The 111999-nt window shown below is 62.5% G+C and carries 106 protein-coding genes, 1 tRNA gene and 2 riboswitches (2 of these 109 cut by a window edge); of the genes, 39 read left to right on the top strand and 68 right to left on the bottom strand.

The window, feature by feature from the left end; translation table 11 throughout:
• Positions 1-626, top strand: the 3' portion of a protein-coding gene (locus tag AB4Z19_RS01070; RefSeq protein ID WP_442033963.1) for a LysR family transcriptional regulator. 256 nt of this gene lie to the left of the window's left edge; the window shows 626 of its 882 coding nt (coding positions 257-882); its start codon lies off the left edge, out of view; the stop codon is at positions 624-626.
• Here AB4Z19_RS01070 and AB4Z19_RS01065 read toward each other — a convergent pair.
• Entirely contained in the window at positions 623-1108 is a 486-nt protein-coding gene (locus AB4Z19_RS01065; RefSeq protein ID WP_442027360.1) for a VOC family protein, read from the bottom strand. The genes AB4Z19_RS01070 and AB4Z19_RS01065 overlap by 4 nt on opposite strands.
• Positions 1109-1193: 85 nt before the next feature.
• Here AB4Z19_RS01065 and AB4Z19_RS01060 point away from each other — a divergent pair, with 85 nt between their 5' ends.
• Both AB4Z19_RS01060 and motA read left to right on the top strand, forming a co-directional pair.
• Complete coding sequence (locus AB4Z19_RS01060) at positions 1194-1928, top strand: Mut7-C RNAse domain-containing protein (protein ID WP_442027358.1); 735 nt, start codon at positions 1194-1196, stop codon at positions 1926-1928.
• A gap of 56 nt (positions 1929-1984) precedes the next feature.
• Positions 1985-2845 (top strand): flagellar motor stator protein MotA, encoded by an 861-nt coding sequence (motA, locus tag AB4Z19_RS01055; RefSeq protein WP_442033961.1) that lies wholly within the window; start codon positions 1985-1987, stop codon positions 2843-2845.
• Here motA and AB4Z19_RS01050 read toward each other — a convergent pair.
• Entirely contained in the window at positions 2832-4658 is a 1827-nt protein-coding gene (locus AB4Z19_RS01050; RefSeq protein ID WP_442033960.1) for a DUF4153 domain-containing protein, read from the bottom strand. The two genes, motA and AB4Z19_RS01050, sit on opposite strands and share 14 nt — an antisense overlap.
• Before the next feature lie 122 nt (positions 4659-4780).
• Between AB4Z19_RS01050 and dapC the strand changes: the two genes are divergently transcribed.
• The 5 genes from dapC (at position 4781) to AB4Z19_RS01025 (ending at position 10785) form a co-directional block, all read left to right on the top strand.
• Entirely contained in the window at positions 4781-5995 is a 1215-nt protein-coding gene (gene dapC, locus AB4Z19_RS01045) for a succinyldiaminopimelate transaminase (RefSeq protein ID WP_442033958.1), read from the top strand.
• Between the two features lie 8 nt (positions 5996-6003).
• A complete protein-coding gene (gene dapD / locus AB4Z19_RS01040) occupies positions 6004-6825 on the top strand; it encodes a 2,3,4,5-tetrahydropyridine-2,6-dicarboxylate N-succinyltransferase (RefSeq protein WP_442033957.1) in 822 nt (273 codons plus the stop codon).
• Between the two features lie 81 nt (positions 6826-6906).
• Positions 6907-8046 carry a PilT/PilU family type 4a pilus ATPase gene (locus AB4Z19_RS01035; protein ID WP_442030141.1) on the top strand — a complete coding sequence of 380 codons (1140 nt, stop codon included), beginning with the start codon at positions 6907-6909 and terminating at the stop codon, positions 8044-8046.
• A 115-nt stretch (positions 8047-8161) separates the two neighbouring features.
• Positions 8162-9691: a helicase HerA-like C-terminal domain-containing protein gene (locus tag AB4Z19_RS01030; protein ID WP_442033955.1), complete on the top strand. Its 1530-nt coding sequence runs from the start codon at positions 8162-8164 to the stop codon at positions 9689-9691.
• 110 nt (positions 9692-9801) lie between these two features.
• Positions 9802-10785, top strand: coding sequence for a bile acid:sodium symporter family protein (locus AB4Z19_RS01025; RefSeq protein ID WP_442033953.1), 984 nt, complete (start codon positions 9802-9804; stop codon positions 10783-10785).
• A gap of 6 nt (positions 10786-10791) precedes the next feature.
• Here AB4Z19_RS01025 and AB4Z19_RS01020 read toward each other — a convergent pair whose 3' ends face one another.
• Positions 10792-11910, bottom strand: a complete 1119-nt coding sequence (locus tag AB4Z19_RS01020) for a matrixin family metalloprotease (RefSeq protein ID WP_442033951.1) — start codon at positions 11908-11910, stop codon at positions 10792-10794.
• A 246-nt stretch (positions 11911-12156) separates the two neighbouring features.
• Between AB4Z19_RS01020 and AB4Z19_RS01015 the strand changes: the two genes are divergently transcribed.
• The 4 genes from AB4Z19_RS01015 (at position 12157) to AB4Z19_RS01000 (ending at position 16626) form a co-directional block, all read left to right on the top strand.
• Positions 12157-12507 carry an ArsC family reductase gene (locus tag AB4Z19_RS01015; protein WP_442021830.1) on the top strand — a complete coding sequence of 117 codons (351 nt, stop codon included), beginning with the start codon at positions 12157-12159 and terminating at the stop codon, positions 12505-12507.
• A gap of 5 nt (positions 12508-12512) precedes the next feature.
• Positions 12513-13643 (top strand): succinyl-diaminopimelate desuccinylase, encoded by a 1131-nt coding sequence (gene dapE, locus AB4Z19_RS01010; protein WP_442021832.1) that lies wholly within the window; start codon positions 12513-12515, stop codon positions 13641-13643.
• 8 nt (positions 13644-13651) lie between these two features.
• Positions 13652-14542 (top strand): 50S ribosomal protein L3 N(5)-glutamine methyltransferase, encoded by an 891-nt coding sequence (prmB, locus tag AB4Z19_RS01005; protein WP_442021834.1) that lies wholly within the window; start codon positions 13652-13654, stop codon positions 14540-14542.
• A gap of 74 nt (positions 14543-14616) precedes the next feature.
• Complete coding sequence (locus tag AB4Z19_RS01000; RefSeq protein WP_442033949.1) at positions 14617-16626, top strand: ATP-binding cassette domain-containing protein; 2010 nt, start codon at positions 14617-14619, stop codon at positions 16624-16626.
• Positions 16627-16655: 29 nt separating this feature from the next.
• On the opposite strand, the gene AB4Z19_RS00995 is transcribed toward AB4Z19_RS01000, so the two are convergent.
• Positions 16656-17144: a chemotaxis protein CheW gene (locus AB4Z19_RS00995; protein ID WP_442021838.1), complete on the bottom strand. Its 489-nt coding sequence runs from the start codon at positions 17142-17144 to the stop codon at positions 16656-16658.
• A gap of 134 nt (positions 17145-17278) precedes the next feature.
• Between AB4Z19_RS00995 and AB4Z19_RS00990 the strand changes: the two genes are divergently transcribed.
• Positions 17279-18340, top strand: a complete 1062-nt coding sequence (locus tag AB4Z19_RS00990) for an HDOD domain-containing protein (protein WP_442033947.1) — start codon at positions 17279-17281, stop codon at positions 18338-18340.
• Here AB4Z19_RS00990 and AB4Z19_RS00985 read toward each other — a convergent pair.
• The 3 genes from AB4Z19_RS00985 to AB4Z19_RS00975 form a co-directional block, all read right to left on the bottom strand.
• On the bottom strand, positions 18333-20204 hold the full coding sequence (locus AB4Z19_RS00985) for a flagellar assembly protein A (protein ID WP_442021842.1): 1872 nt from the start codon (positions 20202-20204) through the stop codon (positions 18333-18335). The genes AB4Z19_RS00990 and AB4Z19_RS00985 overlap by 8 nt on opposite strands.
• 19 nt (positions 20205-20223) lie before the next feature.
• Positions 20224-22086, bottom strand: a complete 1863-nt coding sequence (locus AB4Z19_RS00980; protein ID WP_442021844.1) for a flagellar assembly protein A — start codon at positions 22084-22086, stop codon at positions 20224-20226.
• Between the two features lie 106 nt (positions 22087-22192).
• On the bottom strand, positions 22193-22549 hold the full coding sequence (locus AB4Z19_RS00975) for a hypothetical protein (protein ID WP_442021846.1): 357 nt from the start codon (positions 22547-22549) through the stop codon (positions 22193-22195).
• A 190-nt stretch (positions 22550-22739) separates the two neighbouring features.
• On the opposite strand from AB4Z19_RS00975, the gene ompR reads away from it, so the two are divergent.
• The 3 genes from ompR (at position 22740) to AB4Z19_RS00960 (ending at position 25923) form a co-directional block, all read left to right on the top strand.
• The gene (ompR, locus tag AB4Z19_RS00970) at positions 22740-23507 is read left to right on the top strand and encodes an osmolarity response regulator transcription factor OmpR (protein ID WP_442021848.1); all 768 of its coding nucleotides are present in this window, start codon (positions 22740-22742) and stop codon (positions 23505-23507) included.
• A 62-nt stretch (positions 23508-23569) separates the two neighbouring features.
• Positions 23570-24919, top strand: a complete 1350-nt coding sequence (locus tag AB4Z19_RS00965) for an ATP-binding protein (RefSeq protein ID WP_442021850.1) — start codon at positions 23570-23572, stop codon at positions 24917-24919.
• Positions 24920-24948: 29 nt separating this feature from the next.
• Entirely contained in the window at positions 24949-25923 is a 975-nt protein-coding gene (locus tag AB4Z19_RS00960; RefSeq protein WP_442021853.1) for a cysteine synthase A, read from the top strand.
• Here the strand turns inward: AB4Z19_RS00960 and AB4Z19_RS00955 are convergent.
• The 3 genes from AB4Z19_RS00955 to AB4Z19_RS00945 all read right to left on the bottom strand — a co-directional run bounded on the left by AB4Z19_RS00955 (position 25899) and on the right by AB4Z19_RS00945 (position 29193).
• A complete protein-coding gene (locus AB4Z19_RS00955; RefSeq protein WP_442021855.1) occupies positions 25899-26279 on the bottom strand; it encodes a 5-carboxymethyl-2-hydroxymuconate isomerase in 381 nt (126 codons plus the stop codon). The two genes, AB4Z19_RS00960 and AB4Z19_RS00955, sit on opposite strands and share 25 nt — an antisense overlap.
• On the bottom strand, positions 26279-28126 hold the full coding sequence (locus AB4Z19_RS00950) for a hypothetical protein (RefSeq protein ID WP_442021857.1): 1848 nt from the start codon (positions 28124-28126) through the stop codon (positions 26279-26281). Before AB4Z19_RS00950 ends, AB4Z19_RS00955 begins: the two co-directional genes overlap by 1 nt.
• A gap of 74 nt (positions 28127-28200) precedes the next feature.
• The gene (locus AB4Z19_RS00945; RefSeq protein WP_442033945.1) at positions 28201-29193 is read right to left on the bottom strand and encodes a LacI family DNA-binding transcriptional regulator; all 993 of its coding nucleotides are present in this window, start codon (positions 29191-29193) and stop codon (positions 28201-28203) included.
• 113 nt (positions 29194-29306) lie between these two features.
• On the opposite strand from AB4Z19_RS00945, the gene AB4Z19_RS00940 reads away from it, so the two are divergent.
• On the top strand, positions 29307-30113 hold the full coding sequence (locus AB4Z19_RS00940; RefSeq protein WP_442021861.1) for an NAD-dependent epimerase/dehydratase family protein: 807 nt from the start codon (positions 29307-29309) through the stop codon (positions 30111-30113).
• A 66-nt stretch (positions 30114-30179) separates the two neighbouring features.
• Here AB4Z19_RS00940 and AB4Z19_RS00935 read toward each other — a convergent pair whose 3' ends face one another.
• The gene (locus AB4Z19_RS00935) at positions 30180-31346 is read right to left on the bottom strand and encodes an aldose epimerase family protein (protein WP_442033943.1); all 1167 of its coding nucleotides are present in this window, start codon (positions 31344-31346) and stop codon (positions 30180-30182) included.
• Between the two features lie 140 nt (positions 31347-31486).
• On the opposite strand from AB4Z19_RS00935, the gene AB4Z19_RS00930 reads away from it, so the two are divergent.
• Genes AB4Z19_RS00930 through AB4Z19_RS00915 form a run of 4 tightly spaced genes read left to right on the top strand, consistent with a single transcriptional unit; the run spans position 31487 to position 34425 of the window.
• The gene (locus AB4Z19_RS00930) at positions 31487-31969 is read left to right on the top strand and encodes a VOC family protein (protein ID WP_442021865.1); all 483 of its coding nucleotides are present in this window, start codon (positions 31487-31489) and stop codon (positions 31967-31969) included.
• 9 nt (positions 31970-31978) lie between these two features.
• Positions 31979-32410 carry a YciI family protein gene (locus tag AB4Z19_RS00925; protein ID WP_442021867.1) on the top strand — a complete coding sequence of 144 codons (432 nt, stop codon included), beginning with the start codon at positions 31979-31981 and terminating at the stop codon, positions 32408-32410.
• Between the two features lie 45 nt (positions 32411-32455).
• Positions 32456-33145, top strand: coding sequence for a YciI family protein (locus tag AB4Z19_RS00920; RefSeq protein ID WP_442021869.1), 690 nt, complete (start codon positions 32456-32458; stop codon positions 33143-33145).
• Positions 33142-34425 carry an RNA polymerase sigma factor gene (locus AB4Z19_RS00915; RefSeq protein WP_442021871.1) on the top strand — a complete coding sequence of 428 codons (1284 nt, stop codon included), beginning with the start codon at positions 33142-33144 and terminating at the stop codon, positions 34423-34425. The genes AB4Z19_RS00920 and AB4Z19_RS00915 overlap by 4 nt, the downstream gene beginning before the upstream one ends.
• Before the next feature lie 187 nt (positions 34426-34612).
• On the opposite strand, the gene AB4Z19_RS00910 is transcribed toward AB4Z19_RS00915, so the two are convergent.
• The 3 genes from AB4Z19_RS00910 to AB4Z19_RS00900 are packed head-to-tail and all read right to left on the bottom strand — an operon-like array spanning position 34613 to position 35823.
• A complete protein-coding gene (locus AB4Z19_RS00910; protein ID WP_442033941.1) occupies positions 34613-35023 on the bottom strand; it encodes a GFA family protein in 411 nt (136 codons plus the stop codon).
• 5 nt (positions 35024-35028) lie between these two features.
• Positions 35029-35487 (bottom strand): immunity 26/phosphotriesterase HocA family protein, encoded by a 459-nt coding sequence (locus AB4Z19_RS00905; protein ID WP_442021875.1) that lies wholly within the window; start codon positions 35485-35487, stop codon positions 35029-35031.
• 33 nt (positions 35488-35520) lie between these two features.
• On the bottom strand, positions 35521-35823 hold the full coding sequence (locus AB4Z19_RS00900; RefSeq protein ID WP_442033939.1) for a ferritin family protein: 303 nt from the start codon (positions 35821-35823) through the stop codon (positions 35521-35523).
• A 109-nt stretch (positions 35824-35932) separates the two neighbouring features.
• On the opposite strand from AB4Z19_RS00900, the gene AB4Z19_RS00895 reads away from it, so the two are divergent.
• On the top strand, positions 35933-37093 hold the full coding sequence (locus tag AB4Z19_RS00895) for an iron-containing alcohol dehydrogenase (protein WP_442033937.1): 1161 nt from the start codon (positions 35933-35935) through the stop codon (positions 37091-37093).
• A gap of 82 nt (positions 37094-37175) precedes the next feature.
• A riboswitch (TPP riboswitch) is annotated at positions 37176-37271 on the top strand.
• 55 nt (positions 37272-37326) lie between these two features.
• Positions 37327-39414: a TonB-dependent siderophore receptor gene (locus AB4Z19_RS00890; RefSeq protein ID WP_442033935.1), complete on the top strand. Its 2088-nt coding sequence runs from the start codon at positions 37327-37329 to the stop codon at positions 39412-39414.
• Here the strand turns inward: AB4Z19_RS00890 and AB4Z19_RS00885 are convergent.
• The 12 genes from AB4Z19_RS00885 to AB4Z19_RS00830 all read right to left on the bottom strand — a co-directional run bounded on the left by AB4Z19_RS00885 (position 39411) and on the right by AB4Z19_RS00830 (position 60860).
• Positions 39411-40139 carry a hypothetical protein gene (locus AB4Z19_RS00885; RefSeq protein WP_442021883.1) on the bottom strand — a complete coding sequence of 243 codons (729 nt, stop codon included), beginning with the start codon at positions 40137-40139 and terminating at the stop codon, positions 39411-39413. The two genes, AB4Z19_RS00890 and AB4Z19_RS00885, sit on opposite strands and share 4 nt — an antisense overlap.
• Positions 40140-40141: 2 nt before the next feature.
• Positions 40142-40657, bottom strand: a complete 516-nt coding sequence (locus AB4Z19_RS00880) for an AAA family ATPase (protein ID WP_442021885.1) — start codon at positions 40655-40657, stop codon at positions 40142-40144.
• A complete protein-coding gene (gene pnuC / locus AB4Z19_RS00875) occupies positions 40654-41271 on the bottom strand; it encodes a nicotinamide riboside transporter PnuC (protein ID WP_442021887.1) in 618 nt (205 codons plus the stop codon). The genes AB4Z19_RS00880 and pnuC overlap by 4 nt, the downstream gene beginning before the upstream one ends.
• A 3-nt stretch (positions 41272-41274) precedes the next feature.
• Positions 41275-43404, bottom strand: coding sequence for a S46 family peptidase (locus AB4Z19_RS00870; protein ID WP_442033933.1), 2130 nt, complete (start codon positions 43402-43404; stop codon positions 41275-41277).
• 86 nt (positions 43405-43490) lie between these two features.
• On the bottom strand, positions 43491-45086 hold the full coding sequence (locus AB4Z19_RS00865) for a PAS domain S-box protein (RefSeq protein ID WP_442033931.1): 1596 nt from the start codon (positions 45084-45086) through the stop codon (positions 43491-43493).
• Positions 45083-47665, bottom strand: coding sequence for a chemotaxis protein CheB (locus tag AB4Z19_RS00860; protein ID WP_442033929.1), 2583 nt, complete (start codon positions 47663-47665; stop codon positions 45083-45085). The genes AB4Z19_RS00865 and AB4Z19_RS00860 overlap by 4 nt, the downstream gene beginning before the upstream one ends.
• A gap of 67 nt (positions 47666-47732) precedes the next feature.
• A complete protein-coding gene (locus AB4Z19_RS00855; RefSeq protein WP_442033927.1) occupies positions 47733-49115 on the bottom strand; it encodes an efflux transporter outer membrane subunit in 1383 nt (460 codons plus the stop codon).
• Complete coding sequence (locus AB4Z19_RS00850) at positions 49112-52489, bottom strand: efflux RND transporter permease subunit (protein WP_442033925.1); 3378 nt, start codon at positions 52487-52489, stop codon at positions 49112-49114. The genes AB4Z19_RS00855 and AB4Z19_RS00850 overlap by 4 nt, the downstream gene beginning before the upstream one ends.
• Entirely contained in the window at positions 52486-55593 is a 3108-nt protein-coding gene (locus AB4Z19_RS00845; protein ID WP_442027527.1) for an efflux RND transporter permease subunit, read from the bottom strand. The genes AB4Z19_RS00850 and AB4Z19_RS00845 overlap by 4 nt, the downstream gene beginning before the upstream one ends.
• Positions 55590-57263: an efflux RND transporter periplasmic adaptor subunit gene (locus AB4Z19_RS00840; RefSeq protein WP_442033923.1), complete on the bottom strand. Its 1674-nt coding sequence runs from the start codon at positions 57261-57263 to the stop codon at positions 55590-55592. The genes AB4Z19_RS00845 and AB4Z19_RS00840 overlap by 4 nt, the downstream gene beginning before the upstream one ends.
• A gap of 206 nt (positions 57264-57469) precedes the next feature.
• Positions 57470-59332 carry a signal peptide peptidase SppA gene (gene sppA, locus AB4Z19_RS00835; protein ID WP_442033921.1) on the bottom strand — a complete coding sequence of 621 codons (1863 nt, stop codon included), beginning with the start codon at positions 59330-59332 and terminating at the stop codon, positions 57470-57472.
• 58 nt (positions 59333-59390) lie between these two features.
• Positions 59391-60860 (bottom strand): sodium:solute symporter, encoded by a 1470-nt coding sequence (locus tag AB4Z19_RS00830; protein WP_442025658.1) that lies wholly within the window; start codon positions 60858-60860, stop codon positions 59391-59393.
• Between the two features lie 91 nt (positions 60861-60951).
• Here AB4Z19_RS00830 and dgt point away from each other — a divergent pair, with 91 nt between their 5' ends.
• The 5 genes from dgt to AB4Z19_RS00805 all read left to right on the top strand — a co-directional run bounded on the left by dgt (position 60952) and on the right by AB4Z19_RS00805 (position 66946).
• Complete coding sequence (dgt, locus tag AB4Z19_RS00825; protein WP_442025659.1) at positions 60952-62166, top strand: dGTP triphosphohydrolase; 1215 nt, start codon at positions 60952-60954, stop codon at positions 62164-62166.
• A gap of 79 nt (positions 62167-62245) precedes the next feature.
• Positions 62246-62905, top strand: coding sequence for a DNA-binding domain-containing protein (locus AB4Z19_RS00820; RefSeq protein ID WP_442025660.1), 660 nt, complete (start codon positions 62246-62248; stop codon positions 62903-62905).
• Positions 62906-62914: 9 nt separating this feature from the next.
• Positions 62915-63373, top strand: coding sequence for a DoxX family protein (locus tag AB4Z19_RS00815; protein ID WP_442025661.1), 459 nt, complete (start codon positions 62915-62917; stop codon positions 63371-63373).
• Positions 63374-63455: 82 nt separating this feature from the next.
• Complete coding sequence (locus AB4Z19_RS00810; RefSeq protein WP_442025662.1) at positions 63456-64079, top strand: LuxR C-terminal-related transcriptional regulator; 624 nt, start codon at positions 63456-63458, stop codon at positions 64077-64079.
• Positions 64080-64114: 35 nt separating this feature from the next.
• Positions 64115-66946, top strand: coding sequence for an ATP-binding protein (locus tag AB4Z19_RS00805; RefSeq protein ID WP_442033919.1), 2832 nt, complete (start codon positions 64115-64117; stop codon positions 66944-66946).
• Here AB4Z19_RS00805 and AB4Z19_RS00800 read toward each other — a convergent pair.
• The 4 genes from AB4Z19_RS00800 to AB4Z19_RS00785 all read right to left on the bottom strand — a co-directional run bounded on the left by AB4Z19_RS00800 (position 66943) and on the right by AB4Z19_RS00785 (position 69705).
• Positions 66943-67308: a hypothetical protein gene (locus tag AB4Z19_RS00800; protein ID WP_442025664.1), complete on the bottom strand. Its 366-nt coding sequence runs from the start codon at positions 67306-67308 to the stop codon at positions 66943-66945. The genes AB4Z19_RS00805 and AB4Z19_RS00800 overlap by 4 nt on opposite strands.
• A gap of 1 nt (position 67309) precedes the next feature.
• Positions 67310-67951 carry a hydrolase gene (locus tag AB4Z19_RS00795; protein ID WP_442025665.1) on the bottom strand — a complete coding sequence of 214 codons (642 nt, stop codon included), beginning with the start codon at positions 67949-67951 and terminating at the stop codon, positions 67310-67312.
• Positions 67952-68058: 107 nt separating this feature from the next.
• Entirely contained in the window at positions 68059-68418 is a 360-nt protein-coding gene (locus AB4Z19_RS00790; protein WP_442025666.1) for a hypothetical protein, read from the bottom strand.
• 75 nt (positions 68419-68493) lie between these two features.
• Entirely contained in the window at positions 68494-69705 is a 1212-nt protein-coding gene (locus tag AB4Z19_RS00785; RefSeq protein WP_442025667.1) for an MFS transporter, read from the bottom strand.
• 106 nt (positions 69706-69811) lie between these two features.
• Between AB4Z19_RS00785 and AB4Z19_RS00780 the strand changes: the two genes are divergently transcribed.
• The 3 genes from AB4Z19_RS00780 to lplT are packed head-to-tail and all read left to right on the top strand — an operon-like array spanning position 69812 to position 72513.
• On the top strand, positions 69812-70027 hold the full coding sequence (locus AB4Z19_RS00780) for a DUF3820 family protein (protein WP_442025677.1): 216 nt from the start codon (positions 69812-69814) through the stop codon (positions 70025-70027).
• Positions 70028-70039: 12 nt separating this feature from the next.
• Positions 70040-71281, top strand: a complete 1242-nt coding sequence (locus tag AB4Z19_RS00775; RefSeq protein ID WP_442033917.1) for a dipeptidase — start codon at positions 70040-70042, stop codon at positions 71279-71281.
• The gene (lplT, locus tag AB4Z19_RS00770; protein ID WP_442025669.1) at positions 71278-72513 is read left to right on the top strand and encodes a lysophospholipid transporter LplT; all 1236 of its coding nucleotides are present in this window, start codon (positions 71278-71280) and stop codon (positions 72511-72513) included. The genes AB4Z19_RS00775 and lplT overlap by 4 nt, the downstream gene beginning before the upstream one ends.
• Here the strand turns inward: lplT and AB4Z19_RS00765 are convergent.
• Genes AB4Z19_RS00765 through AB4Z19_RS00755 form a run of 3 tightly spaced genes read right to left on the bottom strand, consistent with a single transcriptional unit; the run spans position 72470 to position 73724 of the window.
• Positions 72470-72877, bottom strand: coding sequence for a PPC domain-containing DNA-binding protein (locus AB4Z19_RS00765; RefSeq protein WP_442025678.1), 408 nt, complete (start codon positions 72875-72877; stop codon positions 72470-72472). The genes lplT and AB4Z19_RS00765 overlap by 44 nt on opposite strands.
• Positions 72878-72879: 2 nt before the next feature.
• Complete coding sequence (locus tag AB4Z19_RS00760; RefSeq protein WP_442025670.1) at positions 72880-73260, bottom strand: glutaredoxin; 381 nt, start codon at positions 73258-73260, stop codon at positions 72880-72882.
• Between the two features lie 47 nt (positions 73261-73307).
• The gene (locus tag AB4Z19_RS00755) at positions 73308-73724 is read right to left on the bottom strand and encodes a DUF1810 domain-containing protein (protein WP_442025671.1); all 417 of its coding nucleotides are present in this window, start codon (positions 73722-73724) and stop codon (positions 73308-73310) included.
• Between the two features lie 170 nt (positions 73725-73894).
• Here AB4Z19_RS00755 and AB4Z19_RS00750 point away from each other — a divergent pair, with 170 nt between their 5' ends.
• On the top strand, positions 73895-74227 hold the full coding sequence (locus AB4Z19_RS00750) for a KGG domain-containing protein (RefSeq protein WP_442025672.1): 333 nt from the start codon (positions 73895-73897) through the stop codon (positions 74225-74227).
• Here the strand turns inward: AB4Z19_RS00750 and AB4Z19_RS00745 are convergent.
• The 4 genes from AB4Z19_RS00745 to AB4Z19_RS00730 all read right to left on the bottom strand — a co-directional run bounded on the left by AB4Z19_RS00745 (position 74224) and on the right by AB4Z19_RS00730 (position 79377).
• The gene (locus AB4Z19_RS00745) at positions 74224-75174 is read right to left on the bottom strand and encodes a DMT family transporter (RefSeq protein ID WP_442033915.1); all 951 of its coding nucleotides are present in this window, start codon (positions 75172-75174) and stop codon (positions 74224-74226) included. The genes AB4Z19_RS00750 and AB4Z19_RS00745 overlap by 4 nt on opposite strands.
• Before the next feature lie 77 nt (positions 75175-75251).
• Entirely contained in the window at positions 75252-77411 is a 2160-nt protein-coding gene (locus AB4Z19_RS00740; RefSeq protein ID WP_442025675.1) for a putative bifunctional diguanylate cyclase/phosphodiesterase, read from the bottom strand.
• Positions 77404-78345, bottom strand: a complete 942-nt coding sequence (locus tag AB4Z19_RS00735; protein WP_442033913.1) for an EAL and HDOD domain-containing protein — start codon at positions 78343-78345, stop codon at positions 77404-77406. The genes AB4Z19_RS00740 and AB4Z19_RS00735 overlap by 8 nt, the downstream gene beginning before the upstream one ends.
• 87 nt (positions 78346-78432) lie before the next feature.
• Entirely contained in the window at positions 78433-79377 is a 945-nt protein-coding gene (locus tag AB4Z19_RS00730) for a LysR substrate-binding domain-containing protein (protein WP_442033911.1), read from the bottom strand.
• 117 nt (positions 79378-79494) lie between these two features.
• On the opposite strand from AB4Z19_RS00730, the gene AB4Z19_RS00725 reads away from it, so the two are divergent.
• The 4 genes from AB4Z19_RS00725 to AB4Z19_RS00710 all read left to right on the top strand — a co-directional run bounded on the left by AB4Z19_RS00725 (position 79495) and on the right by AB4Z19_RS00710 (position 83261).
• Positions 79495-80196 carry a pirin family protein gene (locus tag AB4Z19_RS00725; RefSeq protein WP_442033909.1) on the top strand — a complete coding sequence of 234 codons (702 nt, stop codon included), beginning with the start codon at positions 79495-79497 and terminating at the stop codon, positions 80194-80196.
• A gap of 74 nt (positions 80197-80270) precedes the next feature.
• Entirely contained in the window at positions 80271-80915 is a 645-nt protein-coding gene (gene ribA / locus AB4Z19_RS00720) for a GTP cyclohydrolase II (RefSeq protein ID WP_442033907.1), read from the top strand.
• 4 nt (positions 80916-80919) lie between these two features.
• On the top strand, positions 80920-82287 hold the full coding sequence (locus AB4Z19_RS00715) for a S1 family peptidase (RefSeq protein ID WP_442033905.1): 1368 nt from the start codon (positions 80920-80922) through the stop codon (positions 82285-82287).
• On the top strand, positions 82284-83261 hold the full coding sequence (locus AB4Z19_RS00710) for an FHA domain-containing protein (protein ID WP_442033903.1): 978 nt from the start codon (positions 82284-82286) through the stop codon (positions 83259-83261). The genes AB4Z19_RS00715 and AB4Z19_RS00710 overlap by 4 nt, the downstream gene beginning before the upstream one ends.
• 63 nt (positions 83262-83324) lie before the next feature.
• Here AB4Z19_RS00710 and AB4Z19_RS00705 read toward each other — a convergent pair whose 3' ends face one another.
• From AB4Z19_RS00705 to AB4Z19_RS00690, 4 genes are read right to left on the bottom strand one after another with little or no spacing between them, the layout of a single operon-like run.
• On the bottom strand, positions 83325-83735 hold the full coding sequence (locus AB4Z19_RS00705; RefSeq protein WP_442024102.1) for a VOC family protein: 411 nt from the start codon (positions 83733-83735) through the stop codon (positions 83325-83327).
• A 12-nt stretch (positions 83736-83747) separates the two neighbouring features.
• Entirely contained in the window at positions 83748-84641 is an 894-nt protein-coding gene (locus tag AB4Z19_RS00700; RefSeq protein WP_442024104.1) for a hypothetical protein, read from the bottom strand.
• A 14-nt stretch (positions 84642-84655) separates the two neighbouring features.
• Entirely contained in the window at positions 84656-84952 is a 297-nt protein-coding gene (locus tag AB4Z19_RS00695; protein WP_442024106.1) for a hypothetical protein, read from the bottom strand.
• A gap of 12 nt (positions 84953-84964) precedes the next feature.
• Positions 84965-85396 (bottom strand): MarR family winged helix-turn-helix transcriptional regulator, encoded by a 432-nt coding sequence (locus AB4Z19_RS00690; RefSeq protein ID WP_442024108.1) that lies wholly within the window; start codon positions 85394-85396, stop codon positions 84965-84967.
• A gap of 42 nt (positions 85397-85438) precedes the next feature.
• Here AB4Z19_RS00690 and AB4Z19_RS00685 point away from each other — a divergent pair, with 42 nt between their 5' ends.
• Positions 85439-85957, top strand: a complete 519-nt coding sequence (locus tag AB4Z19_RS00685; protein ID WP_442024110.1) for a PaaI family thioesterase — start codon at positions 85439-85441, stop codon at positions 85955-85957.
• A gap of 55 nt (positions 85958-86012) precedes the next feature.
• Here AB4Z19_RS00685 and ispF read toward each other — a convergent pair whose 3' ends face one another.
• The 27 genes from ispF to AB4Z19_RS00550 all read right to left on the bottom strand — a co-directional run bounded on the left by ispF (position 86013) and on the right by AB4Z19_RS00550 (position 109870).
• Positions 86013-86504, bottom strand: a complete 492-nt coding sequence (gene ispF / locus AB4Z19_RS00680) for a 2-C-methyl-D-erythritol 2,4-cyclodiphosphate synthase (protein ID WP_442024112.1) — start codon at positions 86502-86504, stop codon at positions 86013-86015.
• On the bottom strand, positions 86501-87190 hold the full coding sequence (gene ispD, locus AB4Z19_RS00675) for a 2-C-methyl-D-erythritol 4-phosphate cytidylyltransferase (protein WP_442024114.1): 690 nt from the start codon (positions 87188-87190) through the stop codon (positions 86501-86503). The genes ispF and ispD overlap by 4 nt, the downstream gene beginning before the upstream one ends.
• 2 nt (positions 87191-87192) lie before the next feature.
• The gene (locus AB4Z19_RS00670; RefSeq protein WP_442024116.1) at positions 87193-87909 is read right to left on the bottom strand and encodes a hypothetical protein; all 717 of its coding nucleotides are present in this window, start codon (positions 87907-87909) and stop codon (positions 87193-87195) included.
• Positions 87910-87913: 4 nt separating this feature from the next.
• Positions 87914-88471: an NUDIX domain-containing protein gene (locus tag AB4Z19_RS00665; RefSeq protein ID WP_442024118.1), complete on the bottom strand. Its 558-nt coding sequence runs from the start codon at positions 88469-88471 to the stop codon at positions 87914-87916.
• Positions 88472-88545: 74 nt separating this feature from the next.
• Positions 88546-88842: a DUF2818 family protein gene (locus AB4Z19_RS00660; protein ID WP_442033901.1), complete on the bottom strand. Its 297-nt coding sequence runs from the start codon at positions 88840-88842 to the stop codon at positions 88546-88548.
• On the bottom strand, positions 88842-90326 hold the full coding sequence (nuoN, locus tag AB4Z19_RS00655; protein ID WP_442024122.1) for an NADH-quinone oxidoreductase subunit NuoN: 1485 nt from the start codon (positions 90324-90326) through the stop codon (positions 88842-88844). The genes AB4Z19_RS00660 and nuoN overlap by 1 nt, the downstream gene beginning before the upstream one ends.
• Positions 90327-90348: 22 nt before the next feature.
• Complete coding sequence (locus AB4Z19_RS00650; RefSeq protein WP_442024124.1) at positions 90349-91860, bottom strand: NADH-quinone oxidoreductase subunit M; 1512 nt, start codon at positions 91858-91860, stop codon at positions 90349-90351.
• A gap of 23 nt (positions 91861-91883) precedes the next feature.
• Entirely contained in the window at positions 91884-93932 is a 2049-nt protein-coding gene (gene nuoL / locus AB4Z19_RS00645) for an NADH-quinone oxidoreductase subunit L (protein ID WP_442033899.1), read from the bottom strand.
• 35 nt (positions 93933-93967) lie between these two features.
• Complete coding sequence (gene nuoK, locus AB4Z19_RS00640; RefSeq protein WP_442033897.1) at positions 93968-94276, bottom strand: NADH-quinone oxidoreductase subunit NuoK; 309 nt, start codon at positions 94274-94276, stop codon at positions 93968-93970.
• Entirely contained in the window at positions 94273-94902 is a 630-nt protein-coding gene (locus tag AB4Z19_RS00635; RefSeq protein WP_442029878.1) for an NADH-quinone oxidoreductase subunit J, read from the bottom strand. The genes nuoK and AB4Z19_RS00635 overlap by 4 nt, the downstream gene beginning before the upstream one ends.
• A gap of 16 nt (positions 94903-94918) precedes the next feature.
• Positions 94919-95407 carry an NADH-quinone oxidoreductase subunit NuoI gene (nuoI, locus tag AB4Z19_RS00630; RefSeq protein WP_395400329.1) on the bottom strand — a complete coding sequence of 163 codons (489 nt, stop codon included), beginning with the start codon at positions 95405-95407 and terminating at the stop codon, positions 94919-94921.
• A 15-nt stretch (positions 95408-95422) separates the two neighbouring features.
• Entirely contained in the window at positions 95423-96508 is a 1086-nt protein-coding gene (nuoH, locus tag AB4Z19_RS00625) for an NADH-quinone oxidoreductase subunit NuoH (RefSeq protein ID WP_442033895.1), read from the bottom strand.
• Positions 96508-98838, bottom strand: coding sequence for an NADH-quinone oxidoreductase subunit NuoG (gene nuoG, locus AB4Z19_RS00620; protein ID WP_442033893.1), 2331 nt, complete (start codon positions 98836-98838; stop codon positions 96508-96510). Before nuoG ends, nuoH begins: the two co-directional genes overlap by 1 nt.
• 12 nt (positions 98839-98850) lie before the next feature.
• Positions 98851-100149 (bottom strand): NADH-quinone oxidoreductase subunit NuoF, encoded by a 1299-nt coding sequence (nuoF, locus tag AB4Z19_RS00615; protein ID WP_442026759.1) that lies wholly within the window; start codon positions 100147-100149, stop codon positions 98851-98853.
• The gene (nuoE, locus tag AB4Z19_RS00610; protein ID WP_442026757.1) at positions 100146-100625 is read right to left on the bottom strand and encodes an NADH-quinone oxidoreductase subunit NuoE; all 480 of its coding nucleotides are present in this window, start codon (positions 100623-100625) and stop codon (positions 100146-100148) included. The genes nuoF and nuoE overlap by 4 nt, the downstream gene beginning before the upstream one ends.
• Before the next feature lie 10 nt (positions 100626-100635).
• Positions 100636-101889, bottom strand: a complete 1254-nt coding sequence (locus AB4Z19_RS00605) for an NADH-quinone oxidoreductase subunit D (RefSeq protein ID WP_442026755.1) — start codon at positions 101887-101889, stop codon at positions 100636-100638.
• On the bottom strand, positions 101889-102482 hold the full coding sequence (locus AB4Z19_RS00600; protein ID WP_442026753.1) for an NADH-quinone oxidoreductase subunit C: 594 nt from the start codon (positions 102480-102482) through the stop codon (positions 101889-101891). The genes AB4Z19_RS00605 and AB4Z19_RS00600 overlap by 1 nt, the downstream gene beginning before the upstream one ends.
• A gap of 15 nt (positions 102483-102497) precedes the next feature.
• Entirely contained in the window at positions 102498-102974 is a 477-nt protein-coding gene (locus AB4Z19_RS00595; RefSeq protein ID WP_442026751.1) for a NuoB/complex I 20 kDa subunit family protein, read from the bottom strand.
• Between the two features lie 3 nt (positions 102975-102977).
• Positions 102978-103337, bottom strand: a complete 360-nt coding sequence (locus AB4Z19_RS00590; RefSeq protein ID WP_161025933.1) for an NADH-quinone oxidoreductase subunit A — start codon at positions 103335-103337, stop codon at positions 102978-102980.
• 187 nt (positions 103338-103524) lie between these two features.
• Positions 103525-103609 (bottom strand) — tRNA-Leu (locus AB4Z19_RS00585).
• Positions 103610-103704: 95 nt separating this feature from the next.
• Positions 103705-104145: a preprotein translocase subunit SecG gene (gene secG, locus AB4Z19_RS00580; protein WP_442033891.1), complete on the bottom strand. Its 441-nt coding sequence runs from the start codon at positions 104143-104145 to the stop codon at positions 103705-103707.
• Positions 104146-104220: 75 nt separating this feature from the next.
• Positions 104221-104967, bottom strand: coding sequence for a triose-phosphate isomerase (tpiA, locus tag AB4Z19_RS00575; RefSeq protein ID WP_442033889.1), 747 nt, complete (start codon positions 104965-104967; stop codon positions 104221-104223).
• 52 nt (positions 104968-105019) lie between these two features.
• Entirely contained in the window at positions 105020-106000 is a 981-nt protein-coding gene (locus AB4Z19_RS00570) for an NAD(P)H-quinone oxidoreductase (protein WP_442028364.1), read from the bottom strand.
• Between the two features lie 38 nt (positions 106001-106038).
• Complete coding sequence (locus AB4Z19_RS00565; RefSeq protein ID WP_442028360.1) at positions 106039-106617, bottom strand: TMEM165/GDT1 family protein; 579 nt, start codon at positions 106615-106617, stop codon at positions 106039-106041.
• A 2-nt stretch (positions 106618-106619) separates the two neighbouring features.
• Positions 106620-106799: riboswitch (yybP-ykoY riboswitch) on the bottom strand.
• A 97-nt stretch (positions 106800-106896) separates the two neighbouring features.
• On the bottom strand, positions 106897-107514 hold the full coding sequence (locus tag AB4Z19_RS00560; protein ID WP_442033887.1) for a tetratricopeptide repeat protein: 618 nt from the start codon (positions 107512-107514) through the stop codon (positions 106897-106899).
• A gap of 47 nt (positions 107515-107561) precedes the next feature.
• Positions 107562-108323, bottom strand: coding sequence for a GIN domain-containing protein (locus tag AB4Z19_RS00555; protein ID WP_442028355.1), 762 nt, complete (start codon positions 108321-108323; stop codon positions 107562-107564).
• A gap of 272 nt (positions 108324-108595) precedes the next feature.
• Positions 108596-109870 (bottom strand): glycoside hydrolase 5 family protein, encoded by a 1275-nt coding sequence (locus tag AB4Z19_RS00550; RefSeq protein WP_442029896.1) that lies wholly within the window; start codon positions 109868-109870, stop codon positions 108596-108598.
• Between the two features lie 51 nt (positions 109871-109921).
• On the opposite strand from AB4Z19_RS00550, the gene AB4Z19_RS00545 reads away from it, so the two are divergent.
• Positions 109922-111295, top strand: a complete 1374-nt coding sequence (locus AB4Z19_RS00545) for a DUF7133 domain-containing protein (RefSeq protein WP_442033885.1) — start codon at positions 109922-109924, stop codon at positions 111293-111295.
• 134 nt (positions 111296-111429) lie between these two features.
• Positions 111430-111999: the start of a methyl-accepting chemotaxis protein gene (locus AB4Z19_RS00540; RefSeq protein WP_442034435.1), read on the top strand. It continues 1029 nt past the right edge of the window; only the first 570 of its 1599 coding nucleotides appear in the window; its start codon is at positions 111430-111432; the stop codon falls past the right edge of the window.

Below are 111999 nucleotides of genomic sequence, written 5' to 3'. Positions count from 1 at the left end.
ATATGGACAGCGTCGAAGGCATCCTGCGCGTAGCGGCGCCGTCCATCGTGTGTCAGCGCGTTCTGATTCCGCAACTGCGCAAATTCGCCCTTAGCCATCCGCGCCTGAAGATGGAATTCATGACGTCGGACAGCCTGCAAAATCTGGTCGCGGACCGGATTGACGTGGCGATCCGCTTTGGAAAGTTGAAGGATTCGGGATTCGTGGCACGCAAGCTGGCGGAGCTACCGAGAATTCTGATCGCATCGTCCGACTACATCGCCGCGCGCGGCATGCCCGAGTCGCCTGACGCGCTGGCAAAGCATGACATCATCATTGGCCCAGTGTCGCCGCAAATCTGGCCCTGGACCTTTACGCGGCAAGGCGAAAGCCACCATGCGCGCATCGCGCCGCGCTACCTGTTCGACTCTGCCGACGGTGCAGTTGCCGCGGCCACCGCTGGCCTGGGCATCGCCCGAGTGGCAAAGCCGTTTTGCGCAGACGAGCTGGCATCCGGAAGGCTGCTGGCGGTAATGCCGGACTTTGCGCCGGAACCAGTGGAGGTGCACGCCGTCTATCCCGGCGGTCGCGCCACCTCCACTAAGGTGAAACTATTCAGCGAATTTCTGAAAGAGCTGCTGGCCTAGGCTTCGTTGTAGGCCTTGCGCAGCGTGGCGAGGTCCATTTTCTTCATCTTCATCATCGCTGCCATAGCGGCCTGGGATTTGGCGCGATTGGAGTCGCTCAGCATGTCCATGATCGCGGCCGGGAAGACTTGCCAGGACAGGCCGTATTTGTCCTTCAGCCAGCCGCACTCGCTGTGGGCGCCGCCTTCGGCCAGCTTGTCCCAGTAGTAGTCGATCTCCTCCTGCGAATCGCATGGCACTTGCAGCGATACGGCTTCATTGAACTTGAAGACCGGCCCCCCATTCAGCAAGGTGATGGGCTGGCCCTTGATGTCGATTTCGACGACCAGCACGGTGCCCGCTTTCTGGCCGTGCTGCTCGTGGCCTGCCTCACCGTAGTAGCTGGTGCGGGTGGTCTTGCTGTCCTTGAAGATGCTCGTGTAGAACTTCGCGGCTTCCTCGGCCTGGTTGTCGAACCAAAGGCATGGCGTGATTTTCTGCATGGTTTCCTCCGTCAAAAGTGGGGTGATGGTAACTCTACGACGAACGGACGGCGCACGGATCGACAGGCCGCGTAAAATAATCCGTATGGTCATGGCCACCTTCCGCTTTTACGAGGAACTCAACGATTTCCTGCCCCGCCAGCGGCGCAAGGTGGAATTCAGTTGCGAGTGCGCGCGCGCCGCCACCACCAAGCACATGATCGAAGCACTGGGCGTACCGCATACGGAAGTGGAACTGATTCTAGTGAATGGCATATCGACCGACTTTCACCAGATCCTGCAGGACGGCGACCGTGTAGCCGTCTATCCCAAATTCGAAACCTTCGACATCAAGCCGCTGCTGCGCGTGCGCGAGCAACCCATGCGCGAGCTGCGCTTCGTGGCGGATGCCCACCTCGGCGGCCTGGCGCGCCTGCTGCGCATGGCGGGCTTCGATACGCTTTACGACAATGCCATTGACGACAGCGAGGTTGAGGCGCTATCCAAGAACGAGCACCGCGTCGCGCTCACCCGCGACCGCGACTTGCTGAAGCGCTCAGGCGTGACGCACGGCTGCTATGTGCGGGCGCTGAAGCCCGCGCCCCAGCTGGCGGAGCTGTTCCAGCGCCTTGACCTGGCCGCCAGCGCCAAGCCATTCACCCTGTGCCTGAGCTGCAATCAGCCGCTGCGCACAATCGATAAGGTTGCGGCATGGGACAAGCTGCCGCCATCCGTGCGCGCGACACAAGACGAGTTCCTGACTTGCGACTGCTGCCACGGCGTGTTCTGGAAAGGCTCGCACTGGCGGCGCATGTGCACACTTCTTGAGCAAATTTCTTAGAAGAAATGAAAACCGGGTTAAAATGTTGCCAAGTGGCATCATTTTAGGAGAGTCCCGTGTTCGTCATTGTCGGATATATCGTGGTGGTTGCTTCCGTACTGGGCGGCTATGCGCTGCAAGGTGGCCATCTGGCCGCGCTGTTTCAGCCTACCGAGCTGCTGATCATCGGCGGCGCTGCCACCGGCGCTTTCTTTGTCGCCAACGACAAGAAGGCTATCGCCGCAACGCTGGCCGCTATCCCTGGCCTGTTCCAGACTTCGCGCCATACCAAGTCGCTTTACATGGAGCTGATGTCGCTGATGTTCGAGCTGCTGTCCAAGGTGCGCAAGGAAGGCCTGATGACCATCGAGGGCGACGTCGACGAACCGCATCAGAGTCCGATCTTCACCAAGTATCCGCGCATCCTGCACGACCATCACCTGCTGGAGTTCATGACCGATTACCTGCGCCTGATGGTGTCCGGGAATATGGACGCCTTCCAGATCGAGAACCTGATGGACAACGAGATCGAAACGCATAACGAGGATGCCGAGATCCCGATTCATACCATCCAGCAGATGGCCGAGGCGATGCCGGCTTTCGGCATCGTGGCCGCGGTGGTGGGCGTGGTGCACACCATGGGCTCCGTGGGCCTGCCGCCGGCGGAACTGGGCATCCTGATCGCCAGTGCGCTGGTCGGCACCTTCCTCGGCATCCTGATTGCGTATGGCTTCGTTGGTCCGCTGGCCAGCCTGCTGAAGCGCAAGCATCACGAAACAGTGAAGATGTACCAGTGCGTGAAGGTGACGCTGCTGGCAAGCCTGAACGGCTACTCGCCCGCCCTGGCCGTGGAATTTGGCCGCAAGGTGATATCCGCGACCGAGCGCCCGTCCTTCGTGGAACTGGACAAACACGTGCGCCTGGTCAAGGCGAAGTAGCGGCGCTGAGTCCCGCACAAGCGCCCGGCTGCAACGGGATAGACGATTCCCGTTGCAGCGCCACACGCTGGCCACCGACCTCGATCTCGCGCATGCGCGGCGGCACCAGCGAATACTCCCCTGCCTTCAGCTTCGCCAGCAAAGGCTCGCAGCCTGCCACATCGTAAGGCACGCGGGCCAGCACATCCCAGCGATGATCCTCACTTTCGGCCAGCAGCACGGCGCCGATGAAACTCTCTTCCCCAACCAGCAGCACTTCGGTGCGGCCATCGCCGTCGATATCGACCATGAAGGCATCGCAGATGCGATCCGGCTTGGTCAGACATAGCGGCAGGCGCGGGCCGGCGCGGTTCAGGTTCCAGTCGCGCAGCGGAAAACCCTCGGGCAAATGGGCCTCTTTCGGCCACACGCGGATATTGGCGGCGATATCCAGCCCCGGCGTCGAACGCAGATCGCCGGTGAAACGCAAGCTCATGGCCTGCTCCGCTTTCGCCCGCAAGGCGCTGTCGGTGCTGGAAGCCAGCTTGTGCAAGGCTGCCAGTCCATAGCGCTCGCCCTGGAAGCGCAGGAAGGCAAAGTCGAACTGATCGAGCGGAGTCCTGCCCTGCTCCAGCCGCGCCAACTGGCTGGACACGGAAATGCGCGCCGGATCGGCAATCGGCGTGAACAGGCCTAGCAATACGGCCAGCACCAGCAAGGCCGCACAGATATTCACCTCGCGCACCGGCTGTAACCAGGCGCCCTTGCGCAGCGCCGCCCAGGCGTAACCCACGGCATAGCAGACCGCCACCAGCAGGCAGGATGCGGCGATCACGCGGTCGGGCGTCCAGCCGTAGTCCGCCACGCGCAGGCCGAGCGCATGAATACCGAGGGCCGTCAGCGGCAACAGCAGCACGCAGGATACGCGCGCGGACATACGCACCGTGCGCGCCACGCCCGGCAAGCCGTCCCCGGTCTGGAAGGCCGCATTCACCAGCACCACCAGCATCGCGCTGGTGGACAACAGCACCGCCGTTGCGTGGCGCGTTTTCCACAGCACTTCCAGTCCCGTGAACGGCAGGCTGGCGAGGAAGCCCAGCGACAACAGCGACGCCACCGGCAGAATCCAGGCCATCAACACCAGCAGCAGCGTGCGGATGCCGCGCACGATGGCGGGACGCACATCCGTCACGTGCATGGCGCAGGAAAAGGCGAAACAGGTCGCGGGCACGGAAAACCACGGTTCCTCCAGCAACTGGCGCAGGAATTTCAGCTCCAGCAACTGGAACATGATGGCGCCCAGCCACAGCACGCCCCAGAATGCGAGCACGAAAAATCCCGAGAACGAAAGCTGTATAAACAACTTCCATGCGCTTTCAAAATAGGTGGTGTAGCGTGCGATGCGGCGGCCGTCCTGCGCGCCCGCCAGCACCATGCTGTGAGCGATGTAGAAAAACCCAACGCTGAAGATCAGCACGAAAAAGGAAGACTGGCGCGGCGCATCCGGCGGCGCCGCTGCGGCAAGGCGCCACGCGTCGTTCACGCCGAATACGACGATTACGGCGCCGGCGGCCAGCAGCCACACAATCAGCTGGCGCCGCGTCAGATGGCCCAGCGCGGAAATCAGCAGGATGGGAACAATCAGCGACAGCAGCACCAGCGGATAAAACAGCATCGGCGCGCTGGCAGGCCAGCCCTTGTTGCGCAGCGAATGATAGAGGAAATACAACAGCGCGCCCTGCACCAGGCCCGCGGCCAGGCGCTGCTGGCCCACGCGGCGGGTCACGGCAGCGTCGCGCAGGAGCACATCGGGATCGGTAAGCACGGCCGGCATAGATCCTCCTCAAGGGGGTGAAGACGATAATAGCGCCTTGTCATTATTGCAGCAACGCCCACTGTGGCCTCACTCTGAGGCTATAATGGGTGGTTCCGATTCCCGCAACATGACGACCTGCCGTGAACCCTCACCTCGACAAGCTCCAACCCTATCCGTTTGAAAAGCTGCGCCAACTGTTTGCGTCCGTGACGCCAAACCAGGACTACCCGGCCATCAGCCTTGGCATGGGCGAACCGAAACATCCGACGCCGCCCTTCATTCAGCAAGCCTTGATCGAGCATATCGGGGGCCTGGCGAACTATCCGACCACCATTGGTTCGGAAGCGCTGCGCAAGGCGATTGCCGGCTGGCTGGAGCGCCGTTACGGCCTCCCTGCGCTTGATCCGGCCACGCAAGTGCTGCCGGTGAACGGTTCGCGCGAGGCCCTGTTCGCACTGGCGCAAACCGTGATCACGCCGGACTCGGGCCAGCTGGTCATGAGCCCGAATCCGTTCTACCAGATTTATGAAGGCGCGGCCTATCTGGCGGGCGCTGAGCCCTACTTCGTCAACTCCGACCCGTCACGCAATTTCGCCTGCGATTACGACAGCGTGCCGGAAGAAGTGTGGAAGCGCGTGCGCCTGCTCTACCTCTGCTCGCCGGGCAATCCTACCGGCGCCGTGCTGACGCTGACCGACTGGGAGAATCTGTTCGCCCTGTCCGAACGCCACGGCTTCATTATCGCGGCCGACGAGTGCTATTCCGAAATCTACCACGGCGACGAGCCGCCGCTGGGCGCCATGGAAGCCGCGCACAAGCTGGGCCTCAACACCGCCGGCAAGCCTTATGCGCGCCTGGTGGTGTTTTCCAGCCTGTCCAAGCGCTCCAACGTGCCGGGCATGCGCTCCGGCTTCGTGGCGGGCGATGCGGACGTGCTCAAAAAATTCCTGTTGTACCGCACCTACCACGGCAGCGCCATGAGCCCTGTCGTGCAGGCTGCGTCGGTGGCGGCCTGGAACGACGAAACCCACGTCGAAGCCAACCGTGCCGAATACCGCGCCAAGTTCGCCGCCATCACACCCCTGCTGCAGGAAGTGATGGACGTGGCGCTGCCCGACGCAGGCTTCTATCTGTGGGCTGACGTGAGCCGCACCGGCTTGTCCGATACGGAATTCGCCCAGCGCCTGCACGCCGAATATAATGTGACCGTCCTGCCGGGTTCATTCCTGGCGCGCGACGCCCACGGCATCAACCCTGGCCGCAACCGCATCCGCATGGCGCTGGTTGCCGAGGCCTCGGAAGGGCTGGAAGCGGCGCGCCGCATCGTCCAATTTTGCAAAAACCTGAATAAGTAAAGACCACCATGAGCATCCAGCAAATTATCGAATCCGCGTGGGACAACCGCGCCGAACTGAATCCGTCCAACGCTTCCGCCGAAATCCGCGACGCCGTCAGCCACGTGCTGGCTGGCCTGGACGCCGGCTCCCTGCGCGTGGCGCAGAAAGAGAATGGCGCCTGGATCGTCAACCAGTGGATCAAGAAAGCCGTGCTGCTGTCCTTCCGACTGGAGAACAACGTGGCCATGCCATCCGACGGCACCATGCAGTTCTACGACAAGGTTCCGACCAAGTTCGCCAACTACACGCCTGAAGATTTCGCCAAAGGCGGCTTCCGCGTGGTGCCGCCAGCCGTTGCACGCCGCGGTTCCTTCATCGGCAAGAATGTGGTGCTGATGCCGTCCTACGTGAACATCGGCGCCTACGTTGACGAAGGTGCGATGGTCGACACCTGGGCCACCGTGGGTTCCTGCGCGCAGATCGGCAAGAACGTGCACCTGTCCGGCGGCGTGGGCATCGGCGGCGTGCTGGAACCGATGCAAGCCAATCCGACCATCATCGAAGACAACTGCTTCATCGGCGCGCGTTCCGAAATCGTGGAAGGCGTGATCGTGGAAGAGAACTCGGTGATCTCGATGGGCGTGTACATCGGACAGTCGACCAAGATTTACGACCGCACCACTGGCGAAGTGACTTACGGCCGCGTGCCATCCGGTTCCGTGGTTGTATCGGGCTCACTGCCGTCGGCCGATGGCAAGTACAGCCTGTATTGCGCCGTGATCGTGAAGCGCGTGGACGCACAGACCCGCGCCAAGACCGGCATCAACGAACTGCTGCGCGGCGTATAAAACCGCAAAGCCAGGCAAGTGCCTGCCACGCTGTGGCAGGCACCAGACTTTAAGGGTTCTAAAAAAGGAGACACCCAAACCATGGCAATGGACCGCCTGTTCCAGCTGATGAAGGAAAAGAACGCATCGGATATGTTCTTCGCCGTGGGTTCTCCCGTCCACCTCAAGATCAACGGGCTGCTGATTCCAATCAATCAGCAAAAGCTTGAGCCGGACAATCTGCACGCCCTGCTGGCCGAAGTCTGCTCCCCCGAGCAACTGGCCGAGCTGGAAGAAACGAATGAGCTGAACATGGGTATCGGCGTGCCGAACCTGGGCCGCTTCCGTCTCTCCGCCTTCCGCCAGCGCGGCACCATCTCCGCCGTGTTCCGTTTCGTACCGGCGAATATTCCGCCGCTGGGCGAACTGGGACTGCCACCAGTGCTGGCGGAATTGATCATGGAAAAGCGCGGCCTGGTGCTGCTGGTGGGCGCGACCGGCTCCGGCAAGTCCACCACCATTGCAGCCATGCTGGATCACCGCAACGATCTGCGCTCGGGCCACATCCTGACGCTGGAAGACCCGATCGAATATCTGTTCAAGAACAAGAAGTCGATCGTGAACCAGCGCGAAATTGGTTCCGACGCCAAGGACTTCTACACCGCGCTGCGCAACTCCATGCGCCAGGCGCCGGACTGCATTCTGATCGGCGAGATCCGCGACAAGGAAACCATGGCCGCAGCCCTCGCTTACGCGCAGTCGGGCCACCTGGTGCTGGCGACGCTGCACGCGAATAACTCGTACAACGCGCTGAACCGGATTATCTCTTTCTACCCGATCGAGAACCGCCCGGCGCTGCTGCAGGACTTGTCCTCGACCGTGAAAGCGATCGTCTCGCAGCGCCTGTGCCGTTCTGCGGCAGGCGGCACGCGCACACCGGCGGTTGAAGTGATGGTCAACACGCGCTATATCTCCGACCTGATCGAAAAAGGCGAAATCTCGCAGATTAAGGAAGCGCTGGAAAAATCCCTGTCGCCCGGCTCGCAGTCCTTCGAGCAGGCGCTGTATGGCCTGGTGCAGGAAGGCCTGGTCACGCAGGAAGAAGCGCTCGCGAACGCCGACTCCGCGACCAACCTGCTCTGGCTGCTCAACCACGGCCTCGAAGCCAAGCCCGCCGACGACGAGCAAGCGCCCTCCACCGCCTCCGAAACCTCCTTCACCGAGTTCACCCTCAACACCTAACACCCTGGGGTCAGATCCGACATTCGGACACGAGCTCATGTCCGAATGTCGGATCTGACCCCAAGGTTTCTGTGATGTATGATTGGCATTCCGGCCACATCTATGGAATGCCATCATGTCGACTGCCCTGCCGATTGCGAAGGACACTGCCGCCAAGCCTGCGGTGACGCTTGAACTGCTGTCCAATCTGGTGAATCGCCATGGCTGCATCACCGGCGCTACCGGCACCGGCAAGACCGTTACGCTGCAGGTGATTGCGCAATCGCTGTCGAACATCGGCGTGCCGGTGTTTATGGCGGATGTGAAGGGTGACTTGTCCGGCCTCGCGAAACCCGGTGCAGCATCCGAGAAAATGAATAAGCGCCTGGAAGCGCTGGAGGAGCAGGCGCCGCAATGGTCCGCCTGCCCGACCACGTTCTGGGACGTCTTCGGCGAACAGGGCCACCCGGTGCGCGCGACGATTTCCGATCTCGGCCCCATTCTGCTGGCGCGCATGCTGAACCTGAACGACACCCAGGAAGGCGTGCTGCAACTGGTCTTCAAGATCGCCGACGACAACGGCTTACTCCTGCTCGACACCAAAGACCTTCGCGCCATGCTGCAGCACGTCGGCGACAATGCGGCCGATTACAAGACCAGCTACGGTAACGTTTCGGCGGCGTCCATCGGCGCCATTCAGCGCGGACTGCTGGCCATCGAGGAACAAGGCGGCGACAAGTTCTTCGGCGAGCCGATGCTGAATATCGACGACCTGCTGCAAACGGACACGCAAGGTAAAGGCGTGGTCAACATCCTCGCGGCGGATAAGCTGATGAACGCACCCCGTATCTATGCGGTGTTTCTGCTCTGGATGCTGTCCGAGCTGTTCGAGAACCTGCCCGAAGTGGGCGATCTCGATAAGCCCAAGCTGGTGTTCTTCTTCGACGAAGCCCACCTGCTGTTCGCCGAAGCGCCCAAGGCCCTGCTGCAAAAGATCGAACAGGTGGTGCGACTGATCCGCTCCAAAGGCGTCGGCGTGTTCTTCATCACCCAGAATCCGCTGGATATTCCGGACACGGTGCTCGGCCAGCTCGGCAACCGCGTCCAGCATGCCCTGCGCGCCTACACGCCGCGCGACCAGAAAGCAGTGAAGGCCGCAGCCGAAACCTTCCGGCCTAATCCCAAGCTGGATATCGGCCAGGTGATCGGCGAGCTAGGCGTGGGCGAGGCGCTGGTGTCCTTCCTCGATGAGAAAGGCACGCCGCGTATGGTCGAACGCGCCTTCATCCTGCCGCCCGCTTCCCAGATTGGGCCAATCACGCCGGACGAACGTAAGGCCGCTATGAGCAAGTCCGTTGTCGCCGGCATCTACGAAAAAACCGTCGACCGCGAATCGGCCTACGAAAAGCTGACCAATCGCACCGCCACCACGGCCCGCCGCGCGGACGAACCCGCGCCCGCGCCTGCCCAAGCGCCAAGCGGCAACGCCTCGGCCGACAACGGGAGCTCCATCTTCGGCGACGTCCTCGGTGGCATCTTCGGCAAGACCGGCAAACGCGACACCGCCGTGCAGGCCATGGTCAAATCCGCCGCCCGGAGCATCGGCTCCCAGGTCGGCCGCGAAATCATCCGCGGAGTCCTCGGCTCAATTCTCAAGAGCAGATGACCGTGAGAAGAAAGTACAAGGGAAAATAGAGGCTGACTTTCGCAGATTGGTTTGATCACTAAGCCCTGCCGGCGTCAGCGGGAAAAAAATCGCGCTGATAGAATGGGCGGATGTCTGCTATCTCATCTTTGCTCAAACGTCTTCTGCCAGACGGCTTTACCCTGGCGCTTCTGATCACCGTTGCCATTGCCACAATCTTGCCTTGCACAGGCGATGTGGCGGTGGGCTTCAGCCAGTTCACAGCTTTCGCCATCGGCGCCTTGTTCTTTTTGCACGGCGCGAAGTTGCCGCGCGAGGCGATCGTGGCGGGGTTGACGCACTGGCGTCTGCACCTGCTGGTGTTGTGCTGCACCTTCGTGATGTTCCCTTTGCTGGGACTGATTCTGAAGCCCGTCGCCCAGCCGATGATGACGCCGGAGCTTTACATGGGCATCCTCTTCCTGTGCATGCTGCCGTCGACGGTGCAATCGTCGATTGGTTTCACGTCCATGGCGCGCGGGAATGTAGCGGCTGCGGTGTGCAGCGCGTCGGCATCAAGCTTCCTTGGCATTTTCGTCACGCCGCTGCTGGTGGGAACCCTGGTGGTGAAAGGCACCGTTGCTGGGCGCAGCGCGATGGACACGGTGATGCCCATTGTTTATCAGCTGCTGCTCCCCTTCATTGCCGGACAGCTGCTGCGCCCCATCATCGGCAAGTGGGTCGACCGCAACAAGCCTTTGCTGAAATACGTGGACCAGGGCTCGATTCTGCTGGTGGTTTATACGGCTTTCAGTGAAGCCGTTTCTGAAGGGCTGTGGCACAAAGTGCCCTTGTCTTCGCTGGTTGCACTGCTGGTGGTGTGCTGTGTGCTGTTGGCGCTTGCGCTGACGCTGACCGCCTGGATCAGCAAACGTATGGGCTTCAGTCGCGAAGATGAAATCACGATCGTGTTCTGTGGCTCGAAAAAGAGCCTGGCCAGCGGCGTGCCGATGGCCAAGGTGCTGTTTGCTTCTTCCGCATCGCTGGGCATGATCATCCTGCCGCTGATGCTGTTCCATCAGATCCAGCTGATGGTGTGCGCCGTACTGGCGCAGCGCTTTGCGCGCCGCGCCTGACATTACTTACGCAATGGCGTGGTGGTCGACGAAGTGGCTATGATGGCCAATCAGCTGCACGTGGTCGTCGTGCACGATCTGGTCCAGCGCACCGCTCGACGCATTGGCAGTGCCGGCCACATTGGCGGTTGAAGCAACCGTGGTCGCAGCGGCCGTCGCGGCCAGCGCCGTGGTGCTCAATGTCACATTGTGATCGGTGAACTGCAGGATCTCGATATTGCTCAACTTATCGATACCCTCAGCGCCGCTGACGGTCCAGGTATTCGTCCCGGTGTGCACGATCGAATATGCGGAACTCGCGCCGTTGAAGACGGCCGTGTCAATACCACCGCCACCATTGAGCGTATCGTTGCCGCCGTCGCCTTCCAGCTTGTCGTTGGCTGCGGTGCCGGTCAGGGTATCGGCCAGGCTGGTGCCCGCCAGATAGCGCGCACCGGTGGTGGAGTTCACGCCCAGCGAACCTGCCAGCCCATCACCGCCGTACAGCCATTTCAGTGCCGCGACGTCGTACTCGCTGAAGGTGGAGTGCACGCCGCCGGAATGGGTGTAGGACATCAGCGTGTGCGCCGTGTTGTCTACAGTGCTCGGCAGCTTGATCGAGCCTTCAAACGAGTGCTTCAGGCCCAGCATGTGGCCGATTTCGTGCAGCAGCGTCTCGTAACCCTGCGTGCCTGGCGTGAGGTTGGCGTTCATGCCCGCCCACTCCGCGTTGTCCAGATAAACATAGGACGACGCCGTGAACTTGGTCACCACACTGCCGCTGGTGTAGGAATAGCCATAGTGCGAACTGTCCTGACCCGTGGTGTTCGAGCCGCTGATATTCGCATCGGCGAAATGCACCTGCGCCTTGGTCGCATCGGCAGTCTCGACGAAGTTGATGCCGGTCAGCTTGGCCACATAAGCCATCGCCGTGCGGGTATTCACCTGCTGCGACGCGCTGAAGGCGACCGGCTTGCTCAGGATGGCCGAGTTGCCCGATTCCAGATTGGCACTGGTCGAGAAGGTGTAGTAAATCGTGTTGGTGCCGGGAGTGAGGTAATTCCAGTTCGGTAGATTGCCCAGCAGGGAGTCGATGTAATTGAGACCAGAAAGAGTGGTGCTTGTAACTTGCGAGACGGTTGCCATGGCTTGCAATAACTAAGTGAATCGAACACTCAGTATTCCTAGCCCATCCGTTCAGGTCAACTGTAAATTCAATCGTGCGCGGGTCAGTGTGCACTCCTATGGAAATTGTTAATTATTTCCCCAGAAATAGGGTTTGTAACTCTTGCACGGCTTTCCACTGACGGCCGATATAAGTCACAGGGTACGGCGGGATATAATGTCGTCCTTCGGCCGCAGGGCGGCCATGCATCTGATGACATTTTCCCAATGATTACTCTCTACGGCATTCCCAACTGCGACACCGTCAAGAAGGCACGCACCTGGCTGGCGGACCAGCAGCAGGACTTCAACTTCCACGATTTCAAGAAGCAGGGGCTGACGGCCGAGCAGGTGAAGCACTGGCTGAAGTCGGTGGAGTGGGAAACGCTGGTGAACAGGAAGGGCACGACCTGGCGCGCGCTGTCCGATGAGCGCAAGGCGCAGATCGTGGACGCCGACAGCGCCATCGCGCTGATGCTGGAGAATCCGTCCGTGATCAAACGCCCCGTGCTGCAGCGTACGGACGGCAGCCATGTCGGCTTCTCTGACGCGCAATACCGCCAGATCTTCGGCCTGTGAGCATCATGGAATCGCGTACTCTCCTGCTCACTGAAAAACTGATCGGGCGTGAATCCGTCACGCCGGAAGACAAGGGCTGCCAGGACCAGCTGATCTCCCTGCTGCAGCCGCTGGGCTTCAAGTGCGAGACCATCGTATCCGGCGAAGTCACGAATCTGTGGGCGCGCAAGGGCACCGAAAGCCCGGTGCTGGTCTTTGCGGGACACACGGACGTGGTGCCCACCGGCCCGGTGGAGAAATGGTCTTCGCAGCCTTTCCTGCCGGTGGTCCGCGACGGCAAGCTGTATGGACGCGGCGCGGCGGATATGAAGACGTCCATCGCCGCCATGGTCGTTGCCTGCGAAGAGTTCATCGCGCAGAACCCGAACCACAAAGGCTCGATCGCCTTCCTGATCACCAGCGACGAAGAAGGCCCCGCCACTGATGGCACCGTGGTCGTCTGCAATCAGCTGAAGGAACGCGGCGAAACGCTGGACTACTGCATTGTCGGCGAACCAACCTCCTCGCAAACCCTGGGCGACATGATCAAGAACGGCCGCCGTGGCAGCCTGTCCGGCAAGCTGACCATCAAGGGCGTGCAGGGCCATATCGCTTACCCGCAACTGGCAAAGAATCCCATCCATGTCGCCGCGCCAGCGCTGGCCGACCTGGTGGCGGAAGTCTGGGACGAAGGCAATGAATACTATCTGCCGACTTCGTGGCAGATGTCGAATATCCAGGCCGGCACCGGCGCGAACAATGTGATTCCAGGCGAGCTGCATATCGACTTCAACTTCCGCTTCTCCACCGCCAGCACGCACGAGAGCCTGCGCGAGCGCGTGCACGCGATCCTCGACAAGCACGGCCTCGAATACGATCTGGATTGGACTTTGAGCGGCCTGCCCTTCCTGACCCCGCGCGGCACGCTGAGCAAGGCGATCTGCGAAGCGATCAAGGAAGAAACCGGCGTGGACACTGAACTGTCCACCACCGGCGGAACGTCCGACGGCCGCTTCATCGCCCAGATCTGCCCCCAGGTGATAGAATTCGGCCCCCCGAATGCGAGCATCCACAAGATCGACGAACACGTTGAAGTGCGCTTTGTCGATCCGCTGAAGAACATCTACCGCCGCACCCTCGAAAACCTCCTGCGCTGAGAAAAATAATGGACGCTACCATGTACACCACGCCGCGCGATCTGCTGCGCCACGCCGTCACCCGTTTCAACACGGCCAAGCTGTTCTTCGGCCACGGCAGCGCCGAAGCCTTCGATGAAGCGGCCTACCTGATTTTGCACACGCTGAAGCTCCCGCTGGATAAGCTGGAACCCTTCCTCGATGCGCGCCTGCAGCCGGAGGAAGTGCAGCAAGTGCTGTCCGTGATCGAGCGCCGCGCCACCGAGCGCGTGCCGGCTGCCTACATCACCAACGAAGCCTGGCTGGGCACCTATAACTTCTACGTGGACGAGCGCACCATCGTACCGCGCTCCTACATCGCGGAATTGATCCCGAATTACTTCGCGCCGTGGGTGAATGAGCCTGAAGGCGTGTCGAATATTCTGGAACTGTGCACGGGTTCCGGCTGCCTGGCGATCATGATGGCCGATGCTTTCCCTGATGCTGCCGTTGATGCGGTTGACATTTCGTCCGGCGCACTGGAAGTTGCGCAGCGCAATGTGAACACTTATGAGCTGCAGGACCGCGTGTCGCTGATTCAATCGGACCTGTATGCCAACGTCCCGGCAGGTAAGAAGTATGACCTGATCATCACCAATCCGCCTTACGTGAATTCGGGTTCGATGAAGAAGCTGCCGCAGGAGTACCTGCACGAGCCGCAGATCGCCCTCGACGGCGGCACGGATGGCATGGATCTGGTGCGCAAGATTGTTGCTGGTGCCGCCGAGCGCCTGACGGAAGATGGCCTGCTGATCGTTGAAATCGGCAATGAGAAGGAATTCGCGGAAGCGGCTTTTGGCCACCTCGGTCTGACCTGGCTGACCACCAGCCAGGGTGACGATATGGTGTTTCTGCTGACCGCTGACCAATTGAAACTGTAAACCCGAAGCGTAACCCTGGTGGCTGCCACGCCGTGGCAGCCACCTGCTTCACGCTGTTGGTTCTAAATAGACCTATGATTCGATTTACGAACGTAAGCCTGATGCGCGGCCTGAAGCCGCTGCTGGAAGGCGCTGACCTGACCCTGAACCCGGGCGACAAGATCGGCCTGATCGGCGCCAACGGTGCCGGCAAATCCAGCCTGTTCGCCATGCTGCGCGACGAGCTGCATCCGGATCAGGGCAGTATCGACTTCCCTGCCAAATGGCGCATGGCTTACGTCGCGCAGGAAACGCCGCCCCTGCCCCGCGCCGCGCTGGATTACGCCATCGACGGCGACGTGCATCTGCGCGAACTGCAGGCGGAGCTGGTGCGTCTCGAAGCGCTGCCGGAATCGCACGACAACGGTATCGCCATCGCCCACGTCCACACTGCGCTGGCCGATGCCGACGCCTACACCGTGCAGTCGCGCGGCGAACAGCTGCTGCTGGGCCTTGGCTTCACGCTGGAGCAGATGCAGCAGCCGGTGGCTTCTTTCTCCGGTGGCTGGCGTATGCGCCTCAATCTGGCGCAGGCGCTGATGTCGCCGTCCGACCTGCTGCTGCTGGACGAACCGACCAACCACCTGGATCTGGACGCCATCATCTGGCTGGAAGACTGGCTGAAACGCTATCCCGGCACGCTGATCATCATTTCCCACGACCGCGATTTCCTCGACGAGATCGTGAACGTGGTCGTGCATATCGACGACCGCAAGCTGAAACGCTACTCCGGCAACTACTCCGCCTTCGAGCGCCAGCGCGCGGCGCACCTGGTGCTGCAGCAGGCCTCCATCGAAAAGCAGCAGCGCGCCCGTGCCCACCTGCAGTCCTTCATCGACCGCTTCAAGGCCAAGGCTACCAAGGCGCGTYAGGCGCAAAGCCGCATGAAGCAGCTGGCGAAGATGGAAGAACTGGCGCCGCTGCGCGCTGCCGCCGAGTTCTCGTTTGAATTCCGCGATCCCGTCTCGGCGCCGAATCCGCTGCTGGTGATGGAAGACGTCAACGCGGGCTATCACACCGATCAGGGTAACAAGCTGATTGTTCGCGGCATCAACTTCTCGCTGCAGACCGGCCAGCGTATCGGCCTGCTGGGCGTGAACGGCGCGGGCAAGTCCACGCTGATTAAGACCATCGCTGGCGATCTGCAGCCGCTGGAAGGCAAGTCCACCACCGGCAAGGGCCTGATCATCGGCTACTTCGCCCAGCACCAGGTGGAGATGCTGCGTCACGACGAATCGCCCCTGTGGCATTTGCAGAAGCTGGCGCCGACCACGCGCGAGCAGGAGCTGCGCAACTTCCTGGGCAGCTTCAACTTCCCGGGCGATATGGTGACCAGCAAGATCGCGCCATTCTCCGGCGGCGAAAAGGCCCGTCTGGCACTAGCCCTGATCGTATGGCAGCGCCCTAATCTGCTGCTGCTGGACGAACCGACCAACCACCTGGACCTGGAAACACGCGAGGCGCTGACCGATGCGCTGGCCCAGTTCGAGGGCACGCTGGTGGTTGTATCCCACGATCGTCACCTGCTGCGTGCGACCACCGAACAATTCATCATCGTCGAGAACGGACGCTTGCGCGAGTTTGACGGCGACCTGGATGATTACAAGGACTGGCTGCTCCAGACCAAGCTGGCCAAACCGGCGCCAGGCGCGACGCCAGCCGGCGGCAGCGCTGGCAATACAGGCGGCGCGGCAGCGAACAATGCGGTGGGCAGCGCGGCAGGCGTCGCGGACGAGATTGCGCCGATGTCGGCAGCCGAGCGCAAGGAACAGAAACGGCTGGAAGCGGAACAGCGCCAACGCATGTCCGCCCAGCGCAAGCCACTGGAGAATCGCCTCAAGAAGGTCGAGGAGCAGATGTCCAGGCGCAGCGCGCAGAAGGCGGACATTGATACGGCGCTGGCCGATCCCGCCATTTATGAGGCCGAGAACAAGCCGAAGCTCAAGACGCTGCTGGCAGACCAGGTCGACTGCACGAAGGAGCTGGAAGCACTTGAGGGCGAGTGGCTGGAGTTGCAGGAACAGCTGGAAGCATTGGCCGCGTAACGGTACGCACGGCGGATCGATGATCCGCCCTACGCGGCGGGTACTTTCCAGATACTGGCGCTCTTGATCGCCATCAGCTTGTCGATGTCCAGCACGATCAGGCGCCGCTCGCCCAATTCGCCAATCCCCAGCAGATAGTCCACGTCCTTTCCGACGCTCTGGAAGGGATGGATCTGCCATGGCGACAGCGTGACGATGTCGCTCACGCCATCCGTCACCATCCCCATCACGCAAGTCGACAGCTTGAGAATGATCACGTCGGTACGTGGATCATGCTGCGGCAGACGCGGGCCGAACGCAATGCGCATGTCCACGATCGGCATGATGACGCCATGCGCCAGCGCCACGCCCTGTACGATCTCGCCACCGGACGCCACGCGCTCCAGCGATTTCAATGGCCGCAGCTCACGCACGCGGCTATAGTCCAGCGCATATTCCAGGCCGCCCAGGCGAAACGACAGATACTGGCGCAGCTCGGTGTCCACAACCGGCGCGCATTCTGGCTTTGTCCGTCGCATGATGATCCTTTCTTTGCAGCATGTGGCTGTGCCATCGTACCGTTAAGCAACAGCAAGCACGTTGAGCGTCCTCAAGGATTGCCTTCTGGGCTACAATTGCCGAAAACTAAAACTATCAAAGGAGTACCGCATTCATGTACGAGTGGCTTAGGCGCTTGCTTGTCCGTCCCGCTTCAGGCCCTGCACGGGCATCCGCCGCCCCGCCGCCCGTTACGCCAGCTGCGCCTTCCGCCCCTGCAGTGCCCGCAGCTGCAGCCGCGCCACTGCCGCCCGCCGTTGATGGCGGCCCCGATTTCGAGCAGCGCGACTTCGTCAACACCGCATTCAACAACTGGCTTTTCGTTCAGAGCCAGGCGGATCGTCTTGATCTGAATGAAACGGAAACTAAAGTATTGCAAGCTCTAGGCGCAGCCGCGCAATCCGGCCGCTCCGCTGCGGATATGCTGCGCCGTATGCCCGGTCTGATTCCGCAACTGCTGCAAAGCCTGCGCAGCGAGAACTTCGCCGGTGCTGAAATCGCCCGCAAGATTTCCAGCGATCTGGTGCTGGTGTCGGCCGTAATCCGGCTCGCCAATAGCGCGATCAGGCAGTCGGGCGATATGACGAGCCAGATCGGCAGCGTGGAACACGCGGTCATCGTGATCGGACAGGAAGGCTTGCGCCAACTGATCACAACCGTCGCCTTCCGTCCCATCATCGACCTGAACTCCGGCTACTACACCAAGTCGCTGGCGCCGCGCATCTGGGACCAGTCGGAACGCTCTGCCCTCGCCTGCCGCATGCTGGCCCCGGAATTCAATGCCGATCCCTTCGAAGCCTTCCTGACTGGACTGGTGCAAAACGCCGGCCTGCAAACGGCGCTGCGGCTGATGGACCAGGTGGCGGGCGATAAGCGCTCGCTGGGCAGCACCATGTTCTGCACGCGGCTCATGAGTCTTGGCCGTGACATCTCCGCAGGCATTGCGGAAGAATGGCGCTTCCCGCCCACGCTGGTGCAGGCTATTCGCGAACAGGGTTCAATGAAGCGGGACGTGCATCTGTCCCGAATGGGACGCGTTCTGGCCCTGGGCGATTACCTCGGCAAGATCAAGCTGCTGGCCGAATATGGCGCAATCAGTGAGGGCAAGGGCAACTTGTTCGACCGCTTGCCGCTGGGCGCCATGCCCTGCTACGCGGCGCTGAACGCGATCAGCTAAGGTCTTCCGCGGTCGCGCTCCAGTCCAGTTCCCCGAAGGAGCCGCTGAACAAAGGCGCGCCTGACGGAGCCGTGGCGCGTAATTTGGCCTTCACTTCTTTTGGCGTGTAGTGATAGGCCGGGCCAAGGTCCGGATTGAAGATCATTTTGCGCACAACCATCTCGCCGGTCACATGACGAATGGTGCAGCGTGCGGTGCCGATCACGCTCAGCTTCTGCTGCTTCACTTGCGCGGCCTGGTCCTCGGACTGCTTCTGCTGTACCTGCGCCTCCTTCACCGCCAGCGACAGCTTGCCGACCTGGCGCAGCGAAGGACCAACCTGCACCGCCATCTTCTGGAACAGCGGCAGCTGCTCCGGCGTCAGCGACACTTCCTGCTTGCGCAGCTTGCTGGCCAGCGTCAGGTAATTGCGCACGTCGGGTGCACCGGTAATGGAGTCGATTTCCGCCTGGCGCTTTTCGGCCTGGCCCGCATACTGCGCAGCCTTCTGTTCGCACTCCTGAATCTTCTGGTCGTATTTGTGCGTGTCGGGTACCAGCACGTGCACCAGCATCTCGGCCTGCTTGCGCGGTCCCGCGTTCTCGATCTCGACCTTGCGTGCCGCAACGGCGCAGCCTTCCGCCACGCGGATCAGCACTTCGTCCGCCATGATTTCGCAGTTCGAAGCCACCGTAATGACCACGCGCGTGCCCGTGATGACGCAGTTCTGCGCCTTGTTCAGCACCACTTCGCCGCTCTTGGTCTGAATGGTGGCGCCGGAGGCCACGCCTTTCACGTGGATGCTGCCGTTGGCGCTGACCGCCGTGCCGCCCATCAGGTTGCGGTTCAAGACGATGGTGCCGCCGCGCGAGCTGATATTGCCGAACACGTCGCCGTGCACGGTGATGTTCAGGCCTTCGACCACGCGCTGCTCCTGCACGTCGCCGAATTCCTCGTACTCGCCCTTCAGCTGCAGATTGCCCGTGGTGCGCACGCTGACGCCTTCGCGGCTGACGATCTTGGGACCGATCGATATGCGCTTGCTGGCGCTGTCGACGTTGATGAAGCCCTCAACGGCGGACACCAGATAGTCCTCGCCATCGATATGCTCAACCACCGTGCCAGTTCCCGCCACCATCGTCATTTCCAGATCGCGGGCGACCGGCGGCTCCAGCACGATGCCCGACAGCTCATAGCCGCGCAGCCCCGCCGTGCGCGGCTCCTTCTTCAGCAGGCGCACATTGGCCTTCACTTGCGGGAAGCGGTTCTGGAACGAGATCATATCGAAGCGCCCATTGGCCAGCATGCGCGGCGCGTTGGAGCGGCGAATATCTTCCGAGACTTCGACAATCTGCGCATCGCGGCCCGGCGTCGGCGGCAGCTTGCGCGCCACCACGATGCGCACCGGCTTGCCGCTGGCGATGGCCTCCTTGACCACCGGCGCATCGATGCCGAAGCGGATGCCCTTGACCCACATATCCGCCACAAACTCGCCAAAGTCGAGCTGCGCCTGCTGCTGCGCCTGGCCTTCCACCTCGATGTACACAGGCTCGAAATAGTATTCGGCCTCGCCATTAACGATGCGCACGGCGCGGTAGTAGTCGCGGTGGGATGGTTCGAAAGGCTGGATGTCGTCGGCAAAGCGCAGCAGCGGCTGGCCCTTGATGCCGTCCGGAAGTTCGGGACCGGCATCGTACAGCGCGCGCAGGAACACGCCGTAATCCAGCCCGCTGAAGTAAGCGCTGGACAAAAACACCTGATTCACGGCGGCCTGCAATAGAGGGGCCGGCGCATCGGCTTTGAAATAGACGCCGTCGCCCCGCTTGACGAGTGCGGAAGGCAGCTCGCCGGCGAATTGACCGCTATCTACGGCGTCATCAGACACTTGTCTCCCCCGCTCGCAATCAGGCCCCGCCACCCGAGGCTCCATGCCAGTTCACCATGCCGGTATCGCCGGTGAACAGGGTTTCGCTGTCCACGCGCGGCCCGCGCAGCATGGCCTTGTAATCCTTGGCGGGCAAATCATAGGCCGCCGCCGCCGCATCGCTGAGCGGAATGGTGCGCACCTGGACTTCACCGTCGACCAGTTTTACCGTGCAGGACGAACGCGCAGCCGCATCACGCTTCAGCGCTTCCAGCTCGCCGCGGCGTACGGCCGCCTGTTCCAGCCGTATTTCGGCCGCTTTGATCGCCTGCGTCAGCTGGCCCACCAGCTTGACCTGAGGCGCCACTGCGGCCGCCAATTTCTTCAGCTGTGGTACCTGGGTCGGCGTCAGTTGCAGTTCGCCCTTGCGCAGACGGTCCGCCAGTTCAAGATAGCTGCGCACCTGCGGCTGAGCATTCAGCGCTTCCTGCTCCGCCTTCAGTTTAGCCAGTTCCGCACCCAGACTGGTGTCCTGTTCGGCCAGCACAGCCAGTTCCTTATCGTAGCCGCTGACGTCCTTCACCTGCACGTAGACGAACATTTCGCTGTTCTTGCGTGGCCCCGCGCTTTCGATGACGATCTTGCGGCCGGACACGGCGCAGCCCACAGCCAGCATCATTTCCACTTCGTCGCCGAATATCTCGCAGTTGGAGGCTTCTTCCACCACGATCTTCTTGCCCGAAATGACGCAGCTTTCAGCACGTCCATCGATGTGCACTTCGCCGTCCAGGCACTGAATGGTCGCACCTGAAGCCACGCCCGCAATGCGCACCGTGCCCCTGGCGTTGACGACGCTGCCGCCCACCAGATTGCGGCCCAGGACCACGGCGCCGCCGCTGGATTTGATATTACCGAATACATCGCCATGCACCGTGATGTCGCTGCCATTCACGTCGCGCAGCTCCTGCACGTCGCCGAATTCTTCGAAGGCGCCCATCAATTCCAGGTTGCCGGTGGTGCGGCCGCTGACGCCTTCGCGGCTGACGATCTTGGCGCTGACCGAGATCTGGCCGCTCTTGGTATCGACATTCAGGAAGCCATCCTGGTTCGCCACCAGGAATTCGCCATCCAGCTCGCGCACGATGACCGTCCCGGGACCGGCAAAGAAGCCGAAATTCACGTCCGCCGGCTGATTGGGCTGAATCGGCGCGCCGGACATCTCGCGTCCCAGCTCGCCCGGTGTGCCGGGCAGTTTTTGCAGCAGGCGCTGGCCATTCTTAATTTGCGGGAAGCGATTCTGGAAGCTGGTAAGGTCGACGCGGCCATCGGCCCGTTCGCGCGGCGCGTTGCTGCGATGGAGGTCGCGCGACACTTCCACCACGATCGCGTCGGCCGCCGGCGACGGTTCAAGACGCCGCGCAGCTGTTGTTCGTTCGCCACGCGGAGCGGCCATTGCGGCCCTGACCGAGGCCTCCTGGATGCCAAAACGGATGCCCTTGCCCCACAAATCGGCCACGAATTCGTCAAAATCCAGGCTCACCGGACGCTCCGGCAGCAGGGTCCCGTCCGACAATTCTTCCGCTTCCAGGAACTGCGGCTCGAAGAAATACTCGGCCACATCGTCCACCAGTTTGACGGGACGGTACAGCGCTTTGCGTTGAGGATCGAAGGCCAGCATCTTGTCGGCGACCCGCGCCAGCATCTCCGGATGCGGCGGCAAATCAGGCCCCACGCCAAAGAGCACCTTACAGAATATGGGGTAGTTCAATCCGGCCAGCAGCTGGCCCGAGGCGAACAGACGATCGATGGCGACCAGCAAAGTGGGTGCGGCCAGGCGGGCGTCCAGATAGACGCCATCATCCCGGCTAACGATGCCCTCAAATTGTAGGCCGTCTTGCGACAAAGAAACCTCCAGCTCCGAATCTTGCGCCCATGGCGAAGTGATGTCTTGCGAGCAATCAATATTACACGCAAAACATCAGAAACTGGTTAAATTTCCTTCAACGCGTTTAACGTTTGTGCGGCAGAGCATACACTTCCTGCCCGGCCTCGTTGATCTGGCGGCGCAGGTCGCGGCGTTCGTCGGGCGTCATGCGGCCCATGCGGCGGTTCATTTCGGCGTTGTTACTGTTCTCTTCCATGATACGCCGCTGTTCTTCGGCGCGGGATTCGAACGAACGCGGGTCGCGCGCATCGCCCCAGCGGCTGTCGCGGAAATCGCGGCCGCGGCCTTCTTTTTTGGGCGGAGGATTATTGGGAGGGTCGCCAGCGGCATAAGCAGACGATGCAAGCAGCGAGCAGCAGACGGCGACGGACACGGCTACGACACCTGCCTTGCCTGCCATCGGTTTGCTTGCTTGTTTCATTGCCGTTCCTCGCATCTGCCTTCTGGTATAAGCTTTACTTCTATGACCGCAGTGTATGCGGCTTTCCCTATGACTGTAAGAGACACAGGGTAAAGTTTGTAACAATCTGTAATGCCTACGTGCAGGGGTACTACACGGGGCGTTAAGACGTTACCATAGCGACATAGTTTTTGACAAATGCGATAGCCTTATGACCAATAATTCAACCGACTCTGGCAACACTGCACCGGCCAATCCACATGGCCATGCCAAGATCATGGTGGTCGATGACGACGTGCGCCTGCGTGACCTGCTGCGCCGCTACCTGACCGAACAAGGCTTCAATGTCGTCACCGCCGAAAGCGCCACCGCCATGAACAAGCTGTGGCTGCGCGAACGATACGATCTGCTGGTGCTGGACCTGATGCTGCCTGGCGAGGATGGCCTGTCCATCTGCCGCCGTCTGCGTGGCGCCGGCGATCAGACCCCGATCATCATGCTGACCGCCAAGGGCGAAGACGTGGACCGCATCGTCGGCCTGGAAATGGGCGCGGACGATTACCTGCCCAAGCCATTCAATCCGCGTGAACTGGTGGCCCGCATCGGCGCCGTCCTGCGCCGCAAGCAGCCGGACGAAATTCCGGGTGCGCCATCCGAGACCCCGCAAACCTTCGAGTTCGGCCAGTTCGTGCTGGACCTGGGCACCCGTACGCTGAAGAAGAACGGCGAAACCGTGCCGCTGACCACCGGCGAATTCTCCGTGCTCAAAGTGTTCGCCCGCCATGCACGCCAGCCGCTGTCGCGCGAGAAGCTGATGGAACTGGCGCGCGGCCGCGAATACGAAGTCTTCGACCGCAGCCTGGACGTGCAGATCTCGCGCCTGCGCAAGCTGATCGAACCCGATCCATCCAGCCCGCTGTATATCCAGACGGTGTGGGGCCTGGGCTATGTGTTCATCCCGGAGGGCCAGCCGCGTTGATGCATGCAGCGGCGGATCGATGATCCGCCCTACGACGCGGATCATCGCCCGGATCACATTCGATGACTTCCCGCCTCTCCCGCCTGAACTGGTTCCGCAGCGGTCTGTTCTGGCGTACCTTCCTGTTGCTCAGCGTGTTGACCACGCTGAGTATGTCCGCCTGGGTGGGCATGATTTCGCTCGTCCAGCGCGAGCCGCAGGCGCAGCAGACGGCGGCACAGGTGATCTCGGTGGTCACCATCACGCGTGCCGCCCTGACCCACTCCGCGCCCGATCTGCGGCGCGAACTGCTGTTCGAGCTGGTGTCCAACGAAGGTATCCGTGTGTTCCCGATGGAGGACTCGGACGAAGTCGATCCGCCGCCCGATAATGGCCTCATGCCCGATATCGCCGCCATCGTGCAGGCCAAGCTGGGCGCGGACACGCGCTTCTCCGCGGAAGTGAATGGCGTACCCGGTTTCTGGGTCAGCTTCAAGATCGATTCCGACCGCTACTGGCTGATGCTGGAACGCGAGCGCCTGCAAGGCCCGGTGCAGTGGCTGGGCTGGGCCGGCGTGGTGTCGCTGGTGTCGCTGCTTGGTGCGGCGCTGATTTCCAGCCTGATCAACCTGCCGCTGAAACGCCTGACCGCCGCTGCCAGCGAGATTGCACAAGGCCGCCATCCCGATCCGCTGCCGGAAGAAGGTCCGCAGGAAATCCGCCAGGCCAACCGCAGCTTCAACCAGATGGTCGACGATCTGCAGCAGGTCGAATCCGACCGCGCGGTAATCCTGGCCGGCATCTCGCACGACTTGCGCACCCCGCTGGCGCGCATGCAGCTGGAAGTGGAAATGGCGCACCTGACGACCGAAGCGCGTGAAGGCATGCAGTCCGATATCGCGCAGATGGACGCCATCATCGCCCAGTTCCTCGACTACGCGAAGCCGACCGAGGAATCGAGCTTCATCAACGTGGACATGGGGGAACTGCTGCAGGAAACCGTGCACGAAGCGAGCCGCCTGCAGGATGTGAAAATTAACGCCGACATTTCCGAACGCTGCCACATCCGCGGCAATGCGACAGACCTCAAGCGCGTGATCAACAACCTGATCGAAAACGCCCGCCGCTACGGCAAAACGCCGGGCACCGACGTGGCGGAACTGGACATCAAATGCTCGACCAAGGGCATGCACACTGCCAAGCGCGTCATCCTCGAAGTGCAGGACCATGGCAACGGTGTACCTGAAGAGCAGATCGGCCAGTTGCTGAAGCCTTTCACCCGCCTCGACACTTCACGCAGCCAGGCCAACGGCGCGGGCCTGGGCCTGGCCATTGTCGACCGCGTGCTGCAGCGCCACGGCGCCGAGCTGCATCTGGCGAACCGCGAAGGCGGCGGCCTCCAATTCAGGATTACCCTGCCCGCCAGCGCCTGAAGTGCTAGAGTGGAAGGCGGAGGTGCGCTATGAACATCCGCCACGGCTTCGCTGAAGCAATCGGCAATACGCCACTCATCCGCTTGTCCAGACTGTCCGAGGAAACGGGCTGCAATATTCTGGGCAAGGCGGAATTCCTCAACCCCGGCGGTTCAGTCAAGGACCGCGCCGCCCTCGCCATCCTGCAGGCGGCGGAAGCGGACGGCTCGCTGCGGCCCGGCGGCACCGTCGTCGAAGGCACGGCAGGCAACACCGGCATCGGGCTCGCCCATCTGTGCGCGGCGCGCGGCTACCGCTGTGTGATCGTGATCCCCGAAACGCAGTCGCAGGAAAAGATGGACCTGCTGCGCACCCTCGGCGCGGAAGTGCGCGCCGTTCCCGCTGTGCCCTACGCGAATCCCAACAATTACCAGAAGGTGGCCAGCCGCGTCGCTGAAGAGCTGCCCAGCGCCATCTGGGCCCGGCAGTTCGACAACACGGCGAATCGCCACGCGCACTACACCACGACCGGCCCCGAAATCTGGCGCGACACCGGCGGCCATATCGACGCCTTCACTTGCGCCGTGGGCACCGGCGGCACGCTGGCCGGTGTGGCGCGCTATCTGAAGGAACAGAAGCCGCGCGTGCGCATCGTGCTTGCCGATCCTTTCGGCAGTGCGCTGTATAGCTATCTGAAGACGGGCCAGCTGGCCAGCGAAGGCAGCTCAATTACGGAGGGCATCGGCAACAGCCGCGTCACTGCGAACCTGGAAGGCACGCCAATCGACGACGCGCTGCGCATCGATGACCAGACTTGCGTGAACATGGTGTATCGCCTGCTGCGCGAAGAAGGGCTGTATGTCGGCGGCAGCAGCGGCATCAACGTGGCTGCCGCCGTGGAGCTGGCGCACCAGCTGGGGCCGGGCCACACCATCGTCACCTTGCTGTGCGACCGTGGCAGCATCTACGCCGCCCGCCTGTTCAACCAGGACTGGCTGCGTCAGAAGAATCTCTTGCCTTCGTAGACAGGACGGCCTTCGTCGATGTGCAGCGTGGTGCGCAGCGCCAGGACACCTGCCAGCGGCGTGCAATGCGCATGCACCACGTCCATCAGCGCCTCGCCCACGCGGTCCAGCAATTCGCCGCTGCGGCCCGGCGTGATGCGCAAGTTCAGGTACAGAAAGGCACGTTCCGGCGCGCCGTCCGCCACCGCATAGTGCGCGGCAGGATAGGCAAGCACCCGCGTGCCGAGCAGCGGAAATACGGGCTGCCCGTCGCCATCCTGCATCTGCGTCAGCGCGCGCCCCAGAGCGGCGCACAGCGCCGGCATATCGCTATGCGCTTCCAGGTTGGCGCTGTACTCGAGTTTCAGGTGTGGCATCAGTGGTAGCGCATCGTCCAGGTGATCGTCAGCGGCTTGTTCATGGTGAAGCTGCCGGTGCTGCAGCTGACGACGGATTTCATCGGGCCGTATGGCGCTTTCCACTTGTCGTCGGCGGTGGTTGGCGCCACGCTGCATTCCTGCAGGCCATCGACGCTGAATTCCTCCACTTCGCCTTCGCCGAACCGCACCACATTGCCGTGCACCGTCGGGGCCGACGAGAAAGAGCCAAATTCCAGCGAAACCCGCTTCACCTGCTGCTCGCCCTGCGGCGTGTAGGTATCCTTGCGCACGATGCGGCCCGGCTCCAGCACGTATTCCGTTTGCAGCTTGATACGGCCATCCTTCTGCGGCGCGTTCTTGCCCAGCTTATCCAGTTCATCCTGATGATAGCTGACGATATATTGCTGGCCTTTCTGCGCGGTCTGAATGTCCTTGATCCACGCGGTTGGCAGCAGTTCGGCGCCATCGGCCAGCGTAAACTTCGGCAACAGCTGCGGATGCGCCGCGCCGCTGTCGGCGATGCCGGACACGATACGCGGCGAGAACGGCAGCGGATAGTAAGGGCTGTTGGCATGCTGGCTGGCGCCGCCGTTGATCATGGACAGGCTGAATACATGGCTCTTGTCGCGATACACGGCCAGTGCGCGGTCGTACTCGTCCTTCGCATAGGTGGTCAGACTGAAGCGGGGACGCGTGCGCTCCAGCCAGGCTTGCAGATCCTGACGCGGTGCCTTGTCCTTCATGCCCGCCATATTCCACTGCTCATTGGTGAAGATCAGCTGATGCAGCAGCGAGAAGTTCTCGCCCAGGATGCGGTGCTTGCCGCGGTAGCCATCGGTGCGGCGGCCCTGATTCCACATATCGACGGAACGCAGCTGTGGGTTGTACCAGAACTCCATATAGCGCTGGGCAATGCGCGAAGAGATGGTGTACGCGTAGTCCTTCTCTTCCGGCGTCAGCACACCGAGATAAGCGGAGATCGAGAGAATTTCCAGCATCGCCGTCTCGCCATACGGCCCCAAGCTGCGGCCGAAACTGAAGCCCTGCCCGTCCGCGTTGGCGACGTTCAGCGCCAGCGTGGCGGCTTTGCGCAGCAGCGCCTTCAGCTCCGGCGTCACTTCCAGGCCCGTTTCGACGTAGCGCTCACAGATCTCGGCGATCAGCAAGATGCTGTAGCGGTCGAAGCGGCCTTCGCCCGGCGTCTCATCGCTGAAGCCATACTGGCCCGAGTATGTAGCATAGTGCTTGAGCATCTTGTCCAGCAGGACCTTGGACGCACTATCGTCTTCCCAGCCCAGCAGCATGCGCAGTCGCGCGATGCTGAAGGCGACGCCGAAATAATTCGTGGGCAGGTCGATCAGTTCCCACTGCGGCACGCGCACGAAATGGCGCCAGTCCAGTTTCTCGCGCAGCTTCGCCAGCGTTTCCGGGCTGACCGCCTGCTCCTGCAAGCCCGCCTGCTTCAGGCGGTACAGCGCACCGAGGTAGTAGTAGATGCCCCAGGTGTGATTGTCCATGCCGACGGTGAGATCGGCGATAGCGCGGTAATCGGCCAGACGCTGGGCCAGGCGCGGATCATCCTTCGGTGTATTGAGCAGCACATAACCCAGGCCCGCGGCGATCTTCCCGGGCAGGAATTTGTCGCCGCTCTTGAACGGTGCATAGCCATCGATCACCAGGCCGTCCTTCTCCTGCACCAGACGGTCGAAGAAGTAGCCCAGCTGGCTGTAGGCGTTGTCCTGCACGATGCGGTTCATCGGCTGGATTTGCGTCTGCGCCTGAGCGCCTGCGCAGGCCAATGCGATCACGATCGCGGCCAGCGGCTTGTTGTCTCCAATTTTCATCGTGTTTTTACGCTCGTAGTTAAACGTTTAACTTGATAGTAAAAGAATTTTGGAGGAAGGTAAAGCGTTTTGACTCAGTTGCGGGAAGTGGTCGATGCGCGCAGCACCAGCTGCGGGTCGATGACGGTATAGCGGTCGACGTCTTTGCCATCGATAATGGCGAGGACCTTCTCCATGGCCGCCATGCCCATACGCTCGCTTTGCAGGTCGACGGAAGTCAGCGCCGGCGAGGTGTAGTTACCGTACTGGATATTGTCGAAGCCCGCCACCGAGATATCGGCCGGCAGACGGAAGCCCAGTGTCTGCGCGGCCTTCATGAAGCCCAGCGCCATCAAGTCGTTGTAGCAGATCAGCGCATCGGGATGCTCGGCACCCAGCATGATCGAGGAGCACAGGCGCTCGCCCTCTCCCGCCGACGGCGCTGCCGCTTCGTGTTCGGCCAGCTCCAGGCCATGCGCGCGCAGGCAATCGCGCACACCGCCCATGCGCTCCGCATTACGGCGAGATTTGGGGAAACCCATGTAGGCAAAGCGTTTGTGGCCTTGTGTAATCAGGTGGCGCGCTGCCATGTAGCCGCCACGGAAGTCGTCGCTGGCGACGGTAGGCAGCTGCAGATGTTCCAGTTTGCCGAATATGACCAGCGGATGATTGAGCTTGACCAGCCAATCCATCTCGCTTTCCTGCAAACGCGTGAAGATGATCATGCCGTCCACACGGCGGCTCAGCGCTTCCAGCAGTTGGCGCTCGCGGCCCGGATTTTCTTCCGCATCCACCAGCAGCAACGTGTAGCCGTGGGCTTGCGCGATGCGGTTGGCGCCTTTCACCACACTGGAGAAGTGCGGGTTGGCGATATCCAGCACGGCCAGGCCGATCGCCTTGGTCTTCCCCGTGATCATGGACTGCGCCATCGGATTCGAGCGGTAGCCCAGTTCCGTGATCGCGTGCTGGATTTTGGCTTCCACCGCCGGCGAGAAGCGCTGCGTGCCGTTGATGAACTTGGACACAGTGGCGGTGGATACCCCTGCAGCGGCAGCAACGTCGCGGATCGTGGAAACGGTTTTCTTCATTTTTATTATCGTTTGATCGGGGACCCGATCTTACCATGCAGATAAGGCGATTGACTCAGCAAAAATTTCCGATATACTGCGGTTAAACGTTTAACTTACCACGGAAAAACCACATGAGCAAACCCTTCAAACGATTGCTGCTGACCGGCGCCGCCGGCGGCCTTGGCAAAGTCCTGCGCGAGCGCATCAAGCCCTGGGCCGACGTGGTACGCCTGAACGATCTGGCCGACCTCGGTCCGGCGCACGAAGGCGAGGAGATCGTCCAATGCAATCTGGCCGACCGCGATGCCGTACTGGCCATGGTCGAAGGCGTGGACGCCGTGCTGCATTTCGGCGGCATCTCGGTGGAGGATAAGTTCGAGCCCATCATGCAGGCCAATATCCTCGGCCTGCACTATCTGTATGAGGCGGTGTACAAGGCGGGCGTGAAGCGCGTGATCTACGCCAGCTCCAGCCACACGGTGGGCTTCTATCCCAACACGCAGCTGGTCGACGCCGACATGCCGCTGCGTCCGGACGGTTTCTATGGCATCAGCAAATGCTTCGGCGAGGCGCTGTCGCGCTATTACTACGACCGCTTCGGCATCGAAACGGTTTGCCTGCGCATCGGTTCCTCTTTCCCGGAACCGCGCAATCAGCGCATGATGACCACTTATCTGGCGTACGACGATCTGGTGGAACTGCTGCGCTGCGCCCTGTTCACGCCACGCGTGGGACACACCATCACCTTTGGCACTTCGGACAATGCTACGCGCTGGTGGGATAACCGCAAGGCTTCGCACCTGGGCTACAAGCCGAAGCGCAGTTCGTCCGAGTTCGCGGACCGCTTCCCGGACAACGCCGAGCGCCCTGCGCCGGACGATTTAACCTCAATCTTCCAAGGCGGCCCCTTCGTCACGGCAGGCCCGATGTACGACTAAGAAAACCCGAGGCGTGAACCTGGTGCCTGCCACATCGTGGCAGGCACCTGCCTTTGCGCCGTTGGTTTACGGCGCCAGCCCGAAACGGAACACCGTCACCGAGCGGAACTCCTGACCGGGCCGCAGCACGGTCGATGGGAACTGCGGCTTATTCGGACTGTCCGCAAAGTGCTGCGTCTCGAACGCGAAGCCGTCGTAGCGTTCATACGCCCTGCCCTCCCCGCCCATTTCGCTGCCATCGAAGCTATTGGCCGTGTAGAGCTGGGCGGACGGCTCGGTCGTGCTGACCTCCATCCGGCGTCCACTCGTCGATTCATCGATCACCGCCACACGCGCCAGCGCGCCTGCGGGTTTGTTAAACACCAGCCCGTGGTCGTAGCCCGGCGGCGTTCCCAGCAAGCCGCCCTGGCCAGTACCCGCTGATGCCGCAGCCTCGGCCAGGCGCGCGGCCGCGCTGGCTGGCCGGCGGAAATCGAGCGGCGTGCCCGCCACGCTGGGCAACTCGCCGGTCGGCAGCTTTTTGCCGTCGGCAGCGATATAGCGGTCCGCATCGATCCGGAAGCGGTGCGACGCCAATCCCTGCGCACCCGCCCCAGCCAGATTGAAGTAAGCGTGATTGGTCAGATTCACGACCGTCGGCGCATCGCTGCGCGCTAAGTATTCGATGCGGAACTCGTCACGATGCCGCAGCAACCGATACGTCACCGCCAACTCCATTCGTCCCGGCATTCCCTGATCGCCATCCGGGCTGACCAGCCGATACGTCGAGCCAATGGACTCGCTGTCCGCGAAATCCGTGCGCGCCCACACGCGCCGGTCGATGCCGTTCGGATCGCCGTGGATGGCCACGCCCTTGCTGTTCGGCGTGAGCTGGTAAGCCTTGCCATCCAGCGTGAATTGCGCATTGCCGATGCGGCCCGCGTAACGGCCAATCACGGCGCCGTAGCGGCGGTTGGAGCGCATATAGGTCGCCAGGTCCGGCGCGCCGAGCATGATATTGGCGCGCTTGCCATGGCGATCGGCCACCGTGGCTGACACCAGAATCGCGCCATAATCGATGAAGCTGAGCTGCATGCCGCGGTCGTTGGACAAGGTCACACGCTCAACCGCAGCGCCGGCCGGCGTCACGCCATAAGGCTCAGCGCGGATGCCGGACGCGGCGGCGGAACTGGCAGCCAGAGCGGCTGCCGCGGCTGTTGCCGCAATGGCGGCAGAAATGGAGGTTGTCGTCATGCACGTCATCGTACAACCGTATGAGCATAACGCAAAAATATTTTCACTAGTCGTGTCGATCTGGCGTTTGACCGTTCGTCGTGGGAATATGGATGCCGTAAAAAAGAGGCGTCCCTTTCCTCAACTCAACGGAGATCAACATGAGCGTGAAACCCATCCCTGAAGGCATGCATTCCCTGACCCCACACATCGTCTGCGAGGGCGCTGCTGAAGCGATCGAGTTCTACAAAAAGGCCTTCAACGCCGTCGAAACCGCCCGTATGCCCGGCCCCGGCGGCAAGCTGATGCACGCCGCCGTGAAGATTGGCGACTCGACCCTGATGCTGGCCGACGACTTCCCCGACTACGGCGGCTTCGGCCCAAAACATCTGAAAGGTTCGCCAGTCACCCTGCACCTCTACGTACCTGACGTGGACGCCACCTTCCAGCAGGCCATCAACGCCGGCGCCACCGTCCGCATGCCGGTTGCCGACATGTTCTGGGGCGACCGCTACGGCCAGCTGGTCGATCCGTTTGGCCACAACTGGTCCATCGCCACCCACACCCGCGACATGACACCTGAACAGATGCAGGAAGAAATGAAGAAGCAGACCCCGGGCTGCGCGCCGGAACAGCAGAAATAAGGTGCCGACATGCGATTCATGATCATCGTGAAAGCCTCGCCGGAGTCCGAGGCCGGCAAGATGCCGAGCACGGAGTTGCTGGCCGCCATGGGCAAGTACAACGAAGAACTGGTCAATGCCGGCGTGCTGTTGGCGGGCGAAGGCCTGCACCCGTCCTCGCGCGGTGTGCGGGTGCACTTCTCCGGCAACAAGCGCACCGTGGTCGATGGTCCCTTCTCTGAAACCAAAGAGTTGATTGCGGGCTTCTGGCTGATTCAGGTAAAGTCTCTGGCGGAAGCCATCGAATGGGTCAAGCGCTGCCCCAATCCGATGGAGAGCGACAGCGACATCGAAATCCGCCAGGTGTTTGAGGCCGAGGATTTCGGTGCCGAATTTACGCCTGAGCTACGTGAGCAGGAACAACGCATCATGGCTAAGGCGGCCGAGCAGCAGCGCCATTAATGTGTCGGCGGGCCGGAAGGTCCGCCTTCCTTTAAAGGATTAGCCATGCAATACATGATCTTGCGCCGTGCCGACGACACGTCGGAATCCCCGGACTTCCCCTCCCCCGAACTGAAAGCCGCCGTTCCCGGTGCCAAATGGCTGCAGCACAGCGCCAGCGCCGTGCGCATGAAGCGCACCGATGGCGAATGGAGCTTCAGCGAAGGTCCGTTTGACGACGTGGCCGTGGCAGGCTTCACTTTCGTTGAGGCGCCCAACCGTGCCTCCGCCGAAGCCCACGCCAGCCTGTGGCCGACGGCCGACGCGGAAGGTGAAGCCGTGCTGGAAGTGCGTGAAGCCGGCTGCCCCGGCGGCTGCGTCGGTTTCGACACCGGCGAAAAACCGAAGAAATCCGGTTTTGCCATCCTGCTGCGTTCCGATGAAGTGAATGAAGCCGACCTGGCGCCACCGGCGGAAGTGATCGACATCATGAACCGCGCCAACCGCGCCGCGATTGAGGCCGGCACCGCGATTTCGGGCGAAGGCCTGAAATCCACCGCCAAAGGCTCGCGCGTGAAAATCAACGGCGGCAAACCGCAGATCGTGGACGGTCCCTTCACCGAAATCAAGGAACTCATCGCCGGCTATTGGCTGATCGACGTGCCTGCGCTGGACGACGCGATTGCCTGGGTCAGGAATTATCCATACCCGAATGTCGGCACGATGGAAGTCGAGCTGCGCAAAGTAGCACTGTGAAGGCGGACGCCACCCACCGCGCGATCGAGGCCGTCTGGCGCATCGAGTCGGCCAAGATCATCGCGGTCCTGACGCGCATGCTGCGCGACGTGGGTCTGGCCGAGGAGATGGCGCAGGAGGCTCTCGTCAGCGCACTCGAAACCTGGCCCGAGCAAGGCACGCCGGACCGTCCCGCCGCCTGGCTGATGACGGCCGGGAAGAACAAGGCCCTCGACTATCTGCGCCACCAAAAGCTCAAGCACGACAAGGAGCCCGAACTCACCTACGAAATCGAAGGCCTGCTGCAGGACGCCGCGCCCGATCTGGAGCGCACGCTGGACGACAATATCGGCGATGACCTGCTGCGCCTGATCTTCATTTCCTGCCACCCCGTGCTGTCGATGGAAGCGCGTGTGGCGCTGACCCTGCGCCTGCTGGGCGGCCTGACCACGGACGAAATCGCGCGCGCCTTCTTCGTGGCCGAGCCGACGGTCGCGCAGCGCATCGTGCGCGCCAAGCGCACGCTGACCGAGGCGAAGGTGCCGTTCGAGGTGCCACGCGGTCAGGAACTGGTCGAGCGTCTGGCAGCCGTGCTGCAGGTGCTTTATCTGATCTACAACGAGGGCTACTCGGCCAGCGCGGGCGCGGACTGGATGCGCCCTGCCCTGTGCGAGGAAGCGCTGCGCCTGGGACGTATCCTGGCTGAACTGGCGCCGGGAGAACCGGAGGTGCATGGCCTGGTGGCGCTGATGGAAATCCAGTCCTCACGCGCGCGGGCACGCACGGACGCACAGGGCAATCCCGTGCTCTTGCTGGAGCAGGACCGTGCGCGCTGGGATCAGCTGCTGATCCGCCGCGGCCTGGCAGCGCTGGACCGCGCCGAACGGCTGGAGCGCGGACTTGGTCCTTATGCGCTGCAGGCAGCCATCGCGGCCTGCCACGCACGGGCGCGCAAGGCGGAAGACACCAATTGGGAACGCATCGCAGCTTTGTACGATGGACTGGCGGCGCTGCAGCCGTCTCCGGTGGTGGATTTGAACCGCGCGGTGGCGCTGTCCATGGCTTTCGGGCCGGCGGTGGGGCTGGAGTTGGCGGATACCTTGCTCGATGAGCCGGCGCTGAAGAATTATCACCTGCTGCCCAGCGTACGCGGCGATTTTCTGTTCAAACTGGGACGGCTGACCGAAGCGCGTACGGAATTTGAACGGGCAGCGGAATTGACGCAGAATGCGCGCGAGCGCGGGCTGCTGATGGCGCGCGCCGCCGCGTGCACGCCGCTGGCCCGCCCGCAAAACCGGTAAGCCCAGGTGGCTGGCACTCCGTGCCAGCCACCTGATCGGCGGCGCAGGCTGGGTGCAGGCACTCCGTGCCAACCACCTGATCGGCGGCGCAGGCTGGGTGCAGGCACTCCGTGCCAACCACCTGTTCGGCGGCGCGGGAGGGGTGGCTGGCACGGAGTGCCTGCCACCAGATTCACGCCGTGGGTTCTCAGGCGCTTTCCAGCGACCCGTCGGCGCGCGTGCGCAGGTAGCGCGGGAGCTGGTCGTCCATTTGCATCCAGTGCAGACGGTTCTCGGAGAAGGTGTGATCCTCCGGCGGCAGCTGCTCCGGATCGTCCAGGCTGGAGGTGGTGATGTCGACATCCTCCGGCGTGCGGGCGTCGGAAAAGGTCAGCTGGGTGCCGCAGCGCGAACAGAACTGCCGCGTCACGCCGGGACTGGACTGGTAGGACGCCGGCGCGCCAGCAAAGCGCAAGCCCGAGCGCCGCACGCTGAACCACGCCACGGCCGGCGCACCGGCCGCGCGGCGGCACATTGAGCAATGACACAAGGTGCTGTGGAAGGCCGGGCCTTCCACTTCATAGCGCACCGCCCCGCACAAACAGCCGCCCCTGTACATGATGCCTACTCCAGTAGTTTGGTCATCAGCAGCTCGGCAGAACCGTAGCCGTACAAAGAATCGCTTTCGAGCCCCGGCGTATCGTAGGGCACCGATATTTCGCGGTCCGGCTTGGCCGGATCGTCCGAATACGTCGCCTGCCAGGCGCGTTTCAGCGCGTCGGCTCGGCGGATGAACATGGGCGACATCCAATCCTCGCGCCGGAAATTCACCAGGTTCCCGATCACCGGCCAGCGCCCATTGGACACGGCCACGTCACCGGCGCGGATCACTTTGAGCGCATCTTCAGCCCTCAGCTCCTGCACGTCTGCCAGGGTAGGCAGGGTCCAGTGCTTGGGACCGAACAGGTAGGCCAGCATGACCTTCCCTTGTGGCGACAGGCGGGCCACCAGACCGGTGGCGTATCCGCCGTTTCTCAGCGGGATGGCAAACCAGCTGCCCTCCCGGTACGGCTGCAACTTCATCAACTTCCTTTCAATTGCGCCGCACCGCCCCGCCTACTCTTCGTAGTGGAACTGCGCGGCGATGGGACCCGCCTTGAACAGCGCTTCCTTCATTTCCTTATCCAACTTCGGATCGCGGCGGCGTACCCATTCCAGCAACTGCGCAATATGCTTGCGCGTGCCGTCGCGCTGACTGGCCATCACCAGTTTCAGCTCCGGGTCCGTACAGACTTCGACGCGCTGGTTTTGAAGATCCAGCATCTCTATCTTTTCGCTGAGCGATGTCAGTGCCCGGTGCATGTCCAGCACCTGTGCGTTCAGATAGTCGCGCGGTTCGACAACGTGTTCCTGCGTCATTCCAGTCTCCTTAGGCATGCGGTTACACGCATTGTCTGCCTGCGGCGCGGATTTCTCAAGTGTAGCTGCCCCCCTGAAAAGATGTCGCACGACACGTATAATCTGGCGCATGAACAATTTTGAATACCACAATCCCACCCGAATCCTGTTCGGCGCGGGCCAGATCGCCGGCATGGCGAAACATATTCCCTCCAATGCGCGCGTGCTGATGCTCTACGGCGGCGGCAGCATCAAGGCGAATGGCACTTACGACGAAGTGAAGGCCGCTTTGGCCGGTCATGCCGTCCTCGAATTCGGTGGCATCGAACCGAATCCGCATTATGAAACGCTGATGCAGGCGGTTGCGCTGATCAAGGCCGAGAAAATCGATTACCTGCTGGCCGTTGGCGGCGGTTCGGTCATTGACGGCACCAAATTTGTGGCAGCGGCAGCCGTATTTGACGGCGAACCGTGGGATATCCTGTCCATCGGCGGCAAAGTCGTGCAAGGCGCCATGCCTTTCGGCGCGGTGCTGACGCTGCCCGCCACCGGTTCCGAAATGAACAGCGCCAGCGTGATTACCCGCGCCGCGACCAGGGAAAAGCGCGCTTTCGCGTCCAGATTCGTGTATCCGCAGTTCTCCGTGCTGGACCCGTCCAAGACCTTCACCCTGCCCCTGCGCCAGGTCGGCAACGGCGTGGTGGACGCCTTCGTGCACGTGATGGAGCAGTACATGACCTACCCGGTCAACGCGCCAGTCCAGGACCGCTTCGCAGAAGGCTTGCTGCTGACGCTGATCGAACAAGGTCCGCAGGTGCTGTCGGCGCCGGAAGATCTGGAAATCCGTGCCAATATCATGTGGACCGCCACCCTCGCGTTGAATGGTCTGATCGGTGTCGGCGTGCCGCAGGACTGGGCGACGCACATGATCGCCCACGAGCTGACCGCGCTGTTCGGCCTGGATCACGCGCAAACGCTGGCGATTGTGCTGCCGGGGATTTTGTCGGTGAAGCGCGAGGCCAAGCGGGGCAAGCTGCTGCAGTATGCCGAGCGGGTTTGGGGGCTGCGCGAAGGTTCGGAAGATGCGCGTATCGACGCGGCCATCGAGCGCACCCGCGCCTTCTTCGAGCAGATGGGCGTGCAGACGCGCCTGTCCGGCTACGGCCTGGACGCAGCCAGCGCAATCGACGCGACAGTTCAGGCGCTGGAAGCCGCCGGCATGACCAAACTGGGCGAGCACCGCGACATCACGCCCGCCGTCGCCCGTGCCGCGTTGGCGCTGAGCGTTTAAACCTGACGCAAAAGCAGGTGGCAGGCACATCGTGCCTGCCACCAGGTTCACGCCTCGGGTTTTGAGGTCCTGTGGTAAAATGCGCGATCGCTAGGGGTCCTGGACATTGTCCGGGTGAGAAATACCCTTCGTACCTGATCTGGATAATGCCAGCGAAGGAAAGCGCAAAGTTGTCTTCTCCCCTCCTTTGAATGCTCCCGCGTTGGCTCGTTAGAACCACAAAAGAGCACAACATGAATCAATCCCGCATCACCCTTACCGCCATCGCGCTGGCCGCTGCGCAGCTGGCGAACGCGCAATCGAACGACACCAAGATGACCGAAGTCGTCATCACCGCCAACCGCGCCATTGCCGACCGTTCCTCCGTCGCCGGTTTCTCCGACGCTCCTCTGCTGCAAACGCCCGCTTCCGTCAGCGTGATCACGCGCGAGCAGATGCAGGACCTGAACATCCGCTCCACCACCGACGCTTCCAAGTACGACGCCAGCATCGGCGACTCCTACAATGCGGTTGGTTACGCCGAGCAGTTCTCCATCCGCGGCTTCAAACTGGATAACGCCAGCTCCTACCGCAAGGACGGCCACGCCATCTCCGGCGACACCCAGATCCCGCTGGAGAACAAGGAAAGCATCGAAGTCCTGAAGGGCCTGTCCGGCCTGCAAATGGGCGTCTCCGCCCCGGGCGGCGTAGTGAACTACGTAACCAAGCGCCCAACCGAGAACAATCTGCGTTCCGTGCTGTTCGAAGTCAGCGAGCGCGGTACCGTGTATGGCGCCGTGGACCTGGGCGGCCGCTTTGAAGACCGCCGCTTCGGCTACCGCATCAACGCGGCGGGCGAGCATATCCAGTCCTACATCAAGGGCGCGGACGGCCACCGCTCCTTCATCTCCGGCGCCTTCGACTGGCAGATCTCGCCGCAGGCCTTGCTGCAACTGGACGCCGACTACCAGAACAAATCGCAGCTGACCGCTCCGGGCTTCCAGCTGATCGGCGGCACTGCGCTGCCGAAGGTCGATGCGGACGTGTTCCTGAACGACCAGCCATGGGCCAAGCCGGTGAAAACCGAAACCACCAATATCGGCGCGACCTTTAAGTATGCCCTGTCGCAGGACTGGCAAGCGACCATCAGCGCCAACCAGCACATCTTCAAGCGCGACGACTACAYCGCCTTCCCTTATGGCTGCAGCAGCGAAGAGCTGTGGCCGGGCTTCTGCGCCAATGGCGACTACGATGTGTACGACTACAAGAGCCTGGGCGAAGAGAAGCGTCCGTTCTCGGCGCGTGCCCAGATTCACGGCAAGTTCGCCACCTCCGGTATTCGCCATGAAGTGACCTGGGGCCTGTCCTACTTCCGCAATAAGGAAAGCTGGGGCGATTACCAGTATGACCTGGCGGGCGTGAGCAATATCTATCATCCGATCGCTGTGGCGCCGGTTCCGGGCAGCAGCGGTCCCGTCTCCGTGCGCCGCCGCGACAAAGAAAAGGCCGTCTACCTGCAGGACATCATCAGCCTGACCGATGAAGTGGCCGTGCACGCGGGTGCGCGCTACGTGCAGGTGAAGCGCGATGAACTGGGCGTCGACCCGTCGTCCAATAACTTCTGGCTGCCGAATGTGGCGCTGGTCTATTCGCCGCGCGCCGACCTGTCCGCGTATGCATCGTACGCACAAGGCCTGCAGCATGGCGGCGTAGCGCCGATCGAAACCACCAATCAGAATCGCGCGCTGGACCCAGGCAAGTCGAAGCAGATCGAAGTGGGCGTGAAGACTGTGGTGGCGGGCATTTCGGCTACCGCAGCCGTGTTCCAGATCGACCAGGGCCATGAGTTCATCGACGGCAGCAATACCTTTGTGCGCGCAGGCCAGGAACGCCATCGCGGCCTGGAACTGTCGGCTCAGGGTAAGGTGAACAAGCTGCTGAACGTGGGTGCGTCCGTGGCTGCGCTCCAGACGAAACAGAGCGGCACCGGCCAGGCAGACTTCGACGGCAAGCGCGTGACCAATGTGCCGAACTTCCGTTCGACCGTGTTTGCCGAATACACCGTGGCCGAAGTGCCGGGCCTGAAGGTCAATGCGGACTGGCAGTTCTCGGGCAAGAAGGCCTTCGACGAAGCCAACACCGTATTCGTGCCGAAGTACCATGTGCTGAACCTGGGCGGCTCGTATGCGGCCAAGCTGGGCGAGAACACCGTCATCCTGCGCGCGCAGGTGCGCAATGCGCTGGACAAGTTCTACTGGCGCGATGTGACGCCTGAGCTGGGCGGTTATCTGTTCCCAGGCGCGCCACGTACCTTCCGCCTGTCCGCGCAGGTCGACTTCTAAAACAAATATTGGACCCGCATCGTGAAGCTTTTCGCGGTGCGGGCCGAGTTCTTGCCGACCAGGTAGGCTGCTTCGTATTTGATCTGCTGTCCGTTGGCGCCGGCGTCGACGTAACCGAAGACTGCCGGACCTAATCGGTGCGACTGCTTATCGGACGGCTGCCAGTCGTTCCACTTCCCCAGCTCGCCAAAGCCCTGCAAGCCCGGTTGCAGCCAGCTTTTCCAGCGGTGCTTGATCTGCCATTGATAGACCAGCTCCGTATCGTTCTTTTCGCCGTTATCGAACTCGCGCTGGAAGAAGACATTCAAATTGAACTGGGTGCGCCAGAACTGCGTCTGCAGCGCGGGACCGATCTCCAGCGCATAGCCTTGTGAACGGTCGCGTGGACGCTCGATGGTGGTGTGCAGCGCCACGTCCCAATCATACTGGCCCTGCGTCAAAAGGAAATCGTTCTGCCATTCGAGCGCGACGAAGCGCGTTTGCTCGCCGCCGATCTGGAACCAGCTGCCGCTCAATTCCGTGTACCAGCGCGAAGTAACGCCGTAGCCCAGACCAATTTCCGGCATCGCGCGCGTGGCGCGGTCCTTGTAGTGAGCGTTCCAGTATTTGTAGTCGACGTTGGCCAAGCCTTCGACGTCGTAGACGTTGACGAGATAGTAGCCGGTCTCGGCGCAGGCGAATTGCGGAAGCAAGGCAGCAAGCGCGAAGAGCAGCTTTTTATTCATCGTCACGTCCCTAGTAGTTGTTTTACCTGTTCGATGCGTTCTGCAAGCGAGCCGTGGATGCGCGAATAAGGTATGGCGCGGCTAGCCAGTTCCTCGTGCAGAATCTCATGAATAATACCGCTGACATCCTCAGGTTCGCGATGTAATCCATCAGGAATCCATGGAATATCGGGGTCGCAGACCAGGGTAATGTCGTATTGGCGCGACGCTACCAAATTGGCAAGGTCTTCGCGCAGGCCGCCGAAGTAGTGGCGGTTATACACGGCAGTCATCAGCGGCGTGGTGTCGCAGAACAGGAAGCGGCTGCCTTGCGCCGCCATCGCATCTTCGCGCGCCACCTGCATGGTAGCGATGTGAAACTGGTCATCCTCCACGGGTACGCGCTGCTCGCGCTCGACAAACTCGCGCAGGTATTCAGGCACCCACGGCGAGCCATACTGCTCCGCCAGGGCTTGCGCCAGCGTGGTCTTGCCGGATGAAGCGCTGCCGACAATCGCAACGCGGAAGGGCTGCTTCATTTCAGGACCATGCCCTTCGCATCGTCATAAGCGGAACGCTGCCAGGACAGCAGGCCCGCAATGGCCATGGCCACGAACATCGCATACAGCACGGCCGTCAGCATCAGGCCTTTGTGAACATAGAGCGCCACATACAGCACGTCCACGATGATCCACACATGCCAGTTCTCGATCTTCTTGCGCGACAGGAGAGCCTGCCCTACCAGGCTGCCTGCGGTCAGGAAGCCGTCGGCATGCGGCACGTCGGTGTCGGTGTAGGTCTTCAGGAACCAGGCCAGCACCACGTAGCCCACCGCCCATGCTGCGCCGGACACCATTCGGCTGCGTGCGGAAAGCGTGGTCACGGGCAGCTTGTGATCCTCACCCGGACCGTGCAGCCACTGATACCAGCCCCAGAACGACACGGCGATGAATACCAGTTGCAGCGCCATGTCGCCATACAGCCGGGATTCAAAGAACACCACGCCGTACATGGCCGAAGCCAGGATCGCGAACAGCCACGCCCAGTGGTTCTGGCGGATGTTGAGCCACACCGTCGCCACCGACAGGACGAAGGAGAGGATCTCCAGCGGCGTGGTCGCCGCCAGACCAAACAGGGATATGGATTCGTTCACGTTTTACTTCTTCGGATACTTGATCTTCATTTCCTGCAGCAGGTTGTCGGCATGGTCGACTTCCTTCATCACCCATAGCATGTAGCGGATGTCCAGGTGGATGGCGCGGGTAATCTGCGGATCGAAGTACCAGTCCTTGGTGATGGACTCGTAGGTCGAATCGAAGTTCAGGCCAATCAGTTCGCCGCGCTTGTTCATCACCGCGGAACCTGAGTTGCCACCGGTGGTGTCAGCCGTGGTCAGGAAATCGACCGGCACGGTGCCCAGCACCGGGTCCTTGAACACGCCATAGCGCTTGTCCTTGATGGCTTCCAGCAGATTGGCTGGTGCGTTAAACGGCTCCTTGCCGGTGTGCTTTTCAACCACGCCTTCCACGGTAGTGAATGGTCCCTTGGTCACGCCATCGCGCGGCGAGTAGGACTTCACGGTGCCGTAGGTCACGCGCAGGGTGGAGTTCGCGTCCGGGTAGACTGGCTTGCCCTGCGACTTCTTCCAGGCGCTGACGGCTTCCATGTATTGCGGGATCACCTTTTCCAGATTGCCGTCCACTTCCTTGCGGCGCTCTTCCAGCGCCAGGCCAATGCCATTCAGCTTGACCGCCAACTTGACGAAAGAATCGTCGGACTTGCTGATGGCGTCGATGTCCTGATCCATCAAGGCCAGGCGCGCGGAAGTGTCGCCCAGCTTGGAGCCGGTATACAGCGCAGGCACGTCAGCCACGGCTGGCAGCACTGCATCCAGTCCTTGCGGATGGGACTTCAGCTTCGCGTAGCGCTGCAGGCTGGCGCTGAAGCGGGCCTGGTCCACCGAGCCTACGTAGGACTGCTCCAGGCGCGTCAGGCGGGCCTTGATGAAGCTCAGATCGCGCTGCTGGTAGCCGGACTCACGTTCCGCGTCAGGCTTCTTGCGTTCCTGCGCCAGGCGCACCAGGCTGCGGGCGTTCTTCAGCAAGTCGCTGTTGGTGGCCACGTTCCAGGCGAATTCTTCATCGGCCAGCTGCATGTCGGCTGCGATCACGGCATTCAGCTCGTCCAGCATGGACTTCGATACACCCGGCTGCTTGGCGTACCAGGTGCGGAATTCGGCATCCTGCACATCCTTGATGGCCGCGATGTCCTTGCGCAGGAAGCCATCCAGCAAGCCCTGGGTTTTCTTCATGCGGTTGTTGGTGGACTTGACCACGGAGGCGTAGCGCACCACATCGCTTTCCTTGCCCTTGGTGGCGGCGTCGATGGTGTCCAGGTCGGCCTGGTAGTCAGCCACCATGGCGGGATAGCTCACGTCGCGCGCGTGGCGGATTTCGGACGCCAGCTTGTAGCGGCTGGTGCGGCCCGGATAACCGGCCAGCAGGATCGGATCGCCGTTCTTCAGGCCTTCCGCCGAAACGACGAGGAAGTCCTTGGATTTGTAGGGCACGTTGTCCGGCGACGGATCGGCAGGCTTGCCGTCCTTGCCCACGTAGGCGCGGATGAAGGAGTAGTCGCCGGTGTGGCGCGGCCATTCATAGTTGTCGATATCGCCGCCGTAGTTGCCGATGGATTCAGCCGGCGCGTACACCAGGCGCACGTCGCGGATCATCATCTGGCGGATGCGGTAAAACTCGCCGCCTCGGTTAAAGGCCGGCACCGAGCAGCGGTAGATCTTGTCGGATTCGCATTCGGCGATCAGGGCCTTGATGCGCGATTCCACGGCGTCATGGCGCGCGCGGCCGGACAGCTTGTCCAGGCCTTCCAGCACGCGTTTGGTCACATTTTCAACCTTGTCGGTTACATAAATGTGCGAGGTCGGGCCGCCCGGCAGTTCTTCGGCGCGGGTCTTGGCCAGGAAGCCGTTGGCAATGTAGTTCTTTTCAGCGGTCGAATTGCGCTGGATGGCGCCGTATGCGCAGTGGTGATTGGTCACCACCAGACCATCAGGGGACACGAAGGACGCCGAGCAGCCGGCCAGCGACACGATGGCGCTCATCGGGTGCCTGGACAGGTCGGCCAGCTGCTCCGCCGGGATCGTGATGCCGATGCGTTTCAGTTCCGCTTTCAGTTGCGGCAATTGATTCGGCAGCCATTGGCCTTCGTCGGCGTACACTGGTGCGAAGGCGGTCAGCAGGGCCGCCGCCATGATGTAATTTTTGAACAAAATCGTCCCCTGATGATAAAAAAGCCCCGGCAGTATAAGGCAAGCCGCAAAAAATGGGGACGTAACACAATTTCGCGGAAATGGTGTTACGTCCCCATTTTTTGCAGCGGCAGGCGGACGGAGAGGCGCGCGCCGGCGCCCGGTTCGTAGTCGTGAAGGCGGAAGGTACCCTGCAGGGCATCCACCCTTTCGGCGATGCCGATCAGGCCAAAGCGGCCCGGTTTGTCGCGCTGCTGGGGCGTGATGCCGATGCCGTTGTCTTCCACCGCCAGCATGATGTCGCCGTCCTGCTCTTCCAGCGCCACTTCCACATAGCTGGCCTTGGCGTGGCGCAGTACATTAGCCAGCGATTCCTGCACGATGCGGAACAGCACCACACCGGTTTCCGCGTTGATGCGCGCGAAGCCCGCGTCATGCGGCATGCGCAAGCGGCAATCCAGTGCGCTGCGGCCGCGGAAGTCGTTGACCAGCCATTCCAGGGCCGCGGGCAGCCCCAGGTCCAGCACCGCCGGGCGCAATTCGTTCATGATGCCGCGCACGCTGCGCAAGGACGCGTCGATGGTCGCCAGGGCCGCCGTCACGCGCCGCGCCAGACGCGAATCGCCATGCCCCACGCGCGCATGCATCTGCGAGATGTCCATGCGCAGCGCCAGCAGGTTCTGGCCCAGTTCATCGTGGATTTCGCGCGCGATGCGCTTGCGCTCTTCTTCCTTCACCGAGGCCATATGCGCGGACAGCTGGCGCAGCTGGCCGTTCGCATGCAGCAGTTCGGCCGTGCGCTGCACGACGCGCACTTCCAGCTTGTGGTGCAGTTCCTGCAATGCGTCTTCGGCCTGGCGGCGCTGGCTGATGTCCGAGAACACGGCCACCACGCTGTTCACTTCACCGTCCGTGCCCAGCATGGGCCGCAGAGACAGGGAAGCAATGAACTCGGAGCCGTCGCGCCGCCTTACCATCAACTCGCCCTGCCAGCTGATCCCGGCCAGCACCTCGGCCCATAGCGTGCCGTAGAACTCCGGTTTCTGGCGCGGGTGGCGTAGCATGCGCAGCGGCTTGCCTTGGGCTTCGGTGGCGCCGAAACCGGTGATGGCGCAAAAGGCGGGATTGACTGACAGGATGCGGCCCGCGGGATCGGTGGTCACCACGCCCTCGTCCAGATTGTCCATCACCACAAACGCGCGGCGCAGCGCAGTTTCGCGCGCATGCCATTCGGTGATATCGCTGACGATGATGCGAATGACGTCGTCGCCGGAGTCGAGATTCGCCTCCAGGCGGATGCGGCTGCCGCCCACGCCGTCAAACAGCAAGGCCTCCATGACCGCCGACGAGCCATCTGTCGGCAGATCGGCCAGGAAGCAGCGCAGCGCCGCCTGGCTGGCAGGTTCCACAAACCGCTCAAAGGGCTCGCCCGGCAGCGCGGCGCATTCCGTATGCAGCAGTGCCGCGGCAGCGCGGTTGGCGCCGACGATTTGTCCATCGCGCGACAGCGACAGATAGCTGACCGGGGCTTTTTCATACAGCCCCGCGTAACGCTGCAAGCCCTCCTCCACCTGCCGCTTCTGCAGTTCCAGCTCGGCCAGGGCCGCACTCTGGATCTCCAGCTCGATCTGGCTGACCTGAAGCTCATGCCACTGCTTGCGCATGTCCAGCTCATCGGCAGACTGGGAGGGCGTTTTCTTCATTGGGGTATGTGTTCAGCTCCACCGCCGGGGGTCATGAGGCGCGCCTCCAGCGACTTCAGCTCCGTAATATTGATGAAGGTGGCAACCAGGCCGTCGATCACATTGGCCACGGTACGGTAAGGCATGATGCGCACCATGAACCAGCGGCCGTCGCGCGTCGGAATCTGCTTTTCGCAGAATACCAGGGTCCGCAAAACTTCCATCGCATCCTGTTCCAGCTCCGGATACACCAGGTCATTCACGATATCGCCCAGCGGACGGTTCAGGTCCGTGGGAATCAGCTTGTAGATCTGCGTGGCCTGAGTCGTGAAGCGGCGGATGTGCAAGGCATTGTCGAGGAAAATGACCGCGATGTCGGTGCTGTTCAGCAGGTTCTTCATATCGCTGTTGACCAGCGACAGATCATCCACTTTGGATTGCAGCTCGGCGTTGACCGTGTACAGCTCTTCGTTCAGCGATTGCATCTCTTCCTTGGAGGTGGTCAGTTCCTCGTTGGTCGATTGCAGTTCCTCATTGGTCGATTGCAGCTCTTCGTTGGCGGACTTCAATTCCTCGCGCGAAGTCTGCATCTCATCGCGCACCGTCTGCAGTTCCAGGCGTGCCTGCGACAGCCCCTGTTCCAGCTCCATCAGGCGCGGATTCGGCGAGCGGCTGCGGCGGTTACGCAGCGGCGCCTGGGTGGCGGCAAACGTCAGCAGCAGCGTGCCTTCCGGATGCTGGCCCTCGCTCATCGGTTCGGCCGTCATGTCCACCATCAGCGCGGAACTCTCGCTTTCCTTCAGGATCAGGCCTCGCACGCTTTCCTGGTCGCCGCTGCGGATGGAGCGGTTGATCAGGTCTGCCAGCTCGTAGCGCAGGCCGTCGCGCGCCATGGCGTGGATATTCCAGTTGGCCTTGCCCGCCGCCGGCTCCAGGAAGGCGCCGGTGCGCCCATGGATGTAGAGGATGTCGCCCTCGGCGTTGAGCAGCACGGCCGCTGGGGAGTGTTTCTTGAGCAGGGCCTGCTCGACTTGGGACTGAAGATTGCCGGTCATGGAAGTGGTTCTGGCTTCGTTGGAAAGTGGAATGGCGGCGGCGGTGACCTTGGTCGGGAAATAGTTGGCAACGCGGTTGGTGGACGCGTCCAGCCTTTGATAGATGCGGCCCGAGCCCGGCACCGCCGCGAAAAGATCGGTGAAATTACCCGGCGTGTCCGCACTGCCCAGCACCAGGAAACCGTTGCGGTTCAGGGCGTAGTGGAACAGCGGAATCAGGTGCTCCTGCAGCTTCGGATTGAAGTAGATCAGCAGGTTGCGGCAGCTGAGGATATCCAGCTTGGTGAATGGCGGGTCCGAAATGATGTTCTGCTGCGCGAAGATGATGGTATTGCGCAGCTCCTTGCGGATACGGTAAGACTTGCCATCCACCACAAAGTAGCGCGACAGGCGCTCGGCCGAAATATTCTCTTCGACATTGCGCGTAAACACGCCCTGGCGCGCGCGGTCGATCGCGTCCGGGTCCAGGTCGGTGGCGAAAATCTGCAGGGAATACTTGGCTTTCGGGTTCACATGGGCCACCGCCTCGTCGAACACCATGGCCAGCGAATACGCTTCCTCCCCCGTCGAGCAGGCCGGCACCCAGGCCTTGAACGCCGCGCCGTTAGGATGCGATTGCAGCATTTCGGGAATGGTCACCGACCGCAGATGCTCCCACACCTTGGGATCGCGGAAGAAGCTCGTTACGCCAATCAGCAGTTCACGGAACAGCAGTTCGATTTCGCTGGGATTCTCGCGCAGGAACTGCACATAGGCTTCCATCGATTCGGACTGCTGCAGCTTCATGCGGCGCTCGATCCGGCGCAGCACTGTGTTCATCTTATAGTCGGTGAAATTATTGCCCGTGTGGTTCTGTAACAGGTTGAGCAGTTCGCGCAGCGCATGGCGGCGCGCGTGGCCGCGGCCATGCACCACGTTCGGCTCGGAAGCCCAGGCGCTCCACAGGCGCTCCGGCATATCGCCGGGCAGGGCCACCACGTCCGCCACTCCCGCTTCGATCGCGCTGCGCGGCATGGCGTCGAACTTGGCCGATTCGGGCGCCTGCACCAGCGTCACGCCGCCCGCCTCCTGGATATGGCGCAGGCCGGCCGTGCCGTCCGTCCCCATGCCGGAGAAAACCACGCCGGCAGCATGGGCGCGCTTTTCCTCGGCCAGGGCGCGGAAGAAGGTATCGATGGGGTAACGGTGGCCAGGCTGGTTGCTGGGATGGAGCAGCGCCAGCATGCCGTCGGCAAAGGCCAGGTCGGAATTGGGCGGAATCACATACACGCAATCCGGCTCGATCGGCATGCGGTCGCGGATTTCGGCCACGGACATGGGCGTGACCCGTTGCAGCAGCTCAGGCAACAAACCTTTGCGCAGCGGGTCCTGGTGCTGGACGACGATATAAGCCAGCCCGCTGCGCTCCGGCACAGCGGCGAGGAATTCGGTGATGGCATCGAGCCCACCGGCAGAAGCGCCGATTCCGACGATATGGGTGGGGCGTCGTTCGGTTTGTTCTTGTGAGGGAGTGGCTGCGGTGCTGACTGTTGAACGCTTAGTCATTATCTATGGTTTATGGACGGTATCGCCATATTGCCAGCCGATTATGAAAAGCGCAATCGAGCACCTGCTAATGTGCCTGCCACCCTCCTCCCAGGGCCTGAATCAGGGAGACGGCTGTTGTTTGGCGGTCGGCCTGGGCCTGCACCAGGGCGCGGCGCGCATTCAGCGCCGTGACCTGGGCCGTCACCACTTCCGTGTAGCTGACCTGGCCCGCGCGGTAGCGGTTGATCATCTGCTGCTCGACCTGGTCGGCCGCCTCGGAGGCTTGGCGGCGCAGGTCCTGCTGCTCGCCCAGCACGCGGGTGGCGGCCAGCTGGTCCTCCACGTCGGCGAAGGCGCTCAGCACCGTCTGGCGGTAGCGCGCCACAGCCGCGTCGCGCGCTGCGGTGGCTTCGTCCACCCGCGCGCCGGTGGCGCCGGCATTGAATACCGTCTCGGCAGCGGACAGGCCGAGCGACCACAGGCTGTTGGAGGCGCTGAACAGGCCCCCGGCTGCCGTGGCGCCAAAGCCGCCGCTGGCCGTCAGACTCAGATCCGGGAAGTAGGCGGCGCGGGCGACGCCAATGTTCGAATTGGCAGCTGCCACGCGGCGCTCGGCGCCGGCGATGTCCGGACGGCGCTCCAGCAGGGTCGATGGCAGGCCCGGCGGAATGTCCGGCACTTGCAGCGTCCATGCCGCCGGGGCCAGCGAGAACTCGGCAGGCGCCTTGCCCAGCAGGACGGCAATGGCGTGTTCGAACTGGGCGCGCTGGCGGGTGGTGGTCAGCAGATCGGCGCGGGCATTGGCCAGTTGGGTCTGGGCCTGCAGCAGGTCGGATTTGGCGGCGATCCCTGCGTTGAAGCGGTTCTGCGTGATCTGCAGCACCCGCCCATAGCCCTCGACCGTGGTTTCCAGTAGCTGCCTGGTGGCGTCGGCCAGGCGCAGGGAAATGTAGTTGGCGGCCAGCTCGCCCTGTGCCGACAGTTTCGCCGCTGCCAGATCAGCCTCGCTGGCCTGGGCGCTGGCCTGTGCGCCACTGACGCCGGCCCGCAGGCGGCCCCAGATATCCGGCTCCCAGCTGCCGCCCAGATTCACGCGGTACTGGTTGCCGGTGCGGGTCTGCCCTCCTCCGCCGGAACGGTCGGCGCTGGCGTTCAGCGTCACCACCGGGAACAGCGCGGCGCGCTGCTCGGCCACGATGGCGCGCGCCTGCGCATATTGCGCGACGGCGGCGGCCACGTTCTGGTTATTCACTTCGACCGAAGCGGCCAGCTCGTTCAGCTGCGGATCGCCAAACAGCTGCCACCATGGGCCGCGCTGCAAGGTGTCGGCGGGCGCGGCGGGCTGCCAGCCCTGGGCTTCCTTGAAGGCGGCAGGCTGCGGCGTTTTCGGGACTTCGTAAGTTGGCGTCAGCGCACAGCCGCTCAGGGCGGCGGCGATGGCAACGGCGAGGTAGGTGCGTGCTCTCATGGCGTTGTAGGTTCTGGTTGTGTGCCGCCGGTTCGGCTGAGCAGATGTTCGTCCGGGCTGCGCGTGCGCAGCTTGTCCATCAGGACGTAGACCACCGGGGTGGTGAGCAGCGTCAGCAACTGGCTGGCGATCAGGCCACCGATAATGGCAATGCCCAGCGGCTGGCGCAGTTCCGAGCCTTCGCCAAAGCCGATGGCGAGCGGCAGTGCGCCGAGTGCGGCGGCCAGGGTCGTCATCAGGATCGGGCGGAAGCGCAGCAAACAGGCTTCACGCACGGCTTCGATGGAACTGATGCCGCGCGAGCGCTCGGCTTCCAGCGCAAAGTCGATGATCAGGATCGCGTTCTTCTTTACGATGCCGATCAGCAGGAACACGCCGATCAGGGCGATGATCGAGAACTCCATCTTGAACATCAGCAGCGCCAGCACCGCCCCCACGCCCGCCGACGGCAACGTGGACAGCACGGTTACCGGGTGGACCAGGCTTTCGTACAGGATGCCCAGGACGATGTAGATCACCACCAGCGCGGCCAGAATCAGCAGGGGCTGCTGCTGGTTGCTCTCCTGCGCGCTGCGCGCCGTGCCCTGGAAGCTGCCCCGCACATTGTTGGGCATGCCGATTTCGGCTTCGGCCTGCTTCACCGCCTCCTGCGCCTGGCTCAGGCTAAAGCCCTGTGCGAGGTTGAAGGAAACCGTCGTCGCCAGCTCGCCGTCCTGGTGGTTCACCGAAGTTGGCGTGGAGCTTTCAGCGAAGGTGGAGATGGCGCTGAGCGGCACCATGGCCGATGGCGTGGTGCTCAGCGCGGAGCCGGACGACGCATCACGCGCGGCGGAGACGTTGTTATTGTTGGTCGAGGTCGTGGTCGACGCGCCGCTGCCGGAGCCCGTGCTGCCGCTGGTACCGCCCGCCGTCGCCGAAGGCACGCCGGCAGCCGCAGTGCCGGCGCCGTTCACCGCACTGCCGCTGCCGCCGGACGCGCTGTTTGCAGCGGCCCCGCCCGCAGCTGCGGCGCCACTGGTGCCCGCGCTCGTCCCGCTGGCCGCCTTGCGCGGTATGTACACGTCGCGCAGCGCTTCGGGACTTTGCGCAAATTCCGGCGCCACTTCCATCACCACCTTGTACTGGTTCAGCTCATCGTAAATGGTGGCAACCTGGCGCTGGCCGAAAGCGTCGTACAGCGCGTTATCGACATCCTTGACCGTCATGCCGAGGCGCGAGGTCGTATCCTTGTCGATGGTGACGAAGGTTTCGACGCCGTTGTCCGCCTGGTCGGTATCGACGTCGACCATCTCCTTGTGTCCCTTCATCGCATCGGCGAGACGGCTGGCCCACAGCTTCAGGTCCGCGCTGCTGTCGCTCTTCAGGGTGTACTGGTACGTCGAATTGGTCTGCCGCCCGCCCATGCGCAAATCCTGCACGGGATTCAGGAACAGCGAAACCCCGGTCACTTTGGCCAGCTTGGGACGCAAGCGCGCAATCACCTGCTGACCGGACTCGGTGCGCTCCGACACCGGCTTCAGGTTGACGAACATGAAGCCGCCGCCGGCGCGCGAGCCGCCGGTAAAGCCGACAACGGTCGCCACCGCCGGATCGGCCTTGATGATGTTGACCAGCTGGCGCAGCTTCTGCTGCATGGCCTGGAAGGAGATACTCTGGTCGGCGCGAATGCCGCCGTTGATCTGGCCGGTATCCTGCTGCGGGAAGAAGCCTTTGGGCGAGGCCGCGAACAGATAGACGTTCAGGCCAACCACAAAGGCCAGGATGAACATCACCAGCCAGATGCTGTGTAAGGCCCAGTCCAGCGAGTGCTCATAGACGCGGATCACACTGTCGAACATGCGCTCGAACAGGCGCGACACGCGGCCCGGCGGTTTCTTGTCATGGCCCGGCTTCAGCAGCCAGGCGCACATCATCGGCGTGGTGGTCAGCGAGATGACCAGGGAAATCAGCACCGCGGCGGACAGGGTCACTGCGAATTCGCGGAACAGGCGTCCCACCTGGCCGCCCATGAACAGCAGCGGAATGAACACCGCCACCAGCGACAGGCTGATGGACAGCACGGTGAAGCCCACTTCACGTGCGCCCAGCAGCGCGGCCTGGAAGCGGTCCATGCCCTCTTCGATGTGGCGGGATGTGTTCTCCAGCACCACGATGGCGTCGTCGACCACGAAGCCGGTGGCCACGGTCAGCGCCATCAGGCTCAGATTATTCAGGCTGAAGCCCAGGAAGTACATGATGCCGAAAGTGCCCAGCAGCGACACGATGGTCGCAATCGCCGGAATCACCGTTGCGCGCGCACTGCGCAGGAAGGCGCTCACCACCAGCACCACCAGGACGATCGAAATGATCAGTGTGGCTTCGATTTCGTGCAGCGAAGAGCGGATCGAGTTGGTACTGTCGGACGCCACTTCCAGCTTGATGTCCTGCGGCAGCTGGGCGCGCAGCTGCGGCAGCAGTTCGCGTACGCTGTCCACCGTTTCGATCACATTGGCGCCCGGCTGGCGCGTGATCAGCACGATCACCGCCGGTTCGCCGTTGTACAGGCCCAGCGTGTTGCGGTTTTCCGCGCCATCGCTGACGGTCGCCACGTCGCTCAGGCGGATCGGCGCGCCTTCACGCCATGCCACGACGAGGTTACGGTAATCGGCCGCCATTGGGCGCTTGTCGGTGTCGCCATGGCCCGAGTAGATTTGCAGGCGGCGCTCATCGCCTTCGATCGCGCCCTTGGGGCGATTGGCATTGCTGGCCTGAATGGCGGCGCGCACGTCTTCCGACGACACGCCGTATTTGTTCATCGCAAACGGCACCAGTTCCACGCGCACGGCAGGCAGCGAGCCGCCGCCGATTTCCACGTCGCCCACGCCCTTCACCTGCGCCAGCTTCTGCGACACGATATTGGACACAGCTTCGTAAATCTGGCCCGGGCGGCGGGTCGGCGACGTCAGCGCCAGAATGATGACCGGCGCGTCGGAAGGATTGGCCTTGCGGTAGGTCGGATTCTGCTTCAGCGTGGATGGCAGATCGACGCGGGTGGCATTGATCGCCGCCTGCACTTCACGTGCGGCGGAATCGATCTGGCGCGTCAGGTCGAACTGCAGGTTGATGCGGCTGGAGCCGCTGCCCGAGTTGGACGTCATCTCGTTAACGCCCGCAATCACGCCCAGCCGGCGCTCCAGCGGCGTTGCCACGCTGGACGCCATGGTGTCCGGACTGGCGCCCGGCAGGCTGGCGCTGACCGAGATCGATGGATAATCGACCTGGGGCAGAGGCGACACCGGCAACACGAAGAAAGCCGCGATACCCGCCAGCGCGATCCCGATCGTCAGCAGGACCGTAGCAATCGGACGCCGGACAAAGGGCTCGGACAAATTCATGGTGCAGCCCCCTCCCCGCTCGCCTGTTCCTTGCGCGCGGCGCGATTGTGCCAGCGCTGCGCCAGGCGGTCGAAGCCGAGGTAAATCACCGGCGTCGTGTACAGCGTGAGCATCTGGCTGACGATCAGGCCACCGAAGATCGACAGGCCCAGCGGACGGCGCAGTTCAGCGCCTTCACCCCAGCCGAACATCAGCGGCACAGCGGCAAACAGCGCAGCCAGCGTGGTCATGATGATGGGGCGGAAGCGCAGCAGCGCGGCCTGGTGGATCGCTTCCTGTGGCGGTTTCTTCTCCTCGCGCTCCGCCTCGATGGCGAAGTCGATCATCATGATCGCGTTCTTCTTCACGATACCGATCAGCAGGATGATGCCGATGATGCCGATCACGCCCAGCTCCTGCCCCGTAAGCATCAGCGCCAGCAAGGCGCCCACGCCCGCCGAAGGCAGCGTGGACAGAATGGTCAATGGGTGGATATAGCTCTCATACAGCACGCCCAACACGATGTAGACGCAGACCACGGCGGCCAGAATCAGCCACAGCTGGTTGCTCAGCGAGTTCTGATACGCGCCCGCCGCGCCGAGAAAGGTCAGCGTGACGGAGGCCGGCAGCTGAATATCCTTGGCAGCTTCGCGGATCGCATCCACCGCATCGCCCAGCGCCACGCCGGATGCAGCGTCGAAGCCCAGCGTGGTCGCAGGATACTGCGCCACGTGCGTGATCTGCAGCGGCGCCGGCTTTTCCGTTACCGAGGCCACGGCGGACAACGGTGTCGCCTTGCCGCTGCCGGTGCGGATTTGCAGATTACCCAGCGCATCGGGCGTGCTCAGACCATCCTGGCGCGCCTCCAGAATCACGCGGTACTGATTCGTCTCGGTGAAGATGGTCGACACGATGCGCTGGCCGAAGGCGCTGTACAGGGCGTCGTCGATATTGGCGGCCGTGACGGACAAGCGCGATGCCGTGTCGCGGTCGATGTTCACGTACGCCGCCGCGCCCGTTGCGCCGGCGTCGGACACCACATTGCGCAACTGCTTCTTGGTCGCCATGCGCTCGGCCAGCTTGTTGGCCCATTGCGTAACGGTGGCGTTGTCCGCTCCTTCCAGCGAGACACGGTATTGCGTCGGGCCGGATTCGGCGTCGATGGTCAGATCCTGCGTCGGCTGCAGATAGATGTTCACGCCCGGGATGGCCGACACATTGCGGCGCATGCGGGTCATGATCTCTTCCTGCTTGTCGTGGCTCTTCTTCAGGTTGATCAGCATGTGGCCCGTGTGCAGCATGGAGTTGTTGGCTGCATCCACGCCGACCACGGAGCTGAGCGACTGCACATCGGGATCTTTCAGCAGCACGCGGGCCGCTTCCTGCTGCAAATCCGCCATGCGCGCGTAGGACACGGCTTGCGAGGTTTCGATACGCACTTGCAGCTGGCCGGTATCCTGCGTCGGGAACAGGCCTTTCGGAATCAGGATGTAGAGCAGCGCCGTCAGCACCAGGGTGGCCAATGCGATCAGCAGGGTCAGGCCCTGGTGATCGAACACCCAGATCAGGCTGCGGTCGTAGTGATGAATCACCTTGTCGAAGCCGCGCTGGATGCGCGCACCGACGCTGCCCGGTGCGTCGTTGGCGTGGCTCTTCAGCCAGCGGCCGGACATCATGGGCACCAGCGTCAGCGACACGACTGCCGAAATCAGGATGGTGATGGCCAGCGTCACCGCGAATTCGCGGAACAGGCGGCCCACCACGTCGCCCATGAACAGCAGCGGAATCAGCACGGCGATCAGGGACACGGTCAGGGAAATGATGGTGAAGCCGATCTGCGTGGCGCCTTTCAGTGCGGCCTCCATCGGCTTCTCGCCTTCCTCGATATAGCGCGAGATGTTTTCGATCATCACGATCGCATCGTCGACCACGAAGCCGGTGGCAATGGTCAGCGCCATCAGGCTGAGGTTATTCAGGCTGTAGCCCAGCAGGTACATCACGCCAAAGGTGCCGATCAGCGAAATCGGAACGGCCAGGCTGGCGATCACGGTGGCGCGCAGGCTATGCAGGAAGGCGAAAATCACCAGCACCACCAGTACCACGGCCAGCACCAGTTCGATCTCCACGTGTTCGACGGAGGCGCGAATGCCGGTGGTGCGGTCGCTCAGGATGTCCACGCGCAGCGCGGCGGGCAGGCCCGATTGCAGCTCGGGCAGGCGCTTCTTGATGGCGTCCACGGTGGCGATCACGTTGGCGCCGGGCTGGCGCTGCACGTTCAGGATGATCGCGGGCTTCATGCCGGACCAGGCGCCCAGCTTGACGTTTTCCGCGCTGTCCACCACCTGTGCCACATTCGCCAGACGCACCGGCGCGCCGTTGCGGTAGGCGATGATCAGGTTCTTGTAATCCGCGGCCGTGACCAGCTGGTCGTTGGCGTTGATCGAGAAGGCGCGGGTTGGGCCGTCGAAGCTGCCTTTCGCGCTGTTGGCGTTGGCGGCGGCGATGGCGGTACGCAGGGTGTCGAGGCCCAGGCCGTAGCTGGCCAGCGATTGCGTATCGGCCTGAATGCGCACGGCGGGACGCTGGCCGCCGCTCAGGGTGACCAGGCCGACGCCGGTGACCTGGCTGATTTTCAGGGCCAGGCGGGTATTCACGATGTTTTGCACTTCCGTCAGCGGCATGGTGTCGGAAGTGATGGCCAGCGTCATCACCGGCGCGTCGGCCGGGTTGACCTTGGCGTAGACCGGCGGCGCAGGCAGATCGGTCGGCAGCAGGCTGGAGCCGGCGTTGATGGCGGCCTGCACTTCCTGCTCGGCCACGTCCAGGGTTTGTCCGAGGCCGAATTGCAGGGTGATGATGGAAACGCCGGCGGCGCTGGTGGAACTCATGCGCGACAGGCCGGCCATCTGGCCGAACTGGCGTTCCAGCGGCGCGGTAACGGTCTGGCCCATCACTTCCGGACTGGCGCCGGGGTACAGCGTTTGTACCTGAATCGTGGGGAAATCGACTTGCGGCAGTGCGGACAGCGGCAGGAACTTGAAGCCCACCAAGCCTGCCAGCACGATCGCCAGCATCAGCAGCGAGGTCGCTACCGGACGCTTGATGAATGGCGCGGAAGGACTCATCGCGCGCCACCTCCCTGCGCAGGCTGCTGCGTGCCCTGTCCTTGCTGCTGGCGTTCCTGCCAGCGGCGGCGGCGCTCGGCTTTCGCCGCGTCGTCAGGCGTGGCCGCATCGCCGGTTGCAGCGCGCTGGCGGCTCGCGCCTTCAGCCGGCGATTCCGGCGTTGTCGGTACACCCGCAGCTTCACGCGCACGGCGGCCTTCGTCGCTCGACGCCGCGTTCGCGCCGCCGGCAGGAGCGCCCGCACCGCGTGCGCCGGCCGCGTCAGCGCCCGCGTTACCGGCCGCTGCGCCATCGCGATGGTGGTGTCCACCGCCGCCCGCCGCGCCAGCCGTCTGGCCAGCCGCTGCGTCGCCGCCAGCGCCCGCCGCGGCCCCAGCACCGCCTGCAGCGCCACGGTTGCGGCGTCCACCGCCGGCGCCGCCCTGCCCGCCGCGATCGGTCGGCAGCACGACTTTGGCGCCGTCCTTCAGGCGGTCAGCGCCTTCGGTGATCACTTGCTCGCCTACTTGCAGGCCGCTGACGATCTGCACCTTCTCCACCGTCGCCTGGCCGCGCGTGACCATGCGCAGGGACACCGTGTGGTCCTGGTTCAGCACATACACATAATCGCCGGTACCGCCATGACGCAGCGCGGTCACCGGCACCATGATGGCGTCCTTGATATTGCGCAGCTCCAGGCGCACGTTGACGAACTGGCTCGGGAACAGGGCAAACTTGGCGTTGTCGAAGCGCGCCTTGGCCATCACGGTGCCGGTTTGCGTATCGACCTGGTTATCCAGCGCCGCAAAGCGGCCCTTCTCCAGCAAATTGGTACGGGTGCGGTCAAAGGCCAGCGCCGACAGATTGGCGCCTTCATTCACACGGCCCAGCAACTCGGGCACGCGGTCTTGCGGCACCGAGAATTCCACGTCGATTGGCGACAGCTGGGTGATCACAGCCAGGCCGCCGGCATCGCCGGAGCTGACCAGATTGCCGATGTCGACCACGCGCAGGCCGACACGCCCGCTGATCGGCGCCACCACCCTAGTGTAGCCGAGATTCAGTTTGGCTGTGCCTTCGTTGGCGCGGTCGGTCATGACAGCGCCTTGCAGCTGCTTGACCAGCGCGGCCTGGGTATCGACGTCCTGGCGGGCGATCGAGTCCTGCGACAACAGGGTCTGGTAGCGCTCCAAGGTCAGACGCGCGTTTTCCAGCTGCGCCTCATCGCGCTGGCGGTTACCGGTGGCCTGCATCAGGGCCAGTTCAAACGGACGCGGATCGATCTGGGCCAGCACCTGGCCCTGCTTGACCATCTGGCCTTCCTTGAACAGCACCTTTTGCAGAATGCCGGAAACCTGCGGACGGACCGTAGTCGTCGCCGCCGCCGTCACCGTGCCGAGCGCATCGAGGGTTACCGGCAAATCGGCCTTCTCGGCCGCAGCCACCCCTACCGTGCTGGGAGGACCACCGCGTCCGCCACGGCCGCCGCCGGCACCGCCTCGTCCGGCCCCGCCAGGGGCGCCGGGCGGGCCACCGGCAGCGCCTTGTGCGCCCGGTGCGCCCGGTTCGGCTGAAGGGTGTGTCAGATGCCAGGCCAGCCAACCCAGGCCAACCATCGCGGCCAGCGCCAGCAGAGTGCCAATGATCTTGGTACGCCGTGCAGGGCGGCGTTCGACGGCAGGTGCTTGCATTACGTGATCCTTTTTATATTCTTTGATGTCACCATGACTCTAACACGGTGAAAATTCAAGAATGCGTCACGATCGATACAATTGAGACCCGGAAACGTCTCATGCTGAGCTGCTCTACCGCAGAAAGCAAAACGCCGCCGGGGTTTCCGGCGGCGTTCAGTGTCATACTCGCTTACAAAGTTGATACAAATCTCTTGGCGAGGACCTTAGTCGGGTGAACTGCACAGGCAATGGGTCAGCGCCATGAACGGTTTGCGCTGGGTGGTCAGCTCGTTCAGCCAGTTCAGGTCCTTGGCCATATCCTGCGCCACGCCCAAAGGCATGCCGGTAGGCAACAACGCCAGCTTGGCCTGCTCGCTCACCACTTTCGCCGTCGAACCGCCAAAGAATTCGATCAGACGGTCGACGCGCGACGTTTCGCGTTCGATGTAGACGATACGCGGTTCGCCTTCGATCTTGGCGCGCTTGGCTGCCGATTTCAACGCATCGCCGTAGCTGCCCAGCGTATCGACCAGGCCGCGCTCCTTGGCCTGGGCGCCCGTCCACACGCGGCCCTGGGCCACGGCGTCGATCTTGTCGGGTGTCGTATTGCGTGCCTTGGCGGCGCGGGTGGTGAACTCGGAATAGGTATGGTTGATGGCGCCCTGGATCAGTTGGCCGAAGCGCGGGTCCATCGGACGCAGCGGATTGCCCGCATCGCCCAGCCAGGTGGTGGTCTGGCCGGCCGTGTGGACACCGAGTTTGTCGATCACCTTGTCCACAGTCGGGAACAGTGCGAACACGCCGATCGAACCGGTGACGGTGGCCGGGTCGGCGATCACTTCATCGGCCGACATCGAAATCCAGTAGCCGCCGGAAGCCGCCACATTGCCCATCGAGACAACGACCGGCTTGCCTGCCTTGCGGGTCAGTTCCAGCTCGCGGCGAATCAGCTCAGACGCGAAGGCGCTGCCGCCAGGCGAATCGACACGCAGTACCACGGCCTTGATGCTGCTGTCCTCGCGTGCCAGGCGAATCAGCTTGGAAGTGGACAGGCCGCCAATCGCGCCCGGCTGCGCATTGCCATCGCTGATCTCGCCCACGGCCATCACCACGCCAATCGCATCGCCGGTCAGCTTCGGATGCAGGCGGGCCAGGTAATCATCAAAGCTGACCTGACGGAACGACTTCACGGACGGATCGCTCTCGCCGCGCTTGATCATCAGTTCGCGCAGTTCGTCCTTGGTCTTCAGGCCGTCCACGAATTTGGCCTGCAGCGACACTTTGGCAAGGTCGCCATCGGCATTCTTCACCAGTTCCGGCAAGCTGTTGATGGTCTTCATGACTGCGCCTTCCGGCAGCTTGCGCGCGGTTTCAACCTGCTGGGTGTAGCGCGACCACAGATCGTTGTACAGATACGCATCCGCCTCGGACGCCGCCTGCGACGGACCGTTGGCGATATACGGCTCGGCAAAGCTCTTGTAGGTACCGACGCGCATCAGATTGACGGTCACGCCCAGCTTATCCAGCGCATCGCGGTAGTAATTGCGGTAGTGGCCGAAACCATCCAGCACCACCATGCCCATCGGATGCAGATAGACTTCGTCCGCGTGAATGGCCACCTGGTACTGGCGCTGGTTATAGCTCGCGCCCCAGGCCACCACCTTTTTGCCGCTGGCGCGGAAACGGTCCAGCGCCGCGCCAACTTCGCGCAGCATGGCCTGGCCTCCGCCGTTCATTTCGTCCAGCACCAGCACGGCGCCCGCGATCTGCGGGTCCTTGGCCGCGCTGTCGATCACATTCAGCACATCGCGCAGCTGGATGGACTTGCGCACGTCATTGCCGCTCAGATTAGCCATCAGCGCCTCGCGCGCGCCGCCGGCCGTTTGCTCCACCAGCTGGCCATCCAGGTCCAGCACCAGCATGGTCTTGTTCCCCAGAGGCTTGACGCCGCCGCCAAAGATCAGCACCAGCAAGGTCACCACGATCGCCAGGAAGATCAGATTCATGGTAAAGCGGCGCGTACCGTCCACCGCGCCCCAGAACCAGCTAAAGCCACCGCGGATGTAGGAAAACACAGATCGAGACATCAAAACTCCTAAAGTGGATTGATTTTTATATCACTTTAAGCGAAAAAAGGACTTTTGGTCAGTTTATTGCCAGAACTTCTTCACTCTGGGCCGGAGCGGAAATCAGGAAAAGACCGCCCATCACCAGCAGCCCATTGATGATAAGTAACTCCAGGCCCATGCGGTAGCTGCCAAAGAGGATGTCCTGATACCGGTCAATCAGGGCGCAGATGACGGGACCGGCCAGCACGATGGCGGGTACCCATTTGTCCTGCACTGTGCGGCGGCTCAGGATGCCGAAGGCGAACAGGCCAAGCAATGGACCGTAGGTATAGCCGGCCAGCTTGAGAATCACGCCGATCATGCTGGCGCTGTCGATCCATTTGAAGACCATCACCATCACCAGGAACAGCGCGCAGAAGGCCAGGTGCACGCGATGGCGGATGCGTACGCGCTGCGCTTCCGGCAAATCGTCGCGGCGCTTGAGGCCGAGGATGTCGATGCAGAAGGACGAGGTCAGCGCAGTAATCGCGCCGTCCGCGCTGGGGAACAAGGCGCTGACCAGGGCAATGAAGAAGATCATCTGCACGGCAGCGGGCAGATGGCCCATCACCACGGCCGGGAAGATCTTGTCGCCGGTGGCGGTCACGCCGGCTTGCGGTGCGTACAGGTACAGCAGGCCGCCGAGGAAGAGGAAGGACGCCAGCACGCCGATCAGGATCAGCGTCAAGGTCACCATGTTCTTCTGCGAGCCGCCCAACGTCTTCACCGAGATATTCTTCTGCATCATTTCCTGATCCATGCCGGTCATGGCGATGGTGATGGCGGCGCCGGCCAGCACCTGCTTCCAGAAGTAGGCAGGGCTATCGACATCGGTGGTGATGATCTTCGACAGGCCATGCGCATCCATCTGCGCCAGCGCGCCCGCCAGATCAAGGTGCATCTCGTGCATCAGGAAGATGGTGCAGGTCGCCAGGCCAAGCAGCATGCCAGTGGTTTGCAGCGTATCCGTCCACACGATGGTCTTCACGCCGCCTTCGTAGGTATAGAGCAGGATCATGGCCAGGATGATGGCGTTGGTGAGCCAGAACGGCACGCCTAGGCTGTCGAGAATCGTGGCCTGCAAGATCGCCACCACCAGATACAGGCGCGCGGTGGCGCCCAAGGTGCGCGACAGGATGAAGAAGGCCGCGCCGCTTTGATACGAACGGCGGCCCAGGCGCACATCAAGGTAATGGTAGATCGACGTCAGTTTGAGCTTGTAGTACAGCGGCAGCAGTACGAAGGCCACGGTGAGATAGCCGATCGCATAACCCAGGGTGATCTGCAGATAACCGAAGCCGTCGCGGCCGACCGCGCCGGGCACGCTGATGAAGGTCACTCCGCTCAAGGTGGTGCCGACCATGCCGAACGCCACCAGCATCCAGTTGGAGCTCTTGTTCCCGATGAAGAAGCTGTCGTTATTGGCGTTGCGGGAGGTCCACCACGCTACGCCAAGCAGCAGGCCGAAATAAGCGAGGACCACGAAAAACAGTGAGACTGGTGACATATTTGCATCCAACGTATGATCGATTTCGCGTGCAATATACACCCTCCCCGCACCGGCGCGGCTAGAATGCCAGCAGACCTAAGGACAATCCATGTACTCACAAGACACCATCGCCTTCGCCAAACATCAGGAATCGCTCGTGCTGCCGCTGGAGTATCGCGTGCATGCGCAATCGGATGGGCGCGGTGCGGGCCGTGAGGAATGCATGCGCGATTATGCGCGTGTGCTCTACTCCGCCTCCTTCCGCCGCCTGCAGGGCAAGATGCAGCTGCTGGGCGTGGACGCCAATCAGTTCAACCGCAACCGCCTGACGCACAGCCTGGAAGTAGCGCAGATCGCGCGCTCCATCGCAGCGGACCTGGGCCTGGAACGCACGGTGGTATCGGAAACCTGCTCGCTGGCGCACGATATCGGCAATCCGCCCTTCGGCCATTACGGCGAAAAGATCCTGAACGAACTGGCCGCCGATGTCGGCGGCTTCGAAGGCAATGCACAAGCCTTCCGCATCCTGCGCACGCTGGAGAAAAAGCACCATGCCTACGCAGGCCTGAATCTGACGGTGCGTACGCTGTTCGGCATCACCAAATACTTCCAGCGACGCGACACGCCAAGCGTGAAGAAATTCCTGTACGACGACGACTACGACTTCCTCACGACACAGCTGGCGCAGCACGGCATCACTGTGCGCAAAGGCATCGACGCCCAGATCATGGACCTGGCCGACGAAATCGCCTATGCCGCACATGACGTGGAAGATGCGCTCAGTTTCGGCATCATCACATGGGGCGAGATCCTGCACGAGTTCAGGATCAGCAAGGAGTTCGGGGGCGCCTTCGACCAGTTCTCGGCCATCGCCCACCACGCCCACGAAGAAGCGTTGAAGTGCGAAGCACAGGAAAGCTCGGAGGAATATTCCATCGTACTGCGCAAGGAGCTCACCTCGCAGATCGTGTTCGAGCTTTGCCGGGACATCGGCGAAGTCGATGGCCAGCTTGGCTACCGCACCAAAGGCTTGTTGGCACGCGGCCTGAAAAGCCTGCTGTGGCGGGCGATCCTGCGCAAGAAGGATGTGCAGCTGTATGAGAAGCGCGGCGAGAAAATCATCCGCGGCTTGTTTGAAGTGCTGTCCGACACGCAGTACAACCGCAATGGCATCCTGCTGCCGCGGGAGATCCGCTGCCTGAAGGATTCCCGCGAACGCCTGGTGATCGACTATATCGCGGGCATGATGGATTCCTTTGCCGCGCAGGAGTACGAGAAGTATTTCGGCAAGGGCAGCCTGGATAATATTTACTGGAAGGGTTAAGCAAAACTCCCTCTTCTGCGGGAGGCGAAAAAAGCCGTCTGGCCTCAAGATAACCATGGTGTAAACCTAGGAGATCACGATGCGAGACACCAGCCACCCGCCGTTGATCGGCACGCTGCAATCCACCTATCCCCTGCTGCGCGCCTGGCTCGGCGAAGACCAGTTCCTGCGCGCGGCCACCTGGCACCTGGAACTCAACGCGCCGCACGCGTGGATGCTCGATGCTTGCGCCGACGATTTCGGCCTGACTCTGCGCGAACTGTTCCCCGAGCAGCCGGACCTGCAGGAACTGGCCTGGATCGAACGCGCCCTCGACAACTCCTACCTAGCCGACGACCTGGGTCCGATCGCGCCTGCCAGCCTGGCCGGCATCAACTGGAATACTGTGCATCTGCGCCTGACGCCAACGCTGCAGATCACGCACGCCACCACCAACGCGGCCGATATCTGGTCCGCCATAGAAGCGGGACGCCATCAGCCCAAGGGGCGCCTGCTAGCCAGCCCGAAAGGCTTGCTGGTGTGGCGCCGCCGCTACCTGTCCTGCCTGCGCACCATCGAGCCGCTGGAAGTGGAGGCGATCAGCTGCGTGCAAGCTTTCGGCAGTTTTTCGAATCTGTGCGTCATGCTGAGCGGACAGCTGGGCGAGCGTGAAGGCGTGTCACGCGCAGCCGCCCTGCTCGCCAGCTGGCTTGGCGACGAGCTGGTGACGGGCGTGCATCACCCGCATCAACTGAACTGAGGGGATGCCATGCCAATGACACGCTATCCCGCCCTGTCGGTGCCTACGCGCAGCCACAGCTTGCGTCTGCCCAGTCTGCTGCCGCAGTCCCTGCTGCAGCTGCTGGCGCGCCTTGCCATAGCCTCGGTCTGCCTGTTGTCGGGGCGCGACAAGATGCAAGGGCTGCTGACGCTGAAGCCCGCCACCTATGATCTGTTCCGCCACGAATACGCCCTGCCCCTGATTGCGCCGGAGCTGGCGGCCCAGATAGCAGCGCTGGCCGAACATGTGATTCCGGTCCTGCTGCTGGTGGGCCTGTTTACGCGCTCGACTGCCTTGACCTTGCTGGTCATGACCGTGCTGGTGGAAGTGTTCGTCCATCCTGCCGCCTGGCCGGTGCACCTTATCTGGCTGAGTCTGTTGCTGCCGCTGGTCGCGCACACCGGCGGCCCCGTCTCGCTGGACCATGTGATGCAACGGCAGGATTAACACCAATTAACACCGCTTAACTTGCTGGTTGGATATCCAAAGGACATCATGACTCATCGATGCCTTGTATTGGAGACACCCTATGCAACTCAGCAAACTTAACGTTCACATCATGCGCGGCGATCCTATGATGGTCGCCGGTTTGCACGCCATCCTCAGCGCGCATCCCGATCTGAATGTGACCGTCCATGTGGCCAATCCCGAAGCCCTGCTTGATGCACGCATCGTCGTGACGGATTACGAGTCCGGCCTCGCCGTCGCCCGCAGCGAGGCACAGGACAGCGACAACGCACCGCGCATCCTGATCGTCACCAATCGCCGCCGCGAAGGCGAAGTGCGCCAGGCCATGGACGCGGGCGTGCATGGCTATCTGCTGGAGTGCGGCACCGCGGGCGACCTGGTGTACGCCGTGCGCCAGCTGGATCGCGGCCTCGGCTTCATGAGCGAAGGCGCCCGCCGCGGTCTGGTTGAAAGCCAGCGCCACGCGTCCCTGACCATGCGCGAAACGGACGTGCTGCGTTTGCTTGCCAAGGGCTGGTGCAACAAGTCCATCGCCCGCGAGCTGGATATCGGCCTCGGCACGGTGAAGACCCACGTGCGTGGTCTGATGAACAAACTTGACGCTTCGGCACGCACCGAGGTCGTGGTTGTGGCCGCGCAACGCGGATTAGTGATGCCCGGCACGAGTCCTCAACTTGCATTATGATTGTCATGTATCAGTGATATATCTGCGATGCAGGAATGGCAGAAAGCGACCAAACCACATACTCCGGCCCATCAGCGTCTGCCGATACAGCTTTGCTGTTCGGCGACTTCCGCCTGGTCCCGTCTGAACGCGCCTTGTTCCACCGTGAACAGCCGGTGCGCATCAGCGGGCGCGCCTTCGATTTGCTGCTGGCGCTGGCGGAACGGCCGGGCGAGATCGTCAGCAAGACCGAGCTGATGGCGCGCGCCTGGCCGCGCACCTTTGTGGAAGAAAGCAATCTGCGCGTGCACATCGCCACGCTGCGCAAGCTGCTGTCGCCCGGTGCGGACGGCAAGCCTTATGTCGAAAACGTGGTGGGCCGCGGCTACAGCTTTGTCGCGCCGGTGGCGAGAGCAAGCCGGGGGCACTCTGCCCCGGCGCCCAGCGTGCCGCGCTTGCCAGTGCTGAACAACCGCCTGATCGGGCGCGACGATGTATTGAACGAACTGGTGGAGCAAGTCTCGCTGCGCCGCCTGCTCACGATTGTCGGCACCGGCGGCATGGGCAAGACCGCCCTCGCCGTGGCCGCGGCCCACCAGTTGATGGCGCCTTTCAGCGAGCGCGTGCACTTCCTCGATCTCTCCGCCATCGGCGATGCCTGCCGCCTGCCCACGGCGCTGGCGCTGGCGCTTGGCCTGCCGACCGTCAGCGCCGATCCGGTCAGCGGCATGCTGGACTATCTGCGGCAGGGCGCCACCCTGATCGTGTTCGACAACTGCGAACACATCGTCGACCAGGTTGCGGAACTGGCCGGCCGTCTGCTGCGTGAGACACTGGGCGTGCACATCCTGGCCACCAGCCGCGAAGCGCTGCGCGCCGACGGCGAATGGGTCTACCGCCTGGCGCCGCTGGCCGTACCGCCTTCCAGCATCGGCCCCAGTCTGCTGCCCACCGACGCACTGGCCAGTTTCTCGGCCGTGCAGCTCTTTGTCGAACGCGCCAGCGCCTGCATTGGCGGACTGGCGCTGGGCACGGACGGACTGCGCGCCGTGGTCGAGATCTGCCGGCGCCTCGACGGCATCCCGCTGGCAATCGAACTGGCCGCCGGCCGCGCCGGCTTCTTCGGCGTGCACGGCCTGGCCGAGCGCCTGGCAGACAGCTTCGCCGTGCTGACCAATGGCAGCCGCACTGCCCTGCCCCGCCACCAGACCCTGCGCGCCACGCTGGACTGGAGCCACGCCACGCTGTCAGCACTGGACCGCGCCGTGTTCCGCCGTCTGGGATTGTTCCGCACCAGTTTTACACTGGCGTGCGCGGTGGAAGTGGCGCACTGCCCGTTGTACGCGCGCACCGATGTGGAAGACGCCCTGTCCAATCTGATTGCCAAGTCGCTGCTGACGACGGTGCCGGAAGGAGATCAGGTCAGCTATCGACTGCTGGAGACGACCCGTGCCTACGCGCTCGAAAAGCTGCGCGAAAGCGGCGAGTTTCATGTCGTCGCCGAGCGCGCGGCATTCCATCTGAGCGCCTTGCTGGAACGCGCAGCGCAGGAGCGTGAGCGCGCCGTGCCGCGCGAGTGGCTGGCGCAATACGGGCGCTATCTCGAACACGTAGGCGGCAGCCTTGACTGGGCCTTTGACCTGGGCGGCGACGTGCGCCTGGGTCAGCGCCTGTGCGTGCTCTCGGCGCCGCTATGGGACCAGCTCTCGCTGCTGAACGAGTACGGCGCCCGCCTCGAGAAGGCGCTGAAGGCGGACATCAGCCACTTGCCGCCCGATCCCGCGCTGGAGCTGGAACTGAATCTCGCGCTGGGCGTCACCCTGGCGCATACCGGCGTGGCGGGCGATCCCAGACGCCAGGCGGTGTTTGCGCGCGCGCTGGAACTGGCGATGCAGGGCGAGGACCGCGAAGTGCGGCTGCGCGCACTGTACGGCAGCTTTACCGATGCCACCTGCCGCGCAGACTACCGCGCCGCGCTGGCGCTGGGCGAATGCTACGGCATGGAATGCGCCTACCTGGGCAGCGAGCGCGCCGCCATGAACCACGCCAGCCTGATGGCGCGCGCCCAGTTCTACCACGGCGCGCTGGACGAGGCACGCGACCAGATCGAGTTCCTCAGCAATCATCCCCTCAACACGCACTGCGAACCGGTACCCGAGTTTCAGCTCGTGTCCTGCCTGGCCACGCGCACCGTCCTGTCGCGCATCCTGTGGCTGCAAGGCTTCCCGCAGCGCGCCATGCAATTGGCGTGCGACAGCGTGAACGAGGCAACCCAGCTCAATCACGACGTGTCGATGTGCTTTACCCTGCAACACGCCTGCACCATCGCGGGCTGGAATGGCGACAAGGAAGCGTCCGTGTATTACGCCAGGCTGCTGCAGCAGCAGGGACGCCGCAGCGGCATGCCGCAATGGGAATTCTGGGGGCGGGCCATGTACGCCGCCCACCTGGGGGTCTTCGATCCAGATCATCCGCAGCGGGAAAGCATGGCGGCGCTCAGCCGCAGTCCTTATTTCGGCGCCTGGCAGGCCGACGTCCTGACCACCCTGAACCAGGATATGCTGACTCCACGCGCCATTGCACGCGCCCAGGCCCATCATGCCGGCTGGTGTGAGGCTGAAGTGATGCGCGCCTGGGGCGAATCGCTCTTGCGCGTCGGCGCCGAGGACCGCGCGGAAGACCTGTTCCAGCGTGCGCTGGAGCAGGCCCGCTCGCAGAATGCGCTGGCGTGGGAGCTGCGCGCGGCCATGAGCCTGGCGCGCCTGTGGCTGTCGCAAGAACGCGCCGACGAAGCAGGCGCCCTGCTGCGTCCTGTGCTTGAGCGCTACACCGAAGGCCACAACACCGCCGACCTGCGCGCTGCCGCGGCCCTGCTGCTGCGCTGCTAAGCTGCCTTGTCGTGATTGGCGATAGCCTGCATCATGCGGAACGAGTAAGGATTACCGGCGGCCGCCCGGTCCAGGCTTTCCAGGTCCAGCACCTGCATATGCTGGTGGCCCTCGTCCCCATACACTTCCTTGCGCGGATCGAAGCCCGCGGCCAGCGAATACTCCAGGAAGCGCGCATGGAACTCGGCGTGATCGACGCCGTCCAGCACCAGCATGTGGAAGGATGGCCCGGCGCCCTCGTTGTAGGCGTTGGCGCCGCGCGCGGCCAGGTCCTGCAGGGGCTGCCAGTCGAAGGCATCCGGCGCCTCCGCCCATTGCTCCTGCAAGTCCAGGAACTCACCAATCAAGGCATTGATATTCATGTCACTCCGTGCGGTCGTAACCGAATTGAAGTCCGGCCGTGCCGCCTGTCTCGATAAACAGGTTCATAAAGGCGGGCACCGTTTCCGAACGCTTCCAGTCGCGCTGCAATTCGCAGAACAGCTGGGGCACGCTGATCATCTTGCCGCCCGCCTGCTCGATCCGGCGCAGCGCCATTTCGTGCGCGGCGACCGAAGTGCCGCCGACAGCGTCCGCCACTACATACACTTCGTAGCCTTCACGCAGCGCGTCCAGCGCCGGGAAGGTCAGGCAGGCTTCGGTCCACAGCGCCGTCATGATCAGCTTCTTGCGGCCGGTGGCCTCGACAGCCTTGCGGAATTCTACGTCTTCCCAGGAATTGATGCTGGTGCGGTCATAGGTGGGGAATTCCGCCAGCACCTTGGCCACCTGGTGGATAGGCGGCTTGTTGAGGCCGGTCTTGACGTTGACGGTCGAGTGCACGATGGGCAGGCCGTAGGCCACGGCGGCTTTGGCGGTGCCGACGATATTATTCACGAGCAGCTGGCGGTCCATCGAGGCGATGGAATTCACCTGCACCGGCTGGTAGTCGATGATGATGAAGGCTGAGTTCTGCGGGGTCAGCAGGTCGTCTTTTTTCGGGTCACGGATGGCTTCACTGGTCATGGCAATCTCCTTCAGGGGTTAGGAACTACAAACCCAGTATGGACCGCCAAAACACAAACTTGTAGGCTTGATATCCGGACTGATCGTTCCATTTCAGGAACGATGAGCTAGTAGATGTTCATGTAGATGGCCAAAATCATCCCAATTAGACCCAATAAAGCGCCAAACATTGCCGCCACAATGAAGGCGGCGGTGGGCCAGCCCCAGATCAGGGCAACGGCGCCGCCGCTCAGGGCGCCGATCAGGGCACGCAGCAGCGGGCTGCTTTCGAGGCGGATATCGGATTCGCCATCGAAAGCCAGGATGCCCGTGGCGATGAACGTCAGGCAGGAAAAACTCGACAGGACGCGGGTGAATTGGGCATACGAGCCGCGGTCGAACAAGGCGTGCGTGGCGGCGTAAATCGACATCACGACACTGATCAATCCCATCACCAGCGTCACCTGCATCATCAACCGAGGGCGCATTCCGGCTCCTTTGCGTGGGGATACCCGTCCGATTTTAGGGTTCTCCACGGAGCCGGCTTTGCGAAAAGACAAACCTTAATGCGCGGCTACGCGTGCTTCGCGGCGCACGCCTGCCGCTGCCGGACGCGGATTCAATGCATCCAGACGGCCGCTCAGTGCCGTCAAGCCGTAAGCGCCCAGCACCACCAGCGCGCCGATCCAGCCGGTGTGCTCCAGACCCAGTTTGTCGACGATCAGACCACCGCCCCAGGCGCCACCGGCGATGCCCAGATTGAACGCCGCGATATTCAGGCCGGACGCCACGTCCACGGCGCGCGGCGTGAAGTGTTCCGCCTGCTGCACCACATACACCTGCAGGCCGGCCACATTACCGAAGGCCACGGCGCCCCAAAGCAGCACGGTCAGCACCACCAGCGGCTTGCTCGGCGCAGTAAAGGTCAGCGCCAGCAGCACCACAGCCAGACCAAGGAAAATGATTTTCAGGGCGCTGATCGGACCACGTTTATCGGCCAGCTTGCCGCCCCAGATATTGCCGACGGCGACCGACACGCCATACACCAGCATCACCAGGCCGACGGCGTTGGAACCGAAACCCGCCACGCGCTCCAGGATCGGCGCCAGATAGGTGAAGGCGATGAAGGAGCCGCCGTAGCCCACCGCCGTCATGGCGTACACCAGCAGCAGGCGCGGTTGGCCCAGCACCTGCATCTGCGCCAGCAGCGAGGCCGGTTTCTGGTGCTGGATATTACGCGGCACGAACAGCAGGCTGCCGATGAAGGCGATCACGCCCAGCAGGGACACGGCCAGGAAAGTCTCGCGCCAGCCGAAGTGCTGGCCGATGAAGGTCCCCAGCGGCACGCCCGTCACCAGGGCCACGGTCAGGCCGGTGAACATGGTGGCAATCGCGCTGGCGGCTTTCTCTTTCGGCACCAGCGACGTCGCAATGGTCGAACCGATGGAGAAGAACACGCCGTGCGCCAGGCCGGTCAGAATGCGTGCGGCAATCAGCGAGGTATAGCCGGGCGCCTGCCAGGCCAGCAGATTACCGGCCGTGAACAGCACCATCAGGGACAGCAGCAGCGCCTTGCGCGGGATTTTGCCGCTGAGGGCGGTCAGCACGGGAGCGCCGACGGCCACGCCCATGGCGTACAGGCTGACCAGCAGGCCGGCCGACGGCAAGGTCACGCCGAGGTCGGCGGCAATGGTGGGCAACAGGCCGACAATCACAAATTCTGTTGTCCCGATGGCAAAAGCACTTATAGTTAGGGCAAGTAGTGCAATGGGCATGACAAAAACTCCTTGTAAAGTTGATGTCGTGCAGTATCCTGTGCATCTTTTTCGCGAAAAAGATGTCGCGGGACATAAGTTTTCTGACTCAAACGCAAGAATAACGATGAATTCCGAATTCCTCGCCCTGTTATTGGTCCGGGAAATGCCCTATGGCAAGTATAAAGGCCGTGTGATCGCCGACTTGCCGGGCCATTACCTGGGCTGGTTCGCCCGCGAGGGGTTCCCGAAAGGCGAGCTGGGCGCGCTGTTGGCGCTGATGTATGAACTCGACCATAATAATTTGCGCAGCCTGCTCGATCCGCTGCGTTCGCACCGATAGGAGACGTACCTGATGCTGTTCAACCGAGCCATGCTGCTCGCGCTCGCGCTGCCCCTGGGCGCGCACGCCGCGACAGCCACTCCGGCCGATGATGCCGCCCTGCGCCACGCCAAAGCCCTGCTCGCCCGTTCGCCCCTGATCGACGGCCACAACGATCTGCCCTGGGCCATCCGCGAATCCAAAGAGCATCCGATGGATCTCGACGCCAACGACCTGCGCAAGCCCATGCCGCAGGAAACCGATCTGGCGCGCCTGAAGCAAGGCCAGTTGTCGGCGCAGTTCTGGAGCGTGTATGTGCCGGGTGAGCTGAAGGATGGCTGGGCCAAGACCCAGCTGGAACAGATCGACCTGGCGCGCCGCATGATCGAGCGCTATCCGGAACGTCTGCTGTTCGCCACCCGCAGCAGCGATATCGAGAAAGCGCGCAAGCAAGGCAAAGTCGCCAGCTTCCTCGGCATGGAAGGCGGCCACGTGATCGAAAACAGCCTGGGCGCCCTGCGCGCCTACTACGACCTCGGCGCGCGCTACATGACCCTGACCCACAACGTCACCCTGGACTGGGCCGACGCTGCGCTGGGCGAACGCAAACACGGCGGCCTGACGCCTTTCGGCAAAGAGGTCGTACGCGAAATGAACCGCCTGGGCATGCTGGTGGACCTGAGCCACGTCAGCGCCGAAGTCATGAATCAGGCGCTGGATGTCAGCGAAGCGCCGGTGATCTTCTCCCACTCCAGCGCCCGCGCGCTAAACGACCATCCACGCAACGTGCCGGACGAAGTCCTGAAGCGCATGCCGGCCAATGGCGGCGTGGTGATGGTGACCTTCGTGCCGGGCTTCGTATCGCCCGCCGTGCGCGCATGGCATGAAGGCCTGAAAAATGCCCTCGGCGACGCCAAGCCTGACAGCGCGGAGTTCGCCGCGCGCAAAGCCGCCTACGAAGGCAACGCCGGTCCGGCGCCGAAAGCCACGCTGAAGCAGGTGGCCGATCATATCGACTACATCGCCAAGGTGGCCGGCCACGATCACGTGGGCCTCGCTGGCGACTACTACGGCGCCGAGAATCCGGTGGGCCTGGAAGACGTCTCTAAATATCCCGACCTGTTCGCGGAATTGATCCGCCGCGGCTGGAGCGATGCCGATCTGGCCAAGCTGGCGGGCGGTAACCTGATCCGCGCCTTCGCACAGGCCGAGAAAGTCGCCGCGAAACTGCAAAAGGAACGCAGCCCAAGCCTGGCTAAGGTGGCCGCCGAATGAAGCGCGGCTTTTACGTCATCATGGCGGCGCAGTTCTTCTCTTCGCTCGCCGACAACGCCATGTTCATCGCCTGCATCGCGTTCCTCACGGCGCTCAACGCGCCGGACTGGATGACGCCGATGCTGCAGCTGTCCTTCGTGCTGTCCTACGTGCTGCTGGCCGCCTTTGTTGGCGCCTTCGCCGACGCCTTCCCGAAAGGCAAAGTCATGTTCGTCACCAACCTGGTGAAGATCATCGGCTGCGCCACCATGTTCGCGCACGCACATCCCCTGCTGGCTTACGGCATCGTCGGTCTCGGTGCGGCAGCCTATTCGCCCGCCAAATACGGCATCCTGACCGAGCTGCTGCCGGCGGAACAGCTGGTCGCAGCAAACGGCTGGATCGAGGGCCTGACCATTGCGTCAACCATCTTCGGCGTCGTGCTGGGCGGTTTGCTATCCGCCAATCCCCACGTGGCTGCGCTGTTGATGAGCATTGATGTTCCGGGCGTGACCTTCTTCGATTCGCCGGCCGAAGCGGGGCTGGCCGTCATCATGGGCATTTACGTGCTGGCCGCCCTGTTCAACCTGAAGATCGCCGACACCAAGGCGCGCTACGCCAAGCAGGCCATGAATTTCCGCGCGCTGGTGGCCAGCTTCACCCACGCTTGCAGCGTGCTGTGGCGCGACCGTCTGGGCCAGATCACGCTGGCCGTGACGACCCTGTTCTGGGGCGCGGGCATGGTGCTGAAGATTATCGTGCTGCGCTGGGGCGAAGAAGCGCTCGGCCTGACACTGGACAAAGCGGCCACGTTGCAAGGCGTGTTCGCGATCGGCGTGGCAGGTGGCGCCGTGATGGCGGCGCGCTGGGTGTCGCTCAAACGTTCGCTGTCCGTGATGTGGGTGGGTGCGCTGATGGGTGCAACCGTCACGCTGATGACGCTGGTGCACAGTCTCTGGATGGCGTATCCGCTGCTGGTCTTTATCGGCGCGCTGGCCGGCTTCTTTGTGGTGCCGATGAACGCTCTGCTCCAGCATCGCGGCCATGTGCTGATGAGCGCGGGGAATTCCATCGCGGTGCAGAACTTCAACGAGAACGTGTCCATCCTCGCCAGCCTGTTGCTTTACGCCGCCATGCTGAAAATGGATGTGGGCCTGAACACCACCATCGTCGTCTTCGGCATGCTGGTGGCGGGCTCCATGCTGGCCATTATTGGCCGCTACTTCGCCACGGGCGCACCACAAGTTCACTGAAGCCCGTGGCCGCATCATGCTCGCGTGCGAAGGCGTGCGCGGGCAGCAGCGCCAGCAGCAATTCCGCCGTGGTGCGCACGATGCAGCCTGCCGCCACATGGCCGCCGTAGACGCGGCCTGCCGCATCCGCTACCGACATATGCAGGTGTGCGCCGTCCGGCGCCACCGATCCCGCCACCGTCAGAATTTCGAAATCGCCGCGCAGCTCGGTAGGCGCCGGCAAGCCGGCGTAGCGCAAGCGCGCCACACTCAGGCTGCCAATGCCCTGCAGCAGAAACGCCGCGCCTGCACCAGCCGGCAGCGCCGCCTCAACGCAGGCGCGCAGATCGTCGCCTGGTGACAGACGGAGCGGCAGCGCTTGCATCGTCATGCCGGCAGGCGCGGCGCCGACAACGCCGTCCACTCGCCGCTGTCGGCCAGGCGCTGGAGATCGGTGAAGCCGCCGATCAGCGTGCCGTTCACGAAGATCATCGGGAAGGTCGGCCAGCCGCTCCACATCTTCAGCGCCAGGCGCGGCTTCCATTCGCTCAGGTAACTGCCGTATTCCAGATAGGTGTACTGCGTGCCCAGGCTGTCGAGCAGCTTGCGGGCCTTGCGCGGAAAAGGATTCTGGCGCATGCCGACCACCACCACCGTATTCGCGGCAATCGCCGCCTGCACTTGCGCCACCACGTCGGCATGGAATTTCCCCATGCGCTCGCGGATGGCGGGATGGATGCGGACGTCTTCTAAAACTTTGCGGCTCATGCGGGCTCCTGAATCGGATGGGTAATGCCGCCAATGTAACTGGAGCTTCAGAGCCTGTCCAGCGTGGCCGGGTCGGGCTGGCCGCCGTAGTATTTGTCCAGGCAATCGGTGAATAGTTTCTCGTCCGGCGCGGCTTGCGCGAACAGCGTCAGCGATGAACGGAATTTCATGTCGTCGGGCGAACCGAAGATGGTGTGGGCCGATGCGCCCTCGACTGCCAGCACCAGCGCGCAGCACTCGCGCAGGCGCGCGCCGAGCAGTGGGTGCGCCAGATATGCGCGCGCTTCCGCCAGGCCGGAGATCGCGTAGCGCTCGGCCATGGCACTGAAGCCGAGGCCCGCGATCTGCGGAAAGATGAACCACATCCAGTGGCCGCGCTTGCGTCCCGCCGCCAGCTCGGATTGAACGGAACCATATGCCGCCTGCTGCGCTTCAACGAACCGCTGGAGATTGAAGTCGTCCATTTTGCCCTCCTGTCGTGTTACTTTTCAGTGAGCCATTGTCCTACAGATCCCTGTCGCGTGGTCTTATTAAAGGTGCACACCACACCGCCTAACATGAAGCCCTCTTTCAACGATCTGTGACAGGGATCAGCGAAGGAATGCAATGTTTATCGACTACTGAGGAGAGAATCATGGCATCATCCAATCAAGGCGGCAACAAACAAAGTGGCGACACCAGCAACCGCGGCTTCGCTTCCATGGACCCGCAAAAGCAGCGTGAAATCGCCAGCGAAGGCGGCCGCGCAGCGCACGCATCCGGCAACGCACACGAGTTCAGCTCGGAAGAGGCGCGTAAAGCCGGCAGCATGAGCCACAAGAACGACGGCAATAAACAGTCGGGCTCCAGCGGTTCGGGCAGCTCCGGTGGCAGCCGTCAAAGCAGCGGCGGCGGCACCCGCGGCGGCACGCCTGAACAGCATGCCGAAGCAGGCCGCCAAAGCCACAAGAACGATGACAAGCGTTAAACGCGCCGCGCCATCGATGCGCCCAGGCGCATGAGTTCACACCACAAGTGAACCCGGGACGCCGCCCTGCCGGGGCGGCGTTCCAGCAAGCCGATCGTCAAAGCAGAACCCAGCAGGACCACCGCGCAGCTGCCCAGCATTTGCAGGGTAAATGGCTCGTGCAGGAAGACCGTCCCCCACAGCACACCGAATACCGGAATCAGGAACAGCGCGCTCATGGCACGGCTGGCGCCCAGTCGCGCGATCAGCCCAAAGAACAGCACGTACACCAGCGTGGTGCACACGGCGGCCAGCGTCAGCACGGCGCCCCATGCTTTGGCCGACGGCGTGTGGGCGGGCCACAGCAGCACGGCGGGTCCGACCAGCAGCACAGCAGCAGTCAGCTGGCTTCCGGCCGCCACGGCGAGTGGCGGCACGTCAGCCAAAAATCGTTTGGTGAAATTGCCGGACACGCCGTACAGCATGGTCGCGCTCAGGCAGGCCAGCGCCGCCGCCAGTGTCGGAATCATCTCGGCCGTCCCCAGATGCAGCTTGCCGCCGACCAGCAGCACTACGCCGCCGAAGCCGATGCATAAGCCGCCCATGCGCTGCACGGTCAGCTGTTCGCCTAGCCAGATCGCGCCGATCAGGGTGGCGAACAGCGGCGTGGTCGCGCTCAGGATCGACGACAGCCCGGCGGGCAGCGTCAGGGCCGCGTAATTGAAGAGCAGGAAGGGCAAGGCGGCGTTGGTGACGCCGACGAATGCGATCGGCTTCCAGTGGCGGCGCAGTGCCGCCCATTGACCGCGCCACAGCAGCAGCGGCAACATCATCAGCGCGGCTGCGACAGCGCGCACGCCCGCCATGGCAGCCGCGCCAAACTCCGGCGCGCCAACACGAATGAACAGATAGGAGGCGCCCCAGATGGCTGCCACCGACACAAGACTCAGGGTATCGCTACGCTTCATGACTGCCCCTTTCAATTTCGATTGGGGCCATTCTGAGCTGATTCATGGCTCCATAGAAGAGCCATCGATAGTGAATTTTATAGAGCCAGCGAAGCCTGGCGGCTACCGAAGGCGAGGCGCTTGCCCTCGCGTAGCATGCGTTCGAAATCGGCCGCGGGAACGGGCTGGCTGAAGAGGTAGCCCTGCAGCTGGTCGCAGCCCAGCTCGCGCAGGAAGGCCATCTGCTCGGCGGTTTCCACGCCCTCCGCCACGATTTCCTGGCGCAGCTGCTGGGCCATGGTGACGATGGCGCGCGCGATGGCGCAGTCGTTTTCTTCGTAAGGCAGGCCGACCACGAAAGCGCGGTCGATCTTCAAGGTACTGATGGGGAATTTCTTCAGATAGGCCAGGCTGGAATAGCCGGTGCCGAAGTCGTCCAGCGCCAGCGCCAGGCCCATGGCGACCAGCTGGTTCATGATGGCGATGACTTTGTCGGCGCCGCGCACCAGCAGGCTTTCCGTGATCTCCAGCATCAGCTGCTCGGCCTGCACGCCATGGCGCCTCATGGCTTCGGCCACGCGCTCCGGCAGCTTGTCGTCGAACTGGCGGGCGGACAGGTTGACGGCCACCGGCGGCATCATCAGGTTGGCGTCCTTCCAGGCGCTGATCTGGCGGCAGGCTTCGTCCAGCACCCACAGGCCCAGTTCCTGGATCAGCCCCGTTTCCTCCGCTACCGGAATGAAGACGCCCGGCGACACCAGCCCGCGCACGGGATGGCGCCAGCGCAGCAGCGCTTCCGCGCCCACGATGCGCCCACTGCGCAAGCTCACCTTCGGCTGGTAGTACAGCAGCAGTTCATCGTTGGCCAGCGCTTGCCGCAGTTCGCTCTCGATACGCAGGTGCTCCTTGGCGCGCTGATTCATTTCTTCGCTGTAGAACAGCAGGCCAGGATCGGGCGTTTGCGAGGCGCGCGCCATGGCGGTTTCAGCGCCGCGCACCAGTGCCGGCGCGTCCTGCGCATCTTCCGGCCACACCGCGATGCCGATGTGGGCGTTGACCTGCAGGCGGTGCGGCCCCACTTCGATCGGCTGCGCCAGCGCCTGCATCAGTTTTTGCGCCACGATGGCCGCGTGCTCGCGCTTCTCGATTTGCGGCAAGGCCGCGGCGAATTTGCCCCCATCCAGCCTGGCCAGAATGTCTTCGTCGCGCAGCACCTGGCGGAACACGCGGGCGATTTCCACCAGCAGCGCGTTGCCTGTTTCGTAGCCAAGGGTATCGCTGATGGCGCCGAGGCGGCTCAATTCGATCACCAGCAGCGCGCCGTGCTCATTGCTGCGGCGCGCTTCCGCCATCGACTGGTCGATCAGCTGCGTCAGCAGGCCCAGATTGGGCAGGCCGGTCAGGCTGTCGTAGTTGACCATGCGCTGCATGCGCGCTTCGGCGTCCTTGTGCACGCTGATGTCGGAGAACAGCGAGAAGGTGTGGCTGATGGCGCCCGCGTCGTCGCGCACCGCGCTGATGGTGACCGATTGCGGGAACAGCTCACCGTTCTTGCGTTTGCCGATAATCTCGCCCCGCCATGGACCCGCACCGGCCATGGCGGCGCGCACCTTGGCGCGGAATTCCGCATCGTGCACGCCGGAGCGCAGCAAGTCGGGGGTGCGGCCGATCGCTTCGGCCGGGGTGTAGCCGGTGATGCGCGTGAACGCGCCATTGATGGAGACGATATGCTCGTGCGCATCGGTAATCAGCACGCCCTGGTCGCTGTCCTCAATGATGCGCGCATGCAGGCTGTTCTTCTCTTCCGTCGACAAGCCCGCATTGACGGGCGCCAGCTTGACGCGCATGCCGATGGCGCTGCCCGCCTCATCATGCGCCAGCGAGATCGCGGCACGCACCCAGATCACTTCACCGGACTTTTTGCGGCGGCGGACTTCGGTCACCGCGTTATCCGCTTCCAGCACCAGCTCCGCAATATTGCCGCCTTCATCGTCGTCCGTGTAGAGGAAGAGGATGTGCTGGCCCAGCGCTTCCTGCGCCGTGTAGCCGAACAGACGCACCGCGCCTTCGTTCCAGCCGGTGAGGTAGCCGGCCAGATCCAGCTCAAGCACGGGCGGTGGCGGCGCCGGCGGATATTGCAGGCGCAGCTCGGCCAGCGCCACCTCCAGGCTGGCCAGCGTGGCGGCCAGCTCCTCGCCCTGCTGGCTGCGCGCCAGCGCGCTCAAAGCCTGGCAGCGGGAGATGGCGTCATCAGCCATTAGATGGCACCTCGGCGGTCACTTCCAGCATCCACAACGTGGCGTCGGCCACGATGGCATTGAATTCGGCGGCAGACAATTGCAGCGCATCGAGTCGCCGCGTCACATCGGCAAACTCGCCGCGTTCCGCTGCTTCGGCCAGCGACAGCAGCTCGCCTACCTCGCCCGCCTTGTGCAGCAAGGCTTGCTGGGCCGCGTCGCCGATATGTAAAGGCGCCAGCAGCTGCTCCAGCGGCACGCCGAACAGGACGCCGAGCAGCGAGAACATGCCTGTCATGAAAGCCTGCTCCTGCGCGGCCTTGCCCTGGCCCGTCGCACGCGCCAGCAACTCCAGCATGCGCGCCCGTACCGACACGCGCGCCAGCAGCATGGGCGAGCGCATATCGTCTTCGCGTGCCGCGAACAGCATCAGATTAAGCCAGCGCCGCAACTGGGCGCGGCCAAGAATCAGGATGGCCTGGTTAAAACTGGTGATCTTGCGTTGCAGACCGAGGCCCAGCGAGTTGACCAGCTTCAGCAAGTGATAGGACAGCGTTGGATCGCGCCGCAGTACGGCTTCGATTTCGACGTTTTCCGCATCGTTGGTGACCAGCTGGACCAGCTGCAGGGCCAGCGCACGCGAAGCAGCCTGGCTGCCGCTCGGGCGTTCGGGTGGCTGCAGCGCCCAGTCGCCTTCGATCAGTTTGACCCCGGCTGCGGGCGAGCCGAAGGCGCCGTCCGCATGCAGCACCTCGTCTTCGGCCAGCGGCTGCCAGCCTGCGGCGGGCGGCGCCGCATCGGCGCGGAAATAGCATGGCAGCTGCTGCGCCAACTGGCCCAGCGTCTCCGGCAAGCCCTCCTGCGGCGCTCCCGAAAACACGAGCGCGGCCGGCTTGCCCTGCCGGTCTGCGAGCAGGTTCAGGAAGACTGGCGATGCGGCGTGCGAGGCGTTCATTACGGGCGGCGGAAGGCGATGATGAATTCCCCTATAGTACCTTGAAACAGTTGGCCGACGTCAACACTACTCATGGTAGATGCACGCTCAGGTGACCGGGCCTTGATTAAAAGCAATTCCGGGCAAGTGGAGGCACAAACGGTCGAACAGTCCCGGCACTTGCATGCGCTTCAGCCACCACTCCAGGCCCGCGCCAGTTTCGTTCGTGCGCCAGGCCAAATAGAAGGTTTCGTCCGGCTTGGGTTCCTCCACTTGCTTCTCGACCAGCAGGCCCGCCAGGATGGCGGCGCGGGCGCATTGCTGCGGCAGGAAACCGAAACCCAGGCCACCGATCTGGTAGTCGAACTTGGCCTGCATGGTCGGCACCGTCAGGCTGTCCTGCCCCATCAGCACACCGACCGTGCGGGCCGCGGACTGGCGCGAGGAATCGGCCATCACTACGGCACGATGGTACTGCAACTGTTCCCGCCCTAGTGGCCCCGCCTCGGCCGCCAGCGGATGATGTGGCGCCACGCAGAACACCCATTTCAGGCTGCCGATCGGCTGCGAAATATAGCCGCCGCCCGCCGGGCCATCGCCGGGGGCGCCAACGATCAGGTCGACACGCCGGTCCAGCAAGGCTTCCCAGCTGCCGGACAAGGCCTCCTGCACCACCCGCAGGCGGGTCTGGTGCGCCACCTGATAGAAGGCATGCACGTCCTCGCGCAGCACGGCGGCGGTGAACATGGAATCGATGCCGACGGCGAGTTCGGTCTCCCAGCCGGACGCCACACGGCGCACGCGGTGCTCCAGGTCTTGCGCGGCTTTCAGCAGGTAGCGGCCCTCCTTCAGCAATTCGCGTCCGGCGTCGGTCAGCTCCACGCGCGGGCCGATGCGCTGGAACAACTGGACGCCCAGCTCATCCTCCAGCTTGGCGACCGTGTAAGAGATGGTCGATGGCACGCGGTGCATTTCCTTGCCCGCGGCGGAAAACGATCCGCGGCGGTCGATGGCGTCCATGATTTCCAGGGCATCCAGGCTAAGTCTGAGCATGTTCGATTTTTTGGATGATAGAACGGTAAATTATCCGTTTTTCAATTGCAGAAGTGCTCTCTATACTGTGAAACATGAATTCCGAATCGTTCGAAATTATCGCACAAGGAGATAATAATGTTGCAAATCCGTAAAAGTGAAGAACGCGGCGTGGCTAACTTTGGCTGGCTCGATTCCCGCCACAGCTTTTCCTTCGGCCATTACTACGATCCGAAGCACGTCGGTTTCGGTCCCCTGCTCGTGATCAACGAAGACAAGGTCGAGCCGGCACAGGGCTTCGGCACGCACGGCCACCGCGACATGGAAATCATCTCCTACGTCCTGGACGGCGCGCTGGAGCACAAGGACAGCATGGGTAACGGCTCTGTGCTGCACTACGGCGACGTGCAGCGTATGAGTGCAGGCACCGGCGTGCGCCACAGCGAGTTCAATCACTCGCATTCGGCGGGCGTGCACTTCCTGCAGATCTGGATTCAGCCCAACCAGGTTGGCATCGCACCGAGCTATGAAGAGAAGTATTTCACGCCGGAGAGCAAGACCAACCGCCTGCGCCTGATCGCTTCCAGCGACGGCCGCGATGGCTCGGTGCTAATCCACCAGAATGCCTCGATCTACGCGGCCATCCTGGACGGCTCGACGGACCTGGAACACAAGCTCGAAACGGGCCGCCAGGGTTATGTGCACGTCATCCGCGGCAACGTGACGGTCAACGGCACGCCACTGAAAGGTGGTGACGCCTTGAAAATCACGGATGACAACCTCATAACGCTGAACGAGGGCAAAAACGTAGAGCTGCTGCTCTTCGACCTGCCCAGCTAATAACTGCTATGATGGCAGGGCGTGCCAGTCTGTCAAGGCTGGCACGCCTTTTACTCGTTTTGGAAAGATCATTCATGCTGCCCGCTGTAGAAAAAGAAGAACTGGACTATGTGACCTCTTGCGCGCTGCCTACGCCGTGGGCCCAGTTCACGCTGCATGCGTTCGTGGAGCATGCAACGGGCAAAGAGCATCTGGCCATGGTGCTGGGCGATATCGGCAACGGCGAGCCGGTGCTGGCGCGCGTCCATTCCGAATGCCTGACCGGCGACGTGCTGTTCTCGCAGCGCTGCGATTGCGGCGCGCAGCTGGAAGGTGCGCTGAAGCGCATCGCCGATGAAGGCCGCGGAGTGCTGCTGTATCTGCGCCAGGAAGGCCGCGGCATCGGCCTGCTGAACAAGATGCGCGCATATCGCCTGCAGGAAGCAGGCCTCGATACCGTACAGGCCAACGAACAACTGGGCTTCAAGCCGGACCAGCGCAATTACGCACTGGTCGAACCGATGCTGAAACAGTTCGGTGTAAAAAGTCTTCGCCTGATGACGAATAATCCGCGTAAGATCGCAGCCATGGGCAACCTGGGTGTCGAAGTGGTCGAGCGTGTACCGCTGCTGGTGAACCGCAATGCCTTCAACCAGCGCTACCTCGACACCAAGGCACTGAAGCTTGGCCATATGATGAATCCAACTACTCCGCCCGCGGCGGAAGACGGCGAACTCTGAGTGCATGAAATTCACTAAGCTGGCACTATCTCTGACTTTGACCTGGGGCTGTGCCAGCGCACTGGCCGCCCCGCCAACCCTCCCCGGCCTGCCGCAGCAGCCACCACGCCAGCAACAACCGCAAACCGGCGGTGACGATGCAGCGCCGCTGCCGCCACCTTCCAGCGCAGCGCAAAAACTCTACTCCGCCGCCAAGGCCGATCTGCTGCAGGTACGTTCGCTGCTGAAAAGCGGCCGCACGCAGTCCTCGGTTGGTTCCGGCTTCCTGGTGGGCACCTCGAATCTGGTGCTGACCAACTACCACGTGGTTTCGCAATTCGCCCTCGATCCGGACACTTACACCGGCGAGTGGGTCGATACAGCGGGCCAGCGCGGCAATATCGAACTGCTGGCAGTGGATGTGCTGCACGACCTGGCGGTGGTGCGCGTGAACCGCTACGGCACGGGCGTCTTCAATGTGCCGGAGAAGCAGGTTCGCCTGACGCAGGGCCAGTATCTGTACTCCCTCGGCAATCCGCTCGACCTGGGTTTCGCGATTTCGGAAGGCTCGTACAACGGCGTGATCACGCGCAGCTTCTACGATCAGCTGCTGTTCACCGGCCCGATCAACGCCGGCATGAGCGGCGGGCCAAGCGTGACGGCCGATGGCGAAGTGGCAGGCGTGAACGTGTCCAAGCGGCTGGACGGTGAGCTGGTGAGTTTCCTGGTGCCGATCCGCTTCGCGCAGGAGCTGCTGCAGAAGGTCAAGCCGGACGCCAAGCCACCCAAGGACTTTACCGCCATTGTGGCCCAGCAACTGCTGGCGCACCAGAAGGCGATGATCGATCAATTGCTGGCGACGCCGCTGACCCTGAAGGCTATGGGGCCTTACGAGGTGCCGGTGCGCGAGTCCGAACAGATGCGCTGCTGGGGGCGCTCCAACGTCAAGGGCGACAAGCCATTCTCGGTGGACGTCACCAACTGCTCGATGGAGACAGCCATCTTCGTTTCCGGCTCGCTGCAAACGGGCCAGGTGGCGATCCAGCACCAGTACATGCGCAGCACCGGCCTCGATGCCCTGCGTTTCTCGCAGTTGTCGTCGGCCTCGTTCAAGAACGAGAGCTTCGGCGGCTACAAGGACAGCCGCCTGACCGGCCCGACCTGTACCGAACAATTCATCAAGAACGACACCTTGCCCATGCGCGCCGTGCTGTGCGTGAAGGCTTACCGCAAGTTTGAAGGCCTGTACGATTTCTCCCTGCTGATCGGCAGCACGGACGATGGCCTCATGAACCTGCAAAGCCGGATGGACGCCCGCGGCGTGTCCTATGAAAACGGCATGCGTGCCTCGCGCGCCTTCCTGCAGTCGCTGGCGCGCGGAGGCAAGAAATGAAGCCGCCCTATTTCATCGAGACCCTTGCCCGCAATGGCGACGTGCTGCACCGGCACCGGGTGAACGATCTGCCGATCACGCTGGGACGCAGCTACGGCAATGATTTCATCCTCGATGACGCGCACACTGCGGCCCAGCACGCGGTGGTGGAACTGGCGGAGGATGGCGGCATGCGCATCCGCGATCTGGGCACGCAGAATGGCATTGTGGTTCACGGCAAGCGTCATCAGACTTTGCCGATCGATGGCACGACCGTGGTACGCCTTGGCCATACGCGCCTGCGCATTCGCGGCGCCGACTTCCCGGTCGAAGCGGAAGTCGCGGACACCACCATGCATGCGTGGGAAGGCGGCATTCCTGCACTGGCGGGCCTGGCGTTGATTGGGATGTTCACCGGCGTGGAGGAAGCGCTGTCCGATGCGGGCAACTTCCAGGCCATCCGCTATTTGCTGATTATCGCCAGCGGACTGGGCGCCGGCCTGGTGTGGAGCGGTATCTGGGCGCTGGCCAACCGCCTGTTCGGCGGCCATGCGCGGCTGGGACGCCACCTCTTCATTCTCGGCTCCGGCCTGATCGCCCTCGGTGCGTGGAAGGCTGTCAGCAGCGTGCTCGCATACGCGTGGTCGGCGGAGGTGTTCACGCGCTACGGCAATCACGTGGCGATATTGATCCTGTGCGTGATGATCTACTACCACGTGGGCACCATCCGACCGCATCGCAGAGGCGCTTTCCCGCGCACGGTGGGCGTGATGATGGCACTGGGGTCGGGCGTGGTCCTGATGAGCAATCTGCAAAGCACGGGCCGTTTGTCGGACGAGCTGTATATGTCGGTGATGCTGCCGCCGTCGCTGCGCCAGAGCCCTGATCACAGTGTGGATGAATTCATGGGCAATGCGGCCAAGCTGAAGGCCGAAGCCGACGCCGACCGCAAACGTTCCGTCAAAGACGACGACGATAACAACGACGACGAATAAAACCCACGGCGCAAACCTGGTGGCAGGCACATCGTGCCTGCCACCTGCTTCACGCCCTGGGTTTTAGCTTGCGTAAGGTGGCCCTTTCAGTTCCACCGTATTGCCCTCAGGGTCGTTGATGTAAATCGACGGCCCCTCCCCTTCCGCGCCGTAACGCGACTCAACCGGACCGTGCTGCACATCGTGCTGCGCCAGATGCGCCTTGATGGCGGCTTCATCGAATGGCTCCACGCGGAAACAGAAGTGGTCCATATTGCGGCCTTCCTTGCCCGGCGCAGCGCCGCCCATCTTGCCCAGTTTTTTATCGACCGGCACCAGGTCCACCAGCGAACTGCCGGCGCGCAGCTGAATCAGGCCGATCTCGTCCTGACGGCGCTCAATGGTGCAACCGAGGACTTCGGTATAAAAGCGGATCATCTTGTCCGCATCCACAACACGCAAAACAATATGGTCGATTTCGCGAATCTTGATCATGCAGTCTCCTTGTCAGATTTTTGGCACCGGATTCGTTCCGGAACCATATTCGTATTTGGTGCCACGCCACTGATAGCGCAAGCGCTGGCCGATGCGGCGCGGCGCACCGTTCGCCTCTGCGCCCACCGGCGCGCTGGTGGCTCCACTGAAGTCGACAATGAAGGCACCTGGCGTTGCCTCGGATTCTTCAATGCTCCAGCGCCCATCAATCTTGAAGCATTCGCCCGGCGTCACTTGATCGTTTGCCGCAGCAGGGTCACCGGCGCGCAAGCCGGGCAGCTCCGGCCGCAGGCGCTTCACACAGTCGGGACGTGCATAGACGTTATCCGCCGCCACCGGCAGGTCCGCAATGGCGGCCGGCTTCACGCCATCCTTGCCCACTTCATACACCGACACCCAGCGCCCGCAATTGCCTTGCCAGCAGCTGCCATATTCGGCCACGATGCCTTGCGTCGTCGCTGATAGCCGCACCGGCTCCAGATGCGCCTCGCCCTCAAAACCGCGCAGGTCGAAAGGTTCCTGCCGCTTCAGCAGCTTCCAGCCGGTAGCGCTGGTGGTGAACGTGTACGCAGCCAGTCCGGCTGGCGTTGAATGATTCAGCATACCCCCGCCGTCATCGCTCGCCGGCAGCAAGGTCGCCAGCAGTACGAAGCGTCCCGGCGCGGCACGCAGCACAAGTACCGGCTCGACCAGCACCTTGCGCTGCTTGGCCTTTGGCGGCGTGCCATAGCTCCAGTTCTGGATGAGCTTTGTCTGCGCGATCGTCTGCAAGTGGCCTTCCGTATCGTCGCTCCATTTCGGGAACGCGAGCGAAATCAGATCGCCCATGGAAGGCATATCTTCATCCGGCGTTTGCGCGGCGGCGGGCAGCGCGATGGCGAGGGTGATGGCAAGCACACGAAGCATGGACAAGCTCCTGGTCAGATGCGGATGCGGCGGCGGTCAGCCAGGAAGGTGCCGGCCTGCTGCTGCGACAGCACCTTGAAGGGATCGCCGTGGTAGACGTAGAGATACTGCTCGCCGCCCATGCGGTCGGTGAGCTTGGCGGAGACGAGGAATTGCGTACCGACCGGATAGTCCTCGCGCAGCGCGCGCGGGCACTGCACGCGCAGTTCGGAGCTGTAGGCCTGATCGTTGAGGGGACGCACGCGCACCTGGCCGTCGTGGTCGATAAAGGATTCAACCGCTACGTCGCGGTAGGCATAGATGTCGCGCATGGCGACATGGTATCACTGCTCTTCTGTCAACAGTGGGGAGATACGGGCCATGGCGAGGGCGATGTCCTCGTGCAGTGCGCGCGTGGGGCCGTCGCCCAACGCTTGCTGCACTGCCGACTGGGCCTTGCGCCAGGCAGCCTTTGCTTCGCGCACCTTGTCTTTGCCTTCAGGAGTAATCGAGATGAGGCGCTGCCGCGCGTCCCTGCCTGCCGATTGCACCAGCAGGCCGGCGTCCTGCAGCGGACGCAGATTGCGCGTCAGCGTAGTCCGTTCCAGGCCAAGCAAATCCGCCAGTTGGGTGATCGGCCGAGCTTCGTGCTGCACGGCGCGCAGCAGTGCAAATTGCGTGGCCTTGATGCCGGTCGCGGCAAGGTGCTGGTCGTACAGGCGCGACACGGTGCGCGTCAGCCGCCGCAGAGCAAAGCAGGTGCAAGGGGTATCCATGCCTGTAGTATAGTGTAGTTACACGTAATTATGGAGCACGCGATGGAAAACACACTGCAAACCTGGATGGACGATGAAGCGGCCAGGCGCCTGAAAGTGGCGCCGGCAGGCGTCGCCGAGCGCGAACAATTGCGCGGCCATAGCGGATTGGAATTCCTGCAAAAGATTGGCGACGGCGAACTGCCTCCGCCACCGATTGCGGAGTTGATGGGCTTTGTGCCGATCGAAGTGGAACATGGCCGCATCGTCTTCCAGGGCACGCCCGGCAAGCAGCACTACAACCCGAGCGGCGCGGTACACGGCGGCTACGCGGCCACCCTGCTCGATTCCGCCGTCGGCTGCGCAGTGCACAGCACCCTGCCCGCCGGCAGCGGCTTCACTACGCTGGAACTGAAGATTAACTATGTGCGCGCGATGACGGACAGGACCGGCCCCGTGCGCGCGGAGGGAAAAGTCATCCAGGCCGGTAAACAGGTCGCTATCGCCGAAGGCCGCATCACCGACGCCACCGGCAAACTCTATGCCCACGCCACTACCACTTGCCTGATCTTCTCTATTTAAAACCCACGGCGGAAACCTGGTGGCAGGCACGGCGTGCCTGCCACCTGCTGTGGCGTCAGGTTCTGAGCACCAGCAAAGCGACGGCCTCGGCGTTGATGCCTTCTTCGCGGCCGAGGTAGCCCAGTTTTTCGTTGGTTTTGGCTTTCACGTTCACGTGGCCGACCGGAACGCCGAGATCGGCGGCGATGTTGGCGGCCATCGATGCGATGTGCGGCGCCATCTTGGGGCGCTGGGCGATGATGGTGCAGTCGATATTGCCGATGTCGTAGCCGGTGGCGCGCACGCGCTTGGCCGCTTCGCGCAGCAGCACGCGGGAATCGGCGCCGCGGAACTCTTCGGCGGTGTCGGGGAAGTGTCTGCCGATGTCGCCCAGGGCCGCGGCGCCGAGAATGGCGTCGGTGATGGCGTGCAGCAGCGCGTCCGCATCGGAGTGGCCCAGCAGGCCGCGCTCGTGCGGAATCTCGACGCCGCCCAGAATCAGCTTACGGCCTTCAACCAGGCGGTGGCTGTCGTAACCCTGGCCGATGCGGAATGGCAGTGCAGTCATTGTGCTTCCTTCAAATACATTTCAGCGATGCGGATATCCGAAGGCAGCGTGACCTTCAGGTTGCGTGGATGGCCTTCGACCAGCTGCGGCGAGAAGCCGAGCATTTCAACGGCGCTGGCGTCGTCGGTGATGGCGGTTGGATCAGGCGCCGAGCCCAGTGCGCGCAGCAGCAAGGCGTAGCTGAACATCTGCGGCGTCTGCGCCAGCCACAGGCCGTCGCGCGGTGTGGTCTGCGTTGCGCCGCCGCGCGTGGTCTTCACCGTGTCGACCACAGGCAACGCGAGCAGGCCGCCGGCCGGATTGCCGTCCACCTCTTCGATCAGTTTGCGGATCAGCGCCGGCGTCAGGCCGGGACGCGCCGCGTCATGCACCAGCACCATGTCGTCGTCATGCAGCTTGCCCGCCAGCGCCCGCAAGCCGTTCAGGATCGAGTCCATGCGGGTCGCGCCGCCGCAGCGCAATACGGTTACGCTGCCCGGCAGCTGAAGGCTGTCGATGTAGCCGTCGTCGGCACTGACCACCACATAGGTGTGCGCTACCAGCTCGCTGGCGGCAAACGCTTCGAGCGTGTGCTGCAGCATTGGCTTGCCGAGCAGCGGCAGATACTGTTTCGGCGACGCGGCCGCCATGCGCGCGCCGACGCCGGCTGCGGGGATCAGGGCAATATAGCGATGGGTTTTCGTCATGCTCAGTTGATGCGGCCGCCGGGGCGGCGCGTTTTTTTCAAAATGTTCTGTATCTCGCCGTTGCAGGCCTTGCTCAGGCGCGCATACTCGGCGGGCGAATCGATCTGTGCCTGCAGCAGCTCCACCTTGCCCATTTCGGCTTTGATGAAAGGCATCCAGCCGCTGTCGATTTCATGCGTCAGCGCCGAGCGCGCGGTGCCGGCCGGCGCATACAGCGGCTTGGCTTCGAAGCGCTTGGCCAGCGCGTCGCGCACAATCTTCTCCACCTTGGGCAGCTGGTCCATATAAGTCTGCATATGCCGCATCTCGTGCGCCAGGATCACCTCATAGCCGCAAGTCCCCGCCGGGAATTCATTGCCGATATAGATGCGCACCGGCGCATAGGTCAGCTCCACCTTGATCTGCGGCGCCACGCATTCGTAGCCGCTGGCCGGGTCCTGCAGCATCGGGCCGTCGACGCCAATCTGCACGCGCGATTCGGTCTTGGTCAATCCCAGTACGAAGCCATTGGGAGGCAGCATGCCACCCTTCATGCGCGTCAGCGCCTTGTACGACAGCTGGGTGTTGACCGAATAGCCGTTCTGGCGCGCGGACAGCACGGAAACGGTCTTGCTGATGGTGTCTTCGCAGCGGACCTGGAACGCCGTGCGCTCGGCGGCCTGCACCACGCTGCCGCATGCGAGCAGCATCGCCAGCAGCAGGCAGCGCCAGGCGCCCATGATCTCAGTCCAGCTTCCAGCGTCCGGTGCGCAGCTTGTCCAGCCAGAAGGCGCCGATGATGGTTTTCACGTCGGTGATCTTGCCGGTGCGGACCCACTCCAGCATATCGTCCACGCTGGCGGTGATGGTTTCGATGAACTCGCCGTCATCCAGCTTGGCTTCGCCTGCGGTCAGGCCGCGCGCCAGGTAGATGTCCAGGTGTTCGTCGGAATACGCGATGGCGTTGTGGATGGTGCCGACGAATTGCCAGTCGTTGGCGGTGTAGCCGGTTTCTTCTTCCAGCTCGCGGATGGCGCAGGCCAGCGGGTCTTCGCCCGGATCGAGTTTGCCGGCCGGGAGTTCGATGAACACGCGGTCCAGCGGATAGCGGTATTGGCGCTCCAGCAGAACGTGGCCGTTGTCGAGAACGGGCAGCACGACGATGGCGCCGGGGTGTTTGATGTATTCGCGCGCGGCGGCTTTACCGTCCGGCAGTTTGACCGTGTCGCGATGGACTTTCAGGAAGCCGCCGTCATAGGCCAGCTTACCGTCGATCTTTGTTTCTTTGAGATGCTTGTCCAAGCTGCCTCCAATATTAAAACCACAGGCCCAAAACAAGTGGCTGCCACGATGTGGCAGCCACCAGATTTTACGGTTTAGTGGCGTTTACGCAGGTAGCGTACCACGAAGCCAGGGAAAGCCAGGACGAGGAAAACGAAGGCACCAATCCAGTAGAACTCCCACGTTTGCGGGAAGCCGGTGCCGATGCGGGATTCGAGAGCCATGCCGATGGCGCCGACAATCACGTAGTACACCGCCAGTTCACCCAGGCGCACCACAAACAGCTTGCGGGACACCGGGATGAAGGCGAATACCTTGTCGTTCACGAAAGGCAGGTTGGCGGCCACCACTGCGAGCAGGATGACCAGCCAGCTTGAAGCATTTACATCCATTACGATGCCAGGGTCTTGGCCATGGCGGACATGCAGGCGTTCAGCAGCGGACCTGGGATCACACCCAGCACCACCACTGCCAGGCCGTTCAGGCCCAGCACCAGTGCCTTGTCGCCGTGGACGACGATTGGCGAAGTGTCCGAAGGCTCGTCAAACCACATGGTCTTCACCACGCGGATGTAGTAGAACGCACCCACCAGCGAGAACATCACGGCGAACACGGTCAGCCACACCTGGCCGGTGGCCAGCACGGATTGCAGCACGGCGAACTTGGCGGCAAAGCCCATCATCGGCGGCACACCGGCCAGCGAGAACATCAGCACGGTCATCAGCAGAGCGTAAGCCGGGCTGCGCTTGGACAGGCCCTTGAAGTCTTCCAGCTCTTCCGCTTCGAAGCCCTGGCGTGCCAGCACCATGATCAGACCGAAGGTGCCGACCGTGGTCATCACGTAGGTGATCGAGTAGTACATGGCGGCGCTGTAAGCAGCGGCTGCGTTGTTGGCGGACTGGCCGACCACGCCGGCCATCAGGCCGAGCAGCACGAAGCCCATCTGAGCGATGGTGGAGTAAGCCAGCATGCGCTTCAGATTGGTCTGTGCGATCGCGGTCAGGTTACCGATGGCCAGCGACAGCACGGCCAGGATCATCAGCATCTGCTGCCAGTCGATAGCCATTGGCAGCATGCCTTCCACCAGCAGGCGCACGCAGATGGCGAAGGTCGCCAGCTTCGGCGCGCCACCCAGCAGCAGGGTCACGCCGGTCGGCGAACCCTGGTATACGTCAGGTACCCACATATGGAATGGAACGGCGCCCAGTTTGAAGGCCAGGCCAGCCACCAGGAACACGATGCCGAATACCAGGATGGTCGGGTTCACGGTGCCGGAGCCCAGTTTCTTGGCCACTTCGGTGATTTCCAGCGTGCCGGTAGCGCCGTACAGCATGGACATACCGTACAGCAGGAAGCCGGAAGCCAGCGCGCCCAGGATGAAGTATTTCATCGCAGCTTCGGTAGCGCGGGCGTTATCGCGGCGCAGGGCCACTAGCGCGTATAGCGACAGCGACATCAGTTCCAGGCCCAGGTACACGGACAGGAAGCTGTTGGCCGAGATCATGACCATCTGGCCCAGCATGGAGAACAGTGCCAGCACGTAGAACTCGCCGCCCAGGGTGCCGCCCAGCATGCCGCGGTCGTGCGAATACTGGCGCGAATACACCAGGGTCACACCCACTGCCAGGTAGGAGAACAGCTTGAGCAGGTTGCCCATCGGGTCGTTGATGAACATATTGTGGAAGGCGTAGACCGTGGTGCCTGCGCTGAAGTCAGCGAAGGAGAACGCGGCGCAGCCTACCAACGTCAGCAGCGAGAGAACGTAAGTGATGCCCCGCTTGCTCTCGTCCAGGAACATATCGATCAGCAGGATCGCCGACGTAGCGATCAGCAGAAAGACTTCTGCGTAGAGCGGGATCAGGTTAGTGTTATTCATGAAAACTTGGTCCTATTTGCAATCAGTGGGCTGCGATGACAGCCAGCTTGCTCTGCGCGGCGTGCGCCAGCAGATCGGCCACGGATACTTGCATCACATCGGTGAACGGCGCCGGGTACAGGCCCATGTACAGCGTGGCGATGGCCAGGATGCCCAGCATCAGGAATTCACGCTTGTTCAGGTCGTCCATTTCAGCCACGTGCGGGTTGGTGATGGCGCCGAAGATCACGCGCTTAGCCATCCACAGCGAGTACGCCGCGCCCAGGATCAGGGCGGTAGCGGCCAGGATGCCGGTCACAAAGTTGAACTGCACCGCGCCCAGGATGACCATGAACTCGCCCACGAAGCCGGAGGTGGCTGGCAGGCCGCAGTTGGCCATCGAGAACAGGATGAACAGGGCTGCGAACTTAGGCATCTTGTTCACGACGCCACCGTAGTCGGCGATCTGGCGCGAGTGCATGCGGTCGTACATCACACCGATACACAGGAACATTGCGCCGGACACGAAGCCGTGCGACACCATCTGCATGATACCGCCCTGCATCGACATGTCGTTGAACATGAAGAAGCCCAGGGTCACGAAGCCCATGTGGGCGATGGACGAATACGCCACCAGTTTCTTCATGTCCTTCTGCACCATGGCCACCAGGCCGACGTAGATCACGGCGATCAGGGACAGCACGATCACCATCGGCGCCAGGTAGTGCGATGCATCCGGCACGATCGGCAGCGAGAAACGCAGGAAGCCGTAAGCACCCAGCTTCAGCATGATGGCAGCCAGCACGGCGGAACCGCCGGTCGGCGCTTCCACGTGGACGTCCGGCAGCCAGGTGTGGACCGGGAACATCGGCACCTTCACGGCGAAGGCCATGAAGAAGGCGAAGAAGATAGCGACCTGCTCCGCCATGTTCAGCGGCAGTTTGTGCCATGCCAGGATGTCCCAGCTACCGGACTTGTTGTACAGGTAAATCAGGGCAACCAGCGTCAGCAGCGAGCCGAAGAAGGTGTAGAGGAAGAACTTGAAGGCTGCGTAGATGCGGTTCGAACCACCCCACACACCGATGATGATGTACATCGGGATCAGGGTCGCTTCAAAGAAGAAGTAGAACAGCAGGCCGTCCATGGCGGCGAACACGCCGATCATCAGGCCGGACAGGATCAGGAAAGCACCCATGTACTGGGCCACGCGCTCGGTAATCACTTCCCAGGCCGAGATCACGACGATCACGGTGATGAAGGCCGTCAGCGGAATGAACCACATCGACAGGCCGTCAATGCCCAGGGTATAGAAGATGTTGAAGCGCTCGATCCAGGCCGATTTCTCGACGAACTGCAGGCCATGGGCCGCTTTATCAAACTGCGTGAACAGCGGGATGGTCGGCAGCAGCGAGATCACGGAGCCGATCAGTGCCAGCACGCGCACCAGGCCGGCGCGCGAATCGCGGCCGATCGCCAGGATGATCATGCCGAACAGTACCGGCAGCCAGATCGACAGGCTGAGGTAAGGAGGTAGATTATTAATCGTTGACTGCATTTGTTATCTCTTTGCGTCAGCTGTTAAGCATGCCAAAACGGCAGGAAGTACACCAGGAAGCCCAGGATACCGATAATCATCACGAAGGCGTAGTGATAGATGTAGCCGGTCTGCAGCACGCGGGTCAGCGCGGAGAACCAGCCCACCACTTTGGCGGAACCATTCACTACCAGGCCGTCGATCAGGGTACGGTCGCCCACGTTCCACAGGCCCTCGCCCAGCAGGCGTGCGCCGCGGGCAAAGAAGGCTTCGTTGAACTTGTCCATGTAGTACTTGTTGTCCAGCAGCGTGTACAGCGGCTTGAGCGTCTTGTAGAACGCTTCCGGTACTTTCGGATTGATCATGTAGCAGTAGTAAGCCGAAGCCACGCCTGCAATCGCCAGCCACAGTGGCAGCGAAGTCAGGGAATGGATCGCCATCTGCAGCGGACCGTGGAACTCTTCCGCCAGTTCGTGCATCGCATGGTGGTTTTCACCGATGAAGATCACGCCCTTGAAGAAGTCGCCGTACAGCATCGGGCCGATGGTCAGGTAGCCGATGATCACGGACGGGATAGCCAGCAGAATCAGCGGCAGGGTCACGACCCATGGCGACTCGTGCGGCTTCTCGCCCGGCGCCAGGCCGTGGTGATGGCCAGGATCTTCGTCGGATTCATCAGCGTGGTGCGAATCATGTGCATGGTGGTGTTCCTTGCCGAAGCGCTCCTTGCCATGGAACACCAGGAAGTACATACGGAAGGAGTAGAACGCGGTCACGAACACGCCTGCCAGCACGGCAAACTTGGCGAAACCGGCGGCCGGCAGTTCGCTCAGCATCACGGCTTCGATGATCGAATCCTTGGAATAGAAACCAGCGAAGAACGGCGTACCGATCAGCGCCAGGGAACCCAACAGAGAAGTGATCCAGGTGATCTTCATGTACTTGGACAGGCCGCCCATATTGCGGATGTCCTGGTCGTGGTGCATGCCGATGATCACGGAGCCAGCGCCCAGGAACAGCAGCGCCTTGAAGAAGGCGTGGGTCATCAGGTGGAACACGGCCGCCGAGTAAGCGGATGCGCCCAGCGCCACGGTCATGTAGCCCAGCTGCGACAGGGTCGAGTAAGCCACCACGCGCTTGATGTCGTTCTGGATGATGCCCAGGAAGCCCATGAACAGCGCGGTAATGGCGCCGATCACCATGATGAAGTTCAGCGCGGTGTCCGACAGCTCGAACAGCGGCGACATGCGGGTCACCATGAAGATGCCGGCGGTAACCATGGTTGCGGCGTGGATCAGTGCGGAGATCGGGGTCGGACCTTCCATCGAGTCAGGCAGCCACACGTGCAGCGGGAACTGCGCCGACTTGCCCATCGCGCCGATGAACAGGCAGATGCAGGCTACCGACAGCAGCATCCAGCTGGAGCCAGCCAGGTGCAGGGTTGCCAGCCATTCGCGCTTGGCGAACACTTCCTGGTAGTCCATGGAGCCGGTGTACGCCAGCAGCAGGCCGATACCCAGGATGAAGCCGAAGTCACCCACACGGTTGACCAGGAAGGCCTTCATGTTGGCGAAGATGGCGGTCGGACGGGTGTACCAGAAGCCGATCAGCAGGTAGGACACCAGGCCCACAGCTTCCCAGCCGAAGAACAGCTGCAGGAAGTTATTGGACATCACCAGCATCAGCATGGAGAAGGTGAACAGCGAGATGTAGGAGAAGAAGCGGTTGTAGCCTTCGTCTTCCTGCATGTAGCCGATGGTGTAGATGTGAACCATCAGCGACACGAAGGTCACCACGTTCATCATCATCGCGGTCAGCGCGTCGATCTGGAAACCGACCGCCAGCTTCACGCCGGCCACGGTCATCCAGCGGTACACGTCGCCGTTGTAGGTTGCGCCATCCATCACCTGCATCAGGGTCTGGAAGGAGATCAGGAAAGCGATCAGCACGCCCAGGATAGTCGCGCTATGCGACACCTTGCGGCCAACGACGTTGCCGAAGAATTTGGTGCCCAGCAGGCCCGCGATTGCGGAACCTGCCAATGGCGCCAGCGGTACGGCCAGAAGGAGGGTTGGGTTAAGTTGCCCCGTCATGATTAACCTTATGTATGTTCTTCGAGGTTATTAACTCAGCCTTTGAGGCTATCCAGGTCTTCCACATTGATGGTGTCCAGATTACGGAACAGCACCACCAGGATCGCGAGGCCGATTGCCGATTCGGCAGCCGCCACGGTCAGGATGAAGAAGACAAAGATCTGCCCGGCCGCATCGCCCAGGTAATGCGAGAACGCGATGAAGTTCATGTTCACTGCCAGCAGCATCAGTTCGATGGCCATCAGCAGAACGATGACGTTCTTGCGGTTCAGGAAAATACCGACGATCGAGATCGCGAACAGGATCGCGCCCAGGACCAGGTAGTGTGCGAGCGATAAAGTCATGGTGCCTCCTTCGTGGCCGCTTCGACCGGAGCGTGGACGACAGCGTCCATCTTCACGATCTTCAGGCGGTCGTTACGCTTGACGCGGACAGCATCGGCCGGGTCAAAGTATTTGATGTCCTTGCGCTTGCGCAGGGTCAGGGCCACGGCAGCCACGATGGCCACCAGCAGCACGACTGCCGCCACTTCGAACGCATAGATGTATTCGGTGTAGATCGCCAGGCCCAGCGCCTTGGTCTGGCCGATGGTGTTGGACGCCTCAGGCGCCTGGGTACCAGCCACGCCGAAGGAGCGCCACAGCACGGAAGCCATCTCCAGCACGATCACGCCGCCGATGATGGACGCCAGCGGCAGATAGTTCCAGAACCCTGCCCGCAGCTTGTCGAGGTCGATGTCGATCATCATCACGACGAACAGGAACAGCACCATCACGGCGCCGACATACACCAGCACCAGCACGATGGACAGGAATTCGGCTTTCAGCAGCATCCAGATGCCGGCCGCCTGGAAGAAGGCCAGCACCAGGAACAGTGCAGCGTGCACCGGGTTGCGGGCCGTGATTACGCGGGTCGATGCCAGCACGAGGATGGCAGCGAACACGTAGAACAATACGGTTGTGAAGTTCATTAGTTAGCCTCGGCGATCAGCGGTAAGGAGCGTCTGCGGCGCGGTTGGCGGCGATTTCCGCTTCGTAGCGGTCGCCCACGGCCAGCAGCATTTCCTTGGTGTAGTACAGGTCGCCACGCTTTTCGCCGTGGTATTCCAGTACGTGGGTTTCCACGATCGAGTCGACCGGGCAGGACTCTTCGCAGAAACCGCAGAAGATGCACTTGGTCAGGTCGATGTCGTAGCGCGTAGTACGGCGCGAGCCGTCGTCACGCTGTTCCGACTCGATGGTGATGGCCATCGCCGGGCACACGGCCTCGCACAGTTTGCAGGCGATGCAGCGCTCTTCACCGTTGGGATAACGGCGCAGTGCATGCAGGCCACGGAAACGCGGCGAGATCGGCGTCTTCTCTTCAGGGAACTGGACGGTGATCTTCTTGGCAAACATGTATTTGCCCGTCAGCGCCATCCCCTTGAACAACTCGGTCAGCATGAAGCTGCCGAAGAAATCTTTCAATCGGTCCATTCTGTATTCGCTCTCTTACTTCCAAATATTCCAGGAGGTCTGCATCCAGGTCGCCACGAACACCAGGTACACCAGGGTCAGCGGGATGAACACTTTCCAGCCCAAACGCATGATCTGGTCATAGCGGTAGCGCGGGAAGGTACCGCGGGTCCAGATGAACAGAGACACGATCAAGAAGGTCTTGATGAACAGCCAGATGAAGCCACCGAACACGCCGCCGATATCCAGCGCTGCGATCGGAGCAGACCAGCCGCCCAGGAACATGACCGATGCCAGCAGGGAGATCAGGATCATGTTGGCGTATTCCGCCAGGAAGAACATGGCGTACGCCATACCGCCGTATTCCACCATGTGGCCGCCGACGATCTCGGATTCGCCTTCCACCACGTCGAACGGGTGGCGGTTACATTCGGCCAGGCCGGAGACCAGGTAGACCACGAACACCGGCAGCAGCGGCAGCCAGTTCCAGGACAGGAAGTTCAGGCCCATCGAGGCCATCATGCCCTTCTGCTGGCCGGCCACGATGTCGGACAGGTTCAGGGAACCGGCCACCATCAGCACGATCACCATCACGAAGCCCATCGCGATTTCGTAGGACACCATCTGTGCCGATGCACGCATCGCGCCCATGAAGGAATACTTCGAGTTGGCGGACCAGCCGGCGATGATGATGCCGTACACCTCCATCGAGGCCACGGCCATGATCAGCAGCAGGCCGGCGTTGATGTCGGCCAGCGCAGCGTGCGGGCCGAACGGCACGACCGACCAGCATGCCAGTGCCGGCATGATGGTCATCACGGGACCGATGAAGAACAGGGACTTGTTCGACTTGGTCGGAACGATGATTTCTTTAAACAGCAGCTTCAGCGCGTCGGCGATCGGCTGCAGCAGGCCGTTCGGACCCACGCGGTTCGGGCCGATACGGATCTGAATCCAGCCCAGCAGCTTACGCTCCCACAGGGTCAGATAAGCCACCAGGCCCATCAGCGGCAGGGTCACGCACAGGATCTTGATCATCGTCCAGATGAAGGTCCAGAAGGTGCTGCCCAGGTTCGCTTCGCCCGCGGCCTTAATCGAATCAATCATTTCTGGCAGAGCCATTACTTGCCCTCCCCTGCTTTAGCTACGGTAATCGGACCGAACATATCGCCCAGTGCAGCGGTCGATACGTGAGCGGCAGCCACGCGCACCACATTGGCCGGCAGCGCGGCGTCGATGGCGGCTTCCAGGATCGCAGAGCCGGTGCCCTGGGTCACCTGCACCTTGTCGCCGGACTTGATGCCCAGCTTGTGGGCGGTCGCAGCGGACAGGCGCGCTTTCGGCGCAGCACCGTCGGTGGTAGCCAGCAGCGGGCCGGAACGGCGGGCCAGCGCGTCGGCGAAGTGGATCGGCACATCGGCCAGGCGTTCCAGCTTGTCGCCGGCGCCGAAGGCAGCAGCGGCCGGGGCTTTCTTGGCCACGTTGCTCAGCTGTGCGGACAGGTCGGTCACGCCCTTGTCGAACAGTTCGTCGCGGACCGCTTCGGAAGTGTCGTAGTCGAAACCAGCCAGCCCCAGAACGTTGCCCAGTACGCGCAGCACCTTCCAGGCAGGACGGGCTTCGCCGGCTGGCTTGACGGTACCGTTGAAGCTTTGCAGGCGGCCTTCGGCGTTGACGAAGGAGCCCGACGTTTCAGCGAACGGCGCGACCGGCAGCAGCACGTCGGCGTAGTCCATGCCATGTTTGAAGGCCGACATCACGACTACCATCTCGGCGCCGTTCAGCGCAGCGACGGCAGCCTGTGGGTTGGCGGCATCCAGTTCCGGCTCGGCGTTCAGCAGCAGGTAGGCTTTCTTCTGTGCGGAGAAGGCCGGCGCAGCGTTCTTGGCCACGGCGCCCACCAGGTAGCCACCGACAGTGTTGGCGGCTTCGGTCAGGTAGCCCAGCTTGGCGCCAGTCTGCTCGGCGATCCATTGCGCGGCAGCGTGCAGCGCGGAAGCTTGCGGATGCGCCACGGCGGCGTTACCCAGGAACACAGCCTTGTTGTCGCCTTCCAGCAGCGAAGCGGCAATCGCTTCGGCTTCAGCGGAAACGGCAGCGCCTTCGAAGCCGGCCGGAGCGGCAACGCCCTTGGCCTTGGCTACGGCAGCCACCACGCCGGACAGTGCGGCCAGCCAGTCGGATGGCGCAGCAACGATCTTGTTGGCGGTGGTGATCAGGTTTTCTTCATCGGTACCGTGCAGCACGGACAGCTTGCCGCCGGCTTTCACGGCCGCGCGGATGCGGGTCGCGAACAGCGGGTGATCCTTGCGCAGGAAGGAGCCGATCACGAACGCGCGCTGCAGCTTGCTGATCTCGGCGATCGGCATGCCCAGCCACGGCTTGATTTCGCCGTCCAGCGCGAAGTCGCTCTGGCGCAGACGGAAATCGATGTTCTCGGAACCCACGCCGTGCATGACTTTCTTCAGCAGCGCCAGTTCTTCCACGGTGGAGTGGCCGGTAGCGTAAGCTGCCAGCGCGTCCGCGCCGTGTTCGTGCTTGATGTTCTTCAGGCCGTGCGCCACGTATTCCAGCGCCACTTGCCAGTCCACTTCCTTCCACTCGCCGCCCTGCTTCAGCATCGGCTTTTCCAGACGCTCAGCGGATTCCAGCGCTTCGTAGGAGTAGCGGTCCTTGTCGGAAATCCAGCACTCGTTGACCGCATCGTTTTCCAGCGGCAGCACGCGCTTCACCTTGCCCTGCTTGACCTGAACGATCAGGTTGGCGCCGGTGGAATCGTGCGGCGATACGGATTTGCGGCGCGACAGTTCCCAGGTACGGGCGCTGTAGCGGAATGGACGCGAAGTCAGCGCGCCGACCGGGCACAGGTCGATCATATTGCCCGACATTTCGGAGCTGACTGCTTCGCCCACGAAAGCGGTGATCTCGGAGTGTTCGCCGCGGCCCAGCATACCCAGCTCCATCACGCCGGCCACTTCCTGGCCAAAGCGCACGCAGCGGGTGCAGTGGATGCAGCGGGACATCTCTTCCATCGCCACCAGCGCGCTGCCGGCCTTCGGCGGCACCACGCGCTTTTCTTCTTCGTAGCGCGAAGCGTGCTTGCCGTAGCCCACCGCCAGATCTTGCAGCTGGCATTCGCCGCCCTGATCGCAGATCGGGCAGTCGAGCGGGTGGTTAATCAGCAGGAATTCCATCACGGATTTCTGCGCCTGCACTGCCTTTTCGGAGTGGGACTTCACAATCATGCCCGCCGTAACCGGCGTGGCGCATGCTGGCAAAGGCTTCGGAGCCTTCTCCACTTCGACGAGGCACATACGGCAGTTCGCAGCGATCGACAATTTCTTGTGATAGCAGAAGTGCGGGATGTAGGTACCCAGCTTGTTGGCGGCGTCCATCACCATGCTACCCGCAGGGACTTCTACCTTTTTGCCGTCAATTTCGATTTCAACCATGATAATCGCAGCTTAGTAAGCCGATACAGGCACCAGACAGTGCTTGTGTTCGACGTGATATTCAAATTCTTCGCGGAACTGCTTGACGAAGGCGCGTACCGGCATAGCGGCAGCATCGCCCAGCGCGCAGATGGTGCGGCCCTGGATGTTGTCGGCGATGGAGTTCAGCATGTCCAGATCCGAAGCACGGCCCTGGCCGTTCTCGATGCGGTGGATCATGCGGTACATCCAGCCCGTGCCCTCGCGGCATGGCGTGCACTGGCCGCAGGATTCTTCGAAGTAGAAGTAGGACAGGCGTTCCAGCGCCTTCACCATGCAGCGTGTCTCGTCCATCACGATCACGGCGCCCGAACCCAGCATGGAGCCGGCTTTGGCGATCGAATCGTAATCGAGGTCGGTCTGCATCATGATCTCGCCGCGGATCACCGGCGCGGACGAGCCGCCAGGGATCACCGCCTTGATCTTCTTGCCGCCGCGCATACCGCCGGCCAGCTCCATCAGCTTGGCGAACGGGGTGCCCAGCGGGACTTCGTAGTTGCCCGGACGCTCAACGTCGCCCGAGATCGAGAAGATCTTGGTGCCGCCGTTGTTTGGCTTGCCCAGGCCGAGGTAGTTTTCGGCGCCGATGTTCAGGATGAACGGCACGGCCGCGAAAGTCTCGGTGTTGTTGATGGTGGTCGGCTTGCCATACAGGCCGAACGACGCAGGGAACGGCGGCTTGAAGCGCGGCTGGCCCTTCTTGCCTTCCAGCGATTCCAGCAGCGCGGTTTCTTCGCCGCAGATGTAGGCCCCGTAGCCGTGGTGCGCATGCAGCTGGAAGCTGAACTCCGAACCCATGATCTTGTCGCCCAGGAAGCCGGCAGCGCGTGCCTCTTCCAGCGCTTCTTCAAAGCGCAGGTATTCCTGGAAGATCTCGCCGTGGATGTAGTTGTAGCCCACGGTGATGCCCATCGCGTACGCGCCGATGGCCATGCCTTCGATCAGCGAGTGCGGGTTGTAGCGAATGATGTCGCGGTCCTTGAAGGTGCCCGGCTCGCCTTCGTCGGTATTGCAGACGAGGTATTTCTGGCCAGGGAACTGGCGCGGCATGAAGGACCATTTCAGGCCGGTCGGGAAGCCCGCACCGCCGCGGCCGCGCAGGCCGGAAGTCTTCAGCTCGGCGATGATCTGCTCAGGCGGGATCTTCTCTTCCAGGATGCGGCGCAGCGCCGAGTAGCCGCCGCGCTTGACGTAGTCGGCCAGGCGCCAGTTGTCGCCGTTCAGATCCTTCAGGATCAGGGGATTGATGTGACGGTCGTGCAGCGAGGTCATTTCTTCAGTTCCTCCACCAGGGCGTCGATCTTGTCGTTGCTCATGAAGGAGCACATACGGTGGTTATTGACCAGCATGACGGGCGCGTCGCCGCAGGCGCCCATGCACTCGCCTTCCATCAGCGTGAACTGGCCGTCTTCGGTGGTGCCGCGGAAGTCAATGCCCCACTTCTGTTTCAGGTGCTCGGCCGCTTTCACGCCGCCCGACAGTGCGCAAGGCAGGTTGGTGCACACGGTGATCTTGTGCTTGCCGACCGGCTTCAGGTTGTACATGTTGTAGAAGGTCGCAACTTCCTGCACGGCGATGGCCGGCATGCGGATGTAGTCCGCCAGTTCCTTCATCACTTCCGGCGAAACCCAGCCCAGTTCTACCTGGGCGTGGGCCAGTGCGGCCATCACGGCCGACTGGCGCTGGTCGGCCGGATACTTGGCCAACTCGCGGTCGATTTTTTTATAGCAGTCTTGGGATAACAGCATTCTTCTTCCCTTATCGGTCGATTTCGCCGAAAACGATGTCCTGGGTACCAATGATGGTCACGGCGTCGGCAATCATGTGGCCGCGCGACATTTCGTCCAGGCCTTGCAGGTGGGCGAAGCCCGGTGCACGAATCTTCATGCGGTACGGCTTGTTGGCGCCATCGGACACCAGATAGATGCCGAACTCGCCCTTCGGGTGCTCCACCGCGCTGTACGCTTCGCCAGGCGGTACGTGGAAGCCTTCGGTGAACAGCTTGAAGTGGTGGATCAGCGATTCCATATTGGTCTTCATGTCCACGCGCGATGGCGGAGCGACCTTGCGGTTGGTGGTCATGACAGGACCCGGATTGGCGCGCAGCCAGGCCACGCACTGCTTGATGATGCGGTTCGACTGGCGCATCTCTTCGATACGGACCAGGTAACGGTCGTAGGAGTCGCCGTTGGTGCCGACCGGAATATCGAAGTCCAGCTTGTCGTACACTTCGTACGGCTGGTTCTTGCGCAGGTCCCACACCACGCCGGAGCCACGCAGCATGGCGCCGGTGAAGCCCATGGCTTTCGCATCTTCCGGCGCCACCACGCCCACGCCCACGGTACGCTGCTTCCAGATGCGGTTATCGGTCAGCAGGGTTTCGTATTCGTCGACATAGGTCGGGAAGCGCTTGGTGAAGTCGTCCACGAAGTCCAGCAGCGAGCCCTGGCGGTTCTCGTTACGCTCGGCCAGCGCTTTCGCGTTGCGAATCAGCGATGCCTTGTACTGCGGCATGGCGTCCGGCAGGTCGCGGTACACGCCGCCCGGACGGTAGTAGGCCGCGTGCATACGCGCGCCGGATACCGCTTCGTAGCAGTCCATCAGATCTTCGCGGTCGCGGAAGGCGTACAGGAACGGACCCATGGCGCCCACGTCCAGCGCGTGCGCGCCCAGCCACAGCAGGTGATTCAGCAGACGGGTGATTTCGTCGAACATCACGCGGATGTACTGTGCGCGGATCGGCACGTCCAGGCCGAGCAGCTTCTCGATCGCCATCACATAGGCGTGCTCGTTGCACATCATCGACACGTAGTCCAGGCGGTCCATGTATGGCACGGACTGCAGATAGGTCTTCTGCTCCGCCAGCTTTTCGGTGGCGCGGTGCAGCAGGCCGATATGCGGGTCGGCGCGCTGGATCACTTCGCCGTCCAGCTCCAGCACCAGACGCAGCACGCCGTGCGCTGCCGGGTGCTGCGGACCAAAGTTCAGGGTGTAATTCTTAATCTCAGCCATTATTTCATCCCGTAGTTTTCTTCGCGGATCACGCGCGGCACGTTTTCGCGCGGCTCGATCGTCACTGGCTGGTACACCACGCGCTTCTGTTCCTGGTCGTAGCGCATTTCAACATAGCCGGAGACCGGGAAGTCCTTGCGGAACGGGTGGCCGATGAAGCCGTAGTCGGTCAGGATGCGGCGCAGGTCGTTGTGGCCTTCGAAGATGAGGCCATACAGGTCGAACGCTTCGCGCTCGAACCAGTTGGCGGCACGCCAGATCGGGGTCACGGAGGCCACGATCGGCATTTCATCGTCCGGCGCGAACACGCGCACGCGCAGACGCCAGTTCTTCTCCACGGACAGCAGGTGGGTCACGGCTGCGAAGCGCAGGCCATCCCAGGTGCCTTCACCGTAGTTCAGGTAGTCGACGCCGCACAGGTCGATCAGTTCTTCAAAACGCAAAGCTGCGTCGTCGCGCAGCTCTTGCATTACCTGGTAGTAGTCACCAGATTTGACAGTAATCGTTACCTCGCCCAGCGCGACAACGATTGAGGCCCGCTCGCCCAGAACTTTTTCCAGGGAAGCGACCAGGGTTTCCAGATGTGTGTTCATAGTTTTGTACAGCCCTTAGCGCGCGATCGTGTTGGTCTTCTTGATCTTGTGATGCAGCTGCAGGATGCCGTACAGCAGCGCTTCCGCGGTTGGCGGGCAGCCCGGTACGTACACGTCCACCGGCACGATACGGTCGCAACCACGCACCACGGAGTACGAGTAGTGGTAGTAGCCGCCGCCGTTGGCGCAGGAGCCCATCGAGATCACCCAGCGCGGGTCCGGCATCTGGTCATAGACCTTGCGCAGCGCAGGAGCCATCTTGTTGCACAGGGTGCCGGCCACGATCATCACGTCGGATTGACGTGGCGACGGACGGAACATGAAACCGAAACGCTCCAGGTCGTAACGGGCCGCACCAGCATGCATCATCTCCACCGCGCAGCAAGCCAGACCGAACGTCATCGGGTACATGGAACCCGTACGCGCCCAGTTAATCAGCTTGTCGGCCGTCGTGGTGATGAAGCCTTCGTTCAATACGCCTTCAATAGCCATGGCTTATTCCCAATCAAGGGCACCTTTCTTCCAGATATACCAAAAACCGACCACGAATTCGGCGATGAACACCATCATCGTCACGTAACCCTGCCAGCCCAGTTCGCGCATGGATACGCCCCAAGGGAAGAAGAATGCCGTTTCAAGGTCGAACAAAATGAACAGAATTGCGACGAGGTAGTAACGCACGTCGAATTTCATGCGCGCGTCTTCAAACGCTTCGAAGCCGCACTCGTATGGGGACAATTTCGCCGCATCGGGCTTATTGGGGCCCAGGATATGGCCCAGAACTTGGGGTACAACGCCGACGCCAAGGCCGACTAAGAGGAACAGCAGGACGGGGAAGTAATTTTCGAGGTTCACGATATGATCTGCAGCTTTGTGTTGAACTCTGGTTGGGGAAGCACTGCGATATTCCGCGGTGCATTTAACGCTCGACCCCAATCAGATGCTGAGACCAGGATCAAACGACACATCCTCGTAAAAAAACCAGCTTAGCCACCATGGATTGGCGCCCATGTGCCCTTGCTGGCTTTTTGAATTTCTTTACTGGTGCCGACGACGAGACTCGAACTCGTACAGCTTGCGCCACTACCCCCTCAAGATAGCGTGTCTACCAATTTCACCACGTCGGCATAAGGCCGCTATTCTACTCTGCTTTCACGCCTTTGTTAATGCGTATTGCGCAAGATCAAGAAGAAAAGCGGCAAAAAATTCAAAATTGCCTTTTTTACTTCGCCGGGGCGCTGGCAGGCGCCGAAGCGGGAGTGGATGCAGCAGGCGCCGCTTCGGTGGCAGCCGGAGCCGCCGCCGGAGCCGCCTCAGTAGCAGCCGGAGCCGCAACCGGTGCAGCCGACGGAATGGCAGCGGAACCCTTCACCGGCGCCGGCACAGTCACGTTTTCCATCACGCCGCCGCCAGTGCTGACGCCGCGCTGATTTGCCATCATCGACAGGCCCAGGGTGGCGGCGAAGAAGATCGCGGCAGCCAGGGCGGTGGACTTGGACAGGAAGTTAGAGGAACCCGTAGCGCCGAACAGGCTGCCGGATGCGCCGGAGCCGAAGGCCGCGCCCATGTCGGCGCCCTTACCATGCTGCAGCAGAACCAGGCCCACGATAGCAACCGCGGACAGGACCTGTACAACCACAATCAGATTGAACAAAGAGTTCATGTCATTCCATTCACAGTTAACAAAACTTTAATTCGACGGATCACCGACCCGCCCTACTACATTCCGGCGTGCGCCTTACGCCGCGTCGATGATGGCGAGGAAGTCCGCCGCCTTCAATGCCGCACCGCCGATCAGGCCGCCGTCGATATCCGGCTGCGCCATCAAATCCCCGGCATTCTCCGGCTTCATGCTGCCGCCATACAGAATCGGCATGCTGCAGGCCGCCGCCGCGTTTCGCTCGGCTACCTGCTTGCGCAGCATGGCGTGCACTTCCTGCGCCATGGCCGGGGTCGCCGTCTTGCCGGTCCCGATCGCCCACACCGGCTCATAGGCCAGCACAATCTTTTCCAGCGCCGCGGTGCCCAGCACATCCAGCACCGCCTGCAGCTGCAGGCATACCGTGACAGCGGTCTTGCCCGCCTCGCGCTGCTCCAGTGTTTCACCGACACAGACCACCGGCACCAGGCCGGCGTTCACAGCCGCCAGCGCCTTCTGCGCCACCAGCTCGTTCGACTCGCCATGGTAGGCGCGGCGCTCCGAGTGGCCGACGATGACATATTTGCAGCCAAAGTCCAGCAACATGGACGCTGCCACCTCGCCCGTATAGGCGCCGGCAGCATACGCAGACACATCCTGCGCGCCCCACGAAACCGGCGTATTTGTGAGTTCAGCTTCACATTGTGCCAGATACGGAGCGGGCGCGCTCACGGCCGCATCGGCCTTGCCAGATTTGAAACCGGCCACAATGCCGGACAGCAGGACCGAATTGGCAGCGCGGCTGCCATTCATTTTCCAATTGCCGATTACGAGTTTTCGTCGCATAGCTGCCTAAAATTCAATAACCCGCAATTGTAGCCCGGCGGCGGAAGCCGGGTCAAACCACCTGAAGCATGATCTTGCCAATGTGTTGGCTGGATTCCATAAGGGCGTGCGCTGTGGCCGCCTGCTCCAGCGGGAAGCTTTCATAAATGACGGGCTTGATATCCCCTGCCTCGATCAGCGGCCACACCTTCTCGCGCAACTGGCGCGCAATGGCTGCCTTGAAGGCCACCGAACGCGGGCGCAGGGTCGAGCCGGTCACGGTCAGGCGGCGGCGCAGCACCTGGCCCAGGTCGATCTGGGACTTGGCGCCGCCCAGCAGCGCGATGATGGCGATGCGGCCGTCATCGGCCAGGCAGCCCATCTCGCGCGGCAGATAGTCTCCGCCCACCATGTCCAGGATGACATCGACACCAATGTCGCCGGTCAGCTGCTTGACCACCGCCGCGAAGTCTTCGTTGCGGTAATTAATGCCGCGCTCGGCGCCCAGCGCTTCGCAGGCGCGCGCCTTCTCATCGCTGCCCGCGGTGGCAAACACACGGTGGCCCAGCGCGCTGGCCAGCTGGATCGCCGACACGCCGATGCCCGAGGTCCCGCCCTGCACCAGCAGCGACTCGCCCTTGCCCAGCTGGGCGCGGTCGAACACATTGCTCCAGACGGTGAAGAAGTTCTCCGGCAGCGAGGCCGCTTCCAGTGGCGACAGGCCGCGCGGCACCGGCAGGCATTGCTCCACCGGCGCGGTGACGTATTCGGCATAGCCGCCGCCCTGCACCAGGGCGCACACCATGTCGCCGATCTTGAAGCCCGTCGCGCCCATATCGCCGTCGACAATCTCGCCCGCCACTTCCAGGCCCGGCAGATCGCTGGCGCCCGGCGGCGGATTGTAGCTGCCGAGGCGCTGAAACACGTCCGGACGGTTGATGCCGGCCGCGTGAACCTTGATGCGCACCTCCCCTTCTTTCGCGACGGGCAGCGGGCGTTCGCACAGCCGCAGCACATCGGCGGGTCCGGGCTTGCTGATTTCGATTGCGCGCATCATGGTGGCCTCCTCGGTAAAGGGAGGATTCTACCGCGTCAGAATCCGAAGCGCGCTCCCATGCCGGTCAGCGTGGCGAGGCCCAGCAGCGCGAACATCACGGCCGCTGCGCCATGCACCAGCTTCATGGGAATGCGGCGCGACAGGCGGTCGCCGATAAAGACAGCAGGTACGTCGGCGATCAGCATGCCCAGCGTGGTGCCGGCCACCACGATCAGCGGCGCGCCGTAATGCGCAGCCATGGCGACGGTGGCGAACTGGGTCTTGTCGCCCATCTCGGCCAGGAAGAAGGCGATCAGGGTGGCGCCGAATACACCGAAGCGGGCGGCTGGCGTGGATTCTTCTTCATCGATTTCGTCGGGAATCAGGGTCCAGGCGGCCATGGCGAGGAAGCCGAGGCCCAGGGTCCAGCGCAGCACTTCGGGCGTCAGCACGGACATGATCCAGGCGCCCAGCGCACCGGCGATGCCGTGGTTGACGAGGGTGGCGGCCAGGATGCCGAGAATGATCGGGACCGGCTTGCGGAAGCGCGCAGCGAGACAGAATGCGAGGAGCTGGGTCTTGTCGCCGATTTCAGCGAGAGCGACGACACCAGTAGAGACGAGGAATGCTTCCATTTGATTTCCCAGGCCGGGCACGGACGAATGACCACAACACGCCCCCGGCCTAAAAATCGGCGGCGTTGTGGTCAAAGGTCTTGCCAAGCGATGGGACCGCATACGCCATGGCCTGTGGGCCAAGTGTGTTGACGTATGCCTCTCCGGGAAACGAAGAGCGGCTACTCCCCAATGACGGGGCGGATTGTACCCTAAAAGTGCCGGGGAAAGAAGCAGAACCCGCCGCAGAAAGCCGGTGGCTGCCACGATGTGGCAGCCACCAGGGTCAGGCCGTGGGTTTCAACCTCCGCCGGTACGGGAAGCGCGCGGCAACGGTGTGCCCGGCTTCCAGGACGCCGACAGCGCCTGCCCTTCCTCGACCTGCTCCGGCGTCATGCTCTTCACGACGGAGGCGCGCTGCTCGGCCGCATTGGCCGAACCGTTGGCGGCAGCCAGGTTCCACAACATGTAGGCGATCACATTATCCTGCGGCATGCCGCCGATGTGATAACGGTACATCAGGCCCAGCACCTGCTGCGCTTCCGCGTGGCCCTGCTCGGCAGCCTTGCGGAACCAGATCACAGCCTGCTTGTGGTCCTGGATCACGGCATTGCCCGTGTAATACATGGCGCCCACCACATACTGCGCATCGGCCTTGCCCTTGGCGGCAGCCTTGCGGTGCCAGGCCAGCGCCTGCTTGTAGTCCTGCGGCACGCCGCGGCCCATGTAGTACATCAGGCCCAGCAAATGTTCCGCGTCCGCGTTGCCGGCCTGGGCCAGCGGGAAGATCTCTTTATAGGCCAGCGTATAGTTTTTATTGTTGTAGGCCATGGCGCCTTCGGCAAAGCCAGCCAGCGCCGGGAGCGGGAGCCCCAGCGCGATGCCTAACGCCAGTAATATGCCTCTTAGTTTTTTCATAGTGCTTTGTATTTATTCCGTTCTTTTCGCACAACCAGATTTGTCTCTTATTTCCAGCTGACTTTGCCCAGCCCGTCTACGCTGACGTTGCGGTTCTGCGGCTTGCCGTACACGGTGACCGACCCCAGCCCGCTCAGGTTCAGCGTCGCATTGGTGCGGGCATTGACGGTGGCGTTACCCAGTCCGCTCAAGTCCAGGTTCACATCGTCCACCTGGAACTGCTGGGCGTTCAGTCCGCCCAGTCCACCCAGGGTTGCGTTCAGCTGCTTGCTGCGCCCGCCGATGGTGATGTAGCCGGCGCCTTGCAAATCCAGATCCACGTTATCGTTTTCAGTTACCCACACATGCATGCTGCCCACGCCGCCCAGATTGGCCTTCAGCTGCTTGTAGTCACAGACCACTTTCATGCTGCCGGCGCCGTCCAGGGTCAGGTCGATCCGGTCGCCGCTAAAGCCGCTGACTTCCGTGGTGCCAACACCTTCCGATACCAGTTCACGCAACTGCGGCAGCGTCAGCTCGACCCTGACCGTTGACTTGTTCAGCTTGACCCCATGGTTCTCGGTGTCGAGGTGCAAGGTGTCGCCTGTCTGTACTGCCGTGACCTTGGTCACGTAGCGCTTGTCGCCAATGATGTTGAGCTGCGGCGTGGCGCCCTGCTTCAGCTTGAGATCAATCACGCCATCCAGCTTGACGCGGACCACGCGGGCATCGACTGCACGGCTTTCCGTCGTATTGTCATCGGCGCGGGCCAGCCCAAGGGTCACGCACAGGGCGGTAAACAGCAGGCCAATGCGGAAATTCATCTTCATCTCGAAATCCTTCAGGTTGTCAGCAGCAAATTACAGGTTGGCGGCAACCATAACGTAAGGGAGTTCAAGCGTGTTCACAATAGCCAGCAGAGTGCTGCAAATCATTACAGCGGCGACAGCCAGGGCTTGTTTTTTAGCGTTCTTCTTCATTTTGACCCCCCTTTCTTATTCAATTGGTTTTCTATGGTTGCATCATATCGGCATCACCCCGCCCTATCACGGGAATTGCGACGAAATGCAAAAAACGGGGATCAGGCGTCAAAATCCGGCACTTACCGCATGAGACGCAGCTTGCCAGCATAGAGGCGGATGACGTCCAGCGTGCCCTGGTCCGAGTCGAAAACCGAGTACAGGCCCTGCTCTTCCTGGGGCGGATCGCCCAGGAAGTCATTTCCTTCTTTCCACCAATAGTCGGGATTGGCCGCCCGCCCTGCACCGCTCCAGGCCCAGAAATTGAAGCCGGCTATCGGATCGCCCTGCGCCGCGCGCGTGGCCACCAGATCCAGCACCTCGCGGTAAAAGCGGTCGCGCCCCTCGGTGCCTGAGCGGCGATCGAATGCGCCGCCATCACGGCCCCAGCCGAATTCCTCCAGCACGATAGGCTTGCCCAGCTTGGCGGCAGCGTCGATGTGCGCGTTCAGATAAGCGCGACTCAAGGACCAGGCATTGTCCCAGCTCGTGGTCCAGCCCCAGTTCTTCGGCCACAGGTGGTAGGTCAGGTAGTCCACCTGCGGGCTGCGGTGGGCGCGTTCGAACAGGGCCGGATCGCGTGATGCGCCGACCACGCCCTCGCTGCCGGTGCTCACCAGGTGACTGGAGTCCAGGCTGTGGATGTATTTCGCCGTATCGTCGATCCACTGCACGTAGGCGTCACGCTCGGCGGCGCCCGGCTTGCTGCCACCCGGCCGCGGCTCGTTCGCCAGTTGCCAGGCCATGATGGTGGCATCGGCCGCATACGATTTGCCGGTCACCGTGTTCTTGCGCTGCACGATGCTGCGGATCACGCGCCGGTACTCGTCCTGCGCTTGCGGGCTGCGGTAGAAGCGCGCGGTGGCGCTCATGAAGCCTTCATAGTCCTTAGTCACGTTCGGGTCGATGGCGGGCGTGCCCTCGAACCAGTTCAGATACTGGGTCATGCCGCCGGACCACTGCCAGAAATTGTTCAGGTACAGTACCGCGGTCATATCCCGCCGCGCCATTTCGGCCAGCAGGAAGTCGAGGCCTTGCAGCAGCGCTTCATCATATTGGCCGGGCGCGGACGTGGTGGCGGGCCGCACGGCGCTGGGCATGACGGTCTTTTCGGAGACGGCCAGCACGCGCAGATTGTTGATGCCCAGCGCCTTCAGCGCATCCAGCTCCTTGCCCAGCCGCGCGCGGTCGCCCGGCTTGCCGGCCGCGCCCAGATAGCCGCCATACCAGAGATTCGCACCCGCGATGTAGTACGCCTGGCCGTCGCGCTCGAAATGCGTGCCTCTGACTTTGACGAAATCCGCCGCTGCCGCATTCAGTGCAAGCAGGCAGGCCAGTGCTGCCAACATCTTATTCATGTACTTTTTCCTTTATGATGCGGGCATTGCCAACCACTGCCGGAGAAAACAATGAATAAAGCTCTCGTCGCAGCAGCCTTGCTGTGCCTCGGAGTCTCCGCCCACGCCGCCGATGTCGCGGCTTCGGCCAAACTGTACCAGACCTATTGCGCGTCCTGTCATGGCGTGAATCTGCAAGGCGGCGAAGGCCCGAGCCTGGCGGATGCGAACTGGATTCATGGCGAGCCGACCCAGGCCAATCTGGAGCGCATCATCACCAAAGGTGTCCCGGACAAGGGCATGCCCGCCTGGTCGCCAACGCTGAAAAAAGAACAGATCACGATGCTGGCCGAGTACATCTCGCCAAAGTCCGCCGCTGCCCGCAAGGCTGCCATGCCGGCCGCCGGGAAATCGCTGGCGGGCCTGAAGCTGCCGAAAGGCTTCAGCATTTCCATCTACGCCGACAACGTCGAGAACGCACGTGAAATGGCCGTCTCGCCGAGCGGCATCGTGTACGTGGGCTCGCGCAAGCCCGGCAAAGTCTATGCGCTGATCGACGAAAACAAGGACGGCGTGGTCGACAAAGTGGTGACGGTGGCTGAAGGCCTGCACCTGCCGAACGGCGTGGCCTACCTGAACGGCGACCTGTATGTGGGCGAGATCAACCGCATCCTGAAGTTCGCGGACATCGACCGCACCTACGCTTCCAAGCCATCCTACAAAGTGATCAAGGACGACCTGCCAAAAGAAACCTGGCACGGCGAGAAGTACATCAAGGCCGGCCCGGACGGCAAGCTGTATGTGCCGATCGGCGCGCCCTGCAATGTCTGCAACAAGGAAGACGAAGCCTACTCCAAGATCTGGCGCATGAACCCGGACGGCAGCAACTGGGAAATGGTGGCGCGCGGCGTGCGCAACACCGTCGGCTTCAACTGGCACCCGCTGACCAAGGAAATGTGGTTCACCGATAACGGCCGCGACGAAATGGGCGACAACACGCCGTCCTGCGAACTGAATTACGCGCCGAAGACCGGCATGCACTTCGGCTTCCCTTACTGCCACGGCGGTGTGGTGCCTGACCCCGACTTCGCCAACGGCCGCAAGTGCGAAGAGTTCACGCCGCCCGCCGCCAAGCTTGGCCCGCACGTGGCGCCGCTGGGCATGGCCTTCTACACCGGCACCGCCTTCCCTCAGGCCTACCGCAACCAGCTGTTCATTGCCGAACACGGCTCCTGGAACCGCGCCAACAAGATCGGCTACCAGGTGCGCCTGATCACCCTGTACAACAACCAGGTGGTCAGCGACACCGCCTTTATCGACGGCTTCCTGCAAGGCGAAGAAGTCAGCGGCCGCCCGGTCGACGTGGCCATGCTGGCCGATGGCTCCATGCTGGTGTCCGACGACTACGCCAACCGCGTTTATCGCATCACCTATACGGGCAAATAATCGGCCTGTCTGGCGGCACCGGGGGGGGAACCGGCGCCGCCAAGTCCCTGATTCTGTTACAAAATTTCAGTTGCCATGAGGCAATTAAAGTGTGAGAATTGGTGACATTCATTCGTGTAACCTTCACTTATAAAATGTTCCCCGACCTCTCCATCCGGTCGCGCCTGATCGCGACCTTCGCCCTGCTGGGCGCTGTAATTTTCGCCGTGGGCGCCATGGGCATTTATGGCATGAATTCCACCAATGCCGCCCTGACCGACACCTACACCAACCAGATGGCCTCCAGCATGGCAATCGGCTCGGCCAAGAACTTCCTGGCGCGTGCACGCTTCTCGCTGGACCGCGCCGCTCTGCACCCCGACGGTCCCGACGCGCCGGCGGCAATCGAGCGCGCCGAAGGCTTCATCGCCGACGCCGACAAGGCCTGGCAGCGCTATCTGGCCCTGCCGGCCGATGCCGATGAAAAGGCGCTGGCCGCAAAAATGGCGGCCACGCGCGACGCCTTCGTCAAAGACGGCCTGCTGGCCCTGGCCAAAGCCATCCGCGAGAAGGATCTGCCGCAGGCCGATGATCTGGCGACGCGCCGTGTGTCCCCGCTGTTCCGCACCTACGACGAGGCGTCGAATGCGCTGGAAGACTATCAGCTGAAAGGCGCCGCCGCCAATTACGAAGCCAGCCAGACGCTGTTCAGCCACACTTCGAAG

Source organism: Pseudoduganella sp. RAF19, from assembly GCF_052114165.1.
GTDB lineage: Bacteria > Pseudomonadota > Gammaproteobacteria > Burkholderiales > Burkholderiaceae_D > Rugamonas.
This window is presented reverse-complemented; position numbering and strand designations above follow the sequence as displayed.

Excerpts from the sequence above, each read along its gene's own strand:
- AB4Z19_RS01030 (WP_442033955.1), top strand. The coding sequence starts at position 8,162 with ATGTCGACTGCCCTGCCGATTGCGAAGGACACTGCCGCCAAGCCTGCG.
- prmB (WP_442021834.1), top strand. The coding sequence starts at position 13,652 with ATGGACGCTACCATGTACACCACGCCGCGCGATCTGCTGCGCCACGCC.
- AB4Z19_RS00650 (WP_442024124.1), bottom strand. The coding sequence starts at position 91,860 with ATGCAGTCAACGATTAATAATCTACCTCCTTACCTCAGCCTGTCGATC.
- AB4Z19_RS00950 (WP_442021857.1), bottom strand. The coding sequence starts at position 28,126 with ATGAAAATTGGAGACAACAAGCCGCTGGCCGCGATCGTGATCGCATTG.
- AB4Z19_RS00730 (WP_442033911.1), bottom strand. The coding sequence starts at position 79,377 with ATGCTCAGACTTAGCCTGGATGCCCTGGAAATCATGGACGCCATCGAC.
- AB4Z19_RS00820 (WP_442025660.1), top strand. The coding sequence starts at position 62,246 with ATGCGAGACACCAGCCACCCGCCGTTGATCGGCACGCTGCAATCCACC.
- AB4Z19_RS00855 (WP_442033927.1), bottom strand. The coding sequence starts at position 49,115 with ATGAGAGCACGCACCTACCTCGCCGTTGCCATCGCCGCCGCCCTGAGC.
- AB4Z19_RS00920 (WP_442021869.1), top strand. The coding sequence starts at position 32,456 with ATGCAATACATGATCTTGCGCCGTGCCGACGACACGTCGGAATCCCCG.
- AB4Z19_RS00795 (WP_442025665.1), bottom strand. The coding sequence starts at position 67,951 with ATGACCAGTGAAGCCATCCGTGACCCGAAAAAAGACGACCTGCTGACC.
- AB4Z19_RS00780 (WP_442025677.1), top strand. The coding sequence starts at position 69,812 with ATGAATTCCGAATTCCTCGCCCTGTTATTGGTCCGGGAAATGCCCTAT.
- AB4Z19_RS00635 (WP_442029878.1), bottom strand. The coding sequence starts at position 94,902 with ATGAACTTCACAACCGTATTGTTCTACGTGTTCGCTGCCATCCTCGTG.
- nuoG (WP_442033893.1), bottom strand. The coding sequence starts at position 98,838 with ATGGTTGAAATCGAAATTGACGGCAAAAAGGTAGAAGTCCCTGCGGGT.
- AB4Z19_RS00850 (WP_442033925.1), bottom strand. The coding sequence starts at position 52,489 with ATGAATTTGTCCGAGCCCTTTGTCCGGCGTCCGATTGCTACGGTCCTG.
- AB4Z19_RS00725 (WP_442033909.1), top strand. The coding sequence starts at position 79,495 with ATGTTGCAAATCCGTAAAAGTGAAGAACGCGGCGTGGCTAACTTTGGC.
- sppA (WP_442033921.1), bottom strand. The coding sequence starts at position 59,332 with ATGTCTCGATCTGTGTTTTCCTACATCCGCGGTGGCTTTAGCTGGTTC.
- AB4Z19_RS00695 (WP_442024106.1), bottom strand. The coding sequence starts at position 84,952 with ATGCGCGACATCTATGCCTACCGCGACGTAGCGGTTGAATCCTTTATC.
- AB4Z19_RS00545 (WP_442033885.1), top strand. The coding sequence starts at position 109,922 with ATGAATAAAGCTCTCGTCGCAGCAGCCTTGCTGTGCCTCGGAGTCTCC.
- AB4Z19_RS01035 (WP_442030141.1), top strand. The coding sequence starts at position 6,907 with ATGGCAATGGACCGCCTGTTCCAGCTGATGAAGGAAAAGAACGCATCG.
- AB4Z19_RS00860 (WP_442033929.1), bottom strand. The coding sequence starts at position 47,665 with ATGACTAAGCGTTCAACAGTCAGCACCGCAGCCACTCCCTCACAAGAA.
- ompR (WP_442021848.1), top strand. The coding sequence starts at position 22,740 with ATGACCAATAATTCAACCGACTCTGGCAACACTGCACCGGCCAATCCA.
- nuoE (WP_442026757.1), bottom strand. The coding sequence starts at position 100,625 with ATGCTGTTATCCCAAGACTGCTATAAAAAAATCGACCGCGAGTTGGCC.
- ribA (WP_442033907.1), top strand. The coding sequence starts at position 80,271 with ATGCTGCCCGCTGTAGAAAAAGAAGAACTGGACTATGTGACCTCTTGC.
- AB4Z19_RS00830 (WP_442025658.1), bottom strand. The coding sequence starts at position 60,860 with ATGTCACCAGTCTCACTGTTTTTCGTGGTCCTCGCTTATTTCGGCCTG.
- AB4Z19_RS01020 (WP_442033951.1), bottom strand. The coding sequence starts at position 11,910 with ATGGCAACCGTCTCGCAAGTTACAAGCACCACTCTTTCTGGTCTCAAT.
- AB4Z19_RS00895 (WP_442033937.1), top strand. The coding sequence starts at position 35,933 with ATGAACAATTTTGAATACCACAATCCCACCCGAATCCTGTTCGGCGCG.
- AB4Z19_RS01025 (WP_442033953.1), top strand. The coding sequence starts at position 9,802 with ATGTCTGCTATCTCATCTTTGCTCAAACGTCTTCTGCCAGACGGCTTT.
- nuoH (WP_442033895.1), bottom strand. The coding sequence starts at position 96,508 with ATGGCTCTGCCAGAAATGATTGATTCGATTAAGGCCGCGGGCGAAGCG.
- nuoI (WP_395400329.1), bottom strand. The coding sequence starts at position 95,407 with ATGGACCGATTGAAAGATTTCTTCGGCAGCTTCATGCTGACCGAGTTG.
- AB4Z19_RS00670 (WP_442024116.1), bottom strand. The coding sequence starts at position 87,909 with ATGGGCGCCTGGCGCTGCCTGCTGCTGGCGATGCTGCTCGCATGCGGC.
- AB4Z19_RS00565 (WP_442028360.1), bottom strand. The coding sequence starts at position 106,617 with ATGGAAGCATTCCTCGTCTCTACTGGTGTCGTCGCTCTCGCTGAAATC.
- tpiA (WP_442033889.1), bottom strand. The coding sequence starts at position 104,967 with ATGCGACGAAAACTCGTAATCGGCAATTGGAAAATGAATGGCAGCCGC.
- AB4Z19_RS00785 (WP_442025667.1), bottom strand. The coding sequence starts at position 69,705 with ATGCCCATTGCACTACTTGCCCTAACTATAAGTGCTTTTGCCATCGGG.
- dgt (WP_442025659.1), top strand. The coding sequence starts at position 60,952 with ATGTACTCACAAGACACCATCGCCTTCGCCAAACATCAGGAATCGCTC.
- secG (WP_442033891.1), bottom strand. The coding sequence starts at position 104,145 with ATGAACTCTTTGTTCAATCTGATTGTGGTTGTACAGGTCCTGTCCGCG.
- AB4Z19_RS00550 (WP_442029896.1), bottom strand. The coding sequence starts at position 109,870 with ATGAATAAGATGTTGGCAGCACTGGCCTGCCTGCTTGCACTGAATGCG.
- AB4Z19_RS00910 (WP_442033941.1), bottom strand. The coding sequence starts at position 35,023 with ATGTACAGGGGCGGCTGTTTGTGCGGGGCGGTGCGCTATGAAGTGGAA.
- AB4Z19_RS00960 (WP_442021853.1), top strand. The coding sequence starts at position 24,949 with ATGAACATCCGCCACGGCTTCGCTGAAGCAATCGGCAATACGCCACTC.
- AB4Z19_RS00925 (WP_442021867.1), top strand. The coding sequence starts at position 31,979 with ATGCGATTCATGATCATCGTGAAAGCCTCGCCGGAGTCCGAGGCCGGC.
- ispF (WP_442024112.1), bottom strand. The coding sequence starts at position 86,504 with ATGACTGCACTGCCATTCCGCATCGGCCAGGGTTACGACAGCCACCGC.
- AB4Z19_RS00800 (WP_442025664.1), bottom strand. The coding sequence starts at position 67,308 with ATGAATATCAATGCCTTGATTGGTGAGTTCCTGGACTTGCAGGAGCAA.
- nuoL (WP_442033899.1), bottom strand. The coding sequence starts at position 93,932 with ATGACGGGGCAACTTAACCCAACCCTCCTTCTGGCCGTACCGCTGGCG.
- AB4Z19_RS00975 (WP_442021846.1), bottom strand. The coding sequence starts at position 22,549 with ATGAAACAAGCAAGCAAACCGATGGCAGGCAAGGCAGGTGTCGTAGCC.
- AB4Z19_RS00880 (WP_442021885.1), bottom strand. The coding sequence starts at position 40,657 with ATGAAGCAGCCCTTCCGCGTTGCGATTGTCGGCAGCGCTTCATCCGGC.
- AB4Z19_RS00570 (WP_442028364.1), bottom strand. The coding sequence starts at position 106,000 with ATGCGCGCAATCGAAATCAGCAAGCCCGGACCCGCCGATGTGCTGCGG.
- AB4Z19_RS00760 (WP_442025670.1), bottom strand. The coding sequence starts at position 73,260 with ATGAGCCGCAAAGTTTTAGAAGACGTCCGCATCCATCCCGCCATCCGC.
- AB4Z19_RS00845 (WP_442027527.1), bottom strand. The coding sequence starts at position 55,593 with ATGAGTCCTTCCGCGCCATTCATCAAGCGTCCGGTAGCGACCTCGCTG.
- AB4Z19_RS01050 (WP_442033960.1), bottom strand. The coding sequence starts at position 4,658 with ATGCCGGCCGTGCTTACCGATCCCGATGTGCTCCTGCGCGACGCTGCC.
- AB4Z19_RS00990 (WP_442033947.1), top strand. The coding sequence starts at position 17,279 with ATGTACGAGTGGCTTAGGCGCTTGCTTGTCCGTCCCGCTTCAGGCCCT.
- AB4Z19_RS01015 (WP_442021830.1), top strand. The coding sequence starts at position 12,157 with ATGATTACTCTCTACGGCATTCCCAACTGCGACACCGTCAAGAAGGCA.
- nuoK (WP_442033897.1), bottom strand. The coding sequence starts at position 94,276 with ATGACTTTATCGCTCGCACACTACCTGGTCCTGGGCGCGATCCTGTTC.
- AB4Z19_RS00555 (WP_442028355.1), bottom strand. The coding sequence starts at position 108,323 with ATGAAGATGAATTTCCGCATTGGCCTGCTGTTTACCGCCCTGTGCGTG.
- AB4Z19_RS00600 (WP_442026753.1), bottom strand. The coding sequence starts at position 102,482 with ATGAACACACATCTGGAAACCCTGGTCGCTTCCCTGGAAAAAGTTCTG.
- AB4Z19_RS00810 (WP_442025662.1), top strand. The coding sequence starts at position 63,456 with ATGCAACTCAGCAAACTTAACGTTCACATCATGCGCGGCGATCCTATG.
- nuoN (WP_442024122.1), bottom strand. The coding sequence starts at position 90,326 with ATGAATAACACTAACCTGATCCCGCTCTACGCAGAAGTCTTTCTGCTG.
- AB4Z19_RS00940 (WP_442021861.1), top strand. The coding sequence starts at position 29,307 with ATGAGCAAACCCTTCAAACGATTGCTGCTGACCGGCGCCGCCGGCGGC.
- AB4Z19_RS00715 (WP_442033905.1), top strand. The coding sequence starts at position 80,920 with ATGAAATTCACTAAGCTGGCACTATCTCTGACTTTGACCTGGGGCTGT.
- ispD (WP_442024114.1), bottom strand. The coding sequence starts at position 87,190 with ATGACGAAAACCCATCGCTATATTGCCCTGATCCCCGCAGCCGGCGTC.
- AB4Z19_RS00765 (WP_442025678.1), bottom strand. The coding sequence starts at position 72,877 with ATGCAAGCGCTGCCGCTCCGTCTGTCACCAGGCGACGATCTGCGCGCC.
- AB4Z19_RS00685 (WP_442024110.1), top strand. The coding sequence starts at position 85,439 with ATGGAAAACACACTGCAAACCTGGATGGACGATGAAGCGGCCAGGCGC.
- AB4Z19_RS00560 (WP_442033887.1), bottom strand. The coding sequence starts at position 107,514 with ATGAAAAAACTAAGAGGCATATTACTGGCGTTAGGCATCGCGCTGGGG.
- AB4Z19_RS00750 (WP_442025672.1), top strand. The coding sequence starts at position 73,895 with ATGGCATCATCCAATCAAGGCGGCAACAAACAAAGTGGCGACACCAGC.
- AB4Z19_RS00595 (WP_442026751.1), bottom strand. The coding sequence starts at position 102,974 with ATGGCTATTGAAGGCGTATTGAACGAAGGCTTCATCACCACGACGGCC.
- AB4Z19_RS00790 (WP_442025666.1), bottom strand. The coding sequence starts at position 68,418 with ATGCGCCCTCGGTTGATGATGCAGGTGACGCTGGTGATGGGATTGATC.
- AB4Z19_RS01065 (WP_442027360.1), bottom strand. The coding sequence starts at position 1,108 with ATGCAGAAAATCACGCCATGCCTTTGGTTCGACAACCAGGCCGAGGAA.
- AB4Z19_RS00905 (WP_442021875.1), bottom strand. The coding sequence starts at position 35,487 with ATGAAGTTGCAGCCGTACCGGGAGGGCAGCTGGTTTGCCATCCCGCTG.
- AB4Z19_RS00805 (WP_442033919.1), top strand. The coding sequence starts at position 64,115 with ATGGCAGAAAGCGACCAAACCACATACTCCGGCCCATCAGCGTCTGCC.
- AB4Z19_RS00745 (WP_442033915.1), bottom strand. The coding sequence starts at position 75,174 with ATGAAGCGTAGCGATACCCTGAGTCTTGTGTCGGTGGCAGCCATCTGG.
- AB4Z19_RS00735 (WP_442033913.1), bottom strand. The coding sequence starts at position 78,345 with ATGAACGCCTCGCACGCCGCATCGCCAGTCTTCCTGAACCTGCTCGCA.
- AB4Z19_RS00885 (WP_442021883.1), bottom strand. The coding sequence starts at position 40,139 with ATGAATAAAAAGCTGCTCTTCGCGCTTGCTGCCTTGCTTCCGCAATTC.
- AB4Z19_RS00705 (WP_442024102.1), bottom strand. The coding sequence starts at position 83,735 with ATGATCAAGATTCGCGAAATCGACCATATTGTTTTGCGTGTTGTGGAT.
- AB4Z19_RS00995 (WP_442021838.1), bottom strand. The coding sequence starts at position 17,144 with ATGCGACGGACAAAGCCAGAATGCGCGCCGGTTGTGGACACCGAGCTG.
- AB4Z19_RS00740 (WP_442025675.1), bottom strand. The coding sequence starts at position 77,411 with ATGGCTGATGACGCCATCTCCCGCTGCCAGGCTTTGAGCGCGCTGGCG.
- AB4Z19_RS01060 (WP_442027358.1), top strand. The coding sequence starts at position 1,194 with ATGGTCATGGCCACCTTCCGCTTTTACGAGGAACTCAACGATTTCCTG.
- AB4Z19_RS00935 (WP_442033943.1), bottom strand. The coding sequence starts at position 31,346 with ATGACGACAACCTCCATTTCTGCCGCCATTGCGGCAACAGCCGCGGCA.
- nuoF (WP_442026759.1), bottom strand. The coding sequence starts at position 100,149 with ATGACCTCGCTGCACGACCGTCACATCAATCCCCTGATCCTGAAGGAT.
- AB4Z19_RS00945 (WP_442033945.1), bottom strand. The coding sequence starts at position 29,193 with ATGAAGAAAACCGTTTCCACGATCCGCGACGTTGCTGCCGCTGCAGGG.
- AB4Z19_RS00965 (WP_442021850.1), top strand. The coding sequence starts at position 23,570 with ATGACTTCCCGCCTCTCCCGCCTGAACTGGTTCCGCAGCGGTCTGTTC.
- AB4Z19_RS00955 (WP_442021855.1), bottom strand. The coding sequence starts at position 26,279 with ATGCCACACCTGAAACTCGAGTACAGCGCCAACCTGGAAGCGCATAGC.
- AB4Z19_RS00700 (WP_442024104.1), bottom strand. The coding sequence starts at position 84,641 with ATGCTTCGTGTGCTTGCCATCACCCTCGCCATCGCGCTGCCCGCCGCC.
- dapE (WP_442021832.1), top strand. The coding sequence starts at position 12,513 with ATGGAATCGCGTACTCTCCTGCTCACTGAAAAACTGATCGGGCGTGAA.
- dapD (WP_442033957.1), top strand. The coding sequence starts at position 6,004 with ATGAGCATCCAGCAAATTATCGAATCCGCGTGGGACAACCGCGCCGAA.
- lplT (WP_442025669.1), top strand. The coding sequence starts at position 71,278 with ATGAAGCGCGGCTTTTACGTCATCATGGCGGCGCAGTTCTTCTCTTCG.
- AB4Z19_RS00710 (WP_442033903.1), top strand. The coding sequence starts at position 82,284 with ATGAAGCCGCCCTATTTCATCGAGACCCTTGCCCGCAATGGCGACGTG.
- AB4Z19_RS00660 (WP_442033901.1), bottom strand. The coding sequence starts at position 88,842 with ATGGATGTAAATGCTTCAAGCTGGCTGGTCATCCTGCTCGCAGTGGTG.
- AB4Z19_RS00605 (WP_442026755.1), bottom strand. The coding sequence starts at position 101,889 with ATGGCTGAGATTAAGAATTACACCCTGAACTTTGGTCCGCAGCACCCG.
- AB4Z19_RS00690 (WP_442024108.1), bottom strand. The coding sequence starts at position 85,396 with ATGGATACCCCTTGCACCTGCTTTGCTCTGCGGCGGCTGACGCGCACC.
- AB4Z19_RS00865 (WP_442033931.1), bottom strand. The coding sequence starts at position 45,086 with ATGAAGAAAACGCCCTCCCAGTCTGCCGATGAGCTGGACATGCGCAAG.
- AB4Z19_RS00840 (WP_442033923.1), bottom strand. The coding sequence starts at position 57,263 with ATGCAAGCACCTGCCGTCGAACGCCGCCCTGCACGGCGTACCAAGATC.
- AB4Z19_RS00900 (WP_442033939.1), bottom strand. The coding sequence starts at position 35,823 with ATGACGCAGGAACACGTTGTCGAACCGCGCGACTATCTGAACGCACAG.
- AB4Z19_RS00815 (WP_442025661.1), top strand. The coding sequence starts at position 62,915 with ATGCCAATGACACGCTATCCCGCCCTGTCGGTGCCTACGCGCAGCCAC.
- AB4Z19_RS00775 (WP_442033917.1), top strand. The coding sequence starts at position 70,040 with ATGCTGTTCAACCGAGCCATGCTGCTCGCGCTCGCGCTGCCCCTGGGC.
- AB4Z19_RS00930 (WP_442021865.1), top strand. The coding sequence starts at position 31,487 with ATGAGCGTGAAACCCATCCCTGAAGGCATGCATTCCCTGACCCCACAC.
- AB4Z19_RS00755 (WP_442025671.1), bottom strand. The coding sequence starts at position 73,724 with ATGGACGACTTCAATCTCCAGCGGTTCGTTGAAGCGCAGCAGGCGGCA.